The sequence below is a fragment of the Micavibrio aeruginosavorus genome (assembly GCF_051245535.1).
Lineage (GTDB): Bacteria > Pseudomonadota > Alphaproteobacteria > Micavibrionales > Micavibrionaceae > Micavibrio > Micavibrio aeruginosavorus_D.
The window spans coordinates 2,120,768-2,236,110 of the sequence record NZ_CP195303.1; the positions used below are offsets into that span (position 1 = coordinate 2,120,768).

The window sequence follows — 115,343 nt, forward strand, 5'->3', positions numbered from 1 at the left end:
TAGACGCGAATATTCATCGTGCTGGACTGGCTATAGGTCAGGCCATCGAAAAATTCTTTACCGACAAAAGGCGCATAAATCCATCCGACCAGATTGGCACGGCGTTCCTCAACCGTGTCATGCAGCTCGTCTCCTTTCTTATAAATTGCCTGTAACAGCAAGAAGCCCGGCGCTCTATTCTTATCCTGAACCAGCTCGATAGAGCGCGTCATTGTGGGTTTGCCGGTGTCGCGGGCTTTGATGGCGGCCTCATACCGTTTCTTCTCGAACGAGACGTTCAGGCCAAAGGCCTCGGCATTTTTGGTGCGTGGTTCGATATAGGTGATAATGAAATTACCCGATTGCGGCCCCGGTGGGTGAACGCTGAAATCCGGGTTTGTTTTGCGGACATGGGTCAAAAATTCCGCCATGTGTCCTTCGGGGACGTATTCAATGTAACCAATGCCGCCGATGCCGGGGAAGTTGTTTTCGATGTCCAGCGTGCCGACAAAGGTTTCCCATTCATCGCGGGACACATCCTCGGACCCGCCAAAAAATCCGGACCCACCAACCAAAACGTGGGAATAGGATTCGATACGGTGAAGCAAAGCGCGTTCACTTTCCGCCGTCATGTTCACGAATTGCCATTTATTGTTTTCGTAGATGAATGTGCTGGCCGTTTTCCATGCGTAAAACGTCACAATCAACGGCACAATCACCGTCATGATGATCAGGGCGGACAGGGGTTTTAGCCCTTCGCGGTATTTTCTGATTTCACGAAACTCATTGATAAAAAGCAAAACCAGCGGCAAAAACACGAATACGCCCAGCAAATCGCCCAGCCACCACGTGTACCAGTTTTCAAAAACCAGATTGGCGGGCAGTTGGCCGAAGCTGTACAGCGTTGTGACCGCAATGGATGACGCGGTCAGGCACGCCAGCGGCCCGCACAGAAAGAACAACAGCAATCCCTGACGCGCCGTGTGAATTTTGGGCGGGGCCATGCCGAATACGCGCCGCACCAGAAACAGCCCGACAAGCGATTGTAATGTGGACCCGGCCCCAACGCTGGCGGCGGGCAGGATGGTGCCCCAATCAATCTGATTGATGGCGACAAAAGGCCCGCCCTGCAGCGATAAATTGACAAAGAACGACCCGATAAAAACACCGGGCCACATGCGAAAGCCGTAGGCCAGAATAAAGCCCATGGCGATGCCCGACGGGGGCCAGACGATGGTGGCGTATCCCGGCTGTGCCGCCATGAACAGACCCAGCCGCCCCATGACAAAATACAACGCCGCCAGCATGGCAATGCGGGGGATAAGAACAGACAGATCGTTCGGATGTGCCGTGTCGTTACTGTGCATTAAAAAACCAATAAATAAAAAACGCCGCCCAAAAGACTGCTCCCCAAAAACACACTGAAGGAAGCATTACAGATCATACCATTTAATTCTGACGCGATTCTTGCAGAGACCTATATCAAAGAATAGAAATAGGGTGCTGACCTAAAGAGACCAGCACCCGTTATTTGTTCATGTTTTACAATCGCTTACTGTGGCCGCGGCGCGCCCGGAAACGCGATTACATTGCTTTGCCCGCTTGGAATTCCGGGGCTGTACTGGGCCGGGTGGGCGTCCATATCCTCGTAAATGATCCCCAAATCCTCACCATTCACCATCGCATTGGTGTACGCGGCATAGGACCGCGCATGATCGGCCAGCAGGGTGCATAATTGTGCCTGATCGCTGTCGCCTGGCATATCGCCGCCGCACGTATCCAGCAAATCGGCCAGCGCTTCGAAATCTTCCGCCATGGAATCGGTGAATTGGGTTTGCGCGGCGTTGACCGCATCGTCATTCAATTGCCCATCGGCATAGGCCAACCATGTCGGACCATATTCATGCGTGATGCGGCGTGTCTCCACGGCCAGCGCGCCCGCCATCGGGTGCAGCCCGGTTAAATCATGTGCGATATGCGCCGCGGATAATGAAACGCACAACAATGCCGCATCCACCGGCATTTCCGCGATCATCACATCCATGGCGTACGTGGCGGTATCATCCAGCGGGCTCAAGCCTTTCAGAACATCATGCACGGCACACGGCACCGTCAATTCACGGTGCAGCCGCATGATCTCTTGTTCGCTCAAATGATCCTTCACGCTCTTCAATCCCAAAACAGACACTTTTTTAAACCCCTTGTCTTGAACGCATGACCCCAAGCCACGCGGCCCGTCCCCCGACGAACACCCCCACCATGGACCAGCGCGGGTGAAAAAGAGGTTAACGAGGGGTTTGTGTATGGAACTATTTGATTTTACACGCTTTTTATTGATTGGTTTTTGTGAGATTATGGCGGAGGTTTTGGGTTATTTGGATAGGTTAGTCGTGACGATAAGAAAAATTTGGTTTTTATTTTACACCGTAATTTTGATGGCCATCACGTGTTTTGTTGCTTCGGTTGGGTTTGCGTCAACAGAGGTGGATGATGTTAGTGGGTTAAATAAAACGATGGTTAGCGCAGTTGTTTTTCCAACAAGCGAAAATGAAATTCAAGCGCAGGTTATAGAAGCGCGCAATGCAGGAAAAATTATAACAATTGCGGGGCGTAGGCATAGTCAGGGCGGCCATGTGATGGCGGACGATGCGATTATGTTGGATCTAACGAAATATCGAAAAATTCTAAGCTTTGATAAAAACAAAAGCGTGTTGACCGTTGAGGCTGGGGCAACGTGGGCGCAGATACAAGATTATCTTGAGCCGCTTGGGTATGCCGTAAGAATACAACAATCTTCAAATATTTTTACAGTCGGCGGATCTCTTGGGGCCAACATTCATGGGCGTGACCCTCGGTTTGGTCCGTTGGTAGAGAGTGTTCGATCATTTCGCATTGTTCTAGCGGATGGCTCCATAAAGACGGTGAATCGCTCCGATAATTCCGACCTTTTTGCTTTGGCCATTGGTGGGTATGGCCTTTTTGGTGTTATTACCGAGGTGTCTTTATCCGTTGTTGGAAACACAGTCTTGCAAAGAGAAAGCGTTTCGGTCCCGTGTGCTGAATATGTCTCGGCACTATCACGTCAAAATTTCAAAGCATCTGATGTGGAAATTCACTACGCAAGACCTGACATAACGCGCGATGGCTTTTTTTCTACTTGTGTGGTGACGAATTATAAGCGTATTGCTGACGAGGGTTCTAAACTGAATGCTGTGCAGAAAAATGCATATTTTTCTGGTGAAAAAGTCTTGTTTGATCTGTCTCGTAAAAGTGAGTTAGGCAAGCAAGTGCGGTGGTTTGTTCAAGAAAATTATCTGGACCATTTTGGCATGCCGGACATTATTTCGCGTAATGATGCTATGCGCCCTCCGTTGGGTTTCATAGATTATTACAGCAAAGATGATGCCGATGTGTTGCAGGAATATTTTATTCCTCTGGATCGTGGCGCGGATTTTCTAGAAAAAATTGCAGAAATTATGTTGGAAAATAACATTAATCTGTTAAGTGCTACTTTGCGATACTTGCCAGGTAATACAGAAACAATGCTGTCATATGCGAATGAACGATCTTTGGCGGTTGTTTTGTACATTAATCATGGACGTGCGGCATCTGATGTGGCGGTGTTTAAGGGTGTGACGCAAAAGTTGGTGGATACCAGCATATTTTATGGCGGCTCTTATTATCTGACTTATGCGAATTACGCGACGCGGGACCAGCTTAAGAGAGCCTACCCACGTTTCGATGAATTTGTTTCTTTAAAAAAGAAATACGATCCGAATGGTGTTTTTATAAATAAATTTTATCAAGAGTACGGGGCATGGCAAAAGGTGCAATAGTGCTGAAGCGTTGGTTTTTTTGTGCCATTGTTGACCGCAATAGCCTTTTTAGTCCATGTTCATTACGTCTGTTTACTGCGTTTTCATCCTTCGTTTTTTATAAATTGTCTGCAAAAGGTTTCAAATGGTAGCCCGCGTCCAAACCGTTGCCTTTCATGGCGTTGATGTCTGTCCTGTGGATGTGCAGGTGCAGATTGCGTCGGGGTTGCCGTCGTTTACCATCGTTGGGTTGCCGGACAAGGCGGTCGGGGAAAGTCGCGAACGGGTGCGGGCGGCGTTGCATGCGTTGGGCTTGTCATTGCCGCCGAAGAAATTGACGGTCAATCTGGCCCCCGCCGATCTGGCGAAGGAAGGGTCGCATTACGATTTGCCGATTGCGCTGGGCGTGCTGGCGGCGATGGATGTTTTGCCGCGCGATGAATTGGCCAATGCGCTGGTGCTGGGGGAATTGTCGCTGGATGGCGGTATTCGGTCCGTGGCGGGGGTGTTGCCTGCGGCATTGCATGCGGGGTCGAATGACAATCGGTTGATTTGTCCGGCGGCGTGCGGCGGCGAAGCCGCATGGGCGGGGGAGCATCTGGATATTCTGGCCCCCGGTGATCTGCTGCAACTGATCAACCACATGAAGGGTACGCAGGTGCTGACCCGTCCGACCGCGCGCATTGCGGCGGCGAATGATGGCGGGCGTTTTATGGGTCCCGATTTATCACAGGTGCGCGGGCAGGAAACGGCGCGTCGCGCGTTGGAAATTACGGCGGCAGGTGGGCATAATTTATTGATGTCCGGGCCGCCGGGGTCGGGGAAATCATTGCTGGCCGCGTGTTTGGCGGGGATCTTGCCGCCATTGACGCCGCGTGAAGCGCTGGAAATTTCCATGATCCATTCGCTGGCCGGAACGTTACCCGATGGTGGGTTGGTGCAGACGCGCCCGTTTCGCGACCCGCACCATTCGGCGTCGCTGCCGGCGCTGGTCGGTGGCGGGGCGAAGGCCAGGCCGGGGGAAATTTCACTGGCGCATAATGGCGTGTTGTTTCTGGATGAATTACCGGAATTTGCGCGCCAGACCTTGGAGTCTTTGCGCCAGCCGTTGGAAACAGGGCAGGCCGTGGTCGCGCGCGCCAATCACCACGTGACGTACCCGGCGCGGGTGCAGGTGGTGGCGGCGTTGAACCCATGCCGCTGCGGGTATCTGGGTGACCCCAGCCGCGAATGCACCAAGGCCCCGCGCTGTGGTGGGGATTATCAGGCGAAAATGTCGGGGCCGTTGCTGGATCGTTTTGATTTGCGCATCGATATGCCCGCCGTGGCGCTGTCGGATTTGCAGGGCAATCAGCCGGGTGGTGAGGATACAAAAACGGTGGCGGCGCGTGTGCTGCGCGCCCGGCAGGTGCAGGCCGCCCGGTATGAAGGGCGCGCGGATATCAGCCCGACGGGATTAAACGCGCATGTGTCCGGCGCGAAGCTGGAGGACATTGTCGCGCTGGACGATGCGGCGCGCGCCATGGCGTTGAACGCGGCGGAGGCGATGAAATTATCCGCCCGTGGTTGGCACCGCTTGTTGCGCGTGGCGCGGACCATTGCCGATCTGGACGGTGCGGGGGATCGGGGTGTGGCAACGGGCCATGTAGCCGAGGCGTTGTCGTATCGGCATATGGGCCATATCACGAGCGCGTGAGAAGGGTATGGGGCCAAGGCCCTCTCCCCAACCCCTCTCCCAGGGGGAGGGGGGCTTTAATGGCGGTGCGGCCCCAGCTTTTGTTCCCTCTCCCTCTGGGAGAGGGCTAGGGAGAGGGTCTTACCGTTCGCGGGGCTCGCGAAATTTGACGGACCAATCCTTTTTCCTCTACCGTCAAAGAATGGGACATCGCACCGACAATCATCAAAAACTCACCCGCTTGTTTGGGCTTGTGGCTGCGGCCCCCGATGGGGTGGTGGTGTTAAGCCGCTCTGGCGTTGCGTTGGCTCCTGTGCTGCGCGATCTGGCGGCGGGGGTTGATGCGGATGCGTTGTTTACCCGTCATCCCGGCATCAAACCCGAAGAAATCAAAACGGCGATGGCGTACCACGTCCGCTTTGGCGACGACCCGGCGCATCCGTGTGATTTGCCGGCGGGGCCGAAGGCGATATTGCTGGATGAAAATATTCCCTACACATTGTTGCCGCAAGTGATCCGCGATTTCGGTGTGTGTTCACATGTCGAGGCCGAAGGGTTGTCGCGGCAAAATCTGGCCCCGCATAATCGCGTCCATGCCAAGGCGCTGGATGCGCTGATCTGCACGCGCGCGGTGCATGATCAGTTCGCGGCGATCGTGACACAGGACAGTGATTTTCTGGCCATGATCAAAAATCCCGATCACCCGGTGCATGGATTGCATGTGATGATGATCCGCGATGCACACGATCCCGTGGCGGATATTCTGACCCGCAACGCCGATACGATCCGGGCGGTGGTGGCGAAACGCGCGCCCGGACTGACATATCTCGTCTGACATATCTGGCCTGATTCGCATGGGCTTGCTTTCCACCCCAATCCATTGAAAACACATGGATTCTAAGCCCTTGACCCAGATTGAGGTTGGGGTAAAATGCTTGTCATATTAAGAGTATTTTAGGGCCTCGAAGCCTATGATCTTATGAAATATAAATAAAAGGGTGCTGTGGTGGGTGTTTTAACCGGACAATTCAATGAGATGGAAGGCCTGCGCGGCGCGGAGGCGGGCGTGGTGCATATGCGCGCGGCCGATCTGCATTCTGACCTCCATTCCGATCTGAATGGGCTTGATGATTTCAACGCATCGATGGATGCGCAGGTGAATGTGACACCGTCCCCGATGGCATCGTTTGCCAGCGTGTTTGCCCCGGCGGCCATGGGCACGGGCCAGACCCAGAATGCGCCCGCGCAAGACAACATGCGCGATCTGAAACAACAATTCACCGCGTTGACCACGACCAGTGCGATCTGGAACCCGACACAAAAACTGAACAACGACCAAGTGGCGAAGGGTGTTGAAACCAACCGCGCCGAAGGTCACGCCAAAACCAACACCGCCACACAGGCGCAGGATAACATCCGCGAACAGGCCGCCGATCTGACCAAGCGCATGAATGCGTTGGATGCGGGTAATGATGGCCCGGGCGGCATGAATCAACCGGGTGGGCTGGGTGCATTTGTGGCTGGTGAAGCCAAAGGGGCCGCCGCCGTGGCCGCCGTATCAACGGTCAGCCCGACCGCCGGGGCCGCCTTGGCCACCATTCAACTGGTGTCCATGATGGGCCGTGGCACGTTCGGCATGATGAACCAAGGTGATTTGATCACCACGAAAGTGGACCGCAAGGGCCATGTGGTCGATGCCGGTTATGGCCGCGGTGATTCCGCGCCGTCCTCTCCGGCGGGCCCGCAACAACAAGGGGCCGCCCAGCCGCAATCGCAAACCATGTTCAATCAGATGAGCAAGGGCCCGGGATTTGGTAATCCGACGGCGATGATGGATATGGACGAGGGCCGTGTGGGCCTGTCCGGTGCGGGCCTGCGCGATGTCGCCCGTATTAACATTGAACAAACCCCGGCCATGAAGGCGTATGAAAGCATGCGTCTGGATGGGGTGAATGTCGCCAAACTGCACGAAGCCCGCCAGCAAAACGGCATTGCCGCCGATGCGGATAACGTGGCCAAGGCCAATGCACTGGGCGCGGATGATCCGGCGATGCGTGGGCAGGCTATGCGCATGTCCGGCGCGATGATGTAAGGCACGCTGTGTAAAACGGCCTGCAAATGCCGTTTTTCTGCGCTTCCGGTGCTCACGTACATTCATGTACGCTGCGCGCCGGTTCTCGAAAACCATCATTTTCGACTCGTTTTCCCGTGCGTGCGCGCTGGCGCAAAGGATCACACTGGCTGTACAACGCCGCACGCACCCTGTAATGTTTCTCCCGGAAAAATAGCAAATTGATTGAAAGCCCAATGACCACAGATACCATTCAAAATAAAACGACCACCCAGAAAGCCCGCCATCCGATCCGCAATGTTTGCGTTTATTGTGGGGCGTCTTCCAATATCGCGCAGGTGCATAAAGACACCGCATGGGCCTTGGGCCGCGCGCTGGGCGAGGCGGGCATGCAACTGGTGTATGGCGGTGGGCGTGTCGGACTGATGGGCTTGGTGGCGAAATCGACGATGGAACATGGCGGCACCGCCGTGGGCATCATTCCGCACCACATCGAAACACGCGAAGAAAAATACACCGAACTGACCGAATTGCATGTCGTTGATTCCATGCATGAACGCAAGCAGATGATGGTTGATCGCGCCGATGCCTTCGTGGTGTTGAGCGGCGGGCTGGGCACATTGGATGAATTTTTTGAAATCATGACGTGGCGGCAACTGGGCTTGCATGACAAGCCGGTTGTGTTGCTGAACGTCAATAATTTCTGGACACCGCTTTTGTCCCTGATCGATCACATGATCAATAATGGCTTTGCCCGTGAATCCGATCGGGCGGGTCTGATGGTGGCCGATCGGGTCGAGGCCGTCATGGCCGCCCTGCAATACGCCCCGCCGGAAACGATGGATGCGCAAACAGGTTTAATTTAAGCTGCGTTCTCTATCGGGTGTCTCGAAAGCGCCCGAAAATCATGCGGGGATCGCCTGTTTTGCGCGCTCCTCTGAATTTATGAAAAATGTTATGAATCAGGTTGTTAAGGCCCTGTTAAGGCCCTGTCTGCCATGATGGGGAAGGTCCGTTTCGCAGATTGCGTCTTTTGATGCGGCGGGCTCGACTGGTACCATATTCTTCTTCGTTTCATCTTTTTATTCAGGACCAAACCGCGTGAACTATCCGCACGAAGCACATCAGGCCCGGGAATTTGCCGAAAAAGCCATGACGCGCATCCTCGACGAGGGATTGGCGCCGTCACCGGATATTTACGAGCTGTGGTACGTCTACTACGCTGGGATCAGCCCCGAGGTGACGCGCGCGCTGGATATTCTCGTATCCAACCGTCAGAAAATTACCGAAGACCGCTGCCGCGATCTACATACGCGATTCCTGAGCGATGCGCGGAACGAGGAAATGATCCGCCGGGCCGGTGATCAGGTGAAGGCGACCATTAAAAACGTGACCGGGGCCGTGCGCGATGTGAAAAACGCCACCACGTCCTATAGCGGCACGCTGGAAGATGTATCCAAAAAAATGGGCGGCGCCAAAACCGTGGACGAGATGCGCAATCTGGTCTCCGGTGTCATCACCGACACGCAGAAAATGCTGGAACATAACCACAAGCTGGAACATGAACTGGAACAATCTTCCACCTTGATGGAAGAATTGCAGCGCGATCTGGAACAGGTGCGGAAAGAGGCGATGACCGACGGTCTGACTGGCCTCGCCAACCGCAAGGCGTTCGACGCCGCCTTGGACCGGGTCAGCAGCGACACGCAAAGCGAACAGGGGTCTTTCACCCTGCTGATGGTGGATATCGACCACTTCAAATCGTTCAACGACAATTATGGTCACCAGGTGGGTGACCAGGTTCTGCGCCTTGTTGCCCGCACCCTGATCGAAGGGGTCAAGGGCAAGGACATTGCCGCGCGTTACGGCGGCGAAGAATTTGCGATTATCTTGCCCGATACGAACCTGACGGCGGGGGTGGCTGTTGGAAATAACCTGCGCAAGGCGGTTGCGACCAAAGACGTGATCAACCGCACCACCGGTGAAAAACTGGGCCGCATTACCATGTCCGTCGGCGTGGCCGAATATATCAGCGGTGAAAATATGACCGACCTGATTGAACGGGCCGATGCGGCGTTGTACACGGCAAAACACAATGGCCGGAACCAAGTCGCCGCCGCCCCAACTCCGATGGGAAAACGCAGCAGCGGCGCGTAAAATCTTCTCAACACAGACTTGCCCCGTCCGGCGCCCGCCATTAAGGTGGGCGCATGCAAGCACACAGCCCTGAAAACATGTCGTCTCCGCCGTATCTCAATGGCCTGAATCCACCGCAACGCGAAGCGGTGGAAACGTTGGATGGGCCTGTGCTGGTGCTGGCCGGGGCGGGTACGGGCAAGACGCGGGCGCTGACCGCGCGGCTGGCGCATATTTTGACGACCGGGCGGGCTTATCCCAATCAAATTTTGGCCGTGACCTTCACCAACAAGGCCGCCGGGGAAATGCGCGAACGCGTCTCCGCCTTGCTGGGTGGTACGCCGGTTGAAGGCTGGTGGCTCGGGACATTCCACGCCTTGGCTGCCCGCATGTTGCGCCGTCATGCGGAACTGGTTGGCTTGACCAGTGCGTTCACCATCATTGATGACGATGATCAGGTGCGCCTGCTGAAGCAATTGATGGAATTGGAGAACATCGACACCAAAAAATGGGCGCCACGCGCCATGATGGGCATGATCAGTCGGTGGAAAGACCGCGCGCGCCTGCCCTCCGACTTGCCCCCGGGTGAGGGCGGTGATGCGGCGGGCGGCAAGCTGGTGCAGCTTTATGGGCAGTATCAGACGCGGTTACGGGCCGTGAATGCCTGTGATTTCGGGGATTTGTTGCTGCATATGGTGACGATCCTGCGCGATCCCAAACATGCCGATGTGCTGGCCGATTGGCAACGCCGTTTCCGCTATATCATGGTGGATGAATATCAGGACACGAACATCGCGCAATATATGTGGCTGCGTCTGTTGGCGCAACGTGATGGCGCGGCGGCGAATATTTGTTGCGTCGGGGATGACGACCAATCGATTTACGGCTGGCGCGGGGCCGAAGTGGGAAACATCCTGCGTTTCGAGCAGGATTTTCCGGGCGCGAAAATTATCCGGCTGGAACAAAATTACCGCTCCACCGGGCACATCTTGGCCGCGGCCAGCGGCGTGATCGCGCATAACGAAGATCGCCTTGGTAAGACATTATGGTCCGACGCCGATGATGGCGAAAAAGTCGCCGTGCGCGGCTTGTGGGATGGCGGGGCCGAGGCCCGCTTTGTCGGGGAAGAGATTGAAGCTCTGCAAACAAAGGGCTGGCGCCTCAATCAAATTGCGGTGTTGGTCCGCGCGGGGTTCCAGACACGGGAATTCGAAGAACGCTTTATCCATCTGGGTGTGCCATACCGCGTCGTTGGCGGACAACGCTTTTATGAACGCGCCGAAATTCGCGATGCGCTGGCGTATTTGCGCGTCATTGCGCAACCGCGTGATGATTTGGCGCTGGAACGCATTATCAACGTACCCAAACGCGGGTTGGGCGATACGACGATGCAAACCGTGATCGCGTTTGCGCGGGCGCGGAATTTATCGCTGTATGATGCGATTGCCACGCTGGTGGATACCGATGAAGTGAAACCGAAACCGCGCGAAACGCTGCGCCGCTTGATTGCGGATTTCGCGCGCTGGCGGTCCTTGCTGGACAATATGCGTCATACGGAACTGACCGGCCTTGTGCTGGATGAATCCGGCTATATGGCGATGTGGCAGGCGGATAAGTCACCGGAGGCCCCGGGCCGTCTGGAAAACTTGAAAGAACTGGTCACAGGCATGGCGGAATTTGAATCGCTGCCTGACTTCCTTGAACATGTTTCCTTGGTCATGGAAAATCAGGGCCGCAACAATGATGACCAGATCACCATCATGACCCTGCACGGGGCCAAGGGGTTGGAATTTGACGCGGTGTTTTTGCCCGGTTGGGAAGATGGCTTGTTTCCATCCCAACGCAGCATGGATGAAAACGGCCTGAAGGGGCTGGAGGAAGAACGCCGTCTGGCCTATGTCGGCATTACCCGCGCGCGTAAACGGGCCTATATTTCCTATGTGTCCAATCGCCGCATGTACGGCAGCTGGGTCAACGCCTTGCCCTCGCGCTTCGTCGATGAATTGCCCGAAGACCATATCGATGTTGCGGCGGAATCCGGTGTGTACGGGTCCGGGCGATCCAGCCATTGGGATTCATCGGGTTTTGGTGGATCATCACGCGTCACCACGATGGCCCAAACGCCGGTCGTTCCTGCGCAAACACTGGCCACGCGGCAAAGCCTGTCCGACCACCCTTATGTGCGCGGTGACCGGGTGCAGCACGATACGTTCGGCGCGGGCACGGTTGTGAATGTCGACGGGGCCAAGCTGGATATCGCGTTTGATAAAGGTGGGCACAAGCGGGTGATGGATTCGTTCGTCACGCCGCTGGATTAAGTATTATCGACAGATCTGGTAATACGCGGTGCCGCCATCGGTGTATTGATACGCGCCCCGGGAATACGTGGTCCCGCTATAAACAACGGATGTTTGACCCGCGGCTCCGCCGAACAGAACGAACGTTCCATACCACATGGCCGCACTGGATGTCCCGCTGTTAATGGCCCAGTAATAATAATTGGGCGTTGACGGACCGGACAGGTCAAAGCGGCAATCCAACGGATTTTTCGTGGTCACACTCCACGCATTGGTGACGCCGCCCACGTTGACTGTCGCGCTCAGGGCCGTCAAACCCGCACCGGAACTGGTCAGCCGCACACGCAATGTTTGCCCGTTGGTGATGGACCCGCTGGTGGTCCATGCGCCGCCATTGATGCTGATCTGTGGGCTGCCACCACCGGATACGGACACGGATGTGGCGGCGTTGATCCCGGAAATTGTCAGTGTGTTCGAAGTTGTCAGTGTCGATAACTCCGCGCCCGTCACGTCCGTGAAATTAAACGCATTCGGAACGGTATCGTTCAGTGTTGTCACGCTCCACGCATCGGTAACGCCGCCCACATTGACCGTCGCGGTCAGGGCGGTTGTATAAGCGGCGGAACTGGTCAGGCGGACCTGTAATGTTTGCCCGTTGGTGATGGACCCGCTGGTGGTCCATGCGCCGCCAGCGATGCTGATCTGCGGGCTGCCGCCACCGGATACGGATACGGGCGTGGCCGCGTTAATCCCGGCGATGGTGATGCTGTTCGATGTGCGTAATGTCGACAATGGGACGGCGGTTTGGTCGGTGAACGTAAATGCATTCGGGATCGTGTCATCCAGCGTGCGCACGGTCCACGCGTCGGTGACACCGCCGACATTGACGGTGGCGGTGAGTGTTGTGCTGTTGCTGGGCGAGCTGGTCAGGCGAACTTGCAATGTCTGGCCGTTCGTGATGGATCCACTGGTGGTCCATGCGCCCCCGGCAATACTGATTTGTGGCGAACCCGTGCCGGAAACCGAGACCGGTGTCGCCGCATTGATGCCTCCGATGGTGATGCTGTTCGATGTGCGTAATGTCGACAATGGGACGGCGGTTTGGTCGGTGAACGTAAACGCATTCGGAACGGTATCGTTCAGCGTTGTCACGCTCCACGCATCGGTAACACCGCCGACATTGACCGTGGCGGTCAGGGCGGTTGTATAGGCGGCAGAGCTGGTCAGGCGGACCTGTAATGTTTGCCCGTTGGTGATGGACCCGCTGGTGGTCCACGCACCGCCAGCAATGCTGATTTGTGGGCTGCCTGTGCCGGACACGGACACGGATGTTGCACCTGTGATGCCGGATATTGCGATGCTGTTCGATGTCGTCAGGGTGGACAGGGCCGCGCCCGTAACGTCGGTGAAGGTAAAGGCGTTCGGAATTGTGTCATCCAATGTGCGCACCGTCCACGCGTCGGTGACGCCGCCGACATTGACCGTGGCGGTCAATGTCGTGCTGTTGCTGGGCGAACTGGTCAGGCGGACCTGTAATGTTTGGCCGTTGGTGATGGACCCGCTGGTGGTCCATGCGCCGCCATTGATGCTGATTTGTGGGCTGCCTGTGCCGGATACGGACACGGGTGTGGCGCCGGTTATTCCGGATAGCGTGATGCTGTTCGATGTCGTCAGGCTTGACAGAGTAGCGCCTGTGACGTCGGTGAAGGTAAAGGCGCCGGGGGTCGTGTCATCCAATGTGCGCACGGTCCACACGTCGGTGATACCACCGACATCGATCGTGGCGGTCAGCGTTGTGCTGTTGCTGGCTGAACTGGTCAGGCGCAGTTGCAATGTTTGCCCATTGGCAATGGTGCCGCTGGTGGTCCACGCGCCGCCATTGATACTGAATTCCGGCGTGCCATCGCCCGTCATCGTGACGGCGGTGGGTGCACCCAGACCCGCGATGGTGATGCTGTTGGATGGCGTCAGGGTGGATAGTGCGATGCCCGTCAGGTCCGTGAAGGTAAAGGCGTTCGGCACTGTATCTTTCAACGTCGTCACCGCCCATGGGTATGGAATGCCACCAATCACCACGATCGCATCGTGGAGGGTGTCATAGGCGTTGGCACTGGTCAGACGGAGTTTGAGGGAATCTCCGTCGGCAATGACGCCGCCGGTTTGCCAAGGACCATTATTGATGCTGAATTCCGGTGTGCCATCGCCCGTAATCGTGATGAGGGACGGCGTGTTCATGCCGGAAATCACGACGTAGTTGGATTCCGTCGTGGTGTTCATCGCGGCATCGGCTACGTCGTCAAATCCTGTATTGTCGGGCTGGTTGTCCAGAATGATGTCGCCGACACCGACACTGACCCACAAATCCCCTTCGCAATATTGCAGGACGTTGTAATCGGTGTTGTAGACAACGGTGCCTTCGGGGCGGGCGGGGTTGACGCATCCGCTGCCGCCATTGCCCGCCGGGGCGGCAGACACCCAAGTGGTGCCGTTGCAATATTGCAGGACGTGGGATGTTTGGTTGTAAACGATTTTGCCGGGGCTGCCCGCCGGGTTGGAACACCCGCTGCCCCCGGCCGGAACGCCGTCATAGGGGAAGCTGATCCATTCCAAGGCGTTGCAATAGGCCGGGACGTTGGACGGGGTAAACACGACGATTTTGCCCGTTGCGCCCACCGGGTTGTTACAGGCGGCGTGGGCGGGGGCGGAGAAGCTGGCCAAAGCCAACACGCTGACAATCAACAGAAAAAGGACCCGGAGACGGAGCCCGGGGTATCGTTTGGTACGCAGAGTGGGCGGGTTATATTGCCCTTTTCGTAACAACACACTGAAAAACAATTCAAAAATCCTGGTTTTCGCCAGGCGTCCGGTCCTCCCCGTCGCCGTACATCAGAATATGGTGATGTAAGGGTAAACAACCCACTAGCCTGAGGGATATGTTCTGGAAAACAATCTGGGGGACCGTGGTGCGGATTTGGCCCGGCGGAATTGCTTGGATTACCCCCTCTGTGCGGCTGGACAGGGCGGGTGCGGGTTGCCATAGTGGGCACAGTTTTTTCTCACGCTTTTCAATGGGTTTAGCCAAGGGCTCTGGATATGTCGATCGGACCAAAAATCGCAACAGTTTTCGGTGGCTCCGGCTTTGTCGGGCGGTATGTGGTACAGGCGCTGGCCCGGGCCGGATATACGGTCAAGGTCGCCAGCCGCGCGGCGGAATCGGCGTACTTCCTGCGCCCCTATGGCACCGTGGGACAGATCGTTCCGATGACGTGCAATGTGCGCGATCGCGCCAGTGTTGAACGCGTGATCGCCGGATCATCCGTGGTCGTGAATTGCATCGGCATTTTGTATGAACGCAAACGCGGTGATTTCAAACGCCTGCACACCGACCTGCCACAGACCATTGCAGAAATTTGCACGGCGCAAAATGTATCGCGGCTTGTTCATATTTCCGCATTGGGTGCCGATCGTGGTCAATCGCGGTATGCGCGCACGAAACTGGCGGGGGAACAGGCGGTTCTGGCCGCGTTTCCGAATGCCACCATTCTGCGCCCGTCTGTGATCTTTGGGCCGGAAGATGATTTCTTCAACCGCTTTGCCTCTATGGCGGGTTTTATGCCGGCCTTGCCGTTGATTGGCGGTGGCATGACACGGTTCCAGCCGGTGTATGTGCGCGATGTTGCCGATGCGGTTATTTCCGCCGCCACCCATTCCGCCTTTGGCCACAGCGGTGCGCTGGGGCAGGTGTTTGAACTGGGCGGGCCAGAGGTTTTGAACTTCCGCGATATTTACAGCCGCCTGTTTTCCTATATCGGCAAGCGGTGCGGCATGATGAATATGCCGTTTGCGATTGCGTCTTTGCAGGCGGGTGTTTTGCAATTTATTCCGCCGAAACCGATCCTGACCCCGGATCAGGTGAAATCCCTGAAGACCGATAATGTGGTGCAGGATGATGCGATGACGCTGGACGATCTGGGTGTAACCGCCACGGGGATGAGCTTGATCGTCCCTGCCTATCTGGAACGGTTCCGCCCCGGTGGACGCTTTGGCGACAAGAAACGGGCCTGATCAATTCATGGAAAAACGAATGATGAAAACACGTATTCTGGCTGCGGCCACCGTTCTGGCTTTGCTGGGTGGCGGTCTTGTGACCAGCGCCCCTGTGGCCCATGCCGCTTCGGCGCAAGAGGGCATCGCCGCTGTGGTCAATCAGGGTGTGATTACCCATTCCGATGTTAATGAACGTATGCGGTTGGTGATGGCGTCATCGGGCTTGCCGAACACGGACGACGTGCGGACCAAAATCCGCCCGCAAATTCTGAACATGCTGATTGATGAAACCCTGCAGATGCAGGAAGCCAAGCGTCTTGAAATCGAAATCACGCCGGAGGAAGTTGAATCCGGCATCGATATGGTGGCGCAGAACAACAAGATCGATCCGGCCCAATTCCGCAAAATGCTGGCGGGCAGCGGGATTAAAATGGCCACCATGGCGGATCAGGTCCGGTCCCAGATGGCGTGGGGCAAGGTGATCCAGCAGAAATTGCGATCCAAGGTCACGGTCAGCGAAACCGACATTGATGCGCGCCTGAACTTCATGCAATCCAGCGCGGGGAAAATGCAATATCTGGTCGGTGAAATTTTCCTGCCCGTGGATAGCCCGGCGGAAGATGGCAATGTGCGCCAATTGGCGCAAAAGCTGACCGCCGAAATCGCGGCGGGCAAGGCCCCGTTCCCGCAAGTGGCCGCGCAATTTTCGCAAGGCCCCTCCGCCGCGCGCGGCGGTGACGTTGGTTGGGTGCAGGAAGGGCAATTGCCCGATGCGCTGGATCAGGCGCTGGCCACGATGAAAGAAGGCGATATGTCGCAGCCGCTGCGCTCGCTGACCGGGTATCATATTCTGCTGGTGCGCTCCAAACGGACATTGTCCGCCGATGCCCTGCCCAGCCGTGATGACATTGCGCAAAAAATCGGCACGGAAACATTGGATCGCCTGCAGCGCCGCTATATGCTGGATTTGAAATCCGAGGCGTTTATTGAACGTCGTGTGTAGGCGCAACCTGTCATCCCGAACGATAGTGAGGGATCTCATCTTGGATGAAGGTGAGATCCCTCGTCGCTTCGCTCGCTCGGGATGACAAGCAAGGATATGCTGTGAATCAATCGGACGACAAAAAAACCTTCCCAAAAACCCCCGCCATCGTGGCGGCGGTGGATGCGTTGCCGCCTTTGCGCGACGTTATTGCCGCGCATGAATTGCGCGCCGAAAAGAAGCTGGGGCAGAATTTTATCCTCGACCTCAACATCACCGATAAAATTGCGCGGGCGGCCGGGGATTTGAACGGCATTGTGGCGATTGAAATTGGCCCCGGTCCGGGCGGGTTGACGCGGGCGCTGGTGCGATCCGATGCGGACCGTGTGATTGCCGTGGAATATGACACGCGCGCCATTGCCGCGTTACAGGGGTTGAAGGATGCGGCGGGGCCGCGTTTGGATCTGCTCCATGCGGATGCGCTGAAACTCAATCTGCTGGATCTGGTGCCGGGGTCGCGCCGCGCGATTATTGCGAACCTGCCCTATAACATTGCCACGCCGTTGCTGATTGGCTGGCTGAAACAATGGCATGCCGACCCACAGGCCTATGACAGCATCACGATTATGGTCCAGCGCGAAGTGGCCGAACGGATGTCTGCTGCACCGGGGACGGATCATTACGGGCGTCTGTCGGTGTTGGTTGGCTGGCTGTGTCAGGCGACAATGATGTTCGACCTGCCCCCGTCGGCCTTCGTTCCGCCGCCCAAGGTGACATCGACGGTGGTGCATCTGACCCGCCATGCGGTGACGGGCGGTGTCCCCGCACAAATCCCCAGTTTTAAAACGGTGGAGCGGGTGACGGCGGCGGCCTTTGGCCAGCGCCGGAAAATGCTGCGCCAATCCCTGAAAACCTTCCCCGGTTTGCTGGAATCCTGCGGGATTGATGGCACTAAACGGGCGGAACAACTGCCCGTGTCCGACTTTCTGGCCATGGCCACCCGTCTGGATCAATCCGGCGCTTAAGGGCGGGGTCCCCGTCTTTTTTTCCGCTGTCATCCCCGCCTTGTGCGGGGATCCGGAGAAGACCGGGATAATTTTGCCTTGTGGCCCCGGATCCCCGCACAAGGCGGGGATGACGATGGAGGGGGTGGGGATCAGGGCTTGACCAACGGGCTTTGGCCCCTTAGGAAAAAGCATGACCACAGAGAATCTTTTACGCATCACCATCACCGGCGACCCGGGCAGCGGCAAAACCACCTTTGCCCGCACCGTGTCGGAAAAAACCGGCTTCCCGTTGATCACCACCGGGAATATTTTCCGCCAATTGGCCGCGGAAAAGGGCGTATCCGTCACCGAACTCAACGAAATGGCTGAAAAACAGGCGGAGTTGGACCATCTGGTCGATAACTATCTGGTTGGCATGAATGACCAGCCGGGCGACTTGGTTCTCGATTCCCGCATGGCCTGGCATTTCGTGAAAAACACGTTGAAGGTTCGCCTGACGGTCGATCTGGATGTCGCGGTTCAGCGCATTTTCAAAGACACGGCGGAACTGCGCGAAACATTCCGCGATCTCGACCACGCGATGGAAGAGGTGGACCGCCGCCGCAAAAGCGAAATTCTGCGCTATAAAACCTTGTACGGCGTCGATATTGGCGATGAACGGAATTTTGATCTGGTCATCAACACCTCGCACAAGGCGAAGGAAGATATCACGGTGGAATTCGACAAAACCTTCGCCGCTTATTGCGCGAAAATGGGTCGGACCATCACCGGGTTTTAATCCATGCACAATCCAAAAATCATCATCATCACCGGCGCGTCCAGCGGTATTGGCGCGGCGCTGGCGCTGTATTATGCGGGCGCTGGTGTTGCGCTGGGCCTGACGGGGCGCGATGCGGCGCGGCTGGAGGCTGTGGCCAATGCGTGCCAGCGCAAGGGCGCAACGGTGGAAGCGCGCGTGATCAGCGTGACCGACCGTGCGCGCATGGCGGAATGGATTGGGGCCTTTCATGCGCGGCACGGTGTGCTGGATCTGGTCATCGCCAATGCGGGCATTTCCGGCGGCACCGGCGGCGCACCCACCGTGGGCGAAGACCCCGATCAGGTGCGGGCCTTGTTCGCCACCAATGTGGATGGCGTGTTGAATACGGTTGAACCGGCCCTGCCCATCATGGCCGCGCAGAAGGTGGGCCAGATCGCGATTATGAGCTCACTGGCGAGCTTTGGTCCGTGGCCCGGCGCGCCAGCCTATGGCGCGACCAAGGCCGCTGTACGCCTGTATGGCGAGGCGCTGGCGGGGTCTGTGCGCAGCAAGGGGATTGAGGTCAGTGTGATCTGCCCCGGTTTTGTGCAAAGCAACATGACGGCGGTGAATGATTACCCCATGCCCTTTATGATGGATGCCGACCGCGCGGCGGCGCGGATTGCCGCGGGTTTGGCGACGGGACGCGTGCGTGTGGCCTTCCCATGGCCCGCTTATTTGATCGCCGGATTCTTGGGGTTTTTGCCACCGGAATGGAGCACGCGCTGGCTGGCGAAATTGCCACAAAAGCCTCAATCTAAAAGAATCTGAAGCGTTTATTAAACCCCTGTGTAAATTTACTAAACCAGACGGTTTATAAATTTTTTCACTCAATTAGCATCTTTTCATGCGATAATAGAAACACTACTCTGGGGGTTCAATTTTAAAGGGTGATGGGTTTTTCCTGCATCTGTCCGTATGTGAAGCCTTAAACTGCGACGCATACGCAAAAACAATAATAAACATGACGGACGCATTCCCCATCATACGCTTACTGCGTAACGGTGCAGCTGCATCGTCTTTGAGTAGAGTATGACCTGGGGCGTTACAATGCGGTGTTGCACCATCTCGTGCCATCAGGGTTGTAACAGGGCGGATAGAAAACCGGCGGCCATTATGGACGTTAAAGAAGTCGAGCGGAACATTGAGGTTGCGGTAAACCTCCTGAAGGCGTTGTCCAACGAACGGCGTTTGATGGTCATTTGCGCCTTGTATCAGGGCGAAAAAAGCGTTGGCGAACTGGAAAAAATCGTCGGCCTGTCGCAATCGGCTTTATCCCAGCATCTGGCGCGCCTGCGCCGCGACGGTTTGGTCAACACGCGCCGTGATGCGCAAACAATCTATTATTCCATGAATGATCGTGCGACGAAGGCCATTCTGGGCACGCTGTACGATATCTACAGCCCGCATATGGGCGACGGGTCTGTGACCTGAGTTTGATCAGGTGTGAAAATCACGCGCCCGTAAAACATTCATCACATCATTGACGCTGAGATCATCCAGCTTGGATCGCTGGATCGTGCGCACCCACGTATATTGCGGGGCGTGACGTTTCGGGTCGCTGGATGCTGAAAACAATACCCATGTCGGGCATCCGGTCGGGGCGATCATATGCACGGGTCCGGTGTCATTGCCAATCACCCCGGCGGCAAAGCGGCCCAGCATCGGCAAATCCGATAAAGCTGTCTGCCCGGTCAGGTCGATCGTCTGTGCGCAATGATCGGTGATGATTTTGGCCAAGGGTTGTTCATCATGCGTGCCAATGACAACCGGGGTCAGGCCCCAGCCGTACAGGCGGCGGGCCAGATCGCCATAATGATCGGCGGGCCAGCGTTTTTCCGGGCGGCTGGGGGCGCATCCCGGCACGATCAGGACATAGGGTTCCGGTATTTTAAACAGATCGCGCAAAGCATCATGGTCGCCGCCCAGCCAATGCAAATCATCGTCGCGGACATTTTCAATCCCGCACAAGGCCAGCATCCGCGCATGGCGCAGGCCGGCGGGTTCGGTGTCCTTGGATGAAATCACATCGCGCCACGTCGCCCCGGCCATGGTGCCGGCCCATTGCGGTTTTGGTTTTGTCATCTGCGACAGGCGGAAATACAGCGCCGTGCGTTGATTGTTTTGCAGGTCATAAACGCGGTTGAATTGCCCGGTTTTGAAAACATTCCGCACGCGCATCCATCCGGCGGGATCAAATTTTTTTGGGCGCTGGTCAATGATGATGTCGTTGAACAGTCCGCTTTGGATCGCCAGCGATTCAAACGGCTGTGTGGTCAGCAATGTGATATGCGCGGCGGCGTGATGTGTGCGAATGGCGCGCATCGCCCCCAGCGCAATAATAAAATCACCCAGAGCGCTGAGCTTTATAACAAGGATACGCTCCGGATAATCCATAAATTCAGGCCTTTATCACTCACTCTGCCGCACGGCGCAGGGCCGCACTGTCAGCGGGGCGGGATTGTTTTTTGGCTTTGGCCGCGGGTTGATTTTTGGGCTGTTTTTTCTTGCCGCTGATCGATGCCGATTTGGTTTTCTTCACTGGCGCAAATTTTTCGGCCAGCAATTCCGAATACACATTCAGCGTATCAAACGCCATGCGTTCCTTGGTGAAGTTCGCCGCAATGTGCGCCATGGCGCGTGTGGCCAGAACCGCGCGTTGCGTGGCGGTCAGGGCCAAGGCCTCGGAAATGGCGCGGGCCAAAGCGGTGGAATCGCCCGGTGGAACCAACCATCCGGTTTCACCGCGCTGGATCGTTTCGCGCACGCCGCCATGGTCGGTGGCCACAACCGGGCGGCCCATGGCTTGTGCCTCAACGGGCACACGGCCAAACCCTTCCGGGTCCGTCGATGCCGATACGACAACGTTGGTCAACATGTACGCGGCGGGCATGTCGGAGCAATGATCGACGATGCGGACGTAGCCTTCCAGTTTACGCGTGCGGATTTCATCTTCCAGTTCCTTGCGGTATTCCACGCGGCCCTGATCCGATCCAATCAGGACACAGAACACGTCATTGCGTTTCAATTGCGCGATGGCGTCGATCAAAACATGGTGACCCTTCAGGCGTGTAATGCGCCCCGGCATCATCACCACATTGGCCCCATCGGGCAGCCGCCATTCGCGGTTGATTTTAATCATGCGTTCGGCGCTGACGGCGGTGGGGTGGAATTTGTCCAGCGCGATGCCGCGATGCACGACGCGGATCACATCATCATCAATCCCGAATGTGGCCTTCAGATAATTGCCAACGTAACGCGACACGGCGATGACGCGTTCGCCCCGTGCGATCGAGCTGTTGTAAAACCGCTTCAATCCCGTCTGGGTTTTGTACGGGGCGTGACAGGTGGTCATGAATTTGGCTTGCGTGCCCATGCAGGCGCGCCATGCGCTCCACGCCGGGGCGCGGCTGCGGGCATGGACGATATCGACATCGTAATGACGGATTAAACGGCGGATGCGTTTAATATTTTTCCACATGACCAGCGGGTGTTTGCTGTGCACCGGTAAATCAATATGCAGCGTTCCGGCGCGCGCCAGTTCCGGCACGCGCGACCCGCCATGGGACACGACAATGGATTTCGCGCCAACATTGTTCAATTCGGCGGCGATGTCGATGCACCCCTGTTCCGCGCCACCCGGCCCTAAAACGGGAATGATCTGCATGACCACGGGGGTTTTCTGGGCGGTAAAGCCACCCGTCATGCTGGACATGGGCATAAGGCCGGTGCCTTTGCGGTCGGGGCTTGTCGATGAATCGGTTGGTGTCATATGGTTCAACTATGATCTCGTGGACGAACGCCCCTCCATTACCGGGGGCGGTTTGAATGCGCCGAATCAATTTAAACTATATTTTTCCTGCCGTCCAAGCCCCCATAAAGGTCATGGAGGGCTATCCCGGAGTGTGCCATGCCCGACTTTCTGATCCGCAGCCAAGGCCCCCGTCTGGCCTATGTCCGCACGGCGGCCCAAGGGCCGGGTACGGCCCTGCCAACGGTGATGTTTCTGGGTGGGTTCCGCTCCGACATGGCGGGGACCAAAGCCACGGATCTGGAAGTCCGCTGCTCCATCCGCGGGCAGGGGTTTTTGCGCTTTGATTACAGTGGTCACGGCACCTCCGCCGGGCGGTTTGACGAGGGCACGATCGAAAGCTGGCGGGATGATGCGCTGGCCGTGCTGGACCGGCTGACCGATGGCCCGGTGGTTCTGGTCGGGTCATCCATGGGTGGATGGATTGCCCTGCTGCTGGCTTTGGCGCGGCCCAACCGTGTCTGTGGCCTGATCGGTCTAGCCACCGCGCCTGATTTCACGCGGCGGATGGTGGATGAATCCTTTGACGATGCCATGCGGTTAAGCCTGCAAACACGGGGGTTTGCCGATGTGCCGACGGAATATAGCGCGGAGCCGTATCGCATCACCCAAGCCTTGATCGATTCCGGCAATCGCGTCTGCCTGCTCGACCGGGACCATGATCTGCCGATCCCTGTGCGTTTGATTCAGGGGCAACGCGATGCGGATGTGCCATGGGAAACGGCGGAACAGATTGCGGCCCGTCTGCCATACGCAGATGTGCGTGTGACCTTGATCCCGGACGGCGATCATCGCCTGTCCCGGCCGCAGGATTTGGATTTGATTGATGGCTGCGTACGCGAACTCTCGGCCGCCGTGGCGCGGCGCGCGGGTGCGTAGGGCCTATTTCCGCTTGTATTTAAAGGCCGTTTTGGAATCACCCGCTTTGCCGACAAATTGACGCTTGGTCGTTTTGGCCGGGATGGACCGGGTCATCAGGCCCTTGGCCCCAACAATCTCCAGCCCTTTGAGCAGCAGGATCAGCGCCAGCGTGCCCAGAAACGGCACACCGGTCACAATCACCGTGCGTTGTTTCAACACGGGCGTGATGGCCTTTTCCCATGTTGTGGGCTCGACACTGTCCTTGGTGATGTCCAGCGAATCCGGGGCATAGGTCTGTAACAACCAGCCCACCTGCGAGAACTTCATCGGCTGGTCATAGTTCTTGTCCTGATAGGTGACATAGGCATCGTGGCCCAAAGCGGCCAAAAACGGGATCGCCAGAATAAAGCACAGGATCTGCAACGCGCGCATGGGAAATATCCGTTGAATATCAAATGGATGGTCGAAATGACTCGATAATTGTACCACGCCCCCCAACACCACGCAAAGCCCGCCTTTTAAACGAAAAGACCCTTGCATTACACGGGTTTGCTGGGGTAGGGTGCCGCCACTAAAACGAGGCAGAGGGCCGTCCGCACGCTTGGTAAAGCGAGGGCCTCCGCTCCGAATGCCCTTTAATGAATGGACAGGTGGCCGAGCGGTTGAAGGCGCACGCCTGGAAAGTGTGTATAGGTTAATAGCCTATCGCGGGTTCGAATCCCGCCCTGTCCGCCATTAAAAACGCCCCCGTTTGGGGGCTTTTTTAATGGCGAATGGGGTGCGGTGAACGAACCCGTGGTTCGACAATTTGCTTAATGAGCGGTAGCGAATTTAGAAAATTGCAACTTTGGCAAGGGCAACGCCCGCCGCCAAAGTAATCCCGCCTTGCCCTATCTCCCACTTCTCCATTCCCACGGAGGCATTGGGTTGTCTTCAGACCATAATCCAACTTTTTTGGATTGAGCCCAGCGTTCTAAGCGATTGAGCTTATTCTGCCTGTCTTGTGGCAAGTGGTCGTAATATCGGCGCATGACCCATGCGTGCCCCAAGGTAACCATCCGCTCATTGACGTTGAGCCACTCATACTTCTGTTCATTCCAAAGATGGATTGTGGCCAGTGTTCTTCCGTGATGATCCATCCCATGGACTTCCAGCCGTACGTTCTTCCGGCTGATCAATTTCATTAAGCCGTATTTCGCAGTGTTTCCCCAATTTTGGCCATCCTCGGGGCAATCGATCGAGTCCAATCGAATGACCGTTTCTTTCCAGCCTTGCGTGACAATGACGGTATCGCCATCAATGACCCATTTCACCCGAGCCAAAGGGAGATCTTGCATACAAGTTTTTAAAACAGATTCGCTTTGCGCATTTTTCCTATGAGCGTCGCGCCGGTCTTCTTGTTGTATGTGATTTCTGTTTCTGGATTGATGCTTGCGCCAGATTGAAAATAGAATGAATTTAATCATATGTGTTCTTGTGTGTGATTATTGACATGAAGTTTTGCTTCTGAGTGGTCAAGGCTTTCAGTTTTTGCGAACTTATTTTAGATATCTCTTTTCCATCTTTTCAAACCGAAAATTGTTGTTTGTGGGATTTGGTGTTCTTGTCTGAAACCCGCAAACAGTCCTATTTGTGAGCACTTGGCGGCACGCCTTTCAATAAAATAATTCATTTTCTCAATGGCTTAGAATGTTCCTTGTGCTGCACCGCAGGGATCGGCTATCAATTCCATCCTGATTTTTAATCCATAACAAAAAACAATTTGGGGCTGGGGAATTCTGCGATGACAGGGACAAATTTTTCCGAAGATATTCAACTCGACGCGAAGGCGATCACGGGCATTCGTGTTTTTGAAAATGAAGACCGCGTGTCCATCTATACCGCCAAGGGCGAGATCTTCCGCGGTTCGAAGGATGCGCTGGGTACGGATATCGAAAGCGCGCTGACGATTTTTCGTGATGCGGGTGCGGAATTATTTCCGTTCCCTGTGTACGGGCCCGAGGGCCGGAATCATATCTACACCAGCTATATTCTGCACCATGCCATCCAGTATGCGCGCGTTGGGGCGTCGCATATGAAGGGCTATAAGCGGGTTGAAATTGGGGTTGATGGCATGCCGGGCGATCATTCCTACGCCATTGGCCAGAAGCAATTGAAACCGTTTTATGACGCGCTTCAGCTTCACCACGGCAGCATGCGCCATTACGAAGCGCCATCCGTTGTGATTGCCGGGAAAGACACCACCTATGTCCATGCGTGGCTTGTGACCCAGATGCATGCGGAACCGGATAATGTCCTGCGCATCAAATTTGGCTCGGGCGCGCATGTTGATTTGCCCGTCTGTGATGGCAAGGCACAGCGCCTCGCCAAGGCCCTCTATAGCGAAAATTTGACGAGCGACATGCTGGGGGCTCACCTGCAGGAGGAAGCCCGGGCGGAAATGCACACCATCATGACGGTATTGGCGGGTGATATTGCGTGCTATACGCCGCATATATTCCAGGTGCCAAACGTTGACCGCGTGACCTATTTGCCCAAGGCCAAAGACGCCTGGTTACAGTGTGCCGATGGTCAGAGTGAAAACAAAAAACTTTTGATCCTGCATGAGCCGCAATCGCACCGCTCAACCTTCCCGCTGTCCATGCAGTTCAATACGGAAGCGGACCGCAAGGCCGCGATCAAAAAGATTTCCAAGGAAATGACGGTGCGGTTCGTGGATGCCAATCCGTCCTGCCACCCTTAAGGGGCGTGGCAGCAACAGATTGAGGAGGGCCAGCATCAATGATGATGCTGGCTTTTTTCTGGTGCGGATTCTGGCGCTGTGCCGTGCATCATGTGATCCATGCCATGCACCATCGACGGGTCGATCTGGACATCGTTCGGATTGCCCTTGTATTTGCCGATGATCGATTCCATCAAATCGATTTCCATTTTCTGATCGCGCAAAATATCTAGCGACATCAGTTTCAGGTAACCGTTATTGGCATGCGGATCGCTCAGATACACATTCGCCATATCCAATGCGCCCTGATGGTGAATGATCATGGCCTTGGCAAAGCGCACATCTTCGGCGGACACGGCACGCGACCCCGCCCACATATCCAGCGGGCCGGGCATGGGGCTGCGCTTAAATTGCTGTTGCTGGGCCAGCCCGCGCGTAGCGATTTGGCCGTGCACGGCGCGATCACCGGTGAAGCTGAAATCATCGATATGGCTTTCAACTTTATCCAGCATGGAAATTTCGAAAGTCTGGTTGTTGATAATGCCGCGCGCCAATTGTTTCAGCGTCGCATTGGCGGCATCCGGGCTGGCCAGATATTGCGTCGACATGGTCAGGGCCCCGGCATGGTGCGGGCGCATCCCGGTGATGAAGGTCATATCCGCCTTCTGGTTGGATGCGGTCATCATGCCGTACCACGGCGTGGTTGCGCGCGGTTTGGATGGGTCGTAATCGGGTTCAACGCTGGCCCAGGCCGATACGGCGAAAACGGCCAGCGTGGCCAGAACGGTGGTTAGGACAATGGCGATACGAATGATGCGAATCATGGTGAAATGGCCCTTCTTTGAAACACCCTCTAGGGGTATTATATACCCCATGGGGGTATTTGTGTCAAGGGGCGGTTACCGCGCCATGGTGGCCACGGTCTTGCGTCGGTCCTGATCCTGCGCCTGTATCAGTTTATAGCTGACATAGTATTTGTAGATGTTGCGGACGTAATTGACCGGTTCCATGCCCACACGGTTGGCCGCGATATGTTCAACATGGCCCAGCCATTTGTTCGGGTCCAATCCGGCCTCTTTGGCTTCGGCGCGCAAGGCCTCAATCCGATCGGGCCCGGCGTTATAGGCGGCGAAGGCGAACAGCGCCCGGTTCTCTTCGTCCAGGCGTGAATCATCCAGATACACATTCATGACGTGGTCCAGATATTTTGTGCCGGCGTGAATATTGTTTTCGATTACCTTGATGTCGCCAACGTCCATTTGTTTTCCTGTGGCGGGCATCACCTGCATCACCCCGATGGCTCCGACGGGGCTGACCGTTTTCTGGTCCAGTCGGGATTCCTGATACCCCTGCGCCATCAACATCAGGTAATTAAAATTATAATTTTGGCCGTAGGTGTGGAATAATTCGACGGTCTCTGCAAACCGCTGGCGGGATTCTTCCTTGTTGGGATTGTCCAATGTTTCGATGCGATGGGCGATTTGCTTGGCGAGGATGCCTGTAATGTCCTGTCCGATCAGGACCTCATCCACGAAGCCGTTGAGAAATTCACCCAGTTGCGGATTGTTCCGGCGATAGGCCCAGCCAATTTCGTCCTTGGACGACAGCACCATCGCGGGGTCTTCATACGCCACGACATTGGGCAATTGCGTGCGCCACATTTCGAACAACCACCCATCAACAACGCTGTAGGGTAGGATGCCGGCATTGACCATGTCCAGCATGTCTTCATCTTCCAGATTATCAGGAAGGCCTTCGGTTTTGACTTTTTTGACGTGGTTGTTGCGAAACCGTTTGTTTAAATTATCCAGCGCCGCGCGATAGGATGTCGCATCATGCGCATACACGGTTTGCCCGGCCAGATCGTCCAGCGTGGTCAGTGGTGGTGCGTCCTTGTGCGCGACAAGGATCATGTTGAATGGCTTGGCGACCGGGTGGGTGAAATTGACGATTTTCTTGCGTTTTGGCGTGATGGTGATGTTGCCAAGCGCAATGTCGCCCTTGCCCGCGTTTAAATCGGCCAGTAATTTTTCGCGCGGTGTGGCGATCAACGCGACAGTAATGGGTGGCTCGCCTTTCTTGTGCAGTTTTTGCGATACGTATTTGGAAAATTCCTGCACCGTGCGAACAGACAGCCCGTCTTCCTTGCCCATGTCGACCGTGTAGAGCGTGCGGCTATAAGGGACCAGCACACGGATGAGCCTGCGCTCAACCATAGCGTCCAGATCGCCTTTATGTGGTTTGATATCGACGGACAATTGCCGAACGGTGGGTGTTGCATCGTCCTGAGCGCGGCCCGGCTGTGAAATGACGAGAGCGCACAGAGCAATCAGGAAACACAAAAAACTCAGAAGGTGGCGACACATAGACAGATTCCTTCTTTCGAACGCTTTGGAAGAAGTATCGCACGGGCGGTTAAGGAAGCTGTAAATGCCTGAATTTGTCTATGTTCCCAGTGTGTTGGTTGGTGGTTAGCTCAAGATGGGGACGTTGATGTTGTCTTGATTGATCAGGTCTTGAACCCATTGGTGCCGCCAATAATGGTGGCGAAGTGAAGGAAACCATACAGTTCGTCGGCAAAAAACGCATCGTTCGCGTAGCCCGCTATACCCACTCCAAAGTATATTATAAGAACAACATGTTCTATCTTCACTCTAAGATGAGATAATAAAAATTTGGCGAAAATTCGCGTGTTTTAAGGGACAGGCTGGGACGTGCTATCACTCCTTCACATCCGCAATCGCTTTGCGGCGTTCTTCCTCCTGCGCCTGAATGAGCTTGTAACTGACATAGTATTTGTAAATGTTGCGGACGTAGTTCACTGGCTCCATCCCGACGCGCTTGGCCGCGATATGCTCGACATTGCCCAGCCATTTGTTCGGGTTCAATCCGGCCTTCTTGGCTTCTTCGCGCAACTTCTGAATCCGGTTGGGTCCGGCGTTATACGCGGCGAAGGCGAACAGGGCTCGGTTTTGTTCGTCCAGTTGTGAATCATCCAGATACACCTCCATCACGTGATCCAGATATTTTGTTCCGGCGTGAATGTTGTTTTCAACCATCTTGATGTCGCCGACTTCCATCTGTTTTCCGGTTGCGGGCATCACCTGCATAATGCCGATGGCGCCGACATGGCTGACGGTTTTCTGGTCCAGGCGGGATTCCTGATACCCTTGTGCCATCAGCATCAGATAATCGAAATTGTAATTTTCACCGTATTTGCGGAATGTTTCGACCGTGTCCTGGAACCGCTTACGGGCGGCTTCCTTGTTCGGGTTGTCCAGTGTCTGGATCCGGTTGGCGATTTGTTTGGCGATGATGTTGGTGATGCCCTGTTTAATCAGCACATCATCCACGAACCCATTGAGAAATTCGCCCAGCTTCGGGTTCTTCTTGCGATACGCCCATCCAACATTGTTGTTCGCGGATAAGATCATGGCGGGATCTTCGTAGGCCACGACATCGGGTAATTGTTCACGCCACATATCGAACAACCACGAATCCACGACGCTGTATTCCAGGATGCCCGCATTGACCATATCCAGCTTGTCCTCATCCTCCAGATTGTCGGGCAGCTCTTCGATTTTGACTTTCTTCAAACCGTTCTTGCGCAGTTGTTTGTTCAGCTCCTCCAGCATGGCGTGATAGGACGTGATTTCACGCACATAAACGGTTTTTCCGGCCAGATCATTCAATGTTGTCAGCGGCGGCGCATCCTTGTGCGCCACGATGATCATGTTAAAGGGTTTGGAAACGGGGTGGGTGAAATTCACGTCCTTTTGCCGCTCCGGTGTAATGGTGATGTTGCCAAGCGCAATATCGCCCTTGCCCGCATTCAGATCATCCAGCAACCGCTCGCGCGGCGTGGCGATCAATGCCACGGTGACGGGGGGCTGGCCTTTTTTGTTCAGCTTCTGTGATACATATTTGGAAAATTCCTGCACGGCCCGGACGGACATCCCATCTTCCTTGCCCATGTCCACGGTGTACAATGTGCGGCTATAGGGGACCAGAACGCGGATGATTGTGGCTTTCGTCATATCATCCAAATCACCTGTGCGTTGCTCTAGTTCCATGGATAATTGCCGCCCCACGGCATCGTCTTGGGCGCGGGCCGTGTGTGTGATGGCGATGGTGAACAGGGAAACCAGAACACAGAGAATAAAGCGCATGGGGCTCAAATCCTTCTTTTGACCTATTCAAAAGAAGTACCATGGGCGTGGTTAATATAAGGCAAAAATGCTGATTTTCCGCGGGTTTCTGGGGTGCTCCGACGGCCCCCCATCCACCAGTATGCTGCTTGGATCGAAGGGTCAGGCCACAGGCTGGAAGGTGCCGTCCGCCTGTAATGTTTCCAACACGCCTGATTCAATCGCATACCACGCGCCATGCAGGCTCAACGTGCCCGCGGCCACGCGATCGGCAATCCATGGGAAGGTCATTAAATTGTCGAGCGAGAGTTTGATGACTTCATGCTCACAACACGTCTGGCGCATTTCGGCATTGTGAATATCATTCGTTTTGTTGCGTGCGGATTCGGCCATGCTCATCCACGGGGCGACGAAATCCTGCGCATGCGCCGGGGCCCCGTTCAGCAAAGCACTGACGCCACCGCACATGCCGTGGCCCAGCACGATCACGTGCGGAATTTCCAACACGCGCACGCCAAATTCCAATGCGGCGCTGGTGCCGTGATAGGCGCTGTCCGGGGCGTAGGGTGGAACCAGATTGGCGACATTGCGCACGATCAAAATTTCACCGGGACCACAATCGAAAATCATCGTTGGGTCGACGCGGCTGTCGACGCACGAAATGATCAGGGCCTGCGGCTTTTGCCCGCGTTCGGCCAACTGGCGGAAAATGCGCTTACGCTCCGGCCACCCGGTTTCACGGAAACGGCGATATCCTTCAATCAACTGGTCCATCGGTGTGTCTCCTCATGCTTGCGGGCGCAGTCTAAAACGCCCGGCGGCGGGCATCAAGCGTGGGGTTTTGTTTCCAGCTAACGGCATGATTTTAAAAAGATAAACGGTTGTCTACCTTGTCGCGATGGCCTCAACAATGGCCTTAAATCCGCCATAGGCCATGCGGCTCACATCGAAGGGCATATTATCTGGCGTACACATCTCATTGATGCGGGGATCTGCCATGACTTTGGCATTCACCGCGTCGCGGACTTCGCGGGATGAATAGACGATAAAGGCGAACACGGGCACCTCATCAGTCTTCAGCGCCATGGTGTTGGGAAATGTTGCACACGGGCCTTTTTCATCCAAATCTTCGCCAACGCATTCCATATATTGCAACGCGCCGTGATCAATCCAGATCGCCGACGCCTTTTGTGCCATCGCGCGATATTCGTCCAGCTTTGCGGCGGGTACGGGTAACAAAAATCCATCGACATACGTCATAATAATATCTCCATCTTATTAAAAGCTCATCATGATCGACGTGTTTATAGACAGGCGTCAAGGGCTTCCTGTATTCATAGGCGGATGACACAGACACAAAAACATATCGCCATCATTGGTGGCGGCCCGGCGGGGTTGTTTGCGGCGGAGTATCTGGCGGGGGCTGGGTATGAGGTGCATGTGTATGAGCATAAGCCGACACTGGCGCGGAAGTTTTTGATGGCGGGGCGCGGTGGGTTGAATTTGACCCATTCCGAGGATCTGGAATCATTCATTGCGCGGTATGGCGCGGCGGGTGATTGGGTGGGGCCGATGGTGCGGGCTTTTCCGCCATCCGATCTGCGCGACTGGTGCGAAGGGTTGGGCGAGGCGACCTTTGTCGGGTCCAGCGGGCGTGTGTTTCCGCGTAGTTTCAAGGCCTCCCCCTTGCTGCGCGCGTGGCAAATGCGGCTGGATGGGTTGGGTGTGACATTCCATTTCAACTATCACTGGGCCGGATGGGATGCGGATGGGGCGCTGGTTTTTACCGACAAAAGCGGTGCCACAATTGCTGTGCGTAGTGATGCGACCTTGCTGGCCTTGGGGGGCGCGTCGTGGCCGAAACTGGGGTCGGATGCGGGGTGGGTTGATTGGGTCCGTGGACGCGGTGTGACGATAACACCGTTTAAACCGGCCAATTCCGGCTTTACGCATCCATGGTCGGATCATTTCGCGGATCGTTTCGCGGGCCAGCCCTTGAAATCCATCACCCTGACCCACAATAAACGCAGCGTCCCCGGCGAAATGATGATCGCCGCCAAACAAAGCGAGCGCGGTGTTGAGGGCGGCGTGATCTATGCGCTGTCATCATCGATCCGCGATGCGGTGGAGCGGGATGGGCAAACAATGACGCATATTGATTTGCGCCCCGGTGTTGCGCTGGATGATCTGGCGCGGCGGTTGTCGGTTCCGCGCGGGCGCGCATCGTTTTCAACGCATGTGAAGAAGGCGGGCGGGTTGTCGCCGATTGCCACGTCCTTGCTGCGCGAACTGGGGGGTGAGGAGGTCGGTGAATTATCGCCGATCATGCTGGCCAGTTTGATCAAGGCGTTACCGTTGCCGTTGTCGGCGCCGTTTGGGCTTAACCGTTCGATTTCATCGGCGGGGGGAATTGCCCGGGATGCGGTGCATGATGACTTGATGCTGCGCGCATTGCCGGGGGTGTTTGTGGCCGGTGAAATGCTGGATTGGGAAGCGCCGACGGGCGGGTATTTGTTGCAAGCCACCTTCGCCACGGCGCTGCACGCCGCGCACGGGATTGAAAACTTTCTGAAATCGTCTGATTAAGCGGGGCTGTGCGCCAGTTCGGCGGTCGCCATGTGCTGCTTGTTGCGCCAGTGGTAATACAAACCCGTGCCAATATTGGCGATGGCGATAGAGCCAAACACGCCAATCACGCCAAAGAAATGGTTGCCGATCATGGCCAACGGAATTTGCACAATAATCATCTTCATGGCGATCATCGCCGCCGATCGTTGCGGCAGGCCAATGGCATTAAACGCGCTGGACCAACCGGGCACGAGGTTTCCAGCGGCATAGCTGAACGGCACGATCAGGAAATACAGCGCCGTCAGCCGCACAGTTTCCGCATCGGTCGAGAATAATCCAGCCAGCGGATACGCGCCCAGCATCAAAACAACGGCCACAGCCACCGACCACAGCACACAGAACCGGATCGCCAGACGCAGTGTTTCATGCACGCGGTCAAACCGCTTGGCACCCCAATTTTGGCCCAGAATGGGCGACATGCCGGTGGCCAGCGCCATGATGACGATAAAGGCAAAGGCTTCGACCCGCGTGGCCACGCCAAAGGCCGCAACGGCGTGCGTGCCGCTTTGCGCCAGAATGGCGGTTAAAACACCGCTGGTCATCGGTTGGATCGTGCTGGTGATGCCGGCAGGCAGGGCGACGAACAGCAGGCGGCGGGCCGAGTCACCGAATTGATCGAGGTGCAGGCCGTCTTGGAAAATAATGCGTTTTTTGAATTTCAAAATCCAGATCGCAACCCCCATCGACAGGGCATAGGCGATAATGGTGGCCAAAGCCGCGCCATGCATTTCCATGCGCGGAAAACCAAACAGGCCAAAGATCAAGACCGGGTCCAGCACGACCAGAAACGCCGTGGTGCCCATCATGATCAGCGCCGGGGTCAGCGTATCGCCCGTGGCGCGAATGGCGGAATTTCCAACCATCGGCACGGTGATAAACACAATACCCGCAAACCACAGCCCCATATAATCCAGCACCATCGGCATCATATCGTCCGTGGCGCCCATGGCGCGGAACAGTGGGTCCATGATGGCATGCCCGATCAAGGCCATGATCACGCCCGCGATGACGGCCAGAATCAAACCATGGCTGGACAGGCGCACGACGGTATCGTGATTGCCCTCACCAATCGCGCGCGACACGACGGACGATGTGCCGATGCCCAGACCGATGATCAGGCTGATCATCGTCATGGTGACGGGGAAGGTGAAGCTGATCGCGGCCAGATGGGCGGGGCCGAGCATCGAAATATAAAACGTGTTGACCAGTTGCGAGGCGACGATGGCCAAAATGCCCCAGATCATCGGCACCGACAGACGCACCAGATGGGATTGCACCGACCCATTGGTCAAATCGCCGTGACGACCCCGCCCGTGAAGGGGGTTGCCGGATGAGGACGGAACGGTTTGGTCGGTTGTGTCGGTGTCTGAACGCATGATGGACCTTATATCTGCCTGTTACCGCGGCGCGTCAAGCTTTTGGGCGCTTTTTGGCAAGGGGACGCCGGGGGCATTGGAGGGGTAAAAACGCTATCGGATCAATACGAAAGGATAGTTTAGTAAGCCTTTACATAAAACTTTAACCGATTCTGCGCTATTCTTAACCATCGGTGCGCCCAGTCGGGGGATGAGGGTGCCATCGTATGATCCACCCGGTCTTACGCCCAGTCTTTGGTCGGACCGCAAAAAAAGTGGACATGAGTGTGTGCGGGGGCGAAAGCGTCGGGTATGGCGGATACAGTTATTACGGGTACAGCCAGTGGGGATTTCATGGTGATGCAGGGTGACCTGCAACAGATGACCATGACTCTGACCAACCCCTACACCGGTGAAACCGTCAGCATCAACGATGTGTACAAGGTGAACGACGCGGCCTATGACGGGCTGGGCGGCACCGACGCCCTGTTGATGAGCGAGCATGGCGACATGTTGCTGATCAAAGACGCCGACGGTGACCAGACACTGAAAAACGTCGAACAGATTATCGCCGGTGATGGCGGCGACGTCATCGTTCTGGCCGATGCAGAAATCCAATATGGCAACGTGGCGATTGATGGTGGTGGAGCGGGTGATATCATCTGGTCCAACAACGGCAATGACACGATTTTCGCGCTGGATGGCAATGATATTGTCGATGGCGGTGGCGGCCTTGATAAAATCTACGGCGGCTGGGGCAGTGATTATCTGCGCGGCGGAAATGGCGATGATATAATCTATGGCGGCAGCAAGAACGATTCAGAATCCGATTATCACACCGTCTCCACCTACGAAAAATTCTTTACGGTTCCGCACAGTTTCCCGACTCTGAACGAAGGGGTGCAGATTACACCGGATCAACAAGGGTATCTGGGCCATCCGCCCGGCGAAACCATCGTGACCTTCACCACCACGGCCACGCTGAAATTCGTATCCACCGATGCGGGCTATAAAAACACGGTCGGTGTCTATACCGTTGACCCGGACGGGACCATCCGCAATGCCGATTTCGCGTTTATGAACGCCCGGGCCACGGCATCGGGCACGGCGCATGAATTTGAAATTTCCGGCGCGGTGGGTGTGCAAATCGGCCTGTTCATGATTGCCAACGGCTACAACGCCAATGCCGGGTATGGCAGCATTGACATGAACACCGGCACGCTGAATTTTTATTACAATTTCGGGCAAGCGGATCAGCGTCTGGCCAAGGTCACCGATGATGGTGATAACGTCACCCTGATCTGGAGCGATGGGACGACGGACAAGCTGATCGCGGGCACCATCTATCATTCCTCCGCCAGTGACGGGTCCAGTTCATTGAACCGTGATGATAATATTCACGTGATTACGGGTTTGGCCAATGCGGGGGATAACACCACGCTGCGTTTGGGGTTCGAGGATCAAGACCATCTGGGTGATGCCGATTTCAACGACGTGATCGTCGATCTGCAGGTGGAAACGCAAGTGGTTGAAACCATCCTGCGCCCCGATGATGATATTTTGTATGGCGATGCCGGGAATGACACGCTGTATGGCGGGTTTGGTAATGACGTATTGAATGGCGGCACCGGATCGGACCATTTGTATGGCGGTCAGGGTGCGGACACATTCGTGTTCGACAACATGGATGGGTTTGTCGACACCGTCCATGATTTCAAGGCCGTTGATGGCGATGTGCTGGATATTTCCGACATCCTGTCCGGTTATGATGGCGGGGTCGACGATATAACGGATTTCCTGAAGTTTGTGCAAAACGGATCCAACGTGGATCTGTATGTCAACGCCGATGGGGATAGTGGTGGCGCGTTTGACCGCGTGGCCATCATTGTCGGCGGTGTTGGCGGCGCCAGCGTTCAGGATTTGCTGGATGGTGGGGCCATCGTGGCCGCCCAGACGGCAGTGTAATCAACGTGGGATGACCGGTTTTTATATCCGGAGGGCGCAAAGGGGAAGCATCCGGTCATTGTGTGCAACGACAATCAGCGAACCGCGATGGGGAGGTAAGGGGCCCCATCGCGGTTTTTTGTGGGCGCGGTTTTTTATTGGCGCGGTTTTTGATTCAGGGATTGCGGCGCAACTCTAAAGGTTAGGGTGGGGCAATATGGATCGCATTATCATAAAAATTTAACCATCTGGTCTTTATCATTAAACTCTAATGTAACGAATATCTGCGTTGAGTGTTCCGGGTATGCGTATTGATACACAATCTCTTCCTGAAAATCAGATAGCCCCGGCTCCCGTGGGTGAAAATGTCGCGGCGGCGGACATTGAAAATCCTGCGGTTGATGAAGCGCCCGCCGCGTCTGTCGATGCACCCGTGCCGCCTGTCGAAATTCCCGTCGCGCCGGTGCTGGACGACCAATCCGCGACCCCAGATCAATCCATCGTTGATACGCTGCGATCATCCGCTGCACCCGTGACACCATCACCAAAACCCGCCCCCGTGAATGAGGGGTTCGGGTATCAAAGCACCGTCACCCCTGTTGCGGCCTTGTATGATGATGATTTGTTTGCGCTGGGTGTTATCACGGATGACGACACCAATGCGGCGGGGCTTGTGGCTCTGTCCGGTCTGTCCTTTGACCCGGCATTCCGTCCCGCTGATTTATACCGACCCACGGACAATACTGGTGGTGGGTCTGGCGGTGGTGGTGGCGGACCGCCGTCGTCCAGCTATGACCACACCATCAATGGTACGGCGGGCCATGATTTTATTTCAAATCTGCATATCGGCACGGTCACAAACTTGAACCCGGTGGGCAGTCCGTTTTTTGGTCCGGCCTTGTTCTATTTTGATCACTTACCGGGCCAGGAATATTCGTGGGACGGCGCCGTTTTCACCAGCACGATTGACGCCAGCACTTTTGACCCATACGCCGTTCTGCCGCCTGCGGAAACGTATGAAATTTATGGCGATGACGGGACAGATTTTATCATCAATATGGTCGATGACAGCCTGATTGATGGCGGGGACGGGAACAATTCCATAGACAGTTATGGGAGTGGAAACACCATCACTGCTGGGAATGGCAATGATCTCTTTTACGTCTCTGGCGATAATAATATTATCGATGGTGGCGAGGCCAGTGACCGTATCGTCGTGCGTGGCGATAACAACACCATCGACACCGGCGGCAGCGATATCGGCCATAACATGGGCAGTTATTACACCAGCGTGTCCGGCAATAACAACACGGTCAATGGTGACGATGTCGAAGGGTGGCACGCGCTGTACGGCGATGACAACATCATGAACACCTATGGCGGTGAGGATGATATTACCATTTCCGGCAATCGCAACACGGTGGATGCGGGCGCGGGGGATGATCACCTCATCATCGGTGGGGGGAATGAAAATAATATTTATGGTGGTACGGGCCAGGACTGGCTGGATTTTCAGGCTGGGTCCGTGGATAACGTCGTCCATGATTTTAATACGGGCGAAGGCGATTTTATCGATGTACGGGATATTTTGTCGGGGTACGATCAGGGCGTGGATGATACCAATGATTTTGTCCAGTTTATCGCCAACGGATCGGATACAGATGTCTATGTCAGCCAGAATGGCGATGGGGTCTTTACCCGCCTGGTCACCATTGTCGGCGGAGTTGGCGGGGCCAGCGTCGATGACCTGATTATGAACGGTAATCTGGCGCTCGCGGACAGCTAATTTTTCTCTCCTTCTCTGCGGGCATTTGCGCTAAATTGCCCGCATGAAAAACGAAAACCCTATCCTTGTCGCACTTTCCCACGGCTTGAAAACCGACCTGTTCCCGCTTGTGGGTGCGGGGATGGTGGTGCTGGGCATTGGGTTTGACGGGGATGTGGACGATGATCTGTTTCCTGTATCTGCCACCACCATGGTGCAATATTGGGCGGGTCCGGCGACACGGTTGCGCGCGCGGGGCTATGCTGTGCGTGGGGATGTGCCGGATGGGGGCGCGGTGTTTGACCGCGTGATTGTCCATGTGCCGAAACAGATGGATGAAATGCAATATCTTCTGGCCGCGGGCTGGCGCGTGTTGAAGCCCGGCGGTGATCTGATTGCGGTGGCGGCCAATGACGCGGGTGGATCGCGTCTGGGTCCGGTGTTGAGCGATGCCGGATTGGATGTGTCGGAATCATCCAAAGCCAAATGTCGTGTGGTCCGCGTGGTGAAAAGCGGGGTGGATGTGCCTGATGCCCCGTTGATTCAGTGGTTGGGCTACGGCACCTTCCGCGTGCATCCGGATACGCAGATGACGACGTGCCCGGGCCTGTTCAGTTGGGATCGCGTGGATGCGGGCTCCGCTTTGTTGCGCGATCATTTGCCATCCGATTTGTCTGGTGTGGGGGCTGATTTCGGATGCGGGTACGGGTTTTTATCGCGCACGGTGCTGAATCAGTGTGCGGGTGTAACGCTGCTGCACGGGCTGGATGCCGATGCGCGGGCGGTGGCGGCGGCCATCATCAATATGCAACCCGATGGCGAACGGTTTCGCGGGCATCATGTTGATATTCCGGCGGGATCGGGCCTGACGGGGCTGGATTTCATTGTGATGAATCCGCCGTTCCATACCGGCGCGCGGGAAAGCCATGATCTGGGCCGCGCCTTTATCGCCCGCGCGCATGAATCGTTGCGCAAGGGCGGTATAATGGTCATGGTCGCCAATGCCCATTTGGGATACGAGGTGGATTTAAACCGCCTTTTTTCTGCCGTGAATAAATTATACGAAGGTGGCGTCTTCAAAATCTACCAATGCGTAAAGTAAAGCCATGCTGATAAAATCGAAAAGCCCCATCATTGATCGCGATATATCCGGTGTCCTCTGGGATCTGGATAATACGTTGTATCGTCTGGATGCAATGATTGAACATGCGTTCAATCATGCGGTGGCGCGGGCGGCGTTGTCGCTGGGTGTGGCGCTGCCGCTGGATGAAGCGGTGACGATGGCGCATCAATCCTATGTCGATCATGGGTTCAGCGGGTATCGATTTTTGCAGGATTACGGCCTGAATCGTCTGGATCTGCACCATCGGTTTCACGACTATATTGACGAAACGGTGATTGCGAAAAACAATGAAACGCGTGATTTGTTCGCATCGGTAAAGGCGGATCATGCCCTGATCACGCACGGGTCGCGCGTGTGGGCGTTGAAGGTTCTGGAGCATCTGGAATTACAGCCATTTTTCCCGGATCCACGCGTTTTTGCGTATGAAAATTATGATTTCGAAAGCAAAGCGAAAAGCCGTAAGCCCTTTGAAATGGCTTTGTCATCCATCAATAAAAATCCGGAAACGGTGGTGATGGTGGAAGATACGTTGGACAATCTGCGCATTCCCCACGAAATGGGCATGACCACGATCTTCTTGCATCATGGCCGCGAACCTGCGGCATTGCCCGATTTCGTTGATCACACCATGCAAACGGCGCAGGATGTTTTGATCAATGTTTTAAAGAGCCCAAAGGCTTAAAGGGCCCCGGCGTGCAGCCCTGATTCCTTCGATACGATATAGGTGATGGATTTATCATCCAGAACACCGCCGCGCCCGTGATGCAGAACGTGCAGTGCCATGGCCGCATCCATCACGATAATGGATTTATCCGGCTGGTACCGTCTGCGCATATGTTCGTCGGTCAATTTGATGATCCGGCGCAATGATTCCGGTTCCACCGTAATATGGTGGTGGCGTTCATATCCGCCCTTCAGGTTCATCAGAATGCTGAATGTTTCTTCCGCATTTGGAATGCGCAGCGGAATTTTCTGGAAGCGGCGATCCATGGCGGGGTCGATGGCGACGAAAATACGGAATTCATCCAGCGTCGTTGCGCCAATGACGTGCAGGTCGCCGGTGGTCAGATAGGTTTTCAAAACTTCCGACAAACCCTTATACGCCGATCCGTCACAGGTCGGCATGATGGTGTGCATTTCGTCAATAAACAGAATAGTTTTCGGATATTCTTCGAACCGGTAACGCTCGGCGATGCCGCGGCAAATCGGAATAAAACGGCCCTGAAATTCCGCCGGGCCGGACGTGCCCGCAGCCATGGCGGCCAGGTCGAGTTCCAGAACGCGCGCGTCTTTCAGATAGTCGGGCACGGTGCCCGCTATAATCTGCTGCGCAAGGCCAGCGACCAACGCGGTTTTACCCACACCGGCGGGGGCCTGCAACGCGGCGTTCTTTCGTCCCTTTTGCAGAAGGATCAAAATCATCTGCTGAATTTCATCATCACGTCCGGTGATCGGGTCGAATTTTCCTTCGCGCGCCAACTGCGTGAAGTCGCGACAATAGCGATGGATCAGCGCATCCAGTTCATCGTCGGAAAACACCAACGGGTAATCGACTCTGTTTTTTCCGGGCGTCTTTTTTTCGGTCGTCATGATTGGTCATTCCGAATCGTGGATGGACAGGCAGGAGGCGCGGATTGCGCCCCATCATGATAAACCATGCCTGTAAAAGCTTAAAGCTTTGTAAATTCAATATATTATGTCTTTGGGATCAGGCCCTGCGCGTACAACGCCGCAGTTAAATCCCCGTGAAGGATCAAATTATCGACGGCCTGCGCCACGGCGGGTTTTGGGTGATACCCAATGCCCAACCCGGCGGTCTGAAGCATCGGAATGTCATTCGATCCATCCCCGATGGCCAGAACATCATTGGCCGTGATGTCCAATTGTTCGACATAATGATTCAGGAAATGCAGCTTGGCGGTCTTGTCCAAAACGGGGTCCAGAACGCGGCCTGTAAGCACGCCGCCTTCCATGTCCAGAACATTGCCATGATGCTGGGTAAATCCGACACGCTGGGCGATGCCGCCGGTGAAGAATGTAAATCCGCTGGACACCAAAACGGTGATGGCGCCAATCTGCCGCATCCCGGCGACCAGATATTCGGCCCCGGGTGATAATTCCATTGCGTTTAATGTCTGGTGCAATTGAAACTCGCTGACGCCCGATAGCAAGGCCATGCGCTGTTCCAACGCTTCGCGAAAGCCGATGGTGCCGTTCATGGCGGCGGCTGTAATGGCGGCGACTGCGTCATGCTGCCCGACCAAAGCGGCCAGATCATCCAACGTTTCGCCCGTGATGATTGTGGAATCCATATCGGCCAGCATGATTTTCTTGCGCCGCGTTTCCGCGTTGACGACCAGCACATCAATTCGGTCTGTCATGAGGGCATCGCGCAAATCACGCATTTGATCCGGGTTCGGGCGGTGTTGCAGCAGGATGTCCGCCGCCTTGTGCTGGTTCAGCCAGCGTGGTCCGGCGGTCACGGATAATCCCTGTGTGTCGCAATAGCGCATAACCCCCGCCAGATGGGCCGGGGTGAGGGGATGGTCAGATGCAACGAGGGTCAGAACAAAGCGCATGGTCTATAAAATAACCGCGCCCCTCTCCTTGGGGAAGGGGCGCGTATCCGAAAAATGCACGATCAAGGGATTTTGTGAAACTGGAGGTATCTATAAATCCTGATGGCCCCTTCGAATTCTATTCTTATCTATGTTTATCGGCCCGGTTTGAACGGGTTCAGCGACGGCGCGGCTGATGGGGCGCTCGCGCTTTGCGCGGTCATTTCGGCGGCGGCTTCGTGGGCCGTGGCCTGTTTGACCTTGTGTTCGAAATTGCGGGCATCCAAACCGCTTTGGCTCAGGATATCGCGCATGGCGGTTAAACCCTCATTGCTCATGGTGCGCGTATGCGGCGTGGCTTCGGTTTTCACGCCGTCCAACGTCGGTTTAAAGGTCCGCGCATTCTTGAATTCAACATTCACCATGATAATGATCTCTCGTTATTAAAAGTCCGCCCAAAAATTCTCTGCTTGCCCCCAACATTAAGCGAAATTGGTTAATGAATATTAAAGGGTGAAAAGAAACATCGAATCAGATGCTTCGCAGTTGCAAAAAATGGCGGAAGGCCCATACTTATCCGGTTTTTGAACCGTTTCAGGAGGGCTTTAATTATGACCGCGCAACCATCGAACCGTCCTGTGAACCCGTGTTTTTCCTCCGGTCCCTGTGCCAAACGGCCGGGCTGGTCGTTGGACCATCTGAAGGATGCGTTTCTGGGCCGATCCCATCGCGCGGCCGAGGGGAAAAACCGCCTGAACTCGGTCATTGAACAGCACCGCAAAATTCTGAACATTCCGGCGGATTACCGCGTGGCGATTGTGGCGGCGTCCGATACGGGCGCGGTGGAAATGGCGCTGTGGTCGCTGCTGGGTCAACGCGGTGTCGATGTGCTGGGGTGGGAGGTGTTTGGTCTGGATTGGATCAAGGACATTACGACCCAATTGAAAATCGCCGACACCCGCGTGATGAAGGCCCCGTTCGGGGCGCTGCCCGATTTGTCCGCCGTTGATGGGCGTCGCGATATTGTCTTCACATGGAACGGCACCACGGGTGGTGTGCGTGTGCCCAATGGCGATTGGATTCCGGCGGACCGCGAAGGTTTAACCATCTGTGACGCAACATCCGCCGTATTTGCCTATGATTTACCATGGGACAAATTGGATGTGACCACATGGTCATGGCAAAAGGTGCTGGGCGGTGAAGCCGCGCACGGCATGATCGTTTTGTCGCCCCGGGCGGTGGAGCGGTTGCTGACCTACACGCCGGATCGCCCGTTGCCGAAAATTTTCCGCTTGGTGAATAATGGAAAGCTGATTGATGGCGTGTTCGTCGGCGAAACCATCAACACCCCGTCGATGCTGGCGGTGGAAGATTGCCTGGATGCACTGAAGTGGGCCGATGGCATCGGCGGCCTGCCCGCGATGATCAAGCGGGTGGAGGGCAGTTACCAGACGATCAAGGATTGGGTCGCCAAAACCGACTGGGTTGATTTTCTGGCGGTGGATGAATCCTATCGCTCCAAAACATCCGTCTGTCTGGCCATTACCGATCCGGCGTTTGCGGCATTGGATGATGAAGCGCGGCAGACCTTTGTGAAGTCCATGACCAAATTACTGGAAAAAGACGGTATTGCCTATGATACAGCCGGGCACCGCGATGCGCCGGCGGGCTTGCGCATCTGGTGCGGGGCGACGGTGGAACAATCCGATGTGGCGGCGTTATTGCCGTGGCTGGATTGGGCGTATACGCAAACAAAAAATAAAAACTAAGATATAGAGGAGTGTGAAAATGCCAAAGGTTCTGATTGCCGATAAAATGGACGCGGTTGCCGCGCAAATTTTCAAAGACAATAAAATTGATGTCGATGTGAAACCGGGCCTGTCGCCCGAGGAGCTGAGCGCCATCATCGGTCAATATGACGGTCTGGCCGTTCGGTCCGCGACCAAGGTCAAAGCCGATGCGATTGGTGTGGCGGGTCCGCGTTTGAAAATTATTGGCCGTGCCGGGATTGGTGTTGATACCATTGATGTTCCGGCGGCGACCAATGCCGGGATCGTGGTGATGAATACGCCGTTTGGCAATTCCATCACCACCGCCGAACATGCCATCGCCATGATGTTTGCACTGGCCCGCCAGATTCCGCAGGCCAATGAATCCACCCATGCCGGAAAATGGGAAAAGGCGAAATTCATGGGCGTTGAATTGTATGGCAAAACGCTGGGCGTGATTGGGTGCGGGAATATCGGGTCTATTGTGGCGTCGCGCGCTTTGGGTTTGCAAATGCGCGTGATCGCCTTTGACCCGTTCCTGACCGATGATCGCGCGCGCGATCTGGGGGTGGAGAAGGTGGATCTGGATACGCTGCTGATCCGTGCTGATTTCATCACACTGCACACGCCGTTGACCGATCAGACCCGTAATATTCTGGATGCGGCGGCCTTGGCCAAAACCAAGAAGGGCGTGCGCATTATCAACTGCGCGCGTGGCGGGTTGATTGTTGAGGCCGATTTGAAAGTGGCGCTGGATTCCGGCCATGTGGCCGGGGCCGCGTTGGACGTGTTCGAGGAAGAACCCGCCACGGCCAACCCGCTGTTTGGTCATGCCAACGTCATCTGCACCCCGCATCTGGGCGCGTCGACGACGGAGGCGCAAGTGAACGTGGCCATTCAGGTGGCGGAACAAATGTCTGACTTCCTGCTGAATGGCGCGGTGTCAAACGCCGTCAACATGCCATCGATCAGTGCAGAGGATGCGCCGCGTCTGAAACCCTATATGAAGCTGGCCGAACAAATGGGCGCGCTGGTGGGGCAGATTGCCGATGGCGCCATCACCAAAATCGCCATTGAATTTATGGGTGATGCGGCATCGTTGAACACAAAACCGCTCAGCGCCCTCATTCTGGCCGCCGTTTTGCGCGCGACGCTGGACGGGGTGAACATGGTCAATGCGCCACAGGTGGCGAAATCCCGCGGCATCGCGGTATCTGATACGCACAGCACCGACTGCCCGGATTTTCACACGGCATTGCGTTTAACCGTTACGACGGAAACGGGTGATCATGCCGTCACGGGAACATTGTTCGCCGGAAAAGAACCGCGCATCATGGACATCGAAAATGTCCCGGTGGAAGCCGCTTTGGCGGGCCGTGTGCTGTTCATCCGCAATGATGACACGCCGGGCCTGATCGGTGCGGTCGGCACGATGCTGGGCAATGCCAAGGTCAACATCGCCGATTTCCGTCTGGGCCGTGTCCCGGGCGGGAACAGCGCCGTGGCGCTGGTGTCGATTGATAACGATGTGTCGGATGAACTGTTCGCAGCGTTGTCTGCCTTGCCGCAAATTCAATCTGTGAAAAGATTGCGTTTCTAACGTTGGCGTACCATCAAGATGGTGCTGAAAATGAAAAAATTCTTTTTTATTTTGTCTATCTTGTCTGTGTTGGTGGGGATGGCAGTGTGGCTGTCTCCAACAAGTTCGGCCAATATAGCGGAGGCGCGGCAAGCAACATTGCTTAACCTTTATGAGAAAAAATACCCGTGGGGTGATGGGAAAACGTCTCCGACAATAAACGATTTACGCATTAAAGCTATTTCTGAGTATTTTAAATCATGTTGCGAAGATGAGGATAAAGCTGTTGCGCTTCTGCAGAATAATAAGTTCCACATTGTTAGCAGAATTGATGATCCTAGGGAAATGGCGCTCAAGAATGCTCAGTGGGGTGTTGAGGATAAAGAATGCGATAAATTTATTTATGCCAAAAGGGGACCGAGTATTCGTCGGTTTTGGCATATTAATGCGACTTATGAGCTTGTTTTGTTCATCAAGGATGATCGTGTTGAACACGTCTGGGGCTATATTGATCGAACAATGCCTTAAGTTTATGCTTATTTTCGGGCTCTTTCCTTACCCGACGAAATATCCATCCGCCGTTGGAATGGCCCCGACCTTTTTGGTGAAATAGCGTTTACACGCGTCGCGTAATTCCGATTCCAGTTGCGTACCATAGGCACCACCATCGCCGGACATTTTATTTTTGATCAGGATGTTCAGCGTTTTGTGGTGGGCGTCGACGATGTCCAGAACGACGCCGTCAATTTTTTCGATATTCTCCAGAAAGTTCAAAACCACGTTGGCCAGGTTGCTGACCATCCGGTAATTGAACATGGCGGCATTGCCCTTAATCTGCATGACGGGTTCGGTCATGTTCTTGATCAGGGTTTCAACCTCGCCTTCGCCAATGCGGGCGGCGGAGATGGCGGCCTCCAGCTGGGCCAGGAATTGTGCGGCCATGGGGGCGAAATCAATCTTGTTGTTTTCCAGCGCCGTTTGCATGGTCTGGACTTTTTCTTCGCTGATCGTGCCCGTACCAATCTTGGCCTGCAGCGTCAGGTTCGCTTTGATCACGCGTGCTTTGGTGTTTTGGCTGCTCATTATGTTCTCTTTACAACTCGTTTGAAAAAATCAGATACGCAGTAAAGAAACGCAAAAATTATAGAAGAGATAAGGTTACGCCGATTTGCTGGCGTTTTGCTGGGTCTCGCCAAAACGGCGGTACGGGCCCTTGAAATCCGGCATCACGCGGCGGCGGCGATCGGGGCCGAAATATCCGGTGCAATCGATAAAATCGCGCGGCTTGTTGATGACGTGGGCAATGCGTTTGGCAATGTCGTTGGCGGAAAACGGTTTGACCAGAAATTCGGTCACGCCCGCATCGCGGGCCTCGGCCACGCGGGCCAAGGCGCTGTACCCGGTGACCAGAATGATCGGGGCCATGCGGTTGGGCGATAATGTGTTGGTGCGGATTTCGCGCGTCAGGTCGATGCCCGATGCCGGCGTCATGTGCCAATCGGCAATGATGATGTCGGTGTTGAACCGTTGAAATTGTTCAAAGGCGCGGGTGCCATCCGACGCGGTGTAGATATATCCAACACCCAGTGACTCCAAAACCGATGCCATCAATTTTTGCATCGGCAAAGTGTCTTCGGCGATGAGGACGCTCAATTTATCAAATTTAAATGCCATAATTTATGCCCAATAAATGAGAGCGAATCGAAAAACTATACCTGACAGTTTACACATTTACGGCATGTGGCAAAAGACGCAATCCAACCCTGCGTCGCAAAAAGCAATGAAATTCCGTGTATTAACAAAAACTTAAGATGCGTGCATGGCGACGAAGGTGCTGAGATACAAGGCAAAACACATCCAGCCCAAAAGCGGCGCCAGCGCCAGTGCCGCCCAGCGATCCAGCCTGTATGTCCGTTTGATCAACACGCCTACAGCCGCAATCAGCCCGATAATCCAGACCACGGCCAGCCACAGCGCCTGCATCTGAAAGAAAATAAAGCTCCACGCCAGATTGGCGATCAATTGCGCGATGAACAGGCGCAGCAGGAAGCGGCGCGAATCATAGCCAGAATCACCCGGCGCGCGGCGCGCGATTCGCCACAGATAAAATCCCATCAGCAGATACAGAACCGACCACACAATCCCGAACACATAATCCGGCGGGGTCAGAGCGGATTTCATCGCCGTTTGATACCACCCATCCACGCCGGGTCGTGTGGCATAGCCGACCAGCGCCCCCAAAACCGGCAGGGTCAAAATACAGGCAGGCAGCAGGATCAGGTCGCGCCGGGTAAACATGGGCTTAGTGATCATTAATGATGGTCCTGTTCTTGTGGGGTTGATCTTGTGTGGACAGGGGTAAAACCACCCCCTATCCTTGGCGAACGTGATCAGAGGGAGAAATAAACCATGTCCGCATCCTACGCCGATTTTATCAGGGACCGCGCCTTTATCAATGGCCAATGGTCCCCCGCACATTCGGGCCGTATCTTTGCCGTGACCAACCCGGCAACGGGTGCGGTCATCGGCACCGTTCCCGATATGGGCGCGGACGAAACGGTCGCGGCGATTGCGGCGGCGAAGGACGCCATGCCCGCCTGGCGCAAACGCACGGCCAAGGATCGCGCGAACATCATGCGCGCCTGGTTCAATTTGATCGTGCAGCATGCCGATGCGCTGGCCGCCTTATTGACGGCGGAACAGGGCAAGCCGTTGACCGAAGCGCGCGGCGAAATTATCTACGGCGCATCCTTCGTTGAATGGTTTGCCGAGGAAGGCAAGCGCATTTACGGCGACACCATTCCATCGCATAAAACCGATGCCCGCATCATGGTGACGAAGGAATCGATCGGCGTTGTTGGCGCCATCACGCCGTGGAATTTCCCCTGCGCCATGATCACGCGCAAAATTGCCCCGGCGCTGGCCGCCGGATGCACGGTTGTTTTAAAACCGGCGGAAGATACGCCGCTGTCCGCATTGGCGCTGGCCGTGCTGGCCGAAGCGGCGGGATTCCCACCGGGCGTCATCAATATCGTCACGGGGGCCTATACATCCGCCCCCGCGATTGGTGAAGTTCTAACCACGCATCCCGATGTGCGCAAAATTTCCTTCACCGGCTCGACCGAGGTGGGAAAAATCCTGATGCGCCAATCCTCCAGCACGGTCAAACGCCTGTCGCTGGAACTGGGCGGCAATGCGCCGTTCATCGTGTTTGATACCGCCAACATTGACCGCGCGGTGGATGGGGCGATGGCGTGCAAATTCCGCAATGCCGGGCAAACCTGCGTCTGTGCCAATCGTATATATGTGCAGGACGGTGTGTACGACGAATTCGCCAAGAAACTGACGGCCAAGGTTGCGGCATTGTCGGTGGGGTCGGGGGATAAAGACGGCGTGCAAATCGGCCCGCTGATCAACGAAGACGGCATTGAAAAGGTGAAAACCCATGTGGCCGACGCCGTGGCGCGCGGGGCGAAACTGGTTTGCGGCGGCAATGCGCATGATGCGGGCCCGCTGTTTTTCGAACCCACGGTGCTGACCGATATGACGCCGGACATGTTGCTGAACAACGAAGAAACCTTCGGCCCCGTCGCTGGCCTGTTCCGATTCGCGGACGAAGCCGATGCAATCCGCATGGCCAACGACACGCGCTTTGGCCTCGCGTCCTATTTCTACACCAACGATCTGGCCCAGGCCTTCCGCGTCGCCGAATCACTGGAATACGGCATGGTCGCCATCAACGAACCCATCCTCTCCACCGAAGTCGCCCCTTTCGGCGGCGTCAAAGAATCCGGCATGGGCCGTGAAGGTTCGCATTACGGCGTCGAAGATTTCGTGACCGTGAAATATACGCTGGTGGGTGGGTTGTAATCGTGGCCTGCACGGGGGTGGCGAATTATCCGCCCGCCTTCGCAAACACTTCCGCGCCTGTCAAATTGTCTGTGTCATTGGCGAAGCTGTAGTTCGCGGGTTTTTCGTCGATGAAGACTTGGTGGTCGAAGACGAAATTTTTCATGTCGTCCAGCAATCCGGCGGGCAGGGCGTAGAAAGGGCGGTCTTTCAGGCGGTAAAATAAATGCGTGCCGCATTGTTTGCAAAAACCACGCTGGGCCCAGTCGGATGAATCATAGACACCGATTTTATCTTCGCCTGTCCATGTAACAGCATCGTGACATTCCACAGCCATCAACGGCCCGCCCGCCCATTTGCGGCACATGCCGCAATGACATGCCCCCATCGTGGCCTTGTCCAGCACGGCGGCAACGGACACGGCGCCGCACAGGCAGGCGCCGGTATAGGTTTTCTTTTCTGTCATGGTTGGGGTCCTCATTATTATATGTGATGGATTTTGGCGGGGGCGGCCGGGGCTGTCCAGCGGGCTTGGTTCGCATCCTGAGATTTTGTTAACCATTCTCCGCTACGGTGGGGCGGTTGGGTGAGACGTCTGTCCGGCGGCTCGTTTTTCATAAAGATTCTGCGTTCGTATTCTGCGTACCGTCCCGCCTTTTTTGTGCAGCGTGTCATATCCCTGAGCGTTGAAGGATTATAATAAACCGCTCAGATCTGCGTGTTATGTTGGTATGTAGGTGGACCCAGGCCCGCCCTCCTCTCAAGGGGACAAGCCCGGATCAAAAAAACCCTCCTTATTAACATAATAAAGTTTGACTCTCCTGCGCAAAAGGGGTAGAACTCTGCCATTCCTAAATGGGATTGGTGTGCCTATGGTGTGCCCAATTTTCGGGCAAGAAAAACGCGGTGAAACGCGCAATAGAGGAGAAGTTATAATGGCCGAACAAAAATCATCCACCGCACAGGTGTTTTCCGCAGATCAATCCAACGGTTTGCCGTTTGGTTCCGCGGATATCCAAGGCATGAGCCTGTCGCCAACTGGCGCACTGGTCATCAAGCTGACGGATGGGTCATCTCTCCAGATTGATAATTTCAAAGAGCTGAGCGCGCAGGGTGCGCAGATCGCTCTCGCCGATGGCGAAGTCATCGACACTGCAAAATTACTGGCGACCTTGTCGGGCGCCACCAATGCTCCTGCGAATGATCGCGCCGACGGCCCGGCTGTGATCGTTGCTGCACCGGGTGCTGGCAAGACCGTCGAAATCACCATGGCAGACGGCACGGTTTACGAACTCTCCTTCGACCTTGATGCACAAACCACCCGCGTTGAAAGCAACGGCGATCTGGTCGTTACGTTTGCCGATGGCGGCGTTCTGGTCCTGCAAGGCTACAGCGACGCCGTGAAGGGTGATAACCCGCCGTCTCTGTCTCTGGCGGATGGCACCGTGATCAACGGTGTTGATGTGCTGACCATGGTTGCCAAAGATGCCGAAGCGGACAAAGCCGCGAAGGTTGAGCCGGCTTCCGGTGAAACTGATAATGTCGATCTGGCGCAACTGGCTGAACAATTGGCCGCCGTAGAACCGGCCGCCGGTGAAGCGGGCAGCGCGGGTGGATCCCGTGGTGGTTTCGGTTTCCAAAGCGCGGTTGATTCCGCACCGCTGGACAGCCCGGATGCCATCGGCCCGATTGGCCCGACAGCCCTGCAATACAATATCCCTGAATTCAAAGAAGACATCTTCTTCGAAGAAGGCCCGGCCCCGACCCCGGTGGCCCCGCCGCCGCCGTCTTTGGAAGTCGGCAATTCGGTTGTGAAGGAAGATGGTTCGGTTCAGCTGGTGATTCTGGCTGATTCGGGCACGGCTTCGGGTGTTAATCTGGTTATCACCGTGTCCGGTATTCCGGCGGGTTGGACCGTGAACCCGGGTCTGGGCACATACAACAGCACGACGGGTACATGGACATTCACATTGCTGGGCGGTGGTTCCACCTCTCAGGCCCCGACTTTGTCCCCGCCGGCGCAATCCGACGTGGACCTGCCGAACCTGCAAGTCACCGCAACGAACATCAGCACATCAACAGGCCTCAGCTCTAGCAGCGACGGCACGATTGACGTGACGGTTGATGCGGTTGCTGACGCGCCGGACATCACCGCCAATGGCGGCACTGAAGTTGAAGGCACCCCGATCGCCCTGACGGTGAATGGCGTGCTGGGCGTCGATGATTTCGACGGTTCTGAATCAATTGATTACTACACCATTTCCGGCGTTGATCCGGCTCTGTTCACACTGTCTGCCGGTGTGGATATGGGTGGTGGTGTCTGGAAACTGACTCCGGCTGATCTGGTGGGTCTGACCATCAATCCTCTGGACAACAACCATCACGGCACGACGACTCTGACCGCGACGGTTCACACGAAAGATACACCGAATGACGGTGAATTCGATTCTACCGACAACATCAATCAAGATTCGACGACCCTGAACGTCACATGGACTCCGGTCATCAACCCGCCGTCCATTCTGGTCAATGGCGGCGTTGATAACGCACAGGTGAAAGAAGACAACTCGGTTGATGTTCCTCTGACCGCCGCGCTGGGCACGAACCCGGCTGTGGGCGAATACATGGTTGTAACGGTGACGGGCATTCCGTCCAGCTGGGGCTTCTCCGCTCCGGTGGGCACGTACAATGCCGCCACGGGCACCTGGACCTATACGGTTCCGGCAAATTCTGACCTTTCCACGACACTGACCTTCTCGCCGCCGGCGAACTCTGACATTGACCTGTCGGGTTTGAACGCCACCGTTGTCGCGTTTGATCCGACCGCGGGCATCCAAACCGCGCCGATCAATGACGGTTTCGGAATTATCGTTGACGCCGTGGCCGATCCGGTCACGCTGAACGCCAGTGACGTATCGGGTAACGAAAACACCACGATGCCTATCGTGCTGAACTCCTCCCTGAGCGATCTGGATGGTTCGGAAGTCATCACGGGCTACACCATTGCGGGCGTTCCCGCTGGTTTCACCCTGTCCGCTGGTTCATATGATGCAGGCACAGGCCTGTGGACTCTGACCCCGGCACAAATTGCGGGCCTGACCATTACGTCGCCGGCCAACCATGTTGGCACCCTGACGCTGGATGTGACCGTGTACAGTACGGAAAACCCGGTGAGCGATGGCGAATTTGATACAACCGACAACAACGCGTCGGCTACGGATTCCCTGACCGTGACCTGGAAGCCGGTCGTCAATCCGCCGACCATCGAAGTCAATAACGGTGTCGACGATGTGATCGTGAAAGAAGACGGCACAGTCTTCGTGAAAATCGTTGCGGCTCTGGACCCGGCGGGTTCGGGCAATGAAATTCTGACCGTGACCGTGACGGGCATTGATCCGACATGGACGCTGACCACGGGCGCGGCCAATGGTACGTATAATCCGGCAACGGGCACGTGGACGATCACGATGCCGGCGGGCCAAAACTACAATGGCGGTCTGACCTTCGCGCCGCCGGCGCAATCCGATCTGGATCTGACCGGTCTGAACGCAACGGCCACGGCTTTTGAACCGGCAACGGGAACCTCTGCGAATGCCAATGATGCGTTCCAGATCATCACCGACGCTGTCGCTGATGAACCGGAAATCACCGCCAATGGTGGCACCGCTGTTGAAGGTACGCCGATCGCGTTGACCTTGAACGGTATGTTGCAAGACGATACCTTCGACGGTTCCGAATCGATCAGCCACTACACCATTTCCGGCGTTCTGCCGGGCTTCACCCTGTCCGCTGGGACGAATCTGGGTGGTGGTGTCTGGCAACTGACCCCGGCACAGCTGGCCGGTCTGACGATTACGCCGCCGAATTCAAATTTCAATGGCACGCTGCCTTTGACGGCGACCGTTCACACGGTGGATACGCCGAATGACGTTGAAAATGATACGGGCGACAACACCAATTCCGACTCCGCTCCGTTGAATGTCACATGGACTCCGGTCATCAACCCGCCGTCCATTCTGGCCAATGGTGGCGTTGATAACGCGCAAGTGAAAGAAGACGGCACGGTTGACGTTCCGCTGACCGCCGCGCTGGGCACGAACCCGGCTGTGGGCGAATACATGGTTGTAACCGTGACGGGCATTCCGGCAAGCTGGGGCTTCTCCGCTCCGGTGGGCACGTACAATGCCGCCACGGGCACTTGGACCTATACGGTTCCGGCCAATTCCAACCTGTCCACGACACTGACCTTCACACCACCGGCGCAATCCGATGTGGATCTGTCCGGTCTGGTGGCAACGGTTGTGGCGTTTGATCCGACCGCGGGCATCCAAACGGCACCGATCAATGATGGTTTTGGCATCATTGTTGACGCTGTTGCTGATGCACCGGACATCACCGCCAATGGCGGCACGGCTGCTGAAGGTACGCCGATTGCCCTGACCCTGAACGGTATGTTGGGTGTCGATAATTTCGATGGTTCCGAATCGATCAGCCACTACACCATTTCCGGTGTTCTGCCGGGCTTTACCCTGTCCGCTGGGACGAATCTGGGTGGTGGTGTCTGGCAACTGACCCCGGCGCAACTGGCTGGTCTGACGATTACGCCGCCGAATTCCAACTTCAATGGCACATTGCCTTTGACGGCGACCGTTCACACGGTGGATACACCGAACGACGTTGAAAATGATACGGGCGACAACACCAATTCCGACTCGGCTCCGCTGAGCGTGACCTGGACACCGGGCATTAACCCGCCGACCATTCTGGTCAATGGCGGCGTTGACGATGCATGGGTGAAGGAAGATGGGTCCGTGAATGTGGCTCTGGTTGCCAATCTGGGCGCCAATGCCGATACGGACGAATATCTGGTTGTGACCGTGACGGGCATCGACGCCAGCTGGGGCTTCTCCGCTCCGGTGGGCACGTACAATGCTGCCACGGGCACTTGGACCTACACGGTTCCGGCGGGTCAAAACCTGTCGACCGTAATGACCTTCACGCCGCCGGCGGACAAGGACATCGACATGACCGGTCTGGTGGCGACGGCTGTATCGAAAGATACGTCCACGGGCCAAACCAGCACCCCGGCCAATGACGGGTTCAACGTCCGCACCGATGCGGTCATTGATGAACCGAACCTGAGCGCAAGCAACGCATCCGGCTCCGACAACACCCCGATCGCACTGAACATCGCGACCAGCGTGGGTGATACGGACGGGTCCGAAGTGATCACGCACCTGACCATCACGGGCGTGCCGTCTGGCGCAACCCTGTCGGCGGGCACATACAACGCCGCGACCGATACATGGACGCTGACCCCGGCACAATTGGCGGGCCTGACCATGACGCCGGTGCGCGGGACCGAAGGGTCTTACACGCTGACGGTTAAAACCTTTGCCAAGGAACAAAACCTCAGCGGTCTGGAAAACGACCTGAGCGACAACGATGCGACGAAACAAGTCACATTGAATGTCACTGTGACCGACGATGAACCGCAAAACTTCAACGCACCGGGTAAAACGGTCGATGAAACGTCCTTGCACACGTCGCCGACGGTAACGGTCACGAACACGCTGACCGCGAATTTCGGCTCTGATGCCCCGGGCAGCTTCGGCTTCGCCGGTGCGGCCCCGAGCGGCTTGTTCTCGAACGGCGTTCCGGTTGTTGTGACGCTGTCTGGCAACACCTATACGGCGATGGCGGGTACGGATCCGATCTTTACCCTCAGCCTGAACCCGGCCACGGGCACCTACACCTTCAACCTGACCGGTGTTCTGGACCACCCGATTGCGGGCAACCCGAACGAACCGATCAACCTGAACTTCGGTGTGAAAGCAACCGATGCCGATGGTGATGTGGCCAACGGCACCGTGACCATCACGGTTCTGGACGATGCCCCGACCGCACACCATGATGTCAATAATTTCGACATTCTGGATGGCGGCACGACCGGCAACGTTATTACGGGCCTTAATGCTGACAATGTTGGCGCGGCCGATCTGGGTTCCCAGGACGTTCCGAACAATGTTACGGCTGTGTCCTTCGGTGGTACGACGGTGACCGTTCCGGCGACTGGCGAAGCCACGATCGAAGGCGATCACGGCACACTGAAAATCAAGGCTGACGGCTCTTACACCTACACCGTAAAAGCCGGTCCGGCCCCGGATCAGGATTATAACGTTGTTATGATGCTGGACGTGTCCGGTTCCATGGGCGATGCGAATGATCCGTCGTCGAAAATGGCGAAATTGATCGACGCCGTTCAAAACCTGATGAACGATTTCAACGCTTATCCGAACGGCGACATCAATGTTCACATTGTGCCGTTCGGCACCGACTCGCTGACGGGTCAAACATTCAATGTCACCGATCCGTCGGGTCTGGCGGCTGTGCTGGCCTATCTGAACGGTTTGAACACCACGGGTGGCTTCACCAACTACGAAGCTCCGCTGGCGGATGCTGCGGCTTGGTTGGCATCCCAACCGGCTGGTGCAACGAATCTCAGCTACTTCGTGTCTGATGGCGAACCGAATCGTTATATCGACAGCAACGGCGATGTTCAGTCGGGCAACCTGTCCACCATCCTGAGCCAATTGACTGGTGGCGACGGTTCACCGGAAATCTCCACCCTGCAAGGTCTGGGTGAGGTGATTGCGGTTGGTATTGGTGTCAATTCCTCGACGCTGGACAATCTTGATTACATCGACACCGGCGCAAACGCGATCGATGTTCAGGATCCGGATGACCTCAGCTCGGCTCTGGCCAACGCCAGCCCGATTGGCGGCGCGACACCGGGCACGGATGTGTTCGAATACACACTGACCGATGCTGACGGCGATCCGTCCAAGGCTACGCTGACCCTGACGGGCGAAGCACCGGACGTTCTGCCGCCGACCATTACCGTGAATAACGGTGTGGACGATGTGATCGTGAAGGAAGATGGATCTATCTTCGTTTCGATCGTTGCGGCTCTGGACCCGGCGGGTCCGGCTGGTCAGGTTCTGACCGTGAAAGTTACGGGCATCAATGCCGACTGGACGATCACCAATGCCAACGGCACGTACAATGCCGGAACGGGCACCTGGACGATCACGCTGCCGGCGGGCCAAAACTACAACGGCGGCCTGACCTTCAAACCGAAAGCCAACAGCGATGTTGATTTGTCTGGTCTGGTTGCGACCGCAACCGCGACGGAACCGGTGACGGGTCTGACAGCATCCAGCAACGATGCGTTCCGTGTTGTCACCGATGCGGTTGCCGATGCGCCGAACCTGGTGGTCAGCAACACGGCTGGATCGGATAACGGTCCGATCGCGCTGAACATCCTGACTTCGGTCAATGATCTGGATGGTTCGGAAAGCATTTCCAGCGTTGTTATCTCCGGTGTTCCGGCGGGTGCAACATTGTCGGCTGGTACGTACAACGCGGCGGCCGATACATGGACGCTGACCCCGGCGCAGCTGTCTGGTCTGAAACTGAACCCGGTTCGCGGCACTGAGGGCACAATCACCCTGACCGTGAAAACCACCGCGACGGAAACCAATCTGTCCGGCACGGAAGTGGATCTGACCGACAACAATGCCACGACCACGAAAACCCTGACCGTAACGGTCACGGATGATGAACCGTACGATCTGTCGGCTCCGGCGAAAACGCTGGACGAATCCGACATGAACGGCGGCAGCCTGAGCACAACCGGCACGGTGACGGCGGCCTTTGGCTCCGACACACCGGGCACATTCGCGGGCACGGGAACGTTCAGCAACTCGGTTGGCACCCTGAAATCGGGCGGTCAGACCGTTGTTGTGACGTTCGATGGCACCAGCTACACCGGTAAAGTCGGCGCGACGACAATCTTCACCCTGACCATGGCGTCGGGTGGAACCTATGTCTTCAACCTGCTGGGTACGCTGGATCACCCGAACACGTCTAACCATGACGACTCGATCACCCTGACCTTCGGGTTCAAGGCAACCGACTCCGACGGTGATGTCGCCAACAGTGCCGTAACCATCTATGTGAAAGATGATGGCGTTGATGCAATCAACGACACCAACGCACTGGATGTGGCCATTGGCCATGTGTCCGGCAACGTTCTGGTGAACGATGTGAAGAGCGAAGACGATCTGAACGTCGTGTCCGCTGTGAAATTCGGCACCACGACGACCAACGTTTCCGCCACAGGCGAAACGACGATCGTTGCGACGAACGGCACGCTGAAAATCGATGCCGACGGGAACTACACCTACACGCTGAAACCGGGCAAAACCACGCCGGATGATTTCACCTACACGCTGAAAGACGGCGACGGTGACACCGATACGGCAACCCTGAAATTCAACGTGCTGGAACCGGTTCTGCTGGTTGGTACAAACACGGATGACAAAACGGGCTCGACGACGGATTACGTTGTTGGTAACGGCGAAGGTGTCATCACCGGCGGCGCGGCCAGCGACATCCTGATCGGCGATGCTGGTGGGTCGTCCATGCAGAACGTCGACAAGGATTACAACATCGTGATGATGCTGGACGTGTCCGGCTCGATGGGCAGCAACGATCGTTCGGGCGACCGGATGTACAAGCTGATCCAAGCGGTGAAAAATCTGGTTGGCGATCTGGATACCTACACGGGCGGCGATGTGATCATTCACTTCGTTCCGTTCGCAACCAACGTTGGCACGGAACGCACGTTCAATCTGGCAACGGATTCGCTGAGCAGCATCTACGCCTACATCGAATCGCTGGACGGCAACGGCTTCACCAACTACGAAGCCCCGATGCAGGCCGCGATTGAGTGGATGGAAGATGCCGCCGCCGCGAACCCGGATGCGGAACGCATCAGCTATTTCGTCTCTGACGGTGCGCCGAACCACTATCTGAACAACAGCGGTCAACCGGTGAACGCAGGCGATAATTCCGGCGGCGCTGCACGCGCGATGGATGAAATCCGTGGCGATGTTCAGACCCCGGGTGGCTGGAATGATGACAACACAAACGAAATCGCAATGCTGCAAGCGCTGAGCGAAGTGATCGGTGTGGGTATCAATCTGGGCGCAACCAGCACGAACTTTGGCTACATCAAAGAGATCGACTCCGACGGTGTTGCCATTAACGTGAATGACTCCGACGATCTGTCCGCGGCTCTGCAGGGTTCGAACCCGCTGAACCAACTGGCGGATCTGGGTGATGACGTTCTGGTCGGCGGGAATGGCAATGACATCCTGTTCGGCGACTCGGTCTTCACCGATGATCTGGCGCTGGCCCAAGGCCTGACCACGCTGAAAGGCGCGGGCTGGGATGTCTTCGCCAAACTGGAAGCTGGCCAAGGCACGAACGCGGGCTGGACCCGTGCGGATACGATTGATTACATCCGCACCCATGGCGAAGCTCTGGCCGCCGAATCCGTCACCACCACGGGCGACACCCGTGATGGCGGCAATGATACGCTGAACGGTGGGGCCGGTAACGACCTGATCTTCGGTCAGGAAGGCAACGACACCATCGATGGTGGCGCGGGCGATGACACGCTGTATGGCGGTTCGGGTGCCGATACCTTCCTGTATCAATCGATGGCCGATGGCAAAGACACGGTGAAGGACTTTGATGCGGCCGAAGGCGACCGTATCGATCTGTCCGATCTGCTCTCCGGTCTGGGTTACAACCCGACTGACGACGCGATCAACGACTTCGTGTTCGCCCGCACCGAAAGCGGCAAGACCATTCTGTCGATCGATACGACGGGTATGGGCAATGCCGCCGGGGCGCAGGACATCGTGGTGCTGGAGGGCGTGAACGCCACCCTGAACCAGTTGTTGACCGCCGGTGTCGTGACCGACGTCTGATTGACAGTTTTTACAGAATAATAAAATGGCCCGGGGTGTCCTTGGGCCATTTTTGTATAGGGTGCGGGTGCGGGGGACCGAACAAACACGGCCCCGCCTGCATACAAAAACACCCTATATGAATTACGGAAACCAACCCCTAGACCACGGCCTTGTTTCCCTGTATAAGAAACAGGCAAATTTATATTGGAACACAATGGGTTTCGGTATAAAACGGGTGTGCCGGGCGATCCCGTCATTCCAAAGGTTATCCACTTTTGGGTGTACGTTTCTTGGACTGCGCCGGATCATATTGTTCGACATGATTTAAATGGGGAAAACAGTGACCTCTGTTCGTCTTTTCAAATATTTGACCGTTGGTGTTTCGGCGCTGGCCCTGTCTTCCGCTCTGTCGTTCGGGGCACTCGCTCAGAATAACGAGATGACCGCATCCGCGTCCGGTGAAATGGTGGCCAAGGACCCGATGCAGATTTCGCTGAACGAAGCGGTGGCCATCGGTGTACGCACCAACCCGGAATATAACATCGTGGCCAACAACCGCCGCGCAACGGACGAAGAATTAAATCAGGCGAAAGCCCTGTATCTGCCGTCCATCGATGTTGCCGCCGACACCGGTTTTGAACACAGCGACGATCCGTCCACCCGCGGTGGTCTGGATGATGACGATGAAGAAAACATGTGGCGCTACGAAGCGGGCATCACATTGACGCAGATGCTGTTTGACGGTTTCGAAACCAAACACGAAGTTGGTCGTCAAAAAGCCCGCGTTGAATCCGCCTCGCACCGCGTGCGCGAAGCATCCGAACTGACCGGTCTGGCGATTGTTGAGGCCTATCTGGATGTGATGCGCCAACGCGAATTGCTGCGCATTGCCCGCCAGAACGTTGCCGATCACATCACCATTCTGGACCAGATCGAAGACAGCTCCGAAGTGGGTCGCACTACGACGGCCGATCTGGAACAAACCCGTGCGCGTCTGGCCTCGGCCCGTGCGAACGAATCCTCTGTTCGTGAATCACTGCGCATTTCCGAAGCCGCCTATGTGCGCGCTGTTGGTGAAGCACCGAAAAATCTGGTGATGCCGCTGGTTCCGGTTGACGGTCTGGCCGCTGATGTTGAAGCAGAAGTGAAAACCGCCCTGCATCAATCCCCGACATTGGATATTTTCGAAGCCGACATGCGTGTCGCGAACGAAGAATACCACGGCGCTTACTCCACCTTCTACCCGCAGGTTGATTTCCAGGCCAACGCCCGGAACGGTGAAGACCTGAACGGTGTTGAGGGTCGTGATACCAGTGCATCCGCTTTGATGGTTCTGAACTGGAACCTGTATCGCGGTGGTGCCGATAACGCCCGCGTTCGCGAGTTCATGAGCCGCGAAGCCCAGACGAAAGAAGAACGTGCCAAGGCCGCCCGCGGCGTTGAAAACGAAGTGCGCCAAACCTGGGCCCGTATGGTGTCCGCCGGTGAACGCGCCCGCGAATTCGCAGCCCAAGCCGCCGCCAACCAAGAAGTCGTAAAAGCGTACAAGGACCAGTTCGATCTGTCCCGTCGTACGTTGCTGGACGTTCTGGATGCGCAAAACGAATTGTTCGTGTCCCAAAGCAACACGGTGAACTCCGAATTCCTGGAAATGTTCGCGGTGTACCGCCTGCTGGGCCTGAAGGGCGAATTGCTCCCGGTTCTGGGTGTGGCCTATTCCCGCGAGGCTGATCCGGCGAAAATGTAATCGCCGATCTGTTCGACGAAATTTCAAACCCCCGGCCCCTGCGCCGGGGGTTTGCTTTTGCGGCTCTTGCCATTGCGCTGCACACTGTGCCAGTGTCTATCCATATTCAAAAAATAGATGGGATTGTGACGATGACCGATTGTAAAAAACCGTTTCATGTGGCCGCGGAAGACACGCTGAACACCCTTGAATACCGCTTGCGGAAGGATCCCCTGGTCATCATGCCCGTGATCGCGATGATCAAAAAGACGGGTGATTTGATGGATTTGAATGCGCGGGTTCGTGCCATTGAGCTTCTGGCGCCGTATGCGGTAAGCAATGATTCAGTTGGCCATGCCGCCTTCACTGTTTTTACAGAGCTCGCTCGCAAAATCGTCGATGAGGACCCACGCCGGGTCTATCGCCTGTCTGTCTACGTCATTGGGGCGATGGATGAACAAGATACCCGTTATCTCAAGGTCCTGACCCTGTTCAACGAGGCACAACATAAGACGGCGCGTTTGAATCCTGAGGTTTGGTGCTCGTTCCGCCCGTGATGGGTGGTGGCGCCTGCCACTGGATAGGCTAGGCTCCGCGCACAAGGTCTGATAGAATAAAACCCTCTTCCTGCACGTCCCGGTGTTCGCCGGGGTGCCTTCCTTTTGTTTTTTATCCGGGATTTTATCGCCGTGACCCTATCGCCGTCTGATGCCGCACAAGAAGCGCAAACTGAACAATCCGCGTCTGATCAAGACAGCACGTGGCCGTTACAGGCCGACCGCATGGCGTCGCATTCGCCGTTGGTGGATTGCCTGCGTCTGCTGGCCGGGCATTATGGCCGCCGCACCTCTGCCGCCAGCCTGACCGCCGGATTGCCGATTCCACCCACCGGCATTACACCCGCGTTGTTCGTGCGGGCCGCCGAACGCGCCGACATGAATGCGCAATTGGTTGATCGTGGCGTTGATGCGCTGGCGATTGCACCGAATTTGCCGTGCATTCTGGTGCTGGAAAAGGGGCAGGCCTGTATCCTGTGGGATGTGAAATATCCGGCCAAGCACCCGCCGAAAAAAGAACCGGGTCATGCGGTTGAATTGCATCCGGAAACAACTTTCGTTGTGCAATTTGCCGAAACCGAAGATGCGCGCGAAAACATTTCGTTGGCGCGTATGCGTGATCTGTATGCGGGGTACGCGTTTTTTGTACGCCCGGTGGCGCGCACGGATGACCGGGCCGGCCCTGCGGAAATCAACACCGCACGCGACTGGTTCTGGGGCGCGTTGAAGGAACATAAGCGCCTGTATAAAGAAGTGGCGGTGGCCGCGGTTCTGATCAATATTTTCGCGCTGGTCAGTTCGCTGTTCACCATGAACGTGTATGACCGCGTGGTGCCCAATGCCGCGTTTGATACGTTGTGGGTGCTGGCTGCCGGTGTGGCAACGGTTTATACCTTTGATTTTATTCTTAAAAACCTGCGGGCGCAGTTTCTGGATTTTGCCGGGCGCAAGGCCGACATTAAAATTTCCGCCAGCTTGTTTGAACAGATTCTCGGCATGACCATGGCCGCTCGTCCGGCCAGCGCCGGTGTACTGGCCAGCAACATGCGCGAATTTGAAGGCCTGCGCGATTTCTTCACCTCGGCCACGTTGGTTGCGCTGATCGATCTGCCGTTCATCGTCATGTTCATTCTGCTGATCCTCGTCATCGCGGGACCATGGGTGGCGTTGGTGCCGACTGTATGCGTACCGTTGGTGATTCTGTTCGGCTATTTGATGCAGCGTCCGCTGGCCAAGATTATGAAAGAATCGATGATGGAAAGCGCGTTGAAAAACGCGCTGTTGTTCGAGGCGATCTCCGGTCTTGAAACCGTGAAGGTGCAGGCCGCCGAAGGCCACACCCAACGCAAATGGGAAGAGCTGAACGAAAAATCATCCCGCACGGGGATGAAGTCGCGGAAACTCTCGTCCTTCGCGATGAACTTCACCATGTATATCCAGCAATTGGCCAGCGCGGCGGTGGTGATCGTCGGTGTGTACCAGATTGTTGAGGGCAATATCACCATGGGGGCATTGATCGCCTCGGTGATTCTCTCAGGCCGCGCCATGGCACCGCTGGCGCAGGTGGCGGGGTTGCTGACGCGCATGAGCCAATCCAGACAAGCCCTGATCCAGCTTGACGATCTGATGAAACGCCCGGTCGAACGCCCGGCGGGGAAACATTTTATCTCCATGCCCGCGATCAAGGGCAATGTCGAATTTCGTGACGTTATTTTCAAATATCCGGGCCAAACCATTGCGGCCTTGAACCATGTCAGCTTCACCATCAATCCGGGCGACCGTATTGGTGTGATTGGTGCGGTGGGTTCGGGCAAGACGACATTGGAGCGCCTGCTGTTGAACCTGTATCAACCCGACAGCGGGTCGGTGCAGATTGATGGCACCGATGTGCGCCAGATTGATCCGGGCGATTTACGCCGCTCCGTCGGCGCGGTTCAGCAAAGTCCGCAACTTTTCTATGGCACTGTGCGTGAAAACATCACCATGGGGCATGAAACCGCACCGGATCGCTCCGTCCTGCGCGCCGCCGATCTGGCCGGGGTGATGGAATTTCTGCGCGAAACGCAAGCGGGTCTGGATACGCAAGTCGGTGAACGGGGCGAAGCCCTGTCCGGTGGCCAGCGTCAGGCGGTCGCGATTGCGCGGGCGCTGCTGTACGATCCCCCGGTGCTGATTCTGGACGAACCGACCGCGTCGCTCGACCCCGCGTCGGAACAGCGTTTAATGAAACGTTTGGGGGTTCTGTGCGAAAATAAAACGACGATTTTGATTACGCACAAGGGCACGATGCTGGGGCTGGTGAATAAAATCATCCTGCTCGACCGTGGCCGCGTGGTTGATTTCGGTCCGAAGGACGATGTCATTCGCAAGCTGCAAGCCCGTCAATACGGCACCCAAGCCGAACAAACTGATGTTTAAACGGACATAATGTCATGAATACACCTGTGAAAAAACCGGCCGTCGAACCCGCCAAAGAAGCCCCGAAAAAGGGCGCAAAGGCTGATCCGAAAGAGGACACCATCAATTCCAGCGAAGGCTGGGCGAAGGCACAGCAGGATTGGGCGAAAACCAATTTTGAAAAAATGCAGGCGCACGCCGACCGGTATTTCACAACGGATGAAGAATTGCCGCTTTCGCGTCATTTGATTCTGGTGTTCTCGGTGTTGTTCTTCGTGGTCTTCGTCCTGTGGGCCAGCTTTGCGCCGATTGACGAGGTCACACGCGGGCAGGGCAAGGTCATTCCGTCCGGTGAAGTGCAGATCATCCAAAGTCTGGACGGCGGCATCGTCGATGAATTTATGATCCGCGAGGGCGATGAAGTCACCGCCAACCAGATCATTATGCGCCTGCGCAATCTGGATGCCTCATCCGATTTGGGTGTAAACCAAGTGAAATATCTGGGCCTGTTGGCCACCATCGCACGCCTGCGGGCCGAGGCCGAGGGCAAACCGACGCCGGAATTCCCCGAAAATGTGATGAAGGGCGCGCCGCAAAGCGTCACCGAACAACTGGAAGCCTTCCGCGCCAACACGCAGAGTTTGAACGCGCAATTGGCTGTGTATGAACAGCAACTGGCCCAGCGTGAACAGGAAGTGCGCGAATTGAACACCCGCGCCGCCGATTTGCGCGAGGTGATTCGCCTGTCCCGGTCCGAACGTGACATGATCGCGCCGCTGGTGGATCGCGGATCGGCCCCGAAAATTGAATTGATCCAATTGGAACGCGGGCTGCAGGAAAAACAATCCGAACTCAATTCGGCATTGTCCGCTTTGCCGCGCGCGCAATCCGCCGTGGCCGAAGCCAAGGCGAAAATTGATGAGGTGACAGATACAGTGCGCGCGCAGGCGCAAACCGAATTGTCCGCCAAGCAAATCGAAATGAACGCGATCAGTCAGACGCTGGGGTCGTTGGAAGATCGCAAAACCCGAACCGAAATCCGCTCGCCTGTGAACGGCACGATCAAGGATCTGAAAATCAACACGGTGGGTGGCGTGGTCAAGCCGGGCGATCCGATCGTAGAAATCGTGCCGAAGGACGACCAGTTGCTGGTCGAGGCACAGATTCGTCCGTCCGATATTGCCTTCCTCTATCCGGGGCAAGCCGCCGTTGTCAAAATCACCGCCTATGATTTTTCTATCTATGGCGGGCTGAAGGGTGAGTTGGTCGATATTTCCGCTGACTCCATCACCAATGAAAAGGGTGAAAGTTTTTACCGTGTGAAAGTGCGCACGAATGAAAACAGCCTGAAGCGCAAGGGTGAGGTTCTGCCCATCATTCCGGGCATGGTGGCCTCGGTCGATATTATGACGGGCAAGAAAACAGTGATGGAATATATCCTGAAACCGCTGATCAAAACCGTCGATGGCGCGATGCGCGAGCGGTAATCACGCAGGCTCGTTGCTTTTGATCCAGCGCACGGCTTCTTCCAATTCTCCCGCTGGGTAAACCCGCATGACGCCCAGTATTTTGGGTGGCAGGATCAGCCGTGATTTCATCATCGCTCGTTCGGTTGGGTTGATGTAAGCCAATCGCGTCGCAAACGGGGCTTGATAAAAGATGGTTTTCAGGTTCAGCTCCGCCGCGTCATCTTCCCACCCCAAAAAATCGACATATTCGATCAGCATGCGAAGCTGGCCGTGTTTTTCGATGATGGCGTTGCCAATATCGACGCACACCTCTTGATAATCCTGCGCATTGATAATGCCGCTATAGCGGACACAAAATGTGTCCATCTCGGTGTGGGGGAGGTTGATGACGGTTTTTCCGGTCACGGCGCGTGTTGAATCGTTTGGCATCTATAATTTATAAAAAATGAAAGAAACTATAGATGCTATATAAGAAGGACCTGGCGTCCTTGTCTATATATCTAAGGTGGTGTTACGCGGCGGGATCTTGGCGTTGCGCGCGATCTGGACGGTTCATCCACGCCACAGCGTCTTCAATCTGGCCGGTTTCAAACATCCGCATATTGTCCTTTAACGCCGCGGGCAGCAGCATATGGGCCTTGGCCAGCGTGCGTTTGCTGGGGTTGATATAAACCAGTTTGCGGACGAACGGGCATTGGCGCAGGACGGTTTTAAAATTCAGTTCCGCGGCCTCGTCATCCCATCCGGCAAAATTGGGGCCAAATTCAACCAACAAACGGATGGTGCCGTGCTTTGCAATGGCGGCATCGCATTGTTTGATAAAAATTTCGGTGTATTCCTGCACGTTCATAACGCCGTCATACCGGGCGCAAAATAAATCGCCCTCGGTTTGCGGCAGAATGGTCACGCATTTTTCTTTTGGTCCGGTCATTGTGCTTCTGGTTTGTACGCCTGCATCCATGCAATGGCCTCATCCAGATCCTCTAAGTTGAAATACCGTGTTTCCGCCTTGATAATCGGGCGCATCATTTTCATCAACAGGATGCGCTGGTCCGGCGGGCTGACATAGGCCAGACGGCGTGCCGTTACGCCAATATCTGTAATGCATTTAAAGCTCAGCGCTGCGGCCTGTTCCGACCATCCCTTAAAATCACGGTCGTAAAAAACCAGCAAATTGTACCAGCCGTTTTTCTGCTGGATCGCGCGCACGGGCGCATCGAAAAACTGCATATAATCATCCACGCCGATGGTGTCGTGCAAATGCACGAATAATGTGGTGTCTGTGCTTTCCGGCATGATCGTAATGGCGTTCGTCATGCGATCCCCCGTGAAAAATGGCGCTATATTCTGGCCCAGTTCAGGGCATCCTGAAACTGGCTGGCATCAAAAATACGCAAATCGGTTTTCAATGCCGCTTGGCGCATGCCGATATATTGAATCATTTTGTCCGGCAAATTGACAATGGCCAGTTTTTTCAAATGCTGGGCCAGAAACATGGTTGAAGCGAGGTCCGCCATAGCGGCTTCTTCCTCCCATCCCTGAAATTTCTCAAACACCAGCACCATGCGGATCTCGCCATGATCGGCGGCCATCTTCTGCACCAGTGGCAGGAACAGGGTTTTATACCCCTCACCACTGATCGGCTTGTCCACGCGAATACAGATCACGCGGTCATCCGTTTCGGGCATGATCTCATTAAACTGCGTTCTATCCATCCGGCGTACATCCATTCCCATGGTAAAAAGTATAGGCGCGTTTCCTTACGCCAAACTTATTTTACATAGACAAATAACACGCAAAAGTGAATAAAGCATATATTCGAAGACGCTGATAAATAAACGAAATTGGCGTTTGACTTCCGAATCACCGGGCGGGGGTGTCGGGGATGGGCGGTGGGGCGGGCGATCCCGCTGAAAAGCCACGATTTATAACGCTCAAACGGGCGTGGCGGCTTGCTTTTTGTGCGGACATTGTGTTTCTTAACATATCGTGCGGCGCACTGGTTTTGCGCCCGCCGTATATTAGCAAATCACAAGGTTTACCATGTCCAATACTGCTGCCGCTCTGGATCAAATCACCCTCACGCTGCCCGACGGGGCCACGCGCACCGTTCCGGCGGGGACCACGGGTCTGCAATTTGCCGAGTCGATTGCCAAGTCACTGGCCAAGGCGGCGATTGCCATTTCTGTGAATGGCGAGATTCGTGACCTGTCCCGCCCGTTGGATGATGGCGCGATGGTCAGCATCCTGAAACGCGAAGACAACGCCGCGCTGGAAATGATCCGCCACGATTGCGCTCACGTTCTGGCCGAAGCGGTGCAGGAATTGTTCCCGGGTACGCAAGTGACGATTGGCCCGTCCATTGAAAACGGGTTCTATTACGATTTCGCCCGCAACGAACCCTTCACGCTGGAAGATCTGCCGAAGATCGAAGCGAAGATGAAGGAAATTATTGGCCGCGGTGCCGCGTTCGAACGCGAAGTCTGGGACCGCAACGACGCCATCAAATTCTTCACCGACAAGGGGGAGATGTACAAGGCCGAGCTGATCCGCGACCTGCCGGGTACGGAAACCATTACGATTTACAAACAAGGCACATGGTTGGATCTGTGCCGTGGGCCGCATATGCCGACGACCAAACATATTGGCACGGCGTTTAAATTGACCAAGGTTGCGGGTGCCTATTGGCGCGGGGATTCGTCCAAGGCGATGCTGACCCGTATTTACGGCACCGCATGGCGCACCGAAGACGAACTGCAAGCCTACCTGACCCAGATCGAGGAAGCGGAAAAACGCGACCACCGCAAACTGGGCCGCGAAATGGATTTGTTCCATTTGCAGGAAGAAGCGCAAGGGTCTGTGTTCTGGCATGACAAGGGCTACACCATCTGGCTCGCGCTGGAAGGGTATGTGCGCCGTCGCCTGAAATCCGCCGGCTATATCGAAGTGAAAACGCCGCAATTGATGGATGCCCGTTTCTGGGAACAATCCGGTCACTGGGGAAAATACCGCGAAAACATGTTCGTTGTGCCGGATGTGGTGCCGAACACGGAAGAGGGCGGCAAGGTTTTCAAGGAAGAGCCGAAGCATTTCATGGCGCTGAAACCCATGAACTGCCCGGCGCATGTGCAGATTTTCAATCAGGGCATTAAATCCTACCGCGACCTGCCGATCCGCATGGCGGAATTTGGCTGCTGCCACCGCAACGAAGCGCACGGCGCGCTGCACGGCCTGATGCGCGTGCGTCAGTTCACACAGGACGATGCCCACATTTTCTGCCGCGAGGACCAGATCGAAGCGGAATCCATGGCGTTCTGCGAATTGCTGCGCGTCATGTACACCGACCTCGGCTTTACCGATGTCGTGGTCAAACTGGCCACCCGTCCGGAAAAACGCGTCGGCACGGAAGAAAGCTGGGATTACGCCGAAAACGCTTTGAAACAGGCGCTGGACAAAGCGGGTCTGGCCTATGAAATCGCGCCGGGTGATGGCGCGTTCTATGGTCCGAAACTGGAATTCCACATTCGCGATGCGATTGGTCGGTCCTGGACCTGTGGCACATTGCAGCTGGACCCGAACCTGCCGGAACGTCTCGGCGCGTCCTATATCGGCGAAGACGGGGCGAAACACCGCCCGTTGATGCTGCACCGGGCCATTTTGGGATCGCTGGAACGCTTTATCGGCATCCTGATTGAAAACTATGCCGGGAAATTGCCGTTGTGGCTGGCTCCGGTTCAATGCGTGGTGGCCACCATCACATCCGATGCGGATGATTACGCCCGGGATGTGCTGGAAAAACTGAAGGCCGCTGGCATTCGGGCCGAAATCGACCTGCGCAATGAAAAGATCAATTACAAGGTGCGGGAGCATTCTCTGGCCAAAATCCCGGTCATGTTCGTGGTCGGCAAGCGCGAGGCCGAGGAGCAAAAGGTCGCCATTCGTCGTCTGGGCGATGAAAAACAGGCCTTTGACCCGCTGGAATCCGCGATTCAGGCCCTTGCGGAAAGCGTAAAACCGCCGTATTAATAGGCGCTTATAGAAACTCGGGGGCGTGATAATCCGCCCCCGGCAATGCCAACTTAATCAATGGAGACGACCCATCGCTAGACCACCTGTACCCCCGCGCCGTGATGCACCCCGTGATGACGGCCCGCGCGTGAATGCTCAAATCCGGGTGGACAAGGTCCGCCTGATCGGTGCCGATGGTGAAATGGTCGGCGTTGTGTCGATCCGCGATGCTCTGGCCGCTGCTGAAGAAGTCGGTCTGGATCTGGTTGAAATTTCCCCGGGCGCTGAACCGCCGGTCTGCAAAATCCTCGACTTCGGTAAATACAAGTACGAGATGCAGAAGAAGGCGAACGAAGCCCGCAAAAAACAAAAAGTCATCGAAATCAAGGAACTGAAATTGCGTCCCGCAATCGGTGACCATGATTACGACGTGAAGATGAAGGCCGCCCGCCGCTTCCTGGAAGAAGGGGACAAGGTGAAATTCACCCTCCGCTTCCGTGGCCGTGAAATGGCGCACCAGCAATTGGGGATGGAAGTTCTCAATCGCGTGAAGGAAGATTTGGCCGGTCTGGGCAAGGTTGAAATGGAACCGCGTCTGGAAGGTCGTCAGATGATGATGGTGATTGCGTCTGAAACGCCGAAGGCGTAATCGCTTCGATGAAAGATTTAAAAATCCCCGGACATGCTCCGGGGATTTTTGTTTGCAGTTTATTGTTCAACGCAAATCAGTCGGGCGCCCCAGTCGCAAAAAGCGCTGGTGCCTATATCCGACCAGTGTGATCCGATCGCGCCCAGTGCCCCCTGATGCCAGTCATACAGATCAGAAGCTCCATAGGTCCACCCATTGCATGAATAATCGGCGGAAGATGATTTCATGGCCCCGGCGACCGTTGTGTTGGTCGCGACATCCAGGTCGCTGGTAATGAAATCACCATCTTCGTCGAGGATAATGCCGGTTAAAAGGCTGCCGTCGGTCAGGTCTGTCCAGTCATCGGCAATCCGTGTTCCATCCACCAATCGATAGGGAACGGTGGCCTTGGTTGTAAAGCGGGTTGCGGGGGCCGAGGCGGCCGTTTTTGCGCTGATCCATGCCATGTATGTGCCGCCGATCCCGGCATTGTTGGCGGCGGTCTGGCACTTGTCATCCGCTCCTGCGGTGCCGCCCAGATTTCCGGTGTATGACGCTTTGGTCGCGAAGATTTTTTTATGTGCGCCCACTGGGTCATCAGGTTGCTGGACGCAATAAAGTCGTTTGTTGGTGTCGCATGTTCCTGTGCCGTTGTCTGTCCATGTGCTGGATGTGCTGGCCAGATTTCCGTTATAGCCCAGCGTGCTGGAAAACGACCAGATCCAGCTTGCGCCGCTAATCCTGCCACAGGCAGAATCAGCCGTACTGCCCTTTCGCGCCCCGGCGGATGTCACGTTGGTCCAAACCGACCCGGACGCGATGGTCGCCCCGGTTTGGGTTTTGTTGATGGCGTTATCCAGTGTTCCGTCCGTCAAATCGGTCCAGTTGTCGGCCACTGTCGTGTTGTCCACCAACTGGTATGGCAGGGTGGATTGTTCAAATCGATCTGCGGGCGCTGTGCCCGCGACCCTTTCCGCCAACCATGCGTAAAAATGGCCGGACAATCCGGCGGCTTGTGCAAGGTTTTTACACATCCTGTCGGCGTGTCCGATCCCGCTAAAATTTCCGTCATAGGTCGTTGATGTGACGAATACTTTATATCCACCCAATGCGGTGGTGATGGACCATTGGTCCAGCGCGTTGCCGATCGACAACGTGGCCGTTGTGGTTGTGGAATCCGATGCGCTGGATGTGGCGCGCAGTTGGATATACTGACCATTATCAATGCTGTTGCCGGTGCTGGCCCATGTGTGGTCCACAACGCTGCATGTCAGAGTGTTACAAATGCGGTATTGGGGTGATCCATCACCAGTAATTTCAACGGCGGCGGCGCATCCATCTGTTGTAATCTGAACGATTTCCGATGATGTAACGGTGGATGTCACCGCGCCGATGATATCGGCAACGCTGTACACATTCACGCCACACCCGGCGGATAATGTGCCCGTTACCCCCAATATATTGATGCCATTGGCAATGTTATCCGCGATGAAATCCGGGTCATCATCGCTGCGCGTTGCATCCAGATAACATTCCCCGGTGTCGTCATCTTGGCACCGGGGTTGTTTAAAATTTACCCAGTTGCTCCCGTCGCAATATTCCCATGGCGGTGTTCCGCCCGTATATCGCATGCGTCCTGTTTTGGCTGTGGTGCATGATCCGGCATCATTGTCGATTTGTAACAATGTTTTTCCGGCACTGGTCTGTTCGACCAGCGTTTGCCATGTCGTGCCGTTGCAAATCAATGTGCGGCGTGGAATTTGTTCCGGCCCGCCGGTGTTGCGAACCTCGCCATTAATGCTGCACGAATCACCCGGCTGCGTTTCGGCGGCCAGTGCAGGAATCGGAAAAAAAGACAAAAGGGCCCATAAAAAAATGGGAAAAAGGGCGTAAAAGCGCATCGCGAGTGATAACAATATTATAAATAAATATCTGTGCGAGCTTTCAATGGCAGCTTTGGGACGCTGCGGCTTAGCACTATCACTCTGATTCCGGCACCAACGCCAAAGGCTTTCGAGGCCTTGCAATGTGGGACCGATTATATGCGGCTTTTTTATTCCTTCAAGGGGGATTTTTGAACGCGTATTTTATTGCGCTGCAATGCTTTCGCCATCAATAAAATGTTCCGACTGCATCGCCCATAGTTTTGCGAATGTGCCATTCTTGGCCAGCAAGGCGGCGAAGCCGCCGTTTTCGACAATTTCCCCATTCTCCATGACGATCAAATTGTCGGCATGTTTTACGGTGGACAGGCGGTGGGCGATGATCACCATGGTTTTGCCCGCGAACGCCGTTTCCATCGCGGTCTGGATCACTTGTTCCGACAGGGAATCCAGTGCGGATGTGGCTTCGTCAAAAATGATCAAATCGGCATCGCGCACAAACGCCCGGGCAATGCCCAGACGTTGGCGTTGCCCGCCGGATAATTTAATCCCGCGTTCGCCGATCATCGTGGCATCCCCATCGGGCAGGCTGGCGATCAATTCGTCCAGCGCGGCGTGTTTCAAGGCGCGTTGATAGAGTTCTTCGTCCACAGTGTCGATGCGGTCGAGCAGGATATTGTCGCGGATGGTGATGTTGAATAATTCAACATCCTGCGGCACCAAGGCGATGCGGTTCAACCATTCATGCCCGGGAATATTGTTCAAATTGGCCCCGCCCCCAATGCCGCCGACGGTGATGGTGCCGGTTTCGGGTAACATCTGTTTCATCAACATGCGCACCAACGTTGATTTGCCTGCACCGCTGCGCCCGGTCAGGGCGATGGTTTTCCCGCGCGGAATGGTCAGGTTGATGTTGTGCAGGGCATGGCCCTTTTGCCCGTCATAGGTGAAATTGACATCGTTGAACCGAATGTCGGTCCAGTCGGCGGGCAGGGGTTGGGTGGGCGCAAAATCCATCATCTGCGGTTTTTCGCGCAGCGTTTCAGAAATGCGCATAAACCCGTTGCGGTATTCCAGGAACTGATCCTGCATATAAACCATTTCTTCCAAACGGGACCACAAATTGAACATCAGGAAGAACACGGTGGCAAACGCCCCGGCGCTCAACCACCCACCAAACATGCCCGACAGGCACAGGCCGAGGGTCAGAACGATCCAGAAAAATGCCGTCATGTTCAAAACCGTCCATTTGAAATAGGTGATTTTGAACACATCGCGCATGGCGAAATGGGCATCGGCTTCGTGGCGTTGGGCCTGTTCGTCGATATAGGCGCCCATGTTGAACGCCTTCACCGTGCGCACCGCGCCGACAAATTCGTAAACGCGGGCGGTCAGTTTTTCCAGCATCTTGTTATGACGGTCGTGCATTTTCGGCAAATTGCGCGCGGTATAAATCCCCACGGCCATAAAGGTCACGATAAACCCGGCATAAAGCAGCAGGAAATAAAACGGCGCGTCGATCAGGATGACGGACGCAAAAATACCAATCACACTGCCCACGAATGGGACCAGCGACCATTTGTAAATGTTATAAAGCTGTTTCAACGATGACCGCGCGGTGGTGATGCGCTGCATCTTGCTGCCTGATCCTTGGGATTCGTGCCAGTTGAGTGACAGGCGGTTCATGTGCCGCACGGAAAACAATGCCATGCTTCGGTTCAGGCGATCTTCCATCGCCGCTTCGTTCAGGAACAAGCCCATGGAAATCAGCGCCAGCCCATAGGCCGCCATATACGGCACGATCATCCACATCAGCCGGGCGGGGTCACTCATCGCCCAACCTTCTTCAAACCCCTTGATGGTGATACCGATAAAAAACGGCATCATGGCCAACACGGCAAACCGCACCACACGCAACGCGGTGAACATGAAAAATGTTCTGCGATAAGGCCGCAAGAAAAACCACAACCAGCGCAGAAACGATGCCGATTCCGCAGGTAAATCGCGTTCGTCGGGCAGGATGAATTGTGGGTCTTGCATAGGCTGTACTCCAACGTTTTGTTTATGCGTCATCCCGGCGAAAGCCGGGATCTTCATCCAGTCTTGTATCGTTCTAGCCGATAAGACAATCCCGGCTTTCGCCGGGATGACTCAAAATTTTAAATGTGAACGTGGCGCGATCTTAAACGACCGAAGCGACCCATTCGTTCAATTGCGTTTTGGACATGGACCCAACACGCGTATCAACAACCTGACCACCCTTGAACACCATAAAGGTGGGGATGCCGCGCACGCCGTATTTCGTCGGGGCGTTCGGGCTTTCGTCGATGTTGATTTTGACAACCTTCACCTTCTCGCCCATTTCGTTGGCCAGTTCATCAACCAAAGGGCCCATCGCCTTGCACGGGCCACACCATTCGGCCCAGAAATCGACAACCACCGGGCCGTCGGCGTTCAGGACTTCGGTTTCAAATGTTTGGTCGGATACTTTATGGGTCATGGCCCGCTTCCTCTCTTCGGATGAATGAATTCTGTACCTTTTAATATGGTCGCTTGGTGTGCGGGGTCAAGGGCCGCAGGGGCGCTGAAACCCGTTCCGTCCACATCGGGCATGCTCTTTAGGTTATTGATTTTCCAGAATCTCCATCAACCGCATGCCATCGGTCCAGAGCAGGGCCGTGCGAATCACCCGGTCCGGGTAGATTTTGCGAATGATGGACGCATAGGCCCGCATCTGTTTCCGGTACAGCGGTGCCACGTCCTTCTGGTCCAGCGGCGGCGGGCGGTTGGTTTTGTAATCGATGATCCACACCGCATCGCCTGTAACGGCCAGACGGTCGATCTGCCCGCTGATCAATTGCCCGTCGACATACCCTGTCACGGGCACCTCGGCCATTGTGCCCGGCGCAAACAATGGCGCAAATTGCGGATCATCCAAAATCGCTATGACTTCATTCACGATACCGTCGCGCACGCTGTGCGGTAAATCCTGTTTTGCCACGTGCAGGCGCGCGGCATCCATGCGCGCGGCCACGGGCATGTCGGGCAAAATCTGCAGCAAACGGTGCGTCACAATCCCGCGGCGGAATCGGTACGGGTCATCCCCCTGTAACGGCGACCGCGCGGCGGGTTCGGCATCATCGGGGCGCGATGGCATCAAGGTTGTCGGGGCACCGGGTTCGGTGGGGGCGGCGCGGTCAATCCAGTCCGGCGGCACCGGATCGGTCATATTGGTGGGCGTATATCCGGCAGCGCGCTTTTCATCCACGGAGCGCGTTTGCGGGTTGGATATGCGGCGGATGGGGTCGTCAAAACCGGGCCGGGTGATGGCCTCCACATCATCCATGCGGTCGAACGCATCGGCCATCAATTGATACCAACTCTCCTCCATCCGGGCGCGTTTCTTTTTCGCGGCGGCAATGATCAACTGGTCTTCGGCCCGCGTCATGGCGACGTACAACAAACGGCGTTCTTCTTCGGCGTCCGCCGCGTCAATGCGGGCTTGCGCGGACGTGTAGGCCCGTGGGGCCTCCGCCTTGCGCGTGGTCCATAATGGCGCGGTTAATCCCGTCTTGCGCGGCCACAGAACGGGCACGTCTTTCTTCCCGCCACTGCCCTTGATCGTATCGGGCAGGATGACCACCGGGGCCTGCAGCCCCTTGGATGCATGCACGGTCATAATCCGCACCTGATCGCCCGCATCATCCATTTCGCGTTTAAGCTGGGTGTTCGTGCGGTCCTGAACCTGTACAAAATCCTGCAGGGACGGTACGTGGGTGCGCTCAAACGCCAGCGTATTGTTGATAAATTCCTGTAACGGGTCCAGCGCCTCATGCCCCAGTCGCGCAATCAGCGCGTGGTGACCGCTTTTCGGGTCGGCGGGGCAAGGTGTTTGCAGGAGGCGCGTGAAAAATTCATAGGGGCGCAGCAAACTGCCATCGCGCAAACGATCGTTCAGCCACGCAATAACCGGGTCGTCGTCGGCCCGCGCGCGCAGGGCGGACCAGAGCGTTTGTGACCCCCGGTTCCATGCAACGCTTTCCAGCCGTTCATCCCCCCATCCGCACAGTGGGGATTTCAGGATGCAGGCTAGCGATAAATCATCCTCCGGCAACAATGCGAACCGTGCTACCGCCATCATGTCTTGCACCACCAACTGGTCGTTCAGGACCATCCGGTCCACGCCGCTGACGGGCACGTTGCGGGTTTTTAATTCGCGCACCAGTTTCGGCACAAAATCATTCCGGTTGCGGACCAGCACCAGAATATCCCCGGCGCGCAACGCACGCCCCTTGGATTCCAGCATCATTGTGCCGATGGATGACGCAATATGGTCGGCCACCCGCATCGCCAATTGCGTCCGCGCATCGATGGATGATGTGCGCTCCAACGGCAACACCCAATCATCCTTGCCCTTGTCTTTTTCCGGCTCGTGCAAAATCGGCCAGATTTCAACCGACCCCGCCTGCCCGATGCGGTGGGCGGTGTGGGTGATGATGTCATCGGCCACACCTTGCAACACGGGCGGCGGGCTGAATGTTTCATCGGTGGCGCGCAACACGGATGTGGTGGACCGGAACGATACGTTCAATCCCACATCGCGCCACCATGATGCGTTCATGGCCCGCACGCGGGCGGCGAAATTTTTCCGCATGGTCTGGAACCCGTCGCGGTCGGCGCGCTGGAACCCGTAAATGGATTGTTTTTCATCCCCGACGAAGAACAAGGTACGGGCCAAATGCTCCGCATCATCGCGGGCGCGCCCGGACAGGAAATCATCACTCAAAGCCCGGATAATTGCCCATTGCTCGGGGTTCGTGTCCTGCGCCTCATCCACCAGAATATGGTCCAGCCCTTGATCCAGCTTGAACATCACCCATGGCGCGATGGTGTCGGCATCCATGCCCATCGTCTGCCCCTGCAGCAAGGCCAGCGTGCGCAAAATCTGGTCATCGAAATCCAATGCGGAATGGCGGGCCTTGATGGCGGCGTAAGCGTGCAACACGGCCCCGCCGAATGATAACAAATCACTGGTCGCGCGGGCGGATGCGACGGCGCGCAATGTTTCGTTAAGGGCGATCAACCGCTCCGCTTCGGCAATCAATGTCGGTTCGCAATCGGCATCCGCATCCTTCGCACCCTTGGTGGCGATGCGGGCCAGAACAGTTCCGGCCTTGGTCAGGAAAATACCCGTATAGGCCTCAAATTTCTCTGCCCGGACGGGCGCGGGTGATTCCAGCCAATCCTGTAATAATCCTGCACGCTCCACATCGGTCTTTGTGCCTTGATTGAGTGCCCGACACGCCGCCCATAAATCATCCTTGGCGAATGATGCATCGGCGCAGGCGTTTAAAATCAACTGGTCACGCTCCAGCGCTGGATCAATGTCCAGAATGTCGCATACCGCACGGTGCAGGGTCGCCGCATCCGGATAAGTGCGCATCGTGTGTTCCAACGCGCCGCGTTCGGACAGCAAGGCACTCAACTGCGCGTCGGTTTGTTCTTCATTCAAAATGCGGGTCAGGCGGCGGACGGTGTGGTGCAAATCACCGTGCATGTCATCGCGGGCGATTTTTAAAACCTGATCCCGTGCCATGGCGATCAACCGTTTGGCTTCGTCATCTTCCAGCGTTTTAAAATCGGGTGACAGTCCCGCTTCCAACGGAAACCGCCCCAGAATACTTTTGCAAAACGCGTGAATGGTCGTGATGTTCAACCCGCCGGGGGCATCGACCACGCGGGCGAACAATTGACGGGCGGCCACCATCTGGTCCGCATTCGGGTTTTGGCCAATCAAATCGAGCAATGTATCGCGTAATTTCTCATCCTCCATCACTGCCCATTCGCCCAAGCGTTTGGACAGGCGCAGGCGCATCTCACTCGCCGCCGCCTTGGTGAAGGTCAGGCAGAGAATGCGGTGCGGTGCGCAGGCGCTGGCCGCGCCTTGACCCGGGCGCGGTAATAAAATGCGCAACACGCGGTCGGTCAAAACCTTGGTCTTGCCCGACCCGGCGGATGCCCCCACCCACACATGGGCGGCGGGGTCGGATGCTTGCGCCTGCAACGATGCGGCATGGGCGCTGGCGGCCTGGGGTGATTGATCCGGTTTTTCGGCTGCGGATGTTTTTGAATTCATGCCGCATCCTCCGCATCATCATCCGCATCGCTCAACACCACCCATTCCTGTACGCGGGCCAGTTGATCGTAATCACGATATTTCGGGGCGTTCGCGGGATTGGGCAGACTGTAATACGGTGTTGCCGGGTTTTGGAATGCGGTGACCAAATCGCGCAATCCGTTATAGGCATAGGTGGACAGATGCACGGCGTCACCTTCTTCCACGCTCAGAATGGTCGGATTTTTTCGGCCTGACCCATCCCATGCGGTAAAGGCGCGCAGGCCATCAACACTGGGCTTGGGTCCGGCGTCGTTAAACCCGCCATGCAGAATCATCGCCCCTTCCAACGGCAATTGCGGGGCCAATCCGGCTTCAATCGCTTTCTTGCTGGGCAAGGTTCCGGTTTTATAATCAATCACGGTGGCGCGGCCATTGATTGCGCTGCGATCAATCCGGTCGGCCTTGGCGGTCAGGGTGAAGACGTCGCCATTGTCCAGTGTAATCGGCAACGACCCCGTGGCTTCCAGCGCCCACGGTTTGGAATGGGCGCGTTGCGCGGCCTCCAGCGTGACGAAATGGTCAATCGCCGCTTCCATACGCGGCCACCAGAACCCCCACAAACGTGGATCATCCATGTGGGTTTGCATCTGGTCATGGGCCAGTGTGGTCAAGCGACTTTGTGCATCATCCGGCCAGTCCTGCATGTGATCTGATACGAAATGTTCGAACACTTCATGGATCAACGTGCCGCGGCTGGCGGCATCTTCGGGTTTGTCCAGCATATCCAGTTTGCGCAGGCGTAAAATCCGCTTGGCGTACAACGCGTATGGATCGCGCATCCATGTTTCAATGTCGGTGACCGGCAATGTCATCGGGCGGCGATCGACGGGCGGTGTCGGCGCGGGGCGTGTGGCGGCGGCAATGCGCGCGCCATCATCACTGAACATTTTCGCGCGGTGCAGGGCCGGGTGGTCGTGCAAATGGTCTGGCGGAATATCCAGCGCCTGCAACACCGTATCCAACCGTTGCAGCCAGCGTGACGGCACGGTCGGCGTACCATCCACCCGCTTGCTGCGGCTGAGGTAAACCATGGGGGCACAGAAGCCACAGGCAAAATCATGCGCGGCAAACCCGACCATTTGTTCCGTAGGTGGCAGGCCGAATTGCTTGCGCATCGGGCGTGACATCCATGGGTCATGCCCGGGATCGGGCGGCCATGTGCCATCATTCAGGCCCGCCAGAATAACGCAATCGGCCTGACTCATCCGCGCTTCGATTTGGCCCAGAATGGACAGGCGCGGGTGCGTGCCATAAGCGGGGCGAATATTCACGCCCTCCATCATCGTGCTGATGATCGACAAATAATCATCCAGACTCATCGGCGGCATGGCGTTTGTATCGCCAGCAAACGCCTGCGCCAATTCGCCGTGCAGTTCGGCCAGAATGGTGGCCGCCGCTTCGCCATCTTCCCCCGTCCAGATCGTATCGGCGCGGCTGAGATGCTCCGCCACCTTGATATGGGCGGTCAACCAATCGGGCAACGGGCGCAATGTGTCCGCATCACCCTGCAATAAATCATCAAACGGTGCAAAACAGGCGCGCAGATGATCGATTAAGGGCGCAACATCCGGCGGCGCGTCATGGCCGCGTGCAATTTGCGCATCGCGTTTGGCATTGATATGCGCGACTAATCCATCCCATCCGCGCATGGGTGTGGGGCCGCGCAGATAATGACGATCCAGCGCACGAACCATGCCGCGCCCATCCCCCGCATCATTATCATCCCATCGCATCAGCGAATGTTTCACGGCGGCCAGCAACGCGGCGGGGGTGTACTGTTCAATCGCCGCCCGCGCAATCAGGCGCAGGAAAATGCCAACGCGCGTGGTGCTGAGCGGTTGACCACCGGAATCATCCATAACGATGCCCCAGCGATTCATGATCAAACTGACGCGGCGGGCCAGCATCCGGTCCGGTGTGATCAGTGATGCCGTGCGCCCCGGTGTTTCCAATGTTTCGCGCAAGATCAGGGCGATGGCTTCGGCCTCTTCCTGCGGATTTTCGGCATCCATCCGGCGGACGCGGCCCAGCGTGTCGCGTACATGTGTGCGCGTATCCGCATCCGGGTCCAATGTCGTCCACGCATCGGCGGTGGCGGCCGGGCGCATCATTTCACGGGCCAGCCATTGGCGGGCATTCAATTGTTTTTGCGCCACGCCGGGGTTGGTATCACTGTGTGCGGGCGGTGTATGCGGCCAGAGTGTGACATCATGGCGATGCAAATTTTCATCCATGCCATGCAGCAATTTTTTCAACGCATGTTGCGGGTGGGAATCATCCAGCGCCGCCCAACTGTCGTCATCCATATCGCGGTCCAGCGCGGGCAGGATGACCGACCCGTTTGGCAATCCGGCAATCACACGCAGCAAGCGCGCCGTGGCGGGAATCGACCCGGTCGATCCGGCGGCGATAATGCGTTGGGTAGGGCGCGTGGCTTCCCAATGATCGGCCAACGCGTGGGTCAAGCGCCCGCTGCGATCCGCCGCATCAATCATGCCGTGCGCATCCAACAAAGCGGGCCATAATTTCATGATGATAGACAGGAAATCCAGTGTCACCCGCCAGTGATCGGCAAATTCATCCGGCACCAACGCGGGCAGGGCGTCCAACGTCACGCCCTCCATATAACATTGGTCGATCAAGCGGCCCAAAGTTCCGGCCAGCGCAAAGGCCTGATCCGGGCTATGCACCCGCGTCTTCCATTCCATGATCATGCGCGCCAATAAAATCTGGCGGCGAATTTTCGGCATGGCGGGGGGCAGGTTGAGGGCCGCGTCACTGCCCGATGAGGCAATGGATTCAAGGCTTAAGGAATCTTCGTCTACTTCACCCAGTGCGCTGAGGCGCGGCAGCAAAATCGGCGCGCCCTTGGATAGACGCAAAAACGCATTCTGCATCGTCCGTGTCGCGCGGCGTGTGGGCAGCAACAGGTGAAGAGAAGACAGGCCCTGCGGGTCGCCCTTCGTTTCATCCAGCAACCCATGCGCCAGCGCATCGGCAAAGGCCACCCCCGCCGGAATGGTGAACAGGGTCAGCTTGTGATCCGCTGCCCCCATATTCATCACGCGGTGGGGTGTGCGGGCGGGTAGACCGGATTGGTCGGGGAAATTGAACCACCCGTGGCGGCCAAATGGGCCTCCACACTGGCCAAATCGGCTGGTGTGCTGATGTGGTGCCATGCGCCGTCATGTTCCAACCCGAACAAACGGCCATTGGCCTGCGCCTTGTCCATCAGCTGCAGGAAGGAGAACGGGCCGCTCGGTGCATTGTCAAACAAACGCGGATGCACGATGCGTACGCTGGTCCACATATGCGTGCCGGTTTGCGCCGTGCTGCGAACGATCTGGCCATTGGGCAAGAAATCATAATCGCCCACACCGCCCGTCAGCGTCATGGACGTAACAGGTTGCAGCAACAGCAGCAGATCCATTTTGGAATCATCCCACAGGCTGGCCATGCGGGTCAGGGCATCACCACTGACGCCATCTTCCCACAACGTGTCGCCGGAAAAGGCGAAGAATGGCTGGTTGCCCATGGTGTACAGGGCCTTGTTCATGCCACCGCCAGTATCCAGCAATGTTTGTTCAAATGAAAACGTCAAACGCGGCGCGTGGCGCTGGCCCAGATGTTGTTCCAACTGCGTGGCGCGGTAATGTAAATTGACGGTGACATCATGCACGCCATACGCGACCAGACGGTCCAGCGTGTGGTCGATCATCGCTTTGCCGGCCACGGGCACCATCGGTTTTGGCATCGTGTCCGTATGCGGGCGCAGGCGTTTACCCATCCCGGCGGCCAGAATAAAGGCGCGGTCGATATGCGGCGTACTCATGATTATGCAGTTCCTTCGTTCAGGGGAATGTCGGGGATGGTGATAATGCGAATGTCGGGGCGGTGCGGGTCGGCGGCGAAGTGCAGCGTCCACCCTTGCGGCGGCACCATGGTTTCCAGGATCGGGCCCAGATTGCCGGGCCATTCAACGATGGTGATGGCACCGCTCAACGCTTCTTCCCAGCCCAGCTCCCACACCTCGTCCGGTGTTTTGATGCGGTATAAATCGAAATGCCACACGGGCCCGCGCGGTGTGTCGTATGTTTGAACCAATGTGAAGGTCGGACTGGGCACTTCCAGCCTGTCATCGCCGGACAACGCGCGGATCAACGCGCGGGCAAAGGTTGTTTTTCCAGCCCCCAGATCCCCCTCCAGCAACAACACCTGACCCACGCACAGGCGCGCGGCAATGGATTGCGCCAGCGCCGCGGTGGCGTCTTCGCCCCGCACGGTGTGGGTGGTGGTCTGGATGTGAAAATCATGTCCTGTCATGGCCTGCTATTTGTGCAGGAAATCGTGCAAAAACCAAGCCCTGTGCGGTGAAAAAGGGATTGTTTTCCATGATCGTTCCGGGCACGCTCATTCCTGTTCGCAAAGAGGTCGTAAACCATGAATCCATCCATCCCCGCCCCTGTCGTTGAAACCGATGTTGCCGTGATCGGTGCGGGGCCTGTTGGTTTATTTACCGTATTCCAGTGTGGCATGCTCGGCCTGTCCTGTACGGTCATTGATGCGCTGCCCGATATTGGCGGGCAATGCACGGCGGTGTATCCGGAAAAACCCATCTATGACATTCCTGGCTTCCCTCGGGTCGAGGCCGCGTCGCTGATCGCCGCGCTGGAGGAACAGGCCGCGCCGTTCGCGCCGTTATACGTGCTGGGGCAACAGGTGGTGCGCGTGTCCGGTACGGTGCAGATCGGGTTCGATCTGGAAACGGAAAAGGGCAACAGGATCAAGGCAAAGGCGATCATCATCGCCGCCGGGGCCGGGGCGTTCGGCCCGAACCGTCCGCCGCTGGATGGAATTGAATCATACGAAGGCACGTCCGTATTCTACATGGTGCGTCGCCGTGATGATTTCGCCGGAAAACGCATCGTCATTGCTGGCGGTGGCGACAGTGCGGTGGATTGGGCCTTGTCGCTCGCTCCGCTGGCCGCGCGTGTGATGGTGGTGCATCGCCGCGACAATTTCCGCGCCGCCCCCGAATCCGTCATGCGGATGCAGGCACTGGCCGATGCGGGTGAAATCGATCTGGTCGTGCCGTATCAATTGAAATCGCTGGACGGCGTCGGTGCGCATCTGCGTCACGTGACCGTGGCGACCATGGATGGCGCGGAAAAAGTGTTGGAGGCCGATGTGCTGTTGCCGTTCTTCGGGCTGGCGGCTTCGCTGGGGCCGATTGCGGATTGGGGGCTGGCGGTGGACCGGCACCATATCCCGGTGGACCCATCAACCGCGGCCACATCGGTGCCGGGCATTTATGCGGTGGGCGATGTGGCGACATACCCGCAGAAACTAAAACTCATCCTGACCGGTTTTGCCGAAGTGGCACAGGCCGCGCACGCCATCTACCGCCAAACCCATCCGGGTCAGGATTTGCACATGGAATATTCAACGACGAAGGGCATTCCCGGCGGTGTTTAAGGTCGCGAATGGACACGGATAAAATGTTCCCTCATCCGTCATCCCGGCGAACGCCGGGATCTTCGTGAGATTAAGAAAAATTTGAAACGCGACGGACGCGAAGGGCGCGACGTTTTCATCAAGCCCCTACCACCGGGCATTCCCGCGCAAGCGGGAATCCAAAGGATGGTACGTGTTGATTCCCGCTTGCGCGGGAATGCCGAAACGGGAAAACAATACACGAAACCTGTGGCGTCCTTTGCGTCCGTTGCGGTTCAGACCTTTACAACATGGCTGAAGATCCCGGCGTTCGCCGGGATGACGGGTGGGGTACATTCAATCACGCCAGCACATCATGCTGATCCGGATGGCGGTTCATCCACGACACGGCGTAGGAACAGATGGGGTAAATTTTTTGGCCGTGGTCGCGGGCCAGGGATGTGATGCCCTCCATCAACCGCCCGGCGGCGCCGGTGCCGCGTAACGGCGGTGGGGCTTCGACGTAATCGATGAATAACGTGGTGCCTTCAACGCGGTAAGCGGCAAAAGCGGTGTGCCCGTCAAGGTGCAGTTCAAACCGTTCTTTATCTTTGTTATCAATAACTTGTGCTGTTTCTGCTGGGGCCATATCCGGTCTCGCTTTCCTCTACTCACATAGGGTGCGCACAAATCTGCACAAGTCCATGGGGCATTTTATGCTATACTTTGATCTATGAGGACGTTGATCTGTCTACTCTTTTTGCTGTTTTGCAGCATGGCGGCGGCTCCCGTTGTGTGGGCCGAAGATGCCCCGATAATCGTGCCCATGGCCGATCCGGTCACGCCGCCCGCACGGCCTGATGGCGCCCGGTGCTTCACCATCAAAAATGCCGCGCCCTATACGATCATGGGATCATTCCGCACCAATTTTTTCGAAGCTGTTGATGGCACACAGGCGCGATCACAAACCAATTTCCGCATGGCCCCCGGCGCGGCCGAAGATTATTGCACCTATGGCCCGTTTTACAGCGGTGGGCGGCTTGAGGTGACGTTGCGGACGATCGTTCCGGTCTTCACCTGTTTCACCGTTGCGGCGGGCGAAATTACGGTGCGGGGCAAGGTGGAACGCACCGGCTCCAAAACATGGATTGAGTGCCGCTAAACGCGGGCTTAAATCGGCAATGAAATCGTAACAACCGTGCCATGATCCTGCGGGCTGTCCAACGTGATGGTGCCGCCATGCAATTGCACGATGTTGCGCACAAGGGTCAGGCCCAATCCAGCCCCCTGCCGTGCGGCCATCGCGCCCTTGACCGTGCCGCGTTCAAACGGTTCCAGCACGCGGGCGCGGTCCTCGCTGGCGATGCCGTGGCCTGTATCGCTGACGTGCAGGGCCACGTGACCATCGGCTTTGCGTGTGGCCCCCACGGTGATAATGCCACCTTCCGGTGTGAAATTGATCGCGTTGCGGATCAGGTTCAACAACACCTGTTTCATACGTTGTTCATCGGCATTGATCGTGCCGATATCATCCGGGCAATCCAGCCGCACATTGATTTTTTCTTTCCGCGCCCATTCGGTGGTCAGGTCGACCAGCCCGGCCAGCATGCGGTGGACATCGACGGCGGATGTTTGCAATTGCATGTACCCGGCTTCGATCGTCGACAAATCCAGAATGTCGTCAACCAGGCTGACCAGACGCTTGCCCGCATCCTGCAATCCGTTCGTGTATTCTTTTTGTCGATCATTCAGGGGGCCGAAATATTCATGGCCCAAAATTTCGGCGAATCCGGTAATGGCGTTCAGCGGCGTGCGCAGTTGATATGATACGTTGGCGAGGAAGTCGAGCTTCAGCCGATCCGCCGCTTCCAGCGCTTCATTACGGTCGCGCAAGGCGGCCTCAACACGGGCGCTGTCGGTTACGTCCACATGGGCGACCAGAACGCCACCATCGGGCAGTGGCACCGTCGAGAAATCTACTAGTGTTTGATTCAGCAATTGCAATCGCCCATCACGCTGGGTGCGGTCCAGCCCTTGCGCGACCAGCGCGTCGCGCTGTTGGGCCCAGACGGTTTCATGGAACAGCGGTTTGAGGCGTTCAACGATGCGGCTGATATGCGGTTCACCGTCCAGATCTTCCGGATTTAAATGCCACAACCGGGCCCATGCCGGGTTCCACAATTTCAAACGGCCATCGCCGCCAAACACGGCAACGCCTTCGGACAGGTTATCGAGCGTTTCTTTCTGCACGGCGACCAACGTGTTGTAACTGGATTCCAGTTCCAATCGTCCGGTGACATCCTCGAAAATCATCATCAATCCGCCCATCGGGTGCGGAATGGCCAACTGGCGCAGCGCGCGCCCGTCGGGCAGATACAGCATGTCCTCATGCCCACCGATCAGTGCGGTAAACATGTTCAGCCAGCTTTGCTTGAATTTGCGGAAATCGGCCTGTTCCGGCAGGCGGCGCATTTCGCGCAATTTTTCCATGATGTCGCCCAGCTTTGGCTGGGTGTTAAGCCAACTGTCATCCAGTTGCCACAACTGGGCAAAGGCGGAATTGAAAAATTCAATCTTCTGGTCGGCCGCGAAAATGGCGATGGATGACCCCAGTTGTTCCAGCAATTCCTTGTTCGCGGCGGTGTTGCGGCGCTGGTGTGTTTCCAATTCTTCTTCGCGCGTGCGGTCATGCGCACTGCCCAGCGTCATGCCCAATCCGGGCAGGGGTGTTTCCGTGACATCCCACAACAACCGCGCGCCCGCATGGATAATGTGGGCCTGTGTCGTTTTGGGTTGTGCGGCATCCATGGCGGCCTGTGCCAATGTGCGGCCCGGCTGTAACGTTGTTGCGGGGCCCTTTTTACGGGCCGTTTGCGGCAATTCGCGTTGCTCGGCAATCACCGTTGCGGGCGATGTGTCCAAAACGCTGGCATAGGCGCGGTTGCACCAGACCAGATCGGTTTGTGTATTGCGCATCCACAACGGCACGGGCGCGTGGTCCAACGCGGCCTGCAGGCGCAATTGTTCCGATTCCGCGTATTGCTGGGCTTCGGTCACGCGGCGCTGTTCCTGCGCCTGCACGGTCATATCCTGCAGCCACAGAATGTTAAAGCTTGTGCTGTTGTCGCTATCGACGCCTCTGGACCCGGACAGGGTCATGGTGCGGGTGCGGTCCGCTGTGCGCACGGTGATGGAGAACGCTTCGCCCTGTTCCTGTAGTCGGAAAAACATCCCCTCCAACGCGGCGGCGTCGCTGGCCGACAGGCGGTTTTGAATATCGTGAATATTACGAATGGAATCGAGCGACAGCAGACGACAAAATCCATCCGAATACGCGATCGCGCCATCCGGTCCCCATCCGCAATAATCCATCGGCACCGCGGACAGGAAGGCCTCCATCCGCGCTTTCTCCGTGCGCATCTCGCGCGCGCCCAAAAGTCCCGTCATAAAGCGCGGGCCTTTTGTGGATTTTGGGGGGTTAGTCTTGGTGGAATCTGTGGTTTGCGTCATGGGTGCAGTGTATCCGCGCAAGCCCCGTCCTGCAAGGGTTTGCCGCATGTTCGGCGCTTGTGAGGGGGGTCAAACTCACCTACAATCGTCTGTATTAAGGATGACGTCCGTTGTCCCGGGTCTCGAAAAGCCCGCTTCTGAATCAGTGGCCGGCGAAAGCTGGTTGTAGTGTCGTGGTCGCGCAATTATTTTGCGCGATCCGTCCTGCATTTTTTGTTTCAGGCGCTTTTCATTTCCCATCACCGGACACATCTGTCCGGTGATTTTTTATTTTATTTTTTGGAATTGATCGGCATGCGGCATTTTGTGTTCGGCGCTTTTGCGGCTTTTTCTCTGATTTTGTTTACAAATTCTCCCGCGCTCGCGGCCTGTGCGCTACCGTCTGGTGATGCTGGGGACGTCGTGTGGAACACATCCAGCGCCTCCCCCGCCTATTGTGACGGCACGGTCTGGCATAAATTCCCCAAAGGGGAAGAGATTGAATCGTGGGTTGCCCCATCGCAGTTTCCGGTTTTGGCCAACCCGACCCCGCATTCAACGGATTATTTTGGTTATGCCGTGGCAATGTCTGGAAATCTGGCTGTTGTCGGCGTGTATCAGGATGAATCGGATGGAACCACTGGAATCTTGAATGCCGGGCGTGCCTATGTTTTTGATGCCGACACGGGCGCGCTGGTGGCGACGCTGAACAACCCCACCCCCCATGCGAGTGATTTTTTCGGCTATGCGGTCGCGATTGATGGCAATACGGTTGTTGTTGGCGCGTATCAGGATGAATCGGATGGCGAAGCGGGCACATCCGCCGCAGGCCGGGCCTATGTTTTCAATGCTACCACAGGGGCGCTGATTACGGCGCTGAACAACCCGTCGCCGAATGCCAGTGACCATTTTGGTTATTCTGTTGGTGTTTCCGGAAATTTGGCTGTTGTCGGTGCTTGGAATGATGAAATTGATGGCGGGGCTGGGACGACATCGGATGGCCGTGCTTATGTTTTCAATGCAACAACCGGGGCCTTGGTCACGGCGCTGAACAACCCCAGTTCGGTGACGACGGGTGACCAGTTTGGCGAATCTGTGGCCATTTCTGGCAATGTGGTGGTGGTGGGGACTTCATCAGACGAAGCTGATGGTGGGTCGACGACGTCGTTGGCGGGCCGTGCCTATTTGTTCAATGCGACGACGGGCGCATTCATAGCTCCCATCAACAACCCCTCGCCAAATGGCAGCGACTATTTTGGCAAGGTTGTGGCCATTGATGGGAATCGCGTGGTTGTCGGTGCGTATTATGATGAATCGGATGGTAATGCCGGCGTGTTCAACGCGGGCCGCGCCTATGTCTTTGATGCAACGACCGGCGTGCTGGTGGTGGCGTTGGATAACCCGACCCCGCATGCAAGTGATTATTTCGGATCCTCTGTGGCCATTGATGGCGGCATGGTTTTGGTCGGGGCTTATAACGACGAACATGATGGTGAATCGGGTGTATCGGCCGCTGGCCGGGCGTATTTGTTTGATGCCAATACGGGCGCGCTCATCACGGCGCTCGAAAACCCAACACCACATAGCACGGATACGTTCGGGAATGCGGTTGGTCTGTCGGGCAGCTATGCCCTGGTTGGTTCATGGCAAGATGAATCCGATGGCGGGGCCGGGGTGTCGGCCGCCGGGCGGGCTTTTATTTTCAGGCCTGGCGTCGTTTCATCGTGGGATCCATCCTTGTTGCAATCGGCTGCGCTGGATAACCCTGTGCCCACGACCAGCGATTATTTCGGTTATGCTGTTGCGATCGACGGGGACATGGTTGCCGTTGGCGCGTATTCCGATGAAGCGGATGGCGGGGCCAGCATTTCCGGGGCGGGGCGGGCCTATGTCCACAATGCGGAAACCGGCGCATGGATCGCGTCGTTGGATAACCCTGTACCAACGACTCTCGATTATTTTGGCAACGCTATTGATATTTCCGGCAACCTTGTTGTGGTTGGTGCGTGGCAGGACGAGGCCGATGGCGCGGCCAGTATATCCGCAGCGGGCCGGGCTTATGTTTTCAATGCGACAACCGGGGCCCTGATCACGGCGCTGGATAACCCCAGCCCGAATGCCACGGACAATTTTGGATATTCCGTCGCGATTGATGGAAACGTCGCCGTCGTCGGGGCGCATATGGATGAATCGGATGGCGGGGCGGGCACGTCTGCGGCGGGTCGGGCGTATGTGTTTAATGCCACGACCGGGGCTCTGGTCACGGCGTTGAATAACCCCAGCCCGAACACCAGCGATAACTTTGGCAATGCTGTTGCCATATCCGGAAACCTTGTTCTGGTCGGTGCGTATATGGATGAATCGGACGGTGGGGCCGGTGTGTCGGCTGCCGGGCGGGCCTATGTGTTTAACGCCACGACCGGCGCATTGGTCGCGACCCTGAACAACCCCAGCCCGACGGCAACGGACAATTTCGGCAATTCTGTTGCGCTGGATGGAACGGTGGCCGTTGTTGGCGCGATGTTTGATGAGGCGGATGGTGGGGCCAGCGTGTCATCGGCGGGGCGCGCGTATGTGTTTGATGCGACGACCGGTGTATTGGTGACGGCCCTGAATAACCCGAACTCCACGGCCTCGGATGAATTTGGCAGCTCTGTCGGCGTGTCCGGTAATTTGGCCGTGGTCGGGGCATGGCAGGATGAATCGGACGGATCGGCCGGTGTGTCGGCCGCCGGGCGGGCCTATGTGTTTGATACGACGACCGGGTTGCTTGTTGGTGTCTTGAATAACCCCAGCCCGAACACCACCGACAATTTCGGGTGGGCTGTTGCCATTGATGATGGGATCGCGGCTGTTGGGGCGCATCTGGATGAATCGGATGGTGGGGCCGGCACGTCTGCGGCGGGGCGCGTGTATACATTCTGGCCCGATGGCGGTTGTAGCAATCCGGACGGGGTCGCGGGGGACGTCACCTATAATACCACGCACAACGTGCTTCAATATTGTGACGGCATAGGATGGTACGCGGCGGGGGCGGCGGGCAATGGTGGTGGCGGATGTTCTGCACCGTCCGGCGTTGCAGGTGATCTTGTTTTCAACACCACGCACAATGTCCTGCAATATTGCGAAGGCGATGCGTGGATAAAAATTGGGAATTAACGGAACGGGAATTAAAAAAGGCGGGGTGTTGGCCCCGCCTTTTTTGTTTTTGATTTTTTGATTTGATTAGTAACGGTAGTGGTCCGGCTTGTACGGGCCTTTTTCCGGCACGCCGATATAATCGGCCTGCGCCTTGGTCAGCTTGGTCAGCTTGACGCCCAGTTTTTCAAGGTGCAAAGCGGCCACTTTTTCATCCAGATGTTTCGGCAGAACGTAAACCTTGCCGGATTCATAGGATGACGTGTTGGTCCACAGTTCGATCTGTGCCAGCACCTGATTGGTGAAGGATGCGGACATCACGAAGCTCGGGTGGCCGGTGGCGCAACCCAAATTGACCAAACGGCCTTCAGCCAGAACGATCAGGCGTTTGCCGTCCGGGAATTCCACTTCGTCCACTTGCGGTTTCACGTTGTGCCATTTGTAATTCCGCAGCGCTTCGATCTGAATTTCGGAATCGAAGTGGCCGATGTTGCACACGATCGCGCGGTCTTTCATCAAACGCATATGGTCCAGCGTGATGATGTCGACGTTGCCGGTGGTGGTGACGAAAATGTCCGCGGTTGCGGCGGCATCTTCCATCGTCACAACCTGGTAGCCTTCCATCGCGGCCTGCAGGGCGCAGATCGGGTCGATTTCAGTGACCAGAACGCGCGCGCCTTGGGAGCGCAAGGATTCAGCGGAGCCTTTGCCCACATCACCAAACCCGGCCACAACGGCAATTTTACCGGCCAGCATCACGTCGGTGGCGCGCTTAATGCCATCGACCAGCGATTCACGGCAGCCATACAGGTTGTCGAATTTCGATTTGGTCACGGAATCGTTCACGTTAATGGCGGGCACTTTCAATGCGCCTTTTTTCGCCATTTCGTACAGGCGGTGCACGCCCGTCGTGGTTTCTTCGGACAGGCCCTTGATGTCTTTCATCATGTCCGGGAATTTTTCGTGCATGCGGATGGTCAGATCGCCGCCATCGTCCAGAATCATGTTCGGGGCCCAGCCATTCGGGCCGGTGATGGTGCGGTCGATGCAATCCCAGAATTCTTCTTCGTTCAAACCTTTCCATGCAAACACCGGAATGCCAGCGGCGGCAATCGCGGCGGCGGCTTGGTCTTGCGTGGAGAAGATGTTGCAGGATGACCAGCGTACTTCCGCACCCAACGCCACCAGCGTTTCAATCAGAACGGCGGTCTGAATCGTCATGTGCAGGCAGCCAACGATGCGGGCCCCTTTCAGGATTTGCTTCGGGCCATATTCGGCGCGCAAAGCCATCAGGCCCGGCATTTCCGTTTCGGCAATGGCAATTTCCTTGCGGCCCCAATCGGCCAGCGTGATGTCTTTCACGGCGTAATCGTTGGTCATGGCTTTTGCGGCAACTGCGCTCATCTCGGGCTCCTTAAAAAGCGGGCGGAATTTAGGAAAATGTTATATCTTTGCGTGTATTGATAAGGGGTAAGCCCGCCAAAAGCAAGGGCAAAAGCCACGAAAAGATGGTTTAAAATATAACAATATCAATCGGTTAGGTTAAAATAGGGGTTGAATTATGACGGTATACCGTGTTCCTGCGGCCAATCCATTGAAATCACAAGCGCCCGTGATCGAGGCGCTCGATGGCGGCCAGACCATCCCGGCTATCAGCTTCTCCGGGGCCTGGAACGGTTTTCCGGTCGATGCGCGGAAACTGGCCGACAATATGGCCTCGCTGCTGAACGGCAATCCGGCGCCGCATGCGCTGGCCGCACAAAATTCCGATATCCATTATCACCGTATTCCGGCGGGCATCGTCCTGCGCCACCGCGACCCGTCATCGGGCGGGGTCAGCCGCGAAGGTCTGACCATGATTGTCAATCATGCGGCCGGCGATGTTGGTGCAAAATTGCTGGCACGGATGACACCGGATTTCATGCAATCGCTGTGCGCGACGATGGATCATCGTGTGTCTGCGGGTGGCCCATCTGGCCGCGCGCCGAAGCCCACTCTCTAAAAATTATCGCCCAATATCACGGTGCAGTGTTGCGCTGGAATAACCCTGTTGTTCCAGCCAATCGTGCATTTGTTCGGTGGTGAACACCGACCGGTGTCGTCCGCCCGTGCAGCCAATCGCAATGGTCAGATAGCTTTTCCCTTCCTGCTGATACCGGGGCAACAGCGGAGCGATGAGGGCCTGAAAATTCTGCATAAACGGGGCCCAGGCCGGATCGTTGCGCACGTAATCGCCGACATCCTTGTCCAATCCCGTTTGCGGGCGCAGTTCCTTGATCCAATGCGGGTTGGCCAGAAAACGGATATCCATGACGATATCCGCTTCACGCGGAACGCCGTATTTGAATCCGAATGACATGATCGTCACCGTCATGCGTTCCCCACGGGCCAGCCCGAACAGGGATGTTAATTGGCGGCGTAAATCCTGTGCCGACATGTCCGATGTATCAATCACATGATTGGCGGTGGCGCGCAGCGGGTGCAGCCATTCCTGCTCCCGCTTGATCCCGGCGCTGACGGGGCGGTCCTTCGCCATCGGGTGGCGGCGGCGGGTTTCGGTGAAACGTTTTTGCAGGGTCGATTCATCCGACCACAAAAACACCAATTCCGCATTGTGGCGCTTGGCGGCGGCCAGAATGGCGTCCGGGTCGAACCCGCGGGATCGTGCATCAATGCCAATAGCCACGGGGGCGGCATCGTGCGCGGTTTCCTTGACCAGTGAATCGATCAGCGATAGCGGAAAATTGTCAAAAACCTCATACCCCAAATCCTCCAGCGCCTTCAATGCGGAGGTCATGCCCGCACCGGACAATCCGGTCAGGATCAGGGTCGGGCGGTGGGATAATGGCGGGGTCGCGGGTGAATCATTCATCCCTCTAAAATACCCCCGCGCGCGTCAAACGTCACGGGACAAGTTTCATTATTTTGATCAGGATTTGCCCCAACGGACTTTGCGATAGATCATTCTGGCTTTCCGCCGCGCGGCCAATCCGGTCGTCGATGCGGGTCAATCGCGCATCGGGCCGCCAGGCCTGCACCGCATCTTGTAACGGCGGATAATCCCGGAACGTGTCGGGGAAGGGCACGCTGACATACACGGCATCATGGCGGGTACAGACGCGAATTTGGGAATTGGCGCGTTTGGCAAAGTCAACATAGCCCGGCAAATGCCGCGCCTGCGCCACGGGGGACAAATCGGCGGTCGGCCAGTTGAGGGCGTCATGCACGGGGCCAAAGCCCGGCAGGCGGGGCAGGGCGTCCAGATCGCGCTTCACATCATCCGTTTCCGGGACCAGCCAGTTGGTGTTCGGAATGCCAATCCACCCTTCGTGCGTCAGTCCGATGCCGTAGCGGAAGCTGATGCTGGTGACGCGGCCATCCTCATCCACTTTGTAATGCGGCGTTTCCGCGCCCAGCAACGGCGTGGCCTTGCGCAGATAGGCGCTGATGATTTGTGCGGCATCATTGCGGCGCGTGGCCCAATCACCCAGAAAAGCAGCCAGATCGGGGTCGCTCACCTGAAAATAAGCCCGGCGTCCGGGGTGCAGGCGCAGCGGGTCCTGTGGTGGTTTTGATCCTGTGGCCTGTGCCCAGAAATTGGATAGACGTCCCATAAAATGCCCTGTTTTTATTTATTTTTATAATGCGGAAAAACCTTAAGGCGGGTGGTCTGGTCTGTCAAATTTGACGCTCAGCCCCCTTCTGGGCTATGCCCTGTAACGCAATAAAACAGGGGTCGGTTGTGCAGGACAACATTAAAAAAGGTATTCTCACGTGGGGCAGCTCTCTGCTCGCCCTGCCGATTGGTCCGGGGGCTGGGCTGATTGGTTACAGCGCTGGTGTCGCGGCGGGCGGGGTGTTTCCGCTGGGTCTGTTGGTCGGTGTGTCTGTTGCCGTTCTGACCTCGGCGGTCTGTGTTCCGTTGGCGCTGGCCATGCGGGACAAGGGCGAAGATTTGTCCGTGTCGATTCCCAAGGCGGCTTTGGGCTATGCGCGCGCCATTGAAAATGTCATTCCGGCGGCCTTGATCGGTATTATCACCGGGGCGATGCTCAATTTGCAGATGGGCAATTTGTTTGACCGCGAACGGCCCGCGCCGCCGGTGGATACCGGCATGGTCATGTTGCCGCATCCGCCGTTCCACACGGTGCCGACCCGGCCCATTATTCCCGCGCCTGAATCATCCGTTCTGGCTGTGCGGTTTAATGCCCCGGCGCAGCATATTATTCCGCTGACGAAGGACGCTTATTACTGCGCGGGTCGGACGGCGGGTGAAATCGTGCGCGTGCATGTACCGGATGTGAAATATCCGGGCGGAAAAATCTTCGTCGCTGAATGCAAATAATCGGCGTTACGCGCGGTTAAACACGACCGTAAAGCGCGCGCCGCGAATTTGATTGTCACGGTCGCGGATGTTTTCCGCGAAAATCACGCCGCCATGCGCTTTCACGATCTGGCGGGCGATGGATAAACCCAATCCCGAATGGCTGCCGTAATCTTCGTGCGCCGGGCGCTCGCTGTAGAAGCGTTCAAAGATGGTGTCCAGCTTGTTTTCCGGGATGCCAGGGCCTTCATCCTCAACCTGAATCAAAACTTGTTCCCGGTTCTGCGATAAATTCAGTGTCACCGATTTATTCACGGGCGTGAAGGACAGGGCGTTGGACAAAAGGTTTTCAAACACCTGCGCCAACCGCCCTTCCGATCCACGGACGATGATGGCCTCGGCACTGTCGATATTGATGCGGAGGCGTTGATCTGACGGCAATGTTTCCACGCCACTTGCGGCATGCTGGCGGTTTTGCTGGGCCAGCGCGACGCGGCGGCCATCAATAATCTGGGTCAGCATCCGGCCCACATTCACATTGCCCATTTCTTCCCGCGACAATTCGGCATCCAGACGCGACGCGTTGGAAATATCGCTGATCAAACGGTTCAGACGATTCACATCATGCTGCATAATCCCGAACAGGCGGTCCAGATCGGCCTTGCTCTTCACAATCGGCGCGGTCTCCACCGCACTGCGCAGGGATGTCAGTGGGTTTTTAATCTCATGCGACACGTCGGCGGCAAAACGTTCAATCGTGTCCATGCGGTCGCGCAATGCCGTGGTCATGGCGTTCAATGCGGCGGACAATTCGCCAATCTCGTCCTTGCGGTGGGTCAAATCGGGAATGTCGATCTGGCGGCCCTTGCCCAAGCGCACGGCTTCGGCGGCGCGGGCCAGTTTTTTCAACGGGCGGCCAATCGATCCGGCCAGATACATCGACAGGAAGATGGTGATGGACAACGCGCCCAGGAATACGGTCAGAACGTCATACCGCATCTGGGTAATGGCGGATTCAATTTCGCGTCCGTCGCGTGACAGCATGACAACGCCAATCACATTTTCAACCTTGCGGATCGGGGCGGCGGCGGTCAGGCGGATTTTCCCCTGTCGGTCTTCCCACGCTGTGGCGCTGATCCGTCCGGTCAGGGCGACGGCGGCGTCCGGATATGCGGTAATGCTTTGCGCGCCTGTATCCGGGTAATCGGGCAAATCGCTTTGCATGGGGATCCAGTCAATGATGGCCTGCCCCCAGTTGTTGAGCTGTTCGCTCAGGCTCGGCTTCGCGGCTTCGCTTTCGGCGGCCACGGCACTGCGCGCGGCGGCGACCATCGCCTCGCCCGAACGCTCCCCACCCAATTCCAGTGAATCACCGATCAGGGCGCCATCGCCGCTGAACAGCCGTGTGCGGTTTTCGGTGGTCTGGCCCAGACGCCGCACCATCCGGCGTGACAATTCGGGGACCAGCATTTCAATTTCTTCGGGTTTGGCAAAGAAGAACGGCTTGCCCTTTTCCACCGGGCGCACGGCGGCCTCGGCAATGGCGCCGGCAAACAATTGCGATTGAATTTGCATGGTTTCCAGTTCGGCGCGGATCAAGCTGTCGCGATATTGGCCGAGATAGAGCAGACCAACCACCAACACCAGCGGCGCAATCACGTTCACCGCCAGAATGCGGACCGTCAATCCGCCCAGAATACGGGGGCGCGGCATGGGCGGCAAAATCGCCCACACATCATAACCGATATCGGAACTGGCGTTTTTATGCCGGTCCTTAATCTTCTTTATAACGGTACCCAACGCCATAGAGTGTTTCGATCTGTGAGAATTCGGTGTCTACGACCCGGAATTTTTTCCGGATGCGTTTAATGTGCGAGTCGATGGTGCGGTCATCGACATAGATATTTTCGCCATAGGCCATATCGATCAATTGGTCACGGTTTTTCACGTGTCCCGGGCGTTGCGCCAACGCCTTGACCAGCAGATATTCCGTCACGGTCAAATCCACCGCGCCGCCCTTCCACATGCACAAATGGCGCGCGTCATCCAAAACCAGATTGCCGCGTTCAACCATATTCTTGGCGGCTTCGTCCTGTGATTGGACGGGCTGCTTGCGGAAATCGTTGCGGCGCAGGATGGAACGAATGCGTTCGATCAGCAAACGCTGCGAAAACGGTTTGGTGATGTAATCATCCGCACCCATGCGCAGGCCCAGCACCTCGTCAATCTCGTCATCTTTCGATGTCAGGAAGATGACTGGGATGGCCGATTGTTCGCGCAATTTGCTCAATACTTCCATGCCATCCATCCGCGGCATCTTGATATCCAGCACGACCAGATCAGGGAGGTTGGCGGTAATCCCGGCCAAGCCTTCCTCACCATCGGTGTAGGTCTTCACCGTATAGCCCTCAGCCTCCAGCGCCATCGAAACCGATGTCAGGATGTTGCGATCATCATCGACCAGGGCAATGGTTTGGGTGGCGGTCTGGGTCATGGGTGTGGTGGTCCTTTAAGAATCAGCAAAAATATCGAAACGATTATAGTGATTTGCCACAGAAATAGGGATTGAAAAGGGCGCGTTTGTGAAAAAATCGTGATCTTTTGCCCTTATTTACGAAAATGGGACCTGCGCCAGTGTGTGGCCCGCGAGATAGAGCGATCCCGCCACCACAATGCGCCCCGGCGGGTGCGTGGCGATCAGGTTTGTCACGGCGGTGTGCAGATCCGGCGCGCATGTAACGGCGCTGGCCCCATGACCCTGCCACAGCGGGGCCAGTGTGGCGGGGTCATGGCTTTTGCCCCCTTCGCTGCCCGGCACGGGGATCAGGGTGATGCTGGCGATTCCGGGGACCGCGCTGGCCAGTGGGGCGATGAATCGCGCCGCATCCTTGTGCCCCATCATGCCGATAATCAAATGGGTGCCTTGTCCACCCTGCGTATACCAAGTGGCGATGTGCCGGGCCAAAACGATGGCGCCGCTGTCATTATGGGCGCCGTCCACCCACATCTCCCATGGTGCGGGGGCGGCGGGGTGTGCAATACGCTGCAACCGCCCCGGCCAATGCGCAGTGCGCAGGCCGTGGTGCATGGCATCAACAGGCACGGGGCAGGCCGTTTGCGCGCGCAATGTGGCAATGGCCAGGCCTGCATTATCAATCTGATGCGCGCCAACCATGGTGGGGTGGGGCAGGGCGGACAGCGTTTCCCCGCCCACCGTCATCGCCCATGATGAATCGGTCACGTCATGCACATGCCAATCCCGCCCCATAATCACCGTGGGGGCGTTAAGCGCGGCGGCGCGGTTTTCAATGACGCGGATGGCGGCGGGGGCATCGTCCATCATCTGTGCCCCAACCACGCAGGGCACGCCGTGTTTGATAATACCCGCTTTTTCTGCCGCGATCTGCTCCAGCGTCTCCCCCAGCCACGCCGTGTGGTCATAGGACAATGTGGTAATGGCCGTGGCGACGGGGTGTTCGACGACATTGGTGGAATCCAGTCGCCCGCCCAACCCCGTTTCCAGCAGGATGATGTCCCCCGGCGTGCGAGCAAAGGCGGCAAACGCCGCCGCCGTGGTGATTTCAAAGAAGCTTTTGTCCGGGTCGTCCTGCGCCGCGTCCAGTACTTCATCCAGCAGCGTTTTTAACAACACATCGTCAATGGGGTGCCCATTCAGGACGATGCGCTCATTAAAATGGATCAAATGCGGTGATGTATAGGTGTGGACGCTGTGTCCCGCCGCTTCCAGCATTGCGCGCATAAAGGCGATACTGGACCCCTTGCCGTTCGTGCCCGCGACATGAATAACGGGCGACAGGTTTTTATGTGGGTTGCCCAGCCGATCCAGCAGCGCAAAAAATTCAGGCCGGATGGAATGATCCATCCGGCCATTTTTTCGAAGGCTGAAAATGTGATTCAGCGTGTCCTGCAAACCAACCTGCTTGTGGGGTTAAACCGCAGTTTTGCGGATGGTTTTGGCGGTCATGGCGGCGCGCTTCTTGGTCATCTTCGCGGCCACTTTCTTTTTTACCGATGGCAGTTTGGCGACATTGCGCGCGGCTTTCGCGGCGTTGGAAATATCGGCCTTGCTGCCTTTGCCCGATCCGTTCACGGATTTGCTGCCCTTGCCACGGCTACCACCACGGGCTTCTTCACGGCCCGTGCGGTTCATCAACAGGTTCAGGATGCGTGACAATGTGGAATGCAAATCCTTGCGCATCACGACCATGTCGATCATGCCGTGATCCAGCAGATATTCGGCGGTTTGGAATCCCGGCGGCAATTCTTCGCGGATGGTTTCCTGAATAACGCGCTTCCCGGCGAAGCCGATCATGCAACCCGGCTCGGCGATCTGAATGTCGCCAACCATGGCGAAGGATGCACTGACCCCGCCCGTTGTCGGGTCGGCCAGCAAAACGATGTAGGGCAGCTTCGCGTCCTTCACCATTTCCACGGCGATAATCGTGCGCGGCATCTGCATCAGCGACAACGCGCCTTCCTGCATACGGGCCCCGCCCGATGACGGAATAACCATGAACGCGGAATGGGTGCGTACGGCTTCTTCGGCGGCGCGCACAATGCCTTCACCAACGCCCGCGCCCATCGATCCACCCATGAAGGAAAAATCGAATGCGGCGCACACAACCGGCTGGCCGCCGATGGTGCCGGTGGCAATCACAATGGCGTCTTCGCGTTTGGATTTGCCTTGGGCTTCTTTCAACCGCGCGGCATAGGCCTTGCGGTCCTTGAATTTCAGCGGATCAACAGGAACATGCGGGGCGCGAATTTCGCTCCACTCGCCATCATCGAACAGGATGTTCAAGCGTTGATCGACGTCGATCTTCAAATGATGTCCGCAATGGGTGCAGACATTCATGTTCTCATCCAGATCGCGGTGGAACAACATGCCATCGCACGACGGGCATTTCTGCCACAGATTATCGGGCATGTCCTTTTGTTGTGAAACAAAGGACCGGATCTTCGGACGAATGAAATTGCTCAGCCAGTTCATGCCTGCAACACTGCCTTCTTTAAAGTGGGTCAGATGATCATGTCTGATCATTACGCTCCCGCTGATTTTAAAAGGGATCAGCCGGGGCGTCTTTATCCCCCAAGCCGGGGGTGATTGTCAAGGAAAGTGCAATTATGACAATATGAAAGCCGCCCAAAAGGGCGGTTTTCTTACGTTTTAAAACAAAAGGTTAGGATGCGGTCGTCGCCGTGGCCAGCCCGCGCAAGGGCGGGGAATGAAGCTGCGGATTCTTCCGCAGGGTGCGCTGCATCTGGTCCGATGTCATCCACCGGAAGACCTGTGCACAAGACCGCTGGTTCTCGGCGGTACCAATCAGCATGGGGTGCGTGGGCGCCCCGTATTTCAACGCATCGAATAATTGTTCGAACGCGTCATACAAATTCAAATCATGGCCGATATTGAAATCCAGAAAACCACGCTGCGCTGGCATCTTGCCATTATCATGTAACGCCAGAACACGGTCGTCGTGATAATAAATGGCAAAGACCAGCGGCCCCAGAACGCCATCTTCCTTGTAGCAGAGGCGTTGATCCAGACACGGCGTAATGTCGCGCTCGACCAGCATGTGCAACGTGTCCGTCCGCAATTCACCCAGCAAATTGCGCAACCGCGCGGCATAGGTCGATGTTCCGTGCGAAACGGATGATGGTGCCAAACCCTGATGCGTGTCAGCGCGCAATAAAGATCGCCGGACCAAAACGGCAATCAAATCCTTTTGTGTCAGCGGTATGGTGTTGTCGTCTGTAAGTTTGTTTGTGAAAAGCACGTTAAAGAAATGCCGCAAGGCAGCCGATACATCAAACATGATACGCAGTCCCCGTTTTAAACCCTGAAGAGTATCCTAATAAGCGGGGCTTACAGGAAGCTTTCATGCGGATTCGTATTTGTAAATCAGGGGCTTGCGTGGTGTTGGCCGGGTTGCGGCAAGGCGCGGGCCATGGTGTTGATGGCGTCAATATCCACGTCTTTCAACCATCCATTGGCCATGTACGGCGCAATTTTGGCCCATTCACGCAAAACAACGCGGCGGAATTCTGTGTGCGTGTAAAAATCCTGCGCGGGCACCGGGAATTTGTTTCCGGTGGCGTGCATGGCAAACACTTCGGGCCAGCGGCGCGCGGCGGTCATCATGGTGCGCCGTCCGGCGGTGATGTTGCCCACGGTAATGATGGTGTGGATTTGATCCATCTCGCCACGCTGCATCATCATCCGGCGGGCATAAACGATATTTTCCTGCGTGTTCGTCGCGCGGTTTTCCAACAGGATGGATTGATCGGGAACGCCATTTTCAATCAGGATCCGCCGCATCATTTCGGCTTCGGTTTCCTGCGGCGTGGCCTTCACGCGGCCCGATACGATGAAACGGTTCGCGTATCCGTCATGGAACAATTGCGCGCCGCGCTGGGCGATGGCGGGTGTGGTTTTCACACTGCCGCACAACACGGCCAGATCGGCCACGGCCAGTTCTGTTTCCTCAATCAGAAGATAGGCATGAACGGCCCGGTAAAACGCATGCCGCAACGCCCCGCGCACGGCAGGGCAAGACGGTGGAAAATCGGGCGATGCGTTACGATCCATAAGACCGTGATTAGGCGAGGGGGGCGGGGATGTCCAGAAAAAACGTGGGATTGCCGGGCTCTTTCCAACCAATTGCTAGTCCCTCTCCCTAGCCCTCTCCCAGAGGGAGAGGGAACAATCCCGTGATGAAGCCCCTCTCCCTCTGGGAGAGGGGTTGGGGAGAGGGTGGTGGATCAGGATAGGGATTCAACAATCATTTGTGTCGCTGCGGCCGGGTCGGCGGCCCCGGTAATCGGGCGGCCAATGACCAGATGGCTGGCTCCGGCGGCGAGGGCTTCATCCGGGGTCATAATGCGCTTCTGATCCCCGGACTCCGTTCCGGCGGGGCGAATGCCCGGCACCATCAACGTGAAAGCGGGGCCAAGGCGGTTGCGCAACGGGGCAATTTCATGGGCGGAACACACTACGCCGTCCAATCCCGACTCTTGCGTCAACGTGGCCAGACGGATCACTTGCGCGGCCACATCATCGCCTTGCCCAACGGCGCTCAGGGTCGGGGCATCAAAACTGGTCAGGATGGTGACGGCCAGCAAGCGCGGCGGCGTGATGTTCAACCGGACGGCTTCGTCCATCAATGCCTCGCGTCCCGCCCGCATCATCTCCGCCCCGCCAGCGGCGTGGACATTGACGAAGGCGGGACGTGTTTTGGCCACCGTGCGCAATGCGGCGGCCACCGTGTTGGGAATATCGTGGAACTTCAAATCCAGAAACAGCGCCGTATCCGGTGCTTCATCCATCACGCGGCGCACGCCGTCGGGCCCGTGCGTGCAGAAAAATTCCAACCCCAGTTTGATGCCGCCCGTCACCGGCCCAATCTGCGCCGCCAGCGTTTTGGCGCGGTCCAGATCCGGTGTGTCGATGGCGCAGAAGATGGTGGGGGTTGTCATTGTGCGGGCCTGTGATTGTTTGTGAATGAAATTTACCACAAAGCCATCAGGGCACAAAGATACACCAAGGACGCATCGCGCTCCCTCTCCCATGGGGAGAGGGTTGCGGTGAGGGGGGACATGGCTTGTGAGGGGAGTGGGTGGTGCAAGAGAATTGGCATGATAACCCCTCCCCTAACCCCCTCCCTCAGGGAGGGGGGATAAAAAAGACCGAATAAAAAGGGCGCATTCTCTGCGCCCTTTTTTAAAATTCTATCCGCCCGGATTAAAATTCGCTGTCATCCCCGTCGGACACGCCGCCATTCAGGCGTTCGCGCAGGGCTTTGCCGGTTTTGAAGAAGGGCAGGCGTTTCGCATCGACATCGACGCTTTCGCCGGTGCGCGGGTTGCGGCCCGTGCGGGCTTCGCGTTCTTTCACGGAAAATGCGCCAAAACCGCGCAGTTCAACGCGGTCGCCCACGACCAGCGCCTTGGTGATTTCTTCGAAGATGGTGTCGACGATTTTCTCAACGTCCCGCATGTAAAGGTGCGGGTTGCGCTCTGCGAGCTTCTGAATCAGTTCCGATTTGGTCATCGCCTTCAAATCCCTTGTGTTTTTATGCGCGGGTCACGCGCTGGGTCTTTGTCTGGGGTATTTCTTAAGGATGCCCCATTTCCCCCGCGCCCGTCAAGTGAAACCCATTGATTGAAAAGGATTTTTTAAGGAATTGGGGTGGTTTTTTAACCCCCGATCCCCCCGAATCCGTGGTTTTGTGCGGGATTCAGGTGAATCAATGTGTTAACGCGGATATGAAAAAACCCCGCTGGTTTTCACCAACGGGGTTTTCCACGTGTTCAGGCGAAGCGATTAGTCTTCGTCTTTTTTCGATTTCAGGGCTGCGCCCAGAATGTCGCCCAAGGACGCACCCGAATCGGACGAACCAAAGGCAGCCATGGCTTCTTTGTCTTCGTCGATTTCGCGTTGCTTGATCGATAGGCTCAGCTTGCGGGACTTCTTGTCGGCGCTCAGAACTTTCGCATCGACTTTTTCGCCAACGGCGAAACGGTCGGGGCGTTGTTCGGAACGTTCACGGGACAGATCGGCCTTCTTGATGAAGCCGGTCACGTTGTCGCTGACGTTTACTTCCAGACCGTTTGCGGTCACTTCGGTAATCGTGCAGGTCACAACGGCGCCCTTGTTGAAGCCGTCCAATGCACCAGCGTTCGGATCTTCACCCGACAGTTGCTTGATGCCCAGAGCAACGCGTTCTTTGTCAGCCTCGACTTCGAGGATCTTGACCTTCACGGAGTCACCCTTGTTGTACTGCTTCAGAGCGTCTTCGCCCGTTACATCCCAAGCGATATCGGACATGTGAACCATGCCGTCGATGTCGCCCGGCAGACCGACAAACAGGCCGAACTCGGTGATGTTGCGGACTTCGCCGTCCAGAACATCGCCAGCCTTGTTTTTCGCTGCGAAGTCTTTCCACGGGTTTTCCGTGGTTTGTTTCAGGCCCAGGCTGATCCGGCGTTTTTCCTGATCAACATCCAGAACCATAACTTCGACTTCTTGGGACGTGGACACGATCTTGCCCGGATGAACGTTTTTCTTCGTCCAGGACATTTCAGATACGTGAACCAGACCTTCGATCCCGGATTCCAGTTCAACAAATGCACCGTAATCGGTGATGTTGTTGACGCGGCCCGTGACTTTCTGGCCAACCGGGTATTTCGCTGCAATGCCATCCCACGGATCGCTTTCCAGCTGTTTCATACCCAGGCTGATGCGCTGGTTTTCTTCGTTGTAACGGATCACCTGAACCTGAATGTTCTGACCGATGGTCAGCATCTCGGACGGGTGGTTTACGCGTTTCCACGAAATGTCGGTGACGTGCAACAAGCCGTCGACACCGCCCAGATCAACGAACGCGCCGTAATCGGTGATGTTCTTGACGATACCGGTCAGGACCTGGCCTTCGCGCAGGTTGCCCAACAGATCCGAACGAGCGGATTCGCGGGACTCTTCCAGAACGGCACGACGGGAAACAACGATGTTGCCACGTTGACGATCCATTTTCAGGATGTGGAACGGTTGCGGTGTGCCCATCAACGGACCAACATCGCGCACGGGGCGGATATCGACCTGTGAACCCGGCAGGAATGCAACGGCGCCGCCCAGATCGACGGTGAAACCGCCCTTGACGCGACCGAAGATAACGCCCGTAACACGTTCGGCTTTCTCGGTGGATTTTTCCAATTCGGCCCAGACTTCTTCACGACGGGCTTTCTCACGGGACAGGGCAGTTTCCCCGTCACGGTTTTCCATGCGCTCAACGAACACTTCAACAATGTCGCCGGTTTTCACTTCCGGATCTTCACCCGGACGCGAGAATTCACGCAAGGAGACGCGGCCTTCGGATTTCAGGCCGACATCGATGATGACGAATTCGCTGTCAACATTGATAACGCGGCCTTTAACGACGGACCCGTCGAACGATTTTTGTGGTCCCAAAACTTCGCTCAGAAGTTTCGAGAAGTCTGAGTTTTCACTCAGGTCTTTCAGATTTGCGGCTGGTTTTGCCATGATTTAGTTTCCTTTACTTGGTCGGCGTGATCGCAAGAGGATTCCCCCGTCCGGCTGACCCCGTTTCAGTGAAGAAAGCGGGGAGTGACGGACGCTTGTCGCTGCCAGAGATTCATTGCGTCGTGTCTCATGTGGATAAATCCACATCAGACGGGCTGGTTGTATCGGGCAAAGCCGCAGAAATCAACCATTTTCATGGAATTTTGTGATTCTTTTTCAAGGGCTTGCGGGAGCGGTTACGCGTTCGGCAGGGTCTTGCGCACATGGTCCATGGCCAAAGCCACAACCGCCTCAACCCCCAGGCTGGTCGTGTCGATCACAACGGCGTCCGGGGCGATGGTCATGGGGGCGTCCTTGCGGCCCATGTCGCGGGCGTCGCGGATTTTCATGTCCTCTAAAACCTGTTCAAATTCAATGGCTTCGCCGTTGCCAAGCAGCTCCTTGTGGCGGCGGCCCGCGCGGGTTTCAACCGCCGCGTCGACATAGAATTTCACCGGGGCGTCGGGGCAGATAAAGGTCGTAATGTCCCGCCCGTCCAAAATGGCCCCCTTGGCCGGGGTCCCGTCCGCCAAAGCGGGCGGATGGGTGGCGAATCCGCGCTGTAAATCGGTCAGCGCGCTGCGCACCCCCGGCACGGCGGCAACGACGGACGCGTATTTCCCGGCCTGTGCCGTGCGGATGGCTGGGTCTTTAAGGGATTGAAGATCAAGGTTTTTTTGTAGGTTTTGCGCGGCTTGAATGGCCGTATCTGCATCCCCGGGATCGCCCCCGGCGGCCAGCACATCCACCGCCACCTTGCGGTACAACGTGCCCGTATCCAGATAGGCAAACCCCAACGCCTCCGCCAGCCGCCGGGCCAATGTGCCCTTGCCGCTGGCCGCGGTGCCGTCGATTGCGATGATGGGCGTGGCGCTGTGTGTTGTCATAGTGGGCAGAATTGGGGGATTTGGGGTGTTTTGTAAAGCCTAAAAAAGCCGGGTTTTATAGATTTATCAATCTATTCTGGTACACTGGATTGATATGTTTCAGGGGGCAGTGGGGGCCATCCTTATGTGTTTTTATCGCAATTTTCCGGAATCCAAAATCACGCGCGGGCGCCTCTTGCGCTGGGTGGGTGGTTTTGCGGTTTTGTTTTTGTTGATGTTCCCTAGCTCTGCACAGGCCGCGTGCTCCACCCCGACGGGGGCGGCGGGGGATGTGATCTGGTCTTCGGCGTCCAACACGCCGGCTTATTGTAACGACACAAGCTGGGTTGCCTTTCCAAAGGGTGTGGTGGTGTCTTCAAATGCCTATGTAAGCGCGAATAACGCAGTGTCCTGTGGCCTGCGGCCCAGCGGGGCGCTCTATTGCTGGGGGTTGGGCTACACCAGCTCTCCGGTTCAACAATGGTCAGACAGTTGGGGCAGCGTCAGTGCGGGGGGCTCTTACGTATGTGGTTTGCGCTCAGGTGCGTTGTATTGCTGGGGATCAAACGCAAATGGTCGAACCGGGTTAGGGACGACGACGGGCGCACAGGCCACGCCGGCGCAGGTCGGGGTGGCCACGGATTGGAGCTTCGTGCGCACGGGCAGTGACTTTACGTGCGGTGTCCAGGGCGGCGCGCTGTATTGCTGGGGAAATAACAGCAGCGCAAAAACGGGGTTGGGAACAAGTACAGGGAGCCAGACGACTCCGGCTCAGGTGGGTGCGGACACCGACTGGCTGACGGTGAGCGGCGATCTGCGACATGCCTGCGGCATCCGCTCGGGCCAGCTCTATTGCTGGGGCGAGAATGCAAACGGTAAAACGGGCTTGGGGACGACAACAGGAAACCAGATGACACCAGCGCAGGTTGGGGTGGCCACGGACTGGACGGCGATCAGCGCCGGGTGGAGCCATGCCTGCGGCATTCGATCCGGATCGCTCTATTGTTGGGGTGAAAATCTCAACGGTCGAACGGGCCTGGGAACGACGACCGGAAACCAGACAACGCCGGCGCAGGTTGGGGCGGCCACGGACTGGGATTCGGTGAGTGTGTATCAATATCATTCCTGTGGGATACGCTCCGGCGGTGCTTTGTATTGTTGGGGATCAAACGGCTCTGGGCGGACGGGTTTTGGTACAACATCGGGTAACACATTGACCCCGGCGCAAGTTGGGGCGGACCCAGATTGGGATATGGTCAGCGCAGGCAACAACCATACATGCGGCGTACGCGGACCGGATGTGTATTGTTGGGGTTCGAATCTGAATGGCGTGACCGGTCTTGGGGTGACATCGGGCACCCAGTCAACGCCCGCCTTGACCATGCCTGGCGCGGCGGGCTGTTTGAATCCTGCGGGGGCTGTCGGCGATGTTGTCTACAATACGACCAGCCACGTCCTGCAATATTGCGACGGCGATGGTTGGTACGCAGCGGGATCGCCGGGGAATGGTGGCGCGGGATGTTCGAATCCGGCCGGTGTTGCCGGTGATGTTGCTTACAATGCCACGCACAATGTCTTGCAATATTGCGAGGGCGATGCCTGGGTGGCGATTGGTGATTTTGTTCCGTCATGGTGTAGCGGTGTCGTGGTTGGGGGGTATTGCTGGTATGTCAGTGCGCTGAACCAGAGCTGCGATGCGGCCTGCGCCTCACGGGGCGGTGTGAATTCTACGGGCGTTATCAACTATGCGGGCAGTTCCGGGACGCTGGCGAATTGCACGGCCGTGGTACAGGCCCTTGTTCCCGGTATTCCGGCGCCGAGCAATAATGGTGCGGCTCAGGCTGTTGGGTGTGCGATTGCCAATATCGGCGGACCGAGCGGGCCAAATCCGCTTCTGGATATTCCTGTGCGATATAATTTGACGCCGACCACAACGGCTGCGAGCTATAGCACGATGTGGCGCGTGTGTGCGTGTAACAACTAAGAATATGAATTTTCAACGGGATGTTTTTAAGATGCGGCGGATAAAATCAAAGATTTTCTTGTTGGCACTCATCTCTTGCGCCTTTTTGGGGGGCGGCGCGGCCCATGCTGCATGCTCCAATCCGGTGGGTGCGGCGGGTGATCTGATCTGGAACAGCGCGGCCAAGTCCCCGGCTTTTTGCAACGACACCAACTGGGTTGGTTTTCCCAAGGGTGGGTTTGCGTGGAGCTCTCCGGCCGCGGGATCAATCATGAATAACCCCAGCCCCACCAACGACGATCAATTCGGCAGTTCGGTTTCAGTGTCCGGCAATCTGGTTCTGGTGGGTGCGGTTTTTGATGAATCGGACGGCGTGAGCGGGACAGCGAACGCCGGGCGAGCCTATGTCTACGATATGGATACGGGGGCGCTGATTTCAACATTGAACAACCCGACGCCGAATGCCAATGATTATTTCGGTGGCTTTGTGGGTTTGTCTGGAAATCTGGCGCTGGTTGCGGCTGAGAACGATGAATCGAACGGCACCAGTGGAACGGCGAATGCGGGCCGTGCCTATGTGTTCAATGCGACAACGGGGGCATTGGTCACGACGCTGAACAACCCCAGTTCGAATGCGGATGATAATTTTGGTTTTACGGCGGGTATGTCCGGCAATCTGGCCGCCATCGGCGCGCCGAATGATGAATCCGACGGTGGTGCCGGTGTCGGTAACGCGGGTCGCGCGTATGTATTCGATGCGACGACGGGGGCGCTGGTGTCGACATTGAACAACCCAACCCCGCACGCCAGTGACCAATTTGGTTTTGCGGTCGCGATTGATGGTGATCTGGTCGCGGTCGGCGCGGCCAATGATGCGGCGGATGGCACCAGCGGTGTCGCATCCGGCCGCGCTTACGTCTTTAATGCGTGGACGGGGGCGCTGGTCACGGCCCTGAATAACCCCAGCCCCAATGCCACGGATTATTTTTCGAACACGATTGCCATTTCCGGGAACCGTGTCGTGGTTGGTGCGCCGTGGGATGAATCCGATGGCAATGCCGGGGTCGCCGAGGCTGGCCGTGCCTATGTGTTTAATGCAACAACGGGCGCGCTGATATCAACATTGAATAACCCGACTCCGCATGTTCAGGATTATTTCGGCGTCTCCGTATCGATTTCCGGCAGTATCGCCGCGGTGGGCGTGCCGTATGATGAGGCGGATGGTGGATCGGGCACGGCGAATGCGGGCCGTGTGTATTTGTTTAATGCCGATACTGGCGTCTTGCTTGCGACCATTAACAACCCCAGCCCCAACACGCTGGACTGGTTCGGCAACGCGGTGTCGATCGATGATCAGCGTTTGGCTGTTGCGGCCCCGCTGGATGAATCGGATGGCGCTTCGGGCACGGCGGATGCGGGGCGTGTTTATTCTTTTGACGCGACGCCGGGCACAACATCATGCCTGACGCCTGCGGGCGCGGAGGGCGATATTCTTTACAACGCCACCACACATGCGCTGCAATATTGTGATGGGCATGGTTGGTATAGCGTCGCCCCCGATGGTAATGGCGGGGCCGGGTGTAGCAACCCGACCGGTGCCGAGGGCGATCTGGTCTACAATGCCACCCACACCGTGATGCAGTATTGCGAGGGCGATCAGTGGGTCGCGATTGGTGGCTGGCAGTAAAAGGCGTTTTTTAGATTTATCAATAATTATGCTACGCTGAATGCGTGTGCGGGGGTTCATTCGTGGCTGTGATTTTATCTTTTTTCAAACGATCCATTTTTTCGGTTGGGGTGCTTGCCGCCTTCACTCTGCTGTGGCCCGCTCCCGCCCACGCGGCCTGTACATCTCCGGCGGGGGATGCGGGGGATTTGATCTGGTCTTCGGCGTCCAATGCGCCCGCTTATTGCAATGATACGGATTGGGTTGGGTTTCCAAATGCGAGTGGGGCGGCTTCGTGGTCCTCGCCTTCCTTAAGCCAAACTTTGAGTAACCCTACGCCGGCGGCGGGGGATGAGTTCGGCTATGATGTCGATATTGATGGCGGTCTTGTTGTGGTTGGCGCCTATTCCGATGATCCTGGTGGAATCAGCAATGCCGGATCCGCTTACGTTTTTGATGCTACGACAGGCGCGTTGGTTTCTACGTTAAGCAACCCCTCCCCTGTGGCAACGGATAGTTTTGGGTGGTCTGTCGGAATTTCCGGCAATCTGGTCGTGGTTGGGGCGTATGGAGATGACACAGGTGCAAGCAGCGCGGGCATTGTCTATGTTTTCAACGCCACGACGGGTGTGTTGGTGTCAACATTGAACAACCCATCTCCGACAGCGTTCGACGGTTTTGGCTGGTCCGTAGATATATCGGGCTCGCTGGCTGTAGTAGGTGCCTATGCTGATGACCCGGGTGGGGTTAGCAATACGGGGGCAGCCTATGTCTTTGATGCTAATACCGGCGCGTTGGTGTCAACGTTGAGTAATCCGAATCCGGCTGCGGCGGATAATTTTGGCTATGTTGTTGCTATATCGGGCACGCGGGCCCTTGTCGCTTCGCGTTTCGATGATCCCGGCGGGCTCTCCAGCGCGGGGGCAGCCTATGTCTTTGATGCTAATACAGGGGTTTTGATTCGTGAGTTGATTGATCCGGATCGCGCGGCGGATAATTATTTTGGGGACTCAATTGATCTGGATGGTGATATTGCGGCGGTTGGTGCACCGGGCCATGATCTGCCGGGCGGTCAAGGGGCTGTGTATCTTTTTGATGTAACGGATGGGTCCGTTCTGCATACGATTACTTCGCCAGTGCCTGCTGATGAATATATTGGGAACAGTGTGTCTTTGTCTGATGGTCGCGTTCTTGTGGGATCGGTGTGGACGGACATGCCTGGTGGGGTTTGGTACGTCGGGCGGGCTTATCTTTACGATATTTCAACGGGGGGGATGATCTCCACTATCGATAACCCTGATCCGTCGGGGAATGAATTTTTTGGCCTGCCATCAGCGTTGTCGGGTGATGTGGCGGCGTTATCGGTTTACAGGGATAGTGGATCAATAGGGGTGGCTTATCTTTTTGCTCCCGGCACGGGCGGTGGATGCACCAATCCGGTTGGGGTTGTTGGCGACATTCTTTACAACACCACCAGCCATGTTCTGCAATATTGCGACGGCTCGGGATGGATTGGGTCGGGGCCGGTGGGTGATGGCGGCGGTGGGTGTACCGATCCGGTCGGTGACGCCGGGGACATCGTCTACAATTCTTCCCACAATTACCTGCAATATTGCGAAGGCGATGACTGGATCGGAATCGGGCGCAAGGATGTTTCTGAAATCCCGCCAACCGGGTGTCCGGTGATTGGTAATACGTGCAGTGATGGTTCCATTTACGCGGGCCTAACGCCGGATGGTAATGCGCCGATGTATGCGGCGGCCTCGAATGCGCCGACGCAAATGAATTGGGACAACGGCTTGGGCAATAACATCGACACGACGATTGTGAACTGTACCAGCGGGGTGCAAACCGCCTGTGACACGGGCGAGGCCAACACGACGTTTCTGGCCGGGTTGGTGAACGCGGCGGCACCTTATGCGGCGGCCACGTATTGCCAAGATCTGGTTGCTCATGGCCGCAGCGACTGGTATCTGCCGGCGTTGAATGAATTGCAGTTGATCTATACCAATCTGTATCTGGGGGGATTCGGCGGGCTGACCAACCATGATTATTGGTCCTCTTCGGAACAGAGCGACGACAGCGGCAAGAACATCTATTTTGGCGACGGGAACACCTATAACGGCGGTAAGTCCAATGATTTCCGCGTTCGTTGCGTGCGGAAATAATCCTGTTTTTATCCTTCTGGATCAGGTGGTTCCACCCATAGGGCTGGAGCCATATCCAAAAGCATAGGATGACTGGCGGTCGCCATAAACCAAACTATCTCAATCCTATAGTTTAAAAAGGGTCCAACCCAGCGCTTGGGTGGACTCCATTCGGGTTTATGGCGTAGGCGTATTCTGGGTATGGTTGCATATTCTGCGGGCGCGGTATGGCGCAGGGCTTTGTTTCGGCCCCTGACATATGGTGCTGTTTTATTTCTGTCGGGTATTCTCTCCCTCTTCTCCACGGCCGCGTTTGCGGCCTGCTCCTCTCCGTCCGGTGTCGCAGGTGATTTGATCTGGGACAATACCGCCAATGCGCCGTCTTATTGTAATGATACGGACTGGGTGCATTTTCCATCCGGATCGTCCGGCGACACGTATGTTGCGACGATGTTGTTCAATAACCCGTCGGCGGTGGCGGATGATGATTTTGGGGCGTCGCTGGGCATTTCGGACGGCAAGGTTGCTGTTGGTGTCCGAATGCGTGATCCCGGGGGCGTCAGCAATGCCGGGCGTGCGTTTGTTTTTGATGTGGAAAGCGGCGCGCGTTTAAGCACGCTGGCCAACCCCGACCCAACCGCGGGCGATCAATTTGGGCATGGTGCGGACATTGATGGAAATTTGGTTGCTGTCGGCGCCCCGGTCAATACTGTTGGTGGGTCTAACCAGGCGGGTTCGGTCTATGTCCTCAATGCATCAACGGGCGCGCTGATTTCGACACTGGACAATCCGGCGCCGGATGTCATGGATTGGACGGGGTACGATGTTGCCATTTCCGGCACGACCGTTGTTGCGGGCACACCGCGCAATGGGGCCGGTGATCATGGATCTGTGCATGTGTTCAATGGAGCGACGGGCGCATTTTTGCGCGGATGGAACGCGCCCGATCAAACCGATGGGGATTGGTTTGGAACCGCTGTCGATATTGATGGCGATTTGATTGTCGTCGGCTCGCCGCAAAAAGATCCTGGTGGCGTTGCTGATGCGGGTGGTGCGTATGTTTTTCGGGCGTCGACGGGCGCTCTGGTTGCCACGTTGAATAATCCATCTCCTGGGGCGAACGACAATTTTGGCCGGGCGGTCGCCATTTTTGGAACCACGGTTGTTGTTGGTGCGTATGGCGATACATCGGGCGGTGTTGCCAATGCGGGTGCGGCCTATGTGTTTGATGCAACAACGGGGGCCCTGCGCGCAACGCTGGAGAACCCCAATCCGGCGGCAAATGACAATTTTGGCATGGCGGTCGCGGTGAGCGGATCCAAGGCCGTGGTTGGCGCGCGTTGGGACGATGTTGATGGTTTTACTGATGTGGGCGCAACGTATGTTTTCAACGTCACGACCGGCGTGTTGATTGATACGATTAAAAATCCGTCCCCGGCGTCCAATGCGACATTCGGCTCGCAGGTGGAGATAGAAGGCGACACAATCGTTGTTTCGGCGCGTGCGGGCATGTCATCGGGTGTAGCCAATGCCGGGGTTGTTTATGTGTTTAACACTGGGCGTGCCTTGTTTCAAAATCCAGATGTTTCCACGCAAATTGATAACCCTTTCCCCGAGGCCAATGATCGATTTGCGACCAGTGTGAGCGCGTCGGGCGCGCTTATTCTGGTCGGTGCGTACCAAGCCAATCCTGGCGGGCTTGATAATGCGGGTGCGGCCTATGTCTTCAACCGTATGACCGGATCTTTGGTTTCGACGTTGAATAATCCAACGCCAGCGGTCAGTGATGTGTTCGGTTGGGAGGTGGCGTTGGATGACAATATTGCCGTGGTTGGCGCCAATCAGGACGACCCCGGCGGAGTTGTTGATGCGGGGTCGGCTTATGTTTTTGATGCCACGACGGGGTCTTTGCTGTTTACGTTGAATAACCCGGCCCCGCAAACAACGGATGTTTTTGGGATCAATGTGCGAATTGATGGAAATTTAATCGCCGTTGGGGCCACGCTGGATAATCCGGGTGGGGTCAATGATGCGGGCAGTGTTTATATCTTTAATGCTACGACGGGTGCGTTGATGACAACGATTCCCAATCCTGCCCCAGCGGTCGGGGACCGCTTTGCTGGCGGTTTGGATATATCTGGCAATCTGGTTGCTGTGGGGGCGTATTGGGATGACCCGGGCGGAATTGCGGATTCCGGTACGGCCTATGTTTTTAACGCCACCACGGGCGCGCTGGTCAGTACGCTGAATAACCCTGTTCCGGCGTCCGGTGATGAATTCGGATACGAAGTCAAGATAGACGGCGATCTTGTGGTTGTTGGCGCATGGCACAATGACCCGGATGGGGTTTCTGATGCGGGTGTGGCGTATGTTTTTAATGCGACAACCGGGGCCTTTGTATCAACATTGGTGAACCCAACACCCGCGATCAGCGACCATTTTGGCGCGCGCCTGTCTATTGATGGAACAACTGTTTTTGTTTCGGCCCACGTCAAAGATGTGGGTGGCGTCGCGGATGCGGGTGTCGTTTATGTTTTTGATGCTTTAACCGGGGCCTTGATCGACACAATTGAAAACCCCGATCCGGCGGCCAGTGATTCCTTTGGTCGGGCTGTGTCTGCGGATTCGGGATCTGTTGTGATTGGGGCGCTGAACAATCAGGTGGGTGCCGTGCTGGGTGCGGGGTCCGTGTATGTTTATGCACCGACATGCGCAACGCCCGCGGGTGTCGTGGGCGATATCACCTACAACACAACATCCCACGTCCTGCAATATTGCACGGGCGGCGATTGGGTTGGGGCTGGTCCGGCGGGTGATGGTGGCGCGGGTTGTGCCAGTCCGGCGGGTGTTGAGGGGGATTTGATGTATAATTCCGACCACAATTATCTGCAATATTGCGAAGGCGATACATGGCGCGGTATTGGGTTTTAGGGTGTAACTAACACGCGTCCATATCCGCGCCCAGATCGCGCAGCAATTTCACGAACGTTGGAAAGCTTGTGGTGATCGGGGATGTGTCATCGACGCTCACTGGGTCTGTGCTGGCCAGCCCCATGATCAGGAAGCTCATGGCAATACGGTGATCCAAGGCGGTTTCAATATCCGCGCCGCCTTGCGGGGCGTGCCCGCTGCCATGGATGGTCAGGCTATCTTCGCCTGCTTCAACATTCACGCCGCATGCGTCCAATCCCGTGGCCATCATGGCCAGACGGTCGCTTTCCTTCACGCGCAATTCGGCCAGATTGGTCATGGTGGTGGTGCCGCTGGCAAAGGCGGCGGCGATGGACAGAATGGGGATTTCATCAATCATGCTGGGCACGCGGTCCGGCGGCACCGTGATGCCCTGTAATGTTCCGGTATAGCGCACGACAATATCGGCGGTTTGTTCGCCCGCCTCGGTGCGGATGTTTTTAAATTCAATATCCGCGCCCATTTCCTTCAATGTGTCGTACAGCCCAATGCGGCGCGCATTGATGCCAATGTGGGGCAGGGTGATGTCCGACCCCGGAACGATCAGGGCCGCAACGGTCAAAAACGCGGCGGATGATGGGTCGCCCGGCACATCGACGGCGCATCCTTGCAACACGTGGCCGCCATCGACATGAATGGCATCGACCAGCCCGCCAATTTTTTCAATGCGGACCGGAACGCCAAAATGGCGCAGCATATTTTCCGTGTGGTCGCGCGTGGGGTGTTCCTCAATCACGGTTGTTGTGCCATTGGCGCGCAAACCGGCCAGCAGGATAGCGGATTTCACCTGCGCCGATGCGACGGGCAGTGTGTATTTAATGGGCTTCAGTGAATCGCTGCCACGCAGGGCCAGGGGTAATTTTCCACCATCACGGGCCAGAAACACCGCGCCCATCTGTTCCAGCGGGGTGATAACGCGGCCCATCGGGCGCTTCACCAGGGACGCATCGCCCGTGAACGTGGCGGTGACGGCATGCCCGGCAATAATCCCGGCCAGCAGGCGTGTCGATGTACCGGAATTGCCCATGTCCAACACATGATCGGGGCTGTGCAATCCCTTGGTGCCCACGCCATGCACGCGCCACAGCCCATCATCACCCGATGATATGCGCGCCCCCATGGCAGACAACGCGGCGGCCGTGGCCAGGACGTCGCTACCTTCCAGCAGGCCGGAAATAATGGTTTCGCCGTGGGCCAGCGCACCAAACATCAACGCGCGGTGTGAAATGGATTTATCACCGGGAATGCGAACATGGCCCGTCAAAGGCTGGCATTGGCGGGATGTCATCGGCTGGTGCATCGAGGGGCGCATAAATGTTCAAAATCCATCATGAAAAAAAGGGAGCATTGCGGCTCCCTCTTTTGTAATCCTTCTGGTCTTGAAAGCCAAGATCGGCTCAGCCATCAAATTGCGATAAATTGCCGTCATAACTGGTAATAAAGCTCTTGAATTTTACCAGCGGGATCGGGCGGGAGTAACGGAAGCCCTGCACCTCATCACATCCTTCTTTGATCAGGAAGGCTTCATGTTCGCGGGTTTCTACGCCCTCGGCGATGACTTTCAGGTTCAACGAATGGCCCAGGCTCACGATCGTTTTGGCAATTGCCGCATCATCCGGGTTGTTCAGCGCATTGCGGATAAAAGACTGGTCAATTTT

The 115,343-nt window shown here is 56.5% G+C and carries 88 protein-coding genes and 1 tRNA gene (2 of these 89 running past the window's edge); 41 read left to right on the plus strand and 48 right to left on the minus strand.

From position 1 onward, the window contains the following. Both ACSC94_RS10295 and ACSC94_RS10300 read right to left on the minus strand, forming a co-directional pair. On the minus strand, positions 1-1,346 hold the start of the coding sequence (locus ACSC94_RS10295; RefSeq protein ID WP_435640751.1) for a CHASE domain-containing protein. Its footprint begins 1,810 nt before the window's first position; only the first 1,346 of its 3,156 coding nucleotides appear in the window; its start codon is at positions 1,344-1,346; the stop codon falls past the left edge of the window. 185 nt (positions 1,347-1,531) lie between these two features. Continuing rightward, entirely contained in the window at positions 1,532-2,167 is a 636-nt protein-coding gene (locus ACSC94_RS10300; protein ID WP_435640752.1) for a hypothetical protein, read from the minus strand. Between the two features lie 115 nt (positions 2,168-2,282). Between ACSC94_RS10300 and ACSC94_RS10305 the strand changes: the two genes are divergently transcribed. From ACSC94_RS10305 to ACSC94_RS10335, 7 genes are all read left to right on the plus strand, one after another. Continuing rightward, positions 2,283-3,815 (plus strand): FAD-binding oxidoreductase, encoded by a 1,533-nt coding sequence (locus ACSC94_RS10305; protein ID WP_435640753.1) that lies wholly within the window; start codon positions 2,283-2,285, stop codon positions 3,813-3,815. 124 nt (positions 3,816-3,939) lie between these two features. After that, positions 3,940-5,490, plus strand: a complete 1,551-nt coding sequence (locus ACSC94_RS10310) for a YifB family Mg chelatase-like AAA ATPase (RefSeq protein ID WP_435640754.1) — start codon at positions 3,940-3,942, stop codon at positions 5,488-5,490. Positions 5,491-5,671: 181 nt separating this feature from the next. Then, positions 5,672-6,304: a DUF5615 family PIN-like protein gene (locus tag ACSC94_RS10315; protein WP_435640755.1), complete on the plus strand. Its 633-nt coding sequence runs from the start codon at positions 5,672-5,674 to the stop codon at positions 6,302-6,304. A 171-nt stretch (positions 6,305-6,475) separates the two neighbouring features. Further along, the gene (locus ACSC94_RS10320) at positions 6,476-7,561 is read left to right on the plus strand and encodes a hypothetical protein (RefSeq protein ID WP_435640756.1); all 1,086 of its coding nucleotides are present in this window, start codon (positions 6,476-6,478) and stop codon (positions 7,559-7,561) included. A gap of 215 nt (positions 7,562-7,776) precedes the next feature. Further along, on the plus strand, positions 7,777-8,406 hold the full coding sequence (locus ACSC94_RS10325) for a TIGR00730 family Rossman fold protein (protein ID WP_435640757.1): 630 nt from the start codon (positions 7,777-7,779) through the stop codon (positions 8,404-8,406). Between the two features lie 235 nt (positions 8,407-8,641). Then, positions 8,642-9,697, plus strand: a complete 1,056-nt coding sequence (locus ACSC94_RS10330; protein WP_435640758.1) for a GGDEF domain-containing protein — start codon at positions 8,642-8,644, stop codon at positions 9,695-9,697. A 53-nt stretch (positions 9,698-9,750) separates the two neighbouring features. Further along, entirely contained in the window at positions 9,751-11,994 is a 2,244-nt protein-coding gene (locus tag ACSC94_RS10335; protein ID WP_435640759.1) for an ATP-dependent helicase, read from the plus strand. 3 nt (positions 11,995-11,997) lie between these two features. Here the strand turns inward: ACSC94_RS10335 and ACSC94_RS10340 are convergent, their stop codons facing one another. Further along, complete coding sequence (locus tag ACSC94_RS10340; protein WP_435640760.1) at positions 11,998-14,712, minus strand: beta strand repeat-containing protein; 2,715 nt, start codon at positions 14,710-14,712, stop codon at positions 11,998-12,000. A 354-nt stretch (positions 14,713-15,066) separates the two neighbouring features. Here ACSC94_RS10340 and ACSC94_RS10345 point away from each other — a divergent pair, with 354 nt between their 5' ends. The 6 genes from ACSC94_RS10345 (at position 15,067) to ACSC94_RS10370 (ending at position 20,242) form a co-directional block, all read left to right on the plus strand. Further along, positions 15,067-16,038 (plus strand): complex I NDUFA9 subunit family protein, encoded by a 972-nt coding sequence (locus ACSC94_RS10345; protein WP_435640761.1) that lies wholly within the window; start codon positions 15,067-15,069, stop codon positions 16,036-16,038. A gap of 19 nt (positions 16,039-16,057) precedes the next feature. Next, positions 16,058-17,023, plus strand: coding sequence for a peptidylprolyl isomerase (locus ACSC94_RS10350; RefSeq protein ID WP_435640762.1), 966 nt, complete (start codon positions 16,058-16,060; stop codon positions 17,021-17,023). 149 nt (positions 17,024-17,172) lie between these two features. Then, on the plus strand, positions 17,173-18,027 hold the full coding sequence (gene rsmA, locus ACSC94_RS10355) for a 16S rRNA (adenine(1518)-N(6)/adenine(1519)-N(6))-dimethyltransferase RsmA (RefSeq protein ID WP_435642172.1): 855 nt from the start codon (positions 17,173-17,175) through the stop codon (positions 18,025-18,027). A 172-nt stretch (positions 18,028-18,199) separates the two neighbouring features. Then, positions 18,200-18,787, plus strand: coding sequence for a (d)CMP kinase (cmk, locus tag ACSC94_RS10360; protein WP_435640763.1), 588 nt, complete (start codon positions 18,200-18,202; stop codon positions 18,785-18,787). A 3-nt stretch (positions 18,788-18,790) separates the two neighbouring features. Next, complete coding sequence (locus tag ACSC94_RS10365; protein WP_435640764.1) at positions 18,791-19,579, plus strand: SDR family NAD(P)-dependent oxidoreductase; 789 nt, start codon at positions 18,791-18,793, stop codon at positions 19,577-19,579. A gap of 345 nt (positions 19,580-19,924) precedes the next feature. Beyond that, positions 19,925-20,242 (plus strand): ArsR/SmtB family transcription factor, encoded by a 318-nt coding sequence (locus ACSC94_RS10370; protein ID WP_014101648.1) that lies wholly within the window; start codon positions 19,925-19,927, stop codon positions 20,240-20,242. Between the two features lie 6 nt (positions 20,243-20,248). Here ACSC94_RS10370 and ACSC94_RS10375 read toward each other — a convergent pair whose 3' ends face one another. Together ACSC94_RS10375 and ACSC94_RS10380 are read right to left on the minus strand one after the other, a co-directional pair. Beyond that, positions 20,249-21,205: a glycosyltransferase family 9 protein gene (locus ACSC94_RS10375; protein ID WP_435640765.1), complete on the minus strand. Its 957-nt coding sequence runs from the start codon at positions 21,203-21,205 to the stop codon at positions 20,249-20,251. Positions 21,206-21,224: 19 nt separating this feature from the next. Beyond that, positions 21,225-22,529, minus strand: coding sequence for a glycosyltransferase family 4 protein (locus ACSC94_RS10380; RefSeq protein ID WP_435642173.1), 1,305 nt, complete (start codon positions 22,527-22,529; stop codon positions 21,225-21,227). Positions 22,530-22,718: 189 nt separating this feature from the next. On the opposite strand from ACSC94_RS10380, the gene ACSC94_RS10385 reads away from it, so the two are divergent. Beyond that, entirely contained in the window at positions 22,719-23,498 is a 780-nt protein-coding gene (locus ACSC94_RS10385) for an alpha/beta fold hydrolase (RefSeq protein WP_435640766.1), read from the plus strand. A gap of 3 nt (positions 23,499-23,501) precedes the next feature. Here ACSC94_RS10385 and ACSC94_RS10390 read toward each other — a convergent pair whose 3' ends face one another. Continuing rightward, positions 23,502-23,912: a hypothetical protein gene (locus ACSC94_RS10390; RefSeq protein WP_435640767.1), complete on the minus strand. Its 411-nt coding sequence runs from the start codon at positions 23,910-23,912 to the stop codon at positions 23,502-23,504. Between the two features lie 212 nt (positions 23,913-24,124). Here ACSC94_RS10390 and ACSC94_RS10395 point away from each other — a divergent pair. Next, positions 24,125-24,215, plus strand: a tRNA-Ser gene (locus ACSC94_RS10395). Positions 24,216-24,370: 155 nt separating this feature from the next. Here ACSC94_RS10395 and ACSC94_RS10400 read toward each other — a convergent pair. Continuing rightward, a complete protein-coding gene (locus tag ACSC94_RS10400) occupies positions 24,371-24,946 on the minus strand; it encodes a thermonuclease family protein (protein WP_435640768.1) in 576 nt (191 codons plus the stop codon). 317 nt (positions 24,947-25,263) lie between these two features. On the opposite strand from ACSC94_RS10400, the gene ACSC94_RS10405 reads away from it, so the two are divergent. After that, positions 25,264-26,223 carry a hypothetical protein gene (locus ACSC94_RS10405; protein ID WP_435640769.1) on the plus strand — a complete coding sequence of 320 codons (960 nt, stop codon included), beginning with the start codon at positions 25,264-25,266 and terminating at the stop codon, positions 26,221-26,223. 35 nt (positions 26,224-26,258) lie between these two features. On the opposite strand, the gene ACSC94_RS10410 is transcribed toward ACSC94_RS10405, so the two are convergent. From ACSC94_RS10410 to ACSC94_RS10430, 5 genes are all read right to left on the minus strand, one after another. Beyond that, on the minus strand, positions 26,259-27,026 hold the full coding sequence (locus ACSC94_RS10410; protein ID WP_435640770.1) for a DUF305 domain-containing protein: 768 nt from the start codon (positions 27,024-27,026) through the stop codon (positions 26,259-26,261). Positions 27,027-27,101: 75 nt separating this feature from the next. Then, positions 27,102-28,568 carry a transglycosylase SLT domain-containing protein gene (locus ACSC94_RS10415; RefSeq protein ID WP_435640771.1) on the minus strand — a complete coding sequence of 489 codons (1,467 nt, stop codon included), beginning with the start codon at positions 28,566-28,568 and terminating at the stop codon, positions 27,102-27,104. A 354-nt stretch (positions 28,569-28,922) separates the two neighbouring features. Beyond that, positions 28,923-30,371, minus strand: coding sequence for a transglycosylase SLT domain-containing protein (locus ACSC94_RS10420; RefSeq protein WP_435640772.1), 1,449 nt, complete (start codon positions 30,369-30,371; stop codon positions 28,923-28,925). A gap of 141 nt (positions 30,372-30,512) precedes the next feature. After that, positions 30,513-31,124: a carbonic anhydrase gene (locus ACSC94_RS10425; protein ID WP_435640773.1), complete on the minus strand. Its 612-nt coding sequence runs from the start codon at positions 31,122-31,124 to the stop codon at positions 30,513-30,515. A 111-nt stretch (positions 31,125-31,235) separates the two neighbouring features. Next, positions 31,236-31,610: a DUF1428 domain-containing protein gene (locus ACSC94_RS10430; RefSeq protein WP_435640774.1), complete on the minus strand. Its 375-nt coding sequence runs from the start codon at positions 31,608-31,610 to the stop codon at positions 31,236-31,238. 84 nt (positions 31,611-31,694) lie between these two features. On the opposite strand from ACSC94_RS10430, the gene ACSC94_RS10435 reads away from it, so the two are divergent. Next, on the plus strand, positions 31,695-32,936 hold the full coding sequence (locus tag ACSC94_RS10435; protein WP_435640775.1) for an NAD(P)/FAD-dependent oxidoreductase: 1,242 nt from the start codon (positions 31,695-31,697) through the stop codon (positions 32,934-32,936). On the opposite strand, the gene ACSC94_RS10440 is transcribed toward ACSC94_RS10435, so the two are convergent. Continuing rightward, positions 32,933-34,354 carry an MATE family efflux transporter gene (locus ACSC94_RS10440; RefSeq protein WP_435640776.1) on the minus strand — a complete coding sequence of 474 codons (1,422 nt, stop codon included), beginning with the start codon at positions 34,352-34,354 and terminating at the stop codon, positions 32,933-32,935. The two genes, ACSC94_RS10435 and ACSC94_RS10440, sit on opposite strands and share 4 nt — an antisense overlap. A gap of 291 nt (positions 34,355-34,645) precedes the next feature. Between ACSC94_RS10440 and ACSC94_RS10445 the strand changes: the two genes are divergently transcribed. The 4 genes from ACSC94_RS10445 to ACSC94_RS10460 all read left to right on the plus strand — a co-directional run bounded on the left by ACSC94_RS10445 (position 34,646) and on the right by ACSC94_RS10460 (position 39,847). Beyond that, positions 34,646-36,298: a calcium-binding protein gene (locus ACSC94_RS10445; RefSeq protein ID WP_435640777.1), complete on the plus strand. Its 1,653-nt coding sequence runs from the start codon at positions 34,646-34,648 to the stop codon at positions 36,296-36,298. Between the two features lie 283 nt (positions 36,299-36,581). Continuing rightward, the gene (locus tag ACSC94_RS10450; protein WP_435640778.1) at positions 36,582-38,063 is read left to right on the plus strand and encodes a type I secretion C-terminal target domain-containing protein; all 1,482 of its coding nucleotides are present in this window, start codon (positions 36,582-36,584) and stop codon (positions 38,061-38,063) included. 43 nt (positions 38,064-38,106) lie between these two features. Next, positions 38,107-39,144: a methyltransferase gene (locus ACSC94_RS10455; protein WP_435640779.1), complete on the plus strand. Its 1,038-nt coding sequence runs from the start codon at positions 38,107-38,109 to the stop codon at positions 39,142-39,144. A gap of 4 nt (positions 39,145-39,148) precedes the next feature. Next, complete coding sequence (locus ACSC94_RS10460; protein ID WP_435640780.1) at positions 39,149-39,847, plus strand: HAD family hydrolase; 699 nt, start codon at positions 39,149-39,151, stop codon at positions 39,845-39,847. On the opposite strand, the gene ACSC94_RS10465 is transcribed toward ACSC94_RS10460, so the two are convergent. The 3 genes from ACSC94_RS10465 to ACSC94_RS10475 all read right to left on the minus strand — a co-directional run bounded on the left by ACSC94_RS10465 (position 39,844) and on the right by ACSC94_RS10475 (position 42,148). Further along, the gene (locus tag ACSC94_RS10465; RefSeq protein ID WP_435640781.1) at positions 39,844-40,755 is read right to left on the minus strand and encodes an AAA family ATPase; all 912 of its coding nucleotides are present in this window, start codon (positions 40,753-40,755) and stop codon (positions 39,844-39,846) included. The two genes, ACSC94_RS10460 and ACSC94_RS10465, sit on opposite strands and share 4 nt — an antisense overlap. 104 nt (positions 40,756-40,859) lie before the next feature. Then, positions 40,860-41,744, minus strand: coding sequence for a phosphoserine phosphatase SerB (serB, locus tag ACSC94_RS10470; RefSeq protein ID WP_435640782.1), 885 nt, complete (start codon positions 41,742-41,744; stop codon positions 40,860-40,862). Between the two features lie 134 nt (positions 41,745-41,878). Beyond that, positions 41,879-42,148 (minus strand): hypothetical protein, encoded by a 270-nt coding sequence (locus ACSC94_RS10475; protein ID WP_435640783.1) that lies wholly within the window; start codon positions 42,146-42,148, stop codon positions 41,879-41,881. Between the two features lie 186 nt (positions 42,149-42,334). Between ACSC94_RS10475 and ACSC94_RS10480 the strand changes: the two genes are divergently transcribed. The 3 genes from ACSC94_RS10480 to ACSC94_RS10490 are packed head-to-tail and all read left to right on the plus strand — an operon-like array spanning position 42,335 to position 45,599. Continuing rightward, entirely contained in the window at positions 42,335-43,492 is a 1,158-nt protein-coding gene (locus ACSC94_RS10480) for a phosphoserine transaminase (protein WP_435640784.1), read from the plus strand. Positions 43,493-43,511: 19 nt separating this feature from the next. Continuing rightward, on the plus strand, positions 43,512-45,092 hold the full coding sequence (gene serA / locus ACSC94_RS10485; protein ID WP_435640785.1) for a phosphoglycerate dehydrogenase: 1,581 nt from the start codon (positions 43,512-43,514) through the stop codon (positions 45,090-45,092). Between the two features lie 30 nt (positions 45,093-45,122). Next, positions 45,123-45,599 (plus strand): hypothetical protein, encoded by a 477-nt coding sequence (locus tag ACSC94_RS10490; RefSeq protein ID WP_435640786.1) that lies wholly within the window; start codon positions 45,123-45,125, stop codon positions 45,597-45,599. A gap of 27 nt (positions 45,600-45,626) precedes the next feature. Here ACSC94_RS10490 and ACSC94_RS10495 read toward each other — a convergent pair whose 3' ends face one another. The 3 genes from ACSC94_RS10495 to ACSC94_RS10505 form a co-directional block, all read right to left on the minus strand. Continuing rightward, on the minus strand, positions 45,627-46,154 hold the full coding sequence (locus ACSC94_RS10495; RefSeq protein ID WP_435640787.1) for a hypothetical protein: 528 nt from the start codon (positions 46,152-46,154) through the stop codon (positions 45,627-45,629). A gap of 75 nt (positions 46,155-46,229) precedes the next feature. Further along, positions 46,230-46,745 carry a response regulator gene (locus ACSC94_RS10500; RefSeq protein WP_435640788.1) on the minus strand — a complete coding sequence of 172 codons (516 nt, stop codon included), beginning with the start codon at positions 46,743-46,745 and terminating at the stop codon, positions 46,230-46,232. A gap of 132 nt (positions 46,746-46,877) precedes the next feature. Further along, entirely contained in the window at positions 46,878-47,384 is a 507-nt protein-coding gene (locus ACSC94_RS10505; protein WP_435640789.1) for a TspO/MBR family protein, read from the minus strand. A 96-nt stretch (positions 47,385-47,480) separates the two neighbouring features. On the opposite strand from ACSC94_RS10505, the gene ACSC94_RS10510 reads away from it, so the two are divergent. Then, a complete protein-coding gene (locus ACSC94_RS10510; RefSeq protein WP_435640790.1) occupies positions 47,481-48,941 on the plus strand; it encodes an NAD-dependent succinate-semialdehyde dehydrogenase in 1,461 nt (486 codons plus the stop codon). A 25-nt stretch (positions 48,942-48,966) separates the two neighbouring features. Here ACSC94_RS10510 and ACSC94_RS10515 read toward each other — a convergent pair whose 3' ends face one another. After that, positions 48,967-49,386 carry a GFA family protein gene (locus tag ACSC94_RS10515; RefSeq protein WP_435640791.1) on the minus strand — a complete coding sequence of 140 codons (420 nt, stop codon included), beginning with the start codon at positions 49,384-49,386 and terminating at the stop codon, positions 48,967-48,969. A gap of 469 nt (positions 49,387-49,855) precedes the next feature. Here ACSC94_RS10515 and ACSC94_RS10520 point away from each other — a divergent pair, with 469 nt between their 5' ends. The 5 genes from ACSC94_RS10520 (at position 49,856) to ACSC94_RS10540 (ending at position 64,911) form a co-directional block, all read left to right on the plus strand. Next, entirely contained in the window at positions 49,856-58,762 is an 8,907-nt protein-coding gene (locus tag ACSC94_RS10520; protein WP_435640792.1) for a VWA domain-containing protein, read from the plus strand. 322 nt (positions 58,763-59,084) lie between these two features. After that, the gene (locus tag ACSC94_RS10525) at positions 59,085-60,491 is read left to right on the plus strand and encodes a TolC family outer membrane protein (RefSeq protein WP_435640793.1); all 1,407 of its coding nucleotides are present in this window, start codon (positions 59,085-59,087) and stop codon (positions 60,489-60,491) included. 125 nt (positions 60,492-60,616) lie between these two features. Next, positions 60,617-61,027, plus strand: coding sequence for a hypothetical protein (locus tag ACSC94_RS10530; protein WP_435640794.1), 411 nt, complete (start codon positions 60,617-60,619; stop codon positions 61,025-61,027). Between the two features lie 132 nt (positions 61,028-61,159). Beyond that, on the plus strand, positions 61,160-63,445 hold the full coding sequence (locus ACSC94_RS10535; protein WP_435640795.1) for a type I secretion system permease/ATPase: 2,286 nt from the start codon (positions 61,160-61,162) through the stop codon (positions 63,443-63,445). 14 nt (positions 63,446-63,459) lie between these two features. Next, a complete protein-coding gene (locus tag ACSC94_RS10540) occupies positions 63,460-64,911 on the plus strand; it encodes an HlyD family type I secretion periplasmic adaptor subunit (protein ID WP_435640796.1) in 1,452 nt (483 codons plus the stop codon). Here ACSC94_RS10540 and ACSC94_RS10545 read toward each other — a convergent pair whose 3' ends face one another. The 4 genes from ACSC94_RS10545 to ACSC94_RS10560 all read right to left on the minus strand — a co-directional run bounded on the left by ACSC94_RS10545 (position 64,912) and on the right by ACSC94_RS10560 (position 66,608). Next, a complete protein-coding gene (locus tag ACSC94_RS10545) occupies positions 64,912-65,322 on the minus strand; it encodes an STAS/SEC14 domain-containing protein (RefSeq protein ID WP_435640797.1) in 411 nt (136 codons plus the stop codon). An 82-nt stretch (positions 65,323-65,404) separates the two neighbouring features. Continuing rightward, positions 65,405-65,824 carry an STAS/SEC14 domain-containing protein gene (locus tag ACSC94_RS10550; protein WP_435640798.1) on the minus strand — a complete coding sequence of 140 codons (420 nt, stop codon included), beginning with the start codon at positions 65,822-65,824 and terminating at the stop codon, positions 65,405-65,407. Next, positions 65,821-66,210: an STAS/SEC14 domain-containing protein gene (locus tag ACSC94_RS10555; RefSeq protein ID WP_435640799.1), complete on the minus strand. Its 390-nt coding sequence runs from the start codon at positions 66,208-66,210 to the stop codon at positions 65,821-65,823. The genes ACSC94_RS10550 and ACSC94_RS10555 overlap by 4 nt, the downstream gene beginning before the upstream one ends. A gap of 23 nt (positions 66,211-66,233) precedes the next feature. Next, positions 66,234-66,608: an STAS/SEC14 domain-containing protein gene (locus ACSC94_RS10560; RefSeq protein ID WP_435640800.1), complete on the minus strand. Its 375-nt coding sequence runs from the start codon at positions 66,606-66,608 to the stop codon at positions 66,234-66,236. A gap of 328 nt (positions 66,609-66,936) precedes the next feature. On the opposite strand from ACSC94_RS10560, the gene thrS reads away from it, so the two are divergent. Continuing rightward, positions 66,937-68,919, plus strand: a complete 1,983-nt coding sequence (gene thrS, locus ACSC94_RS10565; RefSeq protein ID WP_435640801.1) for a threonine--tRNA ligase — start codon at positions 66,937-66,939, stop codon at positions 68,917-68,919. 73 nt (positions 68,920-68,992) lie between these two features. Next, positions 68,993-69,550 (plus strand): translation initiation factor IF-3, encoded by a 558-nt coding sequence (infC, locus tag ACSC94_RS10570; RefSeq protein ID WP_435642174.1) that lies wholly within the window; start codon positions 68,993-68,995, stop codon positions 69,548-69,550. A 59-nt stretch (positions 69,551-69,609) separates the two neighbouring features. Here infC and ACSC94_RS10575 read toward each other — a convergent pair whose 3' ends face one another. From ACSC94_RS10575 to tsaE, 7 genes are all read right to left on the minus strand, one after another. Continuing rightward, a complete protein-coding gene (locus ACSC94_RS10575) occupies positions 69,610-71,388 on the minus strand; it encodes a hypothetical protein (protein ID WP_435640802.1) in 1,779 nt (592 codons plus the stop codon). 228 nt (positions 71,389-71,616) lie between these two features. Continuing rightward, positions 71,617-73,452 (minus strand): ABC transporter ATP-binding protein, encoded by a 1,836-nt coding sequence (locus tag ACSC94_RS10580; RefSeq protein WP_435640803.1) that lies wholly within the window; start codon positions 73,450-73,452, stop codon positions 71,617-71,619. A 142-nt stretch (positions 73,453-73,594) separates the two neighbouring features. Beyond that, complete coding sequence (trxA, locus tag ACSC94_RS10585) at positions 73,595-73,912, minus strand: thioredoxin (protein ID WP_435640804.1); 318 nt, start codon at positions 73,910-73,912, stop codon at positions 73,595-73,597. A 123-nt stretch (positions 73,913-74,035) separates the two neighbouring features. After that, entirely contained in the window at positions 74,036-77,548 is a 3,513-nt protein-coding gene (gene addA / locus ACSC94_RS10590; RefSeq protein ID WP_435640805.1) for a double-strand break repair helicase AddA, read from the minus strand. After that, a complete protein-coding gene (addB, locus tag ACSC94_RS10595) occupies positions 77,545-80,769 on the minus strand; it encodes a double-strand break repair protein AddB (protein WP_435640806.1) in 3,225 nt (1,074 codons plus the stop codon). Before addB ends, addA begins: the two co-directional genes overlap by 4 nt. Then, positions 80,652-81,422, minus strand: coding sequence for a nucleotidyltransferase family protein (locus ACSC94_RS10600; RefSeq protein WP_435640807.1), 771 nt, complete (start codon positions 81,420-81,422; stop codon positions 80,652-80,654). Before ACSC94_RS10600 ends, addB begins: the two co-directional genes overlap by 118 nt. A 2-nt stretch (positions 81,423-81,424) precedes the next feature. Beyond that, positions 81,425-81,913 carry a tRNA (adenosine(37)-N6)-threonylcarbamoyltransferase complex ATPase subunit type 1 TsaE gene (gene tsaE, locus ACSC94_RS10605; protein WP_435640808.1) on the minus strand — a complete coding sequence of 163 codons (489 nt, stop codon included), beginning with the start codon at positions 81,911-81,913 and terminating at the stop codon, positions 81,425-81,427. 117 nt (positions 81,914-82,030) lie between these two features. Here tsaE and ACSC94_RS10610 point away from each other — a divergent pair, with 117 nt between their 5' ends. Further along, positions 82,031-83,065, plus strand: coding sequence for an NAD(P)/FAD-dependent oxidoreductase (locus tag ACSC94_RS10610; protein WP_435640809.1), 1,035 nt, complete (start codon positions 82,031-82,033; stop codon positions 83,063-83,065). 319 nt (positions 83,066-83,384) lie between these two features. Here the strand turns inward: ACSC94_RS10610 and ACSC94_RS10615 are convergent, their stop codons facing one another. Next, on the minus strand, positions 83,385-83,672 hold the full coding sequence (locus ACSC94_RS10615) for a GNAT family N-acetyltransferase (protein ID WP_435640810.1): 288 nt from the start codon (positions 83,670-83,672) through the stop codon (positions 83,385-83,387). A 126-nt stretch (positions 83,673-83,798) separates the two neighbouring features. Here ACSC94_RS10615 and ACSC94_RS10620 point away from each other — a divergent pair, with 126 nt between their 5' ends. Further along, positions 83,799-84,185: a hypothetical protein gene (locus ACSC94_RS10620; RefSeq protein WP_435640811.1), complete on the plus strand. Its 387-nt coding sequence runs from the start codon at positions 83,799-83,801 to the stop codon at positions 84,183-84,185. An 8-nt stretch (positions 84,186-84,193) separates the two neighbouring features. On the opposite strand, the gene ACSC94_RS10625 is transcribed toward ACSC94_RS10620, so the two are convergent. Then, positions 84,194-86,470: a PAS-domain containing protein gene (locus ACSC94_RS10625; RefSeq protein WP_435640812.1), complete on the minus strand. Its 2,277-nt coding sequence runs from the start codon at positions 86,468-86,470 to the stop codon at positions 84,194-84,196. 465 nt (positions 86,471-86,935) lie between these two features. Here ACSC94_RS10625 and ACSC94_RS10630 point away from each other — a divergent pair, with 465 nt between their 5' ends. Continuing rightward, the gene (locus ACSC94_RS10630) at positions 86,936-89,671 is read left to right on the plus strand and encodes a hypothetical protein (RefSeq protein ID WP_435640813.1); all 2,736 of its coding nucleotides are present in this window, start codon (positions 86,936-86,938) and stop codon (positions 89,669-89,671) included. A 66-nt stretch (positions 89,672-89,737) separates the two neighbouring features. Here ACSC94_RS10630 and ahcY read toward each other — a convergent pair whose 3' ends face one another. Further along, the gene (ahcY, locus tag ACSC94_RS10635) at positions 89,738-91,054 is read right to left on the minus strand and encodes an adenosylhomocysteinase (RefSeq protein ID WP_435640814.1); all 1,317 of its coding nucleotides are present in this window, start codon (positions 91,052-91,054) and stop codon (positions 89,738-89,740) included. Positions 91,055-91,211: 157 nt separating this feature from the next. Here ahcY and ACSC94_RS10640 point away from each other — a divergent pair, with 157 nt between their 5' ends. Further along, complete coding sequence (locus tag ACSC94_RS10640; RefSeq protein ID WP_435640815.1) at positions 91,212-91,652, plus strand: hypothetical protein; 441 nt, start codon at positions 91,212-91,214, stop codon at positions 91,650-91,652. Positions 91,653-91,655: 3 nt separating this feature from the next. Here the strand turns inward: ACSC94_RS10640 and rapZ are convergent, their stop codons facing one another. Both rapZ and ACSC94_RS10650 read right to left on the minus strand, forming a co-directional pair. After that, the gene (rapZ, locus tag ACSC94_RS10645; protein ID WP_435640816.1) at positions 91,656-92,522 is read right to left on the minus strand and encodes an RNase adapter RapZ; all 867 of its coding nucleotides are present in this window, start codon (positions 92,520-92,522) and stop codon (positions 91,656-91,658) included. Positions 92,523-92,553: 31 nt separating this feature from the next. Further along, entirely contained in the window at positions 92,554-93,264 is a 711-nt protein-coding gene (locus ACSC94_RS10650) for a hypothetical protein (RefSeq protein WP_435640817.1), read from the minus strand. 128 nt (positions 93,265-93,392) lie between these two features. On the opposite strand from ACSC94_RS10650, the gene ACSC94_RS10655 reads away from it, so the two are divergent. Further along, entirely contained in the window at positions 93,393-93,995 is a 603-nt protein-coding gene (locus ACSC94_RS10655) for a hypothetical protein (protein ID WP_435640818.1), read from the plus strand. Positions 93,996-94,001: 6 nt separating this feature from the next. On the opposite strand, the gene ACSC94_RS10660 is transcribed toward ACSC94_RS10655, so the two are convergent. From ACSC94_RS10660 to cmk (ACSC94_RS10705), 10 genes are all read right to left on the minus strand, one after another. Beyond that, entirely contained in the window at positions 94,002-95,780 is a 1,779-nt protein-coding gene (locus tag ACSC94_RS10660; RefSeq protein ID WP_435640819.1) for a stimulus-sensing domain-containing protein, read from the minus strand. After that, positions 95,749-96,468 (minus strand): response regulator transcription factor, encoded by a 720-nt coding sequence (locus tag ACSC94_RS10665; protein WP_435640820.1) that lies wholly within the window; start codon positions 96,466-96,468, stop codon positions 95,749-95,751. The genes ACSC94_RS10660 and ACSC94_RS10665 overlap by 32 nt, the downstream gene beginning before the upstream one ends. Positions 96,469-96,585: 117 nt before the next feature. Next, positions 96,586-97,857, minus strand: coding sequence for a bifunctional folylpolyglutamate synthase/dihydrofolate synthase (locus tag ACSC94_RS10670; RefSeq protein ID WP_435640821.1), 1,272 nt, complete (start codon positions 97,855-97,857; stop codon positions 96,586-96,588). Positions 97,858-97,923: 66 nt separating this feature from the next. Further along, entirely contained in the window at positions 97,924-99,036 is a 1,113-nt protein-coding gene (gene accD, locus ACSC94_RS10675; protein ID WP_435640822.1) for an acetyl-CoA carboxylase, carboxyltransferase subunit beta, read from the minus strand. 139 nt (positions 99,037-99,175) lie between these two features. Then, complete coding sequence (locus ACSC94_RS10680; RefSeq protein ID WP_435640823.1) at positions 99,176-99,811, minus strand: hypothetical protein; 636 nt, start codon at positions 99,809-99,811, stop codon at positions 99,176-99,178. 86 nt (positions 99,812-99,897) lie between these two features. Beyond that, on the minus strand, positions 99,898-100,584 hold the full coding sequence (locus tag ACSC94_RS10685) for a YdcF family protein (RefSeq protein WP_435640824.1): 687 nt from the start codon (positions 100,582-100,584) through the stop codon (positions 99,898-99,900). Between the two features lie 173 nt (positions 100,585-100,757). Beyond that, the gene (gene pyrF, locus ACSC94_RS10690; protein ID WP_435640825.1) at positions 100,758-101,471 is read right to left on the minus strand and encodes an orotidine-5'-phosphate decarboxylase; all 714 of its coding nucleotides are present in this window, start codon (positions 101,469-101,471) and stop codon (positions 100,758-100,760) included. Between the two features lie 265 nt (positions 101,472-101,736). After that, on the minus strand, positions 101,737-102,045 hold the full coding sequence (gene ihfB, locus ACSC94_RS10695) for an integration host factor subunit beta (protein ID WP_435640826.1): 309 nt from the start codon (positions 102,043-102,045) through the stop codon (positions 101,737-101,739). Between the two features lie 273 nt (positions 102,046-102,318). Continuing rightward, positions 102,319-104,034, minus strand: coding sequence for a 30S ribosomal protein S1 (rpsA, locus tag ACSC94_RS10700; RefSeq protein WP_435640827.1), 1,716 nt, complete (start codon positions 104,032-104,034; stop codon positions 102,319-102,321). A gap of 236 nt (positions 104,035-104,270) precedes the next feature. Then, positions 104,271-104,960 (minus strand): (d)CMP kinase, encoded by a 690-nt coding sequence (cmk, locus tag ACSC94_RS10705; protein ID WP_435640828.1) that lies wholly within the window; start codon positions 104,958-104,960, stop codon positions 104,271-104,273. Between the two features lie 214 nt (positions 104,961-105,174). On the opposite strand from cmk (ACSC94_RS10705), the gene ACSC94_RS10710 reads away from it, so the two are divergent. The 4 genes from ACSC94_RS10710 to ACSC94_RS10725 all read left to right on the plus strand — a co-directional run bounded on the left by ACSC94_RS10710 (position 105,175) and on the right by ACSC94_RS10725 (position 113,646). Further along, positions 105,175-106,923, plus strand: a complete 1,749-nt coding sequence (locus ACSC94_RS10710; RefSeq protein ID WP_435640829.1) for an RCC1 domain-containing protein — start codon at positions 105,175-105,177, stop codon at positions 106,921-106,923. A 61-nt stretch (positions 106,924-106,984) separates the two neighbouring features. After that, positions 106,985-108,589 (plus strand): hypothetical protein, encoded by a 1,605-nt coding sequence (locus ACSC94_RS10715; RefSeq protein WP_435640830.1) that lies wholly within the window; start codon positions 106,985-106,987, stop codon positions 108,587-108,589. 302 nt (positions 108,590-108,891) lie between these two features. Then, positions 108,892-110,736, plus strand: coding sequence for an Lcl domain-containing protein (locus ACSC94_RS10720; protein ID WP_435640831.1), 1,845 nt, complete (start codon positions 108,892-108,894; stop codon positions 110,734-110,736). 180 nt (positions 110,737-110,916) lie between these two features. After that, complete coding sequence (locus ACSC94_RS10725; protein ID WP_435640832.1) at positions 110,917-113,646, plus strand: beta strand repeat-containing protein; 2,730 nt, start codon at positions 110,917-110,919, stop codon at positions 113,644-113,646. A 7-nt stretch (positions 113,647-113,653) separates the two neighbouring features. On the opposite strand, the gene aroA is transcribed toward ACSC94_RS10725, so the two are convergent. Together aroA and ACSC94_RS10735 are read right to left on the minus strand one after the other, a co-directional pair. Continuing rightward, positions 113,654-114,997, minus strand: a complete 1,344-nt coding sequence (aroA, locus tag ACSC94_RS10730) for a 3-phosphoshikimate 1-carboxyvinyltransferase (RefSeq protein ID WP_435640833.1) — start codon at positions 114,995-114,997, stop codon at positions 113,654-113,656. Between the two features lie 85 nt (positions 114,998-115,082). Beyond that, on the minus strand, positions 115,083-115,343 hold the final stretch of the coding sequence (locus ACSC94_RS10735; RefSeq protein WP_435640834.1) for a putative bifunctional diguanylate cyclase/phosphodiesterase. It continues 1,920 nt past the right edge of the window; 261 of the gene's 2,181 nt are visible here — the last part of the coding sequence; its start codon lies beyond the right edge, outside the window; it ends in the stop codon at positions 115,083-115,085.

What these genes read in the sequence shown, in the direction of transcription:
- ACSC94_RS10305 (WP_435640753.1), top strand. Translation starts at nt 2,283, where the DNA reads ATGGAACTATTTGATTTTACACGCTTTTTATTGATTGGTTTTTGTGAG.
- ACSC94_RS10310 (WP_435640754.1), top strand. Translation starts at nt 3,940, where the DNA reads ATGGTAGCCCGCGTCCAAACCGTTGCCTTTCATGGCGTTGATGTCTGT.
- ACSC94_RS10315 (WP_435640755.1), top strand. Translation starts at nt 5,672, where the DNA reads ATGGGACATCGCACCGACAATCATCAAAAACTCACCCGCTTGTTTGGG.
- ACSC94_RS10325 (WP_435640757.1), top strand. Translation starts at nt 7,777, where the DNA reads ATGACCACAGATACCATTCAAAATAAAACGACCACCCAGAAAGCCCGC.
- ACSC94_RS10335 (WP_435640759.1), top strand. Translation starts at nt 9,751, where the DNA reads ATGCAAGCACACAGCCCTGAAAACATGTCGTCTCCGCCGTATCTCAAT.
- ACSC94_RS10345 (WP_435640761.1), top strand. Translation starts at nt 15,067, where the DNA reads ATGTCGATCGGACCAAAAATCGCAACAGTTTTCGGTGGCTCCGGCTTT.
- ACSC94_RS10350 (WP_435640762.1), top strand. Translation starts at nt 16,058, where the DNA reads ATGATGAAAACACGTATTCTGGCTGCGGCCACCGTTCTGGCTTTGCTG.
- cmk (WP_435640763.1), top strand. Translation starts at nt 18,200, where the DNA reads ATGACCACAGAGAATCTTTTACGCATCACCATCACCGGCGACCCGGGC.
- ACSC94_RS10365 (WP_435640764.1), top strand. Translation starts at nt 18,791, where the DNA reads ATGCACAATCCAAAAATCATCATCATCACCGGCGCGTCCAGCGGTATT.
- ACSC94_RS10370 (WP_014101648.1), top strand. Translation starts at nt 19,925, where the DNA reads ATGGACGTTAAAGAAGTCGAGCGGAACATTGAGGTTGCGGTAAACCTC.
- ACSC94_RS10375 (WP_435640765.1), bottom strand. Translation starts at nt 21,205, where the DNA reads ATGGATTATCCGGAGCGTATCCTTGTTATAAAGCTCAGCGCTCTGGGT.
- ACSC94_RS10380 (WP_435642173.1), bottom strand. Translation starts at nt 22,529, where the DNA reads ATGCCCATGTCCAGCATGACGGGTGGCTTTACCGCCCAGAAAACCCCC.
- ACSC94_RS10385 (WP_435640766.1), top strand. Translation starts at nt 22,719, where the DNA reads ATGCCCGACTTTCTGATCCGCAGCCAAGGCCCCCGTCTGGCCTATGTC.
- ACSC94_RS10390 (WP_435640767.1), bottom strand. Translation starts at nt 23,912, where the DNA reads ATGCGCGCGTTGCAGATCCTGTGCTTTATTCTGGCGATCCCGTTTTTG.
- ACSC94_RS10400 (WP_435640768.1), bottom strand. Translation starts at nt 24,946, where the DNA reads ATGATTAAATTCATTCTATTTTCAATCTGGCGCAAGCATCAATCCAGA.
- ACSC94_RS10405 (WP_435640769.1), top strand. Translation starts at nt 25,264, where the DNA reads ATGACAGGGACAAATTTTTCCGAAGATATTCAACTCGACGCGAAGGCG.
- ACSC94_RS10410 (WP_435640770.1), bottom strand. Translation starts at nt 27,026, where the DNA reads ATGATTCGCATCATTCGTATCGCCATTGTCCTAACCACCGTTCTGGCC.
- ACSC94_RS10415 (WP_435640771.1), bottom strand. Translation starts at nt 28,568, where the DNA reads ATGTGTCGCCACCTTCTGAGTTTTTTGTGTTTCCTGATTGCTCTGTGC.
- ACSC94_RS10420 (WP_435640772.1), bottom strand. Translation starts at nt 30,371, where the DNA reads ATGCGCTTTATTCTCTGTGTTCTGGTTTCCCTGTTCACCATCGCCATC.
- ACSC94_RS10425 (WP_435640773.1), bottom strand. Translation starts at nt 31,124, where the DNA reads ATGGACCAGTTGATTGAAGGATATCGCCGTTTCCGTGAAACCGGGTGG.
- ACSC94_RS10430 (WP_435640774.1), bottom strand. Translation starts at nt 31,610, where the DNA reads ATGACGTATGTCGATGGATTTTTGTTACCCGTACCCGCCGCAAAGCTG.
- ACSC94_RS10435 (WP_435640775.1), top strand. Translation starts at nt 31,695, where the DNA reads ATGACACAGACACAAAAACATATCGCCATCATTGGTGGCGGCCCGGCG.
- ACSC94_RS10440 (WP_435640776.1), bottom strand. Translation starts at nt 34,354, where the DNA reads ATGCGTTCAGACACCGACACAACCGACCAAACCGTTCCGTCCTCATCC.
- ACSC94_RS10445 (WP_435640777.1), top strand. Translation starts at nt 34,646, where the DNA reads ATGGCGGATACAGTTATTACGGGTACAGCCAGTGGGGATTTCATGGTG.
- ACSC94_RS10450 (WP_435640778.1), top strand. Translation starts at nt 36,582, where the DNA reads ATGCGTATTGATACACAATCTCTTCCTGAAAATCAGATAGCCCCGGCT.
- ACSC94_RS10455 (WP_435640779.1), top strand. Translation starts at nt 38,107, where the DNA reads ATGAAAAACGAAAACCCTATCCTTGTCGCACTTTCCCACGGCTTGAAA.
- ACSC94_RS10460 (WP_435640780.1), top strand. Translation starts at nt 39,149, where the DNA reads ATGCTGATAAAATCGAAAAGCCCCATCATTGATCGCGATATATCCGGT.
- ACSC94_RS10465 (WP_435640781.1), bottom strand. Translation starts at nt 40,755, where the DNA reads ATGACGACCGAAAAAAAGACGCCCGGAAAAAACAGAGTCGATTACCCG.
- serB (WP_435640782.1), bottom strand. Translation starts at nt 41,744, where the DNA reads ATGCGCTTTGTTCTGACCCTCGTTGCATCTGACCATCCCCTCACCCCG.
- ACSC94_RS10475 (WP_435640783.1), bottom strand. Translation starts at nt 42,148, where the DNA reads ATGGTGAATGTTGAATTCAAGAATGCGCGGACCTTTAAACCGACGTTG.
- ACSC94_RS10480 (WP_435640784.1), top strand. Translation starts at nt 42,335, where the DNA reads ATGACCGCGCAACCATCGAACCGTCCTGTGAACCCGTGTTTTTCCTCC.
- serA (WP_435640785.1), top strand. Translation starts at nt 43,512, where the DNA reads ATGCCAAAGGTTCTGATTGCCGATAAAATGGACGCGGTTGCCGCGCAA.
- ACSC94_RS10490 (WP_435640786.1), top strand. Translation starts at nt 45,123, where the DNA reads ATGAAAAAATTCTTTTTTATTTTGTCTATCTTGTCTGTGTTGGTGGGG.
- ACSC94_RS10495 (WP_435640787.1), bottom strand. Translation starts at nt 46,154, where the DNA reads ATGAGCAGCCAAAACACCAAAGCACGCGTGATCAAAGCGAACCTGACG.
- ACSC94_RS10500 (WP_435640788.1), bottom strand. Translation starts at nt 46,745, where the DNA reads ATGGCATTTAAATTTGATAAATTGAGCGTCCTCATCGCCGAAGACACT.
- ACSC94_RS10505 (WP_435640789.1), bottom strand. Translation starts at nt 47,384, where the DNA reads ATGATCACTAAGCCCATGTTTACCCGGCGCGACCTGATCCTGCTGCCT.
- ACSC94_RS10510 (WP_435640790.1), top strand. Translation starts at nt 47,481, where the DNA reads ATGTCCGCATCCTACGCCGATTTTATCAGGGACCGCGCCTTTATCAAT.
- ACSC94_RS10515 (WP_435640791.1), bottom strand. Translation starts at nt 49,386, where the DNA reads ATGACAGAAAAGAAAACCTATACCGGCGCCTGCCTGTGCGGCGCCGTG.
- ACSC94_RS10520 (WP_435640792.1), top strand. Translation starts at nt 49,856, where the DNA reads ATGGCCGAACAAAAATCATCCACCGCACAGGTGTTTTCCGCAGATCAA.
- ACSC94_RS10540 (WP_435640796.1), top strand. Translation starts at nt 63,460, where the DNA reads ATGAATACACCTGTGAAAAAACCGGCCGTCGAACCCGCCAAAGAAGCC.
- ACSC94_RS10545 (WP_435640797.1), bottom strand. Translation starts at nt 65,322, where the DNA reads ATGCCAAACGATTCAACACGCGCCGTGACCGGAAAAACCGTCATCAAC.
- ACSC94_RS10550 (WP_435640798.1), bottom strand. Translation starts at nt 65,824, where the DNA reads ATGACCGGACCAAAAGAAAAATGCGTGACCATTCTGCCGCAAACCGAG.
- ACSC94_RS10555 (WP_435640799.1), bottom strand. Translation starts at nt 66,210, where the DNA reads ATGACGAACGCCATTACGATCATGCCGGAAAGCACAGACACCACATTA.
- ACSC94_RS10560 (WP_435640800.1), bottom strand. Translation starts at nt 66,608, where the DNA reads ATGGATAGAACGCAGTTTAATGAGATCATGCCCGAAACGGATGACCGC.
- thrS (WP_435640801.1), top strand. Translation starts at nt 66,937, where the DNA reads ATGTCCAATACTGCTGCCGCTCTGGATCAAATCACCCTCACGCTGCCC.
- ACSC94_RS10580 (WP_435640803.1), bottom strand. Translation starts at nt 73,452, where the DNA reads ATGCAAGACCCACAATTCATCCTGCCCGACGAACGCGATTTACCTGCG.
- trxA (WP_435640804.1), bottom strand. Translation starts at nt 73,912, where the DNA reads ATGACCCATAAAGTATCCGACCAAACATTTGAAACCGAAGTCCTGAAC.
- addA (WP_435640805.1), bottom strand. Translation starts at nt 77,548, where the DNA reads ATGAATTCAAAAACATCCGCAGCCGAAAAACCGGATCAATCACCCCAG.
- addB (WP_435640806.1), bottom strand. Translation starts at nt 80,769, where the DNA reads ATGGCACCACATCAGCACACCAGCCGATTTGGCCAGTGTGGAGGCCCA.
- ACSC94_RS10600 (WP_435640807.1), bottom strand. Translation starts at nt 81,422, where the DNA reads ATGAGTACGCCGCATATCGACCGCGCCTTTATTCTGGCCGCCGGGATG.
- tsaE (WP_435640808.1), bottom strand. Translation starts at nt 81,913, where the DNA reads ATGACAGGACATGATTTTCACATCCAGACCACCACCCACACCGTGCGG.
- ACSC94_RS10610 (WP_435640809.1), top strand. Translation starts at nt 82,031, where the DNA reads ATGAATCCATCCATCCCCGCCCCTGTCGTTGAAACCGATGTTGCCGTG.
- ACSC94_RS10615 (WP_435640810.1), bottom strand. Translation starts at nt 83,672, where the DNA reads ATGGCCCCAGCAGAAACAGCACAAGTTATTGATAACAAAGATAAAGAA.
- ACSC94_RS10620 (WP_435640811.1), top strand. Translation starts at nt 83,799, where the DNA reads ATGGCGGCGGCTCCCGTTGTGTGGGCCGAAGATGCCCCGATAATCGTG.
- ACSC94_RS10625 (WP_435640812.1), bottom strand. Translation starts at nt 86,470, where the DNA reads ATGACGGGACTTTTGGGCGCGCGCGAGATGCGCACGGAGAAAGCGCGG.
- ahcY (WP_435640814.1), bottom strand. Translation starts at nt 91,054, where the DNA reads ATGAGCGCAGTTGCCGCAAAAGCCATGACCAACGATTACGCCGTGAAA.
- ACSC94_RS10640 (WP_435640815.1), top strand. Translation starts at nt 91,212, where the DNA reads ATGACGGTATACCGTGTTCCTGCGGCCAATCCATTGAAATCACAAGCG.
- rapZ (WP_435640816.1), bottom strand. Translation starts at nt 92,522, where the DNA reads ATGAATGATTCACCCGCGACCCCGCCATTATCCCACCGCCCGACCCTG.
- ACSC94_RS10650 (WP_435640817.1), bottom strand. Translation starts at nt 93,264, where the DNA reads ATGGGACGTCTATCCAATTTCTGGGCACAGGCCACAGGATCAAAACCA.
- ACSC94_RS10660 (WP_435640819.1), bottom strand. Translation starts at nt 95,780, where the DNA reads ATGGCGTTGGGTACCGTTATAAAGAAGATTAAGGACCGGCATAAAAAC.
- ACSC94_RS10665 (WP_435640820.1), bottom strand. Translation starts at nt 96,468, where the DNA reads ATGACCCAGACCGCCACCCAAACCATTGCCCTGGTCGATGATGATCGC.
- ACSC94_RS10670 (WP_435640821.1), bottom strand. Translation starts at nt 97,857, where the DNA reads ATGGATCATTCCATCCGGCCTGAATTTTTTGCGCTGCTGGATCGGCTG.
- accD (WP_435640822.1), bottom strand. Translation starts at nt 99,036, where the DNA reads ATGATCAGACATGATCATCTGACCCACTTTAAAGAAGGCAGTGTTGCA.
- ACSC94_RS10680 (WP_435640823.1), bottom strand. Translation starts at nt 99,811, where the DNA reads ATGTTTGATGTATCGGCTGCCTTGCGGCATTTCTTTAACGTGCTTTTC.
- ACSC94_RS10685 (WP_435640824.1), bottom strand. Translation starts at nt 100,584, where the DNA reads ATGGATCGTAACGCATCGCCCGATTTTCCACCGTCTTGCCCTGCCGTG.
- pyrF (WP_435640825.1), bottom strand. Translation starts at nt 101,471, where the DNA reads ATGACAACCCCCACCATCTTCTGCGCCATCGACACACCGGATCTGGAC.
- ihfB (WP_435640826.1), bottom strand. Translation starts at nt 102,045, where the DNA reads ATGACCAAATCGGAACTGATTCAGAAGCTCGCAGAGCGCAACCCGCAC.
- rpsA (WP_435640827.1), bottom strand. Translation starts at nt 104,034, where the DNA reads ATGGCAAAACCAGCCGCAAATCTGAAAGACCTGAGTGAAAACTCAGAC.
- cmk (WP_435640828.1), bottom strand. Translation starts at nt 104,960, where the DNA reads ATGACAACACACAGCGCCACGCCCATCATCGCAATCGACGGCACCGCG.
- ACSC94_RS10710 (WP_435640829.1), top strand. Translation starts at nt 105,175, where the DNA reads ATGTTCCCTAGCTCTGCACAGGCCGCGTGCTCCACCCCGACGGGGGCG.
- ACSC94_RS10725 (WP_435640832.1), top strand. Translation starts at nt 110,917, where the DNA reads ATGGTTGCATATTCTGCGGGCGCGGTATGGCGCAGGGCTTTGTTTCGG.
- aroA (WP_435640833.1), bottom strand. Translation starts at nt 114,997, where the DNA reads ATGCGCCCCTCGATGCACCAGCCGATGACATCCCGCCAATGCCAGCCT.